The following is a 115,343-nucleotide window of genomic DNA, read 5'->3' on the forward strand; positions in this document are numbered from 1 at the left end:
GTTAGTTAGTTAGTTAGTTAGTTAGTTAGTTAGTTAGTTAGTTAGTTAGTTAGTTAGTTAGTTAGTTAGTTAGTTAGTTAGTTAGTTAGTTAGTTCCTGTAAGATATAGAATAATAAGTTGCAAACTTTGTTAAATTGATTGAGGTGAACAAGTTGAAAAACATAACGTATGCCATCGTGGATATTGAAACTACGGGTGGAAATGCCCGGGGCAGCCGTATGACAGAAATTGCGATTGTGATTCATGACGGAGAGAAAGTCATTGATCGATGGGAATCGTTGATTAATCCGGAACAGCATATTCCATTGGCTATTTTTGCACTGACGGGAATTGATAACGAGCTGGTGGCAGATGCGCCTGTATTTGGTGATATTGCGCAAAAGGTTTTCGATATGCTGGATGGGCGTATTTTTGTTGCTCATAATGTCAACTTTGATTATTCATTTATTCGTCATCAACTGGAAGAACAGGGGTATAAATGGACGGCACGAAAACTATGTACAGTACGACTGAGCCGTAAAATAAAACCGGGTTTTCGATCTTACAGTTTAGGAAAGCTTTGCGACAGTTTAGCTATTCCTATTTCAAATCGTCATCGTGCCGGCGGAGATGCAGAAGCAACGGCCATATTGTTTTCTTGTTTACTGCAGTGGGATAATGAAGGTGTGGTGGACGAAATGCTGAAGAAAGCGGCTCCGGATCAACGACTCCCGCCTAATTTGGCACCAGAGGATTTTGAAGCCTTACCGCAGCATCCGGGCGTCTATTATTTTATGAACCAATGCGGAAAGGTTATCTATGTTGGAAAAGCTATAAACCTAAAGAAGCGTGTTGCATCTCATTTTACGGGGCACAATATCAATAAACAACGACAGCATTTTTTAAGGGAGATCTATCATATCACATTTGAGGTGTGCGCGACGGAACTCATGGCGCTATTACTGGAATGTACAGAAATAAAGAAACTATGGCCGGCCTATAATCGTGCATTGAAACGTTTTGAGCCTAAATTTGGTTTGTTTAAATATGAAGCACAGAATGGCTATCTGTATCTTGCGGTCGGTAAATTGAAAAAGCACTGTCAATGTATTCAGGTATTTAATCTGGAATATGATGGGGTACAGGTCTTGCGGCAGTTGATGGTTAACTTTGAGCTCGATCATCGTATGTGTACATTTGGTGCTACAGAAATACCTTATGCAAGTAGGTGTTTTCCTGATGAACCGGATTTGCCGGAAGTTGAAAAACATAATGCGCAAGTGGAATTGGCTGTCGATCATCTTTTGGAGCAGCAACCTACCTTTGTAATCGTTGATAAAGGTAGAACACCAGAGGAGAAAAGTTATGTCTGGGTAGAGCAAGGGAATTTTTATGCCATGGGTTATCTGGATGAATACGTACAATTCGAGTCGATGGAAGATATCCGTTCTAGTTTACAGCGATATCCCGGCAATCACTACATGATGCAACTGATCAATGCCTATATGACGAAGTACCCAAGAAAGGTAACTTATCTGAACGATTGTCAGAAAGCTGTCGTATTACCTGAATTAACTGGAGATTCGGATGAAGAATCTTTGATCTTGTTTTAAGTATCCTTATTATTGAATTAAAATAAAAAATAAACGAATGGAGTTTATACTTTCAAAAATAAATATTGTTGTTTTCTTGTTTCTTGCCGCGATGCATCTGTATTGGGTATGCAATGGGCAGTTCGGAATTGCGGCCACGATTCCGACAAAGTTAAATGGGAAGAGAGTTTTTACCCCCAGTCGGTTTGGAACCTTTATCGTCGCTGTTGGGTTGTTTCTGTTTGCGGTGCTCAATATGGTTTTTGATGGTCTTGTTCAGGTACCAATAGCACCCTCCTATGTTGTTTATGGTATGTGGACTATTGCCGTCATATTTCTACTTCGATTTATAGGGGATTTTAAATATGTCGGCATTAGTAAAAGATTTCGAAAATCTGTTTTTGCTAAGAAAGACACTTATTTCTTTAGTCCTTTATGCTTATTTCTATTTGTTTCCCATATTTTGCTCGTCATTGACTAGTACATGCTAGAAGTATTTGATGTAAGTGATTCAATATTTGAGTAAGAGGATTTGGTTATACTTTTGCAACGATATAAGTAAAGTGTCTGTTAGAATAGGTGTAGTCATTTTTATAAGATGAAAGTGGATATTAAAATTAAAATCGCATCCGGAGCGGATCTGGATGGAATACTTGCGTTACAATTTGAAAACCAGCCTGCACAAGGTGGTACATTGTCAGGTGAACTTGGACGGGAGCAAATTGTAGCCATGATGCAAGATATGCCTCAAATAGTGGCTATCTCGGACGATCAAGTTGTTGGATATTTATTATCTACATCTAAAATGGTTTATAAAAAGTATCCTGTACCGATTCTTGATGCTATGTTTAGTGCTTACACTGGCGCTTTAGATTCGTACGTGTATGGTCCAATTTGTGTAAATAAGGATCAGCGCGGAAAAGGGGTGGCACAATTGATGTTCAGCGAACTTATAAAGCAGGTGCCAAATCGAGAAGGGATTTTATTTATTAGAAAAGACAACATACCATCTTTACGTGCTCATGAAAAAATGGGTATTGCAAAAGTTGGCAGTTTTGTATTTAGGGATACCGTTTTTGACGTACTTGCTTATTTGCCTGCAGCAGATGAGGATAAAAAATAGAAGCTTAAGCTCAAAATAGATATTGATTGCGACCAACTCGGAGAAACCGAGTTGGTCGGAATTTTTTGGTGTAATTAACGTGTTTTGACGTACTTTTAGATGTGATCTATTCCTGCTTTATATTGTGGAGTATGGTCCACTTTAGCGAAAATATGAGGGGCATTCATTTCAATGCCTGCGGCTAGAAAATCGTTCAGAATCAACTGAAAGATCTCGGACTGTGCCAGTGCGATTTCAGCAGACTGCGAAATGTAGACATTTAGTTCATAGAGGACATAAAAGTCATCCAGTTTCTTCTGCAAGACAAAAGGTGCTGGTGTGGTATTGACCCGTGCTACCCGCGGAGGTATGTTTAAGAGCATTTCATGGATGCGTTCCCAAGGTTCTTCATAGCCTACGGTTAATTCGACCTGAAAACAAATTCCCTGATCTGAAAAGGTGGAATAGTTCACGGTGTTCCCTGACAAGATGGATGAATTAGGGATGGTTATCTCCTCATTTTTAATGGTCCTCAGTCTTGTTACAAGCGGTGATTTTTCAATCACGACGCCAGTTTTATCAGCTATCGTGATGCGGTCTCCGATTCGGAAAGGCCGCATATAGGTAATCACAAGGCCTGCAATAATGTTGGATATTGCTGAAGATGAACCTAATGAGAATAGCACCCCAATAAATACGGATATACCTTTGAAAATATCCGAGTTAGATCCTGGTAGATAAGGGAATATCAGGACGAGTGTAAATGCTTGCAATAGAAAGCGGACAATGGTAAATGTCGGCATCGCAAATTCACGATGGAAACCATTCACTTCTAGTTTTCCTTTGTCAATCTCCGTAAAGATGTATTTTACCAATCGGACGGCATAACGCATGACAAATAGGATAACAAATACCGTGATGAGGTTGGGAATATAATCCCAGATCGCTAAAAATGCCTTTTTTAGAGGTTTGGTAAATAGGCCGATCAAACTATTGGCCCAACTTTGTGTAAAGGGGAAGACACTGAATACAATAGGCAACATGATGAAGGCCATTAATATGATGAGTGCCCAGCGTAACATGTTGATGCTATTGATCAGGATGCGGGTTTTTTGAACGGAACTGACTAAAACATAATTCTTGATTTTAACATCTTTGATCAGCTGTGTGCGTTCGGTCATGATCCGCTGTACACTGTAATCTTTAATTTTATTGATCAATAGTATCAATAAGTAAAAAACAATAAAGATGAGCGCGATAAGCCCGATGCGGATCAATAATTTTGAAATACTGTTTTCTTCTTTTTCTCGGTTAATGGTTTCCTGAATACTTTTTAGATATTGTTTTGCGATTTCTTCTTTACTTTTTCCTTCAAGCAGTGCGTCTAACTCAGTAACTGAAGTGATAATGAGGTCTTTATATACAATATCTGAACTGATTTCATTGTTTTCAATTTTGAAGGAATCGACCTTTACGAAATCATCTTCGTATAAGTTTTGAATGCGGGTGACGACATTGTCAGCTCGGTCTTTTGCTAAAGATGAACCGAGTTTATTGTATATGTAAAACAGCGTATCGTTAAATGGAGCGACAGCATAACGTTTGGTGTTTTTTTTGATTGAATCAACTTTTATTTTTAACTGCTGATTTCGGATGATATTTTCTTCATCAAAGTTAGTGAGCTGTTGTTTTAGGTCTTCTTTCTTTGCGCTATTTTGTGTCTTTAGATTTGTGATTTCATTTTGAAGCTTAACACGTTCTAAAGAGTCGTTAATCTGTTGCTGCCTGATCCCATTTAATAGGGAACTCAGTCCAAGTTCTTTTGTATTAACTGAATCTGTCTCCTGAGCCGGGAGCTGAAGGACGGCTGAAAAGCATAATAAAGCAGTAAGGAAACAAATGTAAAGTCTTTTCATATTGCAAGCTATTTTTTGATTCTAAGCCATATGACGAATGTACTTATGGTAGATTTAGTAGACCAAACATAGATAATTTTGCTTGTATTACACAATGCGGCCCTTAGATATTCTGCTATGAAACGATACATTGTACGATCTGGGCATCTTTTCTTAAAAAAAAGCCCCGGAATATGATTAAGTTCCATGGGGCGGTTCGGATTATTTGTTAATGATCATAGAAGCGAAATAAGTGATTTACCTTTTATGGAGTGGTGCTGGTCACTTTTTTTTGCCCTCTAAATTTTGAACGAATGACCTGATGATGGATGGTCATGAGGGTAAGAGTTGCTGTTACCAATACTGGTAATAGGGATAAATAAACCGTATAATAGATTTCTTCATCGAAACTATAGGTACTCCACGAGGATTCTCGATCTACAAAAATACTGTAATTCCAAAGGAACCAAAAGCTGGTCAATAGCACGAATTCTACTGCGATTTGATATCGGTTTCTCTTGATCTTCGCTATTAAAAGAAATAGTAGGCTTAGGATAATGGCGTTGCATAAAGAAATCAAGCATGCATCGTATATGAAACTACAGTCTAGACAGCCACTTGATGTTTGATCTGCTAATTTTCCCATCGACCAATATGTTTGAATAAAAGTAAATGCAAATAGTGTCATCGCAACAAAAGCTGTACTGCTCAATAATTTAAGTTTACTTTTTTTCATTTATCAGTATTTATTAAATAAGCCCGCAGGCTTGCTGTGCAAGTCACTGCGGGTGGCAACCGCTAAGTTACAATTCGTTTTCCTCAAACATCTTGGCGTCGCGGGTATTTTTTTGTACAGCGATGGCTGAAAATATACTTAAGCAGAATGACATGGCATAAAATCCTTTTTCACTAAGCAGCAGATCGGCGTTCCAGAGCCCTACGGTAAGCAGTACCATTGCAGCAATTGTTGCAAACCAGCTAAGGCCATAATAAAGATCGGTTACGGCAATGCCTTCTGCTCTGTCTCGCACACTTTTCTGTACAGAGATTACGGCAAATAAACCGAATAATAGGATCGTGAAATAATATCCTTTTTCATTGAGCTCCATGGTAGCGTTCCAAAGCCCGATGCAGTATCCCATGGAGCCGGTTAGTAAAGCAAACCAGGATGCGCCGATGAATGCACCTGTAGGTTTGAATGGATTTTTTGTTTTTTCTTCGTTTTTTGTAAGTGGAGTGTTCTCCTCTGTTTTGTGTTTTAGCGGTTCCATAATTTTTGTTTTTTTATGTGTTATTATGGAAGCAAATGTCCGCTGTTGTCACTAGATGCACAAATGAGATATTTGAAAATACTGATGATATAAATTAATTTTTTAGTAGGTTTGTTTTTAAAATTAACCTATTATGGATGCGCTTGCGACATTAATAAATTTACTTGGTGATCAGGATAAAAAGGATTTTAAGGCATTTATGCGCAAGAAGAATAAGCGACACGATGTTAAAAATATTCTATTGTTTGAATTGCTAAATACTGACGATATAAATGGCTTAGAAAAGCTGTTAAAAAAAACAAAAAGCAGGGATTCTTACCATGCTTTGCGTAAAAGACTGCACGATAACTTACTTTTATTTCTATCTCAGAAGACATTTGAAAGCAATAACAGTCAGGCTTCGGAAGTGATGCGTTTAATCGTTGTAAGCCGTTTTCTTTTGGAAAATGATGTGGATAAAACTGCTTTCAAGTGCTTGGTGAAGGCCGAGCAAATCGCAACAAAACTGGAACAGTATAATTTATTGAACGATATATTGCTTCTTAAAATAAATTATGCGCATAGTGAAGCTTCAGAAAATTTAGAAGACTTAACAACACGTTTTATGGTCAACCAGCAACATATGCAACGGGAGGCAAAATTGAATCTGGCATATGCTTTTCTGCGTCAGGAAATGCGTGAGGTAAATCTGAAAGGTAAAGTGGTCAACTTGGCCGCACTGATGCTCGGGACCATACGAAAATATCAGATCGCAGTCAAAGATTTAATGAATTATAAGTCTATTTATCAGATACTTTTTATAGCCAATGAATATGCGGCTATTCATCAGGATTATAGTTTTATAGAACGTTATATCCAGCGCATCCAACATTTTATTCAGGGAAAGAAGAAAGCGGATGAATCGCACTTATTTTATCAGTTGCATGTCCTTTATTTTTTGGCAAACTTTCATTTACGCAACAGAAGCTTTGACAAGAGTGCGGAGTATCTTTCTGAGATGAAGAACCAAATGGAACAGCACCGTTTTCATGAATCTCAATTTTATCCACGGCATCAGTTGTTATCGGCTCTGAATCTATATTTTACTGGAATGGGTGGAGAAGGAACAGCTGTATTGATGAAGGCTTTGGAAATGACAACAAAAAAGACAAAACAGGAGGACATAGAAGATTTAAGGATATGTTTAACGATGTTTTTATCGTTGCAGGATGACAGATCTTGCTTACGCCATCTTGCCTTGTTTCAGCATACTGATCAATGGTACGAGAAAAAAATGGGTATGCTTTGGACCATTCGTAAAAATCTGATGGAGGTTTTGGTTCATGCACAGTTCGGGCATATCGAACTTGCTGTTTCAAGGTTAAGTAGTTTCAAACGTCGATACAGTGATTTTCTTACAGAAACTCATGAAGAAAGGGTATTAAATTTTGCGAGTCTTGTGGAGAAATATTTCAATAAGCCTGATATCGTGTTTAATCCTGTATTTCAAAAAACTGCGGTCGATCTGATAAAGAATAAAGATCATGCGGATATTTTTCATATTTGTTTTATTTCATGGCTGATCGCTAAGTGGGAGAAAAAGTCGGCCTATCAAATCGTACTTCAGCATTTGTCCAGTCGACATACATCCGAAAATATTTAGATGGTTCAATTTGGAATCCTGAGTAATTTTTGCCTAATGTAATCTTAATATTTAGGATTAAAAATAACTTCTCTCCGAGGTGCTTGTTGTATGGTTATGGAGTCTTTGTATTTTTCTGGTACGAGCGGTATTTTACTGCCTTATAAAAATAAAAGTTTTTATCCCGAAAATCTTCAGGAGAAAAGCAGGCTTGCGGTCTATGCTTTATTATTCAATTCGTTGGAGGTAAACAGTTCATTCTATAAAATACCACGTGAAGAAACTGTGAAACGATGGGCAGATGAAGTACCGGATGGGTTTCGTTTCACCTTTAAATTATGGAAGGGAATTACTCACGCAAAAGGTTTGATCTTTGACCCGAATGATGTTGCTCATTTTTTGAAGGTGATTGCCGAAGCAGGCGAGAAGAAAGGTTGTTTACTGATTCAGTTTCCCCCCTCTGTTACGTTTAATGCTGCTGTGCATGTCAATCTTTTGCTAGAGACTGTTGTTAATGATGAGCATATAAAGGGATGGCGGGTATGCGTCGAGTTTCGGCATCCATCTTGGCATTGTGAAGATACATTTAGCCTGTTAAATTCGTACGGAGCCAGTCTTGTGCTGCACGACAAGAACAGTAATGGTATGCAATTGTCCTATAGTGAAACAGATTTTATTTATCTGCGATTTCATGGTCCCAATGGTAATTACCGGGGCAGTTATGAAGATGATTTTCTACAGGAATATAGTTCATATATTCGGGAGTGGTTAGCTGAAGGGAAAGAGGTTTTCACTTATTTTAACAATACAATGGGCGACGCGATTCAGAACTTGAAGTTACTGTCGGAATATGTGAATGATAGGTATTAATATGGTAAGTGGTATCGATTTTATAATCAATACCACTTAGCTAATGTCAAATAGCTTGAACCTATATCTTCTCCTTCAGAAGATCAGCATACCAATGTCCCGACGATTTAACGATGCGTTCTTGCGTTTCAAAATCAACATATACTAAACCAAATCTGGGATGATAACCTTCTGCCCACTCAAAGTTGTCGAGAAAAGTCCATGCAAAATACCCATTGACCTGAACTCCTTCTTGTTTGGCCCTAAGTACTTGGGCAATGGTCGACTGTAAATACCGCACTCTCTTCGGGTCATCGACCTGATTGTTAACCACCTCATCTGGAAAAGCGGCTCCATTTTCAGTGACAATCAGTGGCGGTATATTGGGATAGGCACTGAATTTTTTCAAAACATGGTACATGGATTCAGGAAATACTTCCCAGTTCATGGCCGTGAGTTCAACCTTGCGCGATTTTGCACTTACAATTTTTGCGCGAAGGTAGGGGACGAATAAGGAATGACGGATGATTTCGCGGGTATAATTTTGTACTCCGATAAAATCCATATCAAACTTTAGCTCGTTTTCATCATTGTGCTTGATATATTTTTCAATTCTTCTCAGAATTTTGATCTCATCTGTAGGATAGCCCATACCTAGCAGGGGCTCTATGAAAAATCTATTGAGTAATACATCTGCTTTTTTAGCCGCAAGGATATCTTTTTCTCTTCCGCTGAACGGTTCAATATGCGAACAGGAGAAAGTGGTTCCAACGGTACTGTCTGGTTGTAGTGATTTAATAATTCTTGCACCTTTAGCCTGTGCTAGTGATGCATGATGTGCAGCTGCTAAAAAGTAATCGATTCCTTTTTTACCAGGAGCATGAACGCCAAAGAAGTATCCAGCGGCACTAAATACCGCAGGTTCATTTAAAACCATCCAGTTTTTTACCCGATCGCCAAAGTGTTTGACACAGAGTGCTACATAATCAGCAAACCAATCGGTGATTTCCCTGTTGATCCATCCACCTCTTTGTTCCAGGGCATGCGGCAGATCCCAGTGATAGAGTGTTATCCAAGGTGTAATCCCTAATTCTAAAGAAAGATCGATGAGTTTATTATAGAAGTCAATGCCTGATGGATTGGCTTCTCCTGTACCTTGCGGTAGAATACGGCTCCAGGCAATGGAAAACCTGTAGTTCCTAATATTTAAGCTGTGCATCAAATGGAGATCTGCTATGTAGCGATTATAGAAATCGCAAGCAATATCTCCGTGCTGGTTTTTAAAGATCTTATTCTTTTTTTTTACAAAAGTATCCCAAATAGAAAGGCCTTTTCCATGTATATCATGAGCTCCTTCAATTTGGTAGGCGGCTGTAGAAACTCCCCAAATAAAATCTTCGCCAAAGGAATCTTTAGTTAAAATCATTTACGGAATTTATTTTCTCAAGTGGTGCAAATATCACTTATTTAAGTTGTTTTAATATTTGTGAAATCTAAGAGGAGAATAGAATGAACTAAACTGCACTAGAAAGATACGAAATAATACCCTTTGGAAGAAATGTGTGATCGTTTTCATAATTCAAATGTTTTAAACCACTGTTTACATTAATTTGCTTATATAAATTTACAAAGCATATGTTAACTGTGTATGAATTGATTATGAAGTTTTTGAGTATTGTCAGGGCTCTTGTTTTTTAAACTATTTCATCACCATATATTTTTTGATATACCGATCTGTGTTAAGGATTCAATAGTTGGTTCAGAGAGCAGATGGAGATCGCGTTGTTTTTGGAATTCTAAGAAAGCGGGCATATTTAATAATTCTTTTTGAATGGCCTCATTTTTATATTGTGACATATGGATAAAGGTGTTGCTGCCATTAACCTGGAATATCGTATATACAAATTGATGATTGTCCAATTCTTTAAACTCATCAAGAAAAATCTGAATGTTTTCTTTGTTCGCATCAACATAGTCTTCTTTGATGGTATAAGTCACTTTTATAGCTATCATGGGGTATCTTTATGAATGAATACTGGTTTATGTATTCGAAGATAATGAATTTGATGCTATGGAAAGTAAAAACTCCGAACGAACAATTGGATATTGTTCGTTCGGAGTTTTTACTTGAATCGAATGCTCAGCTTTTCACGGGTTACTTCTTAGTTTCAGTAACTTTACCACAGGTAAGCATCGCAGATCCATAGTAAGGATTTTTAATCGCCGTTTCATTGCTTAACCAATAGCCTTTTTTCATCGGGCAATATTGATAGTACACTGGTTGGCTGACCTTATCACTGCTTTTTACGATTTGCCACATGATCGTTGAAACTTCATTGAATGATGCACGCTGTTTTTCAAGATTGCCTGCTTTTGCTAATTTATCTACTTCAAGGGTTAAGTTATCTTTCAGTTTGAAAGCGCTTTCTGCTTTTACCACCTTCTGAAGTGCTTGAATGGATTCGGAAGCCTTTTTCTCATCACTGCTTACCAATGCATTTTTTACACCATAATATTTACTTAATAGTGTTTCTGTATTTTGGGCAAGTGCCACATGTCCAAATAGTGAAATTGCCAATATCAATAAGTTCTTTTTCATATCTATTTTCCGTTAATCATTTAAAGATAGTTTTAAAATTTTACTTTTGAACTGCTTCGTTATTTTCTCGATTTCTAAAGCAGAGGTTCTGTATTCTGTGTCTTTCAAAACTCGGCTTCACATTTTGCTATACCTGATGCTGACGAAGCTGTACTTCCTTTTCGCTTTCCTTTATTGATCTTATGTCAATATTAAAGTCTGCTGTATGGACTTTTCCATGTATTTTAAACTGCACCCACATCTTGTATTTACCAGCCTTTGTAATGTTTGTTTCTGCGTATATCGGGTATTGTACATGTGGTATGGGCCGGATCTGTAAAAACTCTTTATCCGTCTTATTGATCATTAATATATGCGCTGATGTTCCCAAATACTGTTCCAAACTACTGTTATACAGTTTCTTTTCGCATTTTTCGATGGCTATCTTTATACGTTGTATGTTGCCGGTTTTAAAATTATCGGTATTTTCAAGGTTAATTGTATAGTCATCTATGTAACATATCGGTTTTTTTGAAGTGACCTCACGAGAAGTCATATAGTACCCTTTCACTTCGATTTCTAACATGTTTAAGACATGTTCTTTGCCAAGAGGTTTTAAAATAGGTGAACAAATGGTATTTTCCACCGTTATGAAAAGTCTGTGTTACAGCATAGCTACCGTCTTGCTGCAGCACTGGATGGATGTGTCTAAACCAATTAAGATCTTCACTAATGACCATGATATGAATGTTCATTTCATCAGAAATGTCCAATGCTACTTGTTTTTGGTTTTTTTTGATTGCAAATAGTAGTCTAACGGGATGTCCTGCTTCAATAATCTGTGGTAAAGTTGTTAATTGTACCTGATATTGATCTGGATTTTCCTGTTGAACAGATCTCAGATCCATTCCACATGTAGAACAGCTGTTGCCTTGAGTCCCGTTTACTTCGGGGGGCATAGGACAGGTGTATATGCTCATCTGAGGTGCATGGCGGTGGTTTTCCATATCTGAAGATTTGCTTTGGGTGTAATTGCGGAATTTCGATATGCTTCCGCAATTACTTAACCCAAAATTCTTAGTGTTTAAAGAATCTGTTTAATTCTTTTTTAAGATTTTAAAGGTTCGATTTTAAAACCTGATTTTTCTACGATCTCGATAACTTCCTGTTCCGATATCCCATCTGTCTTAACTGTAAGTACTTTATCTCTACTGGCAACGTCTACTTCCCAATGGTTAATACCCGTTTTATCAGTTAGAAAAGGAGTTACTTTGGTTACACAGCCACTGCAGTTAATATTGGTCTTGAATTGAAAATTTTGATTATTGCTATCCATTTTATTTTATTTTTTAGCGTTTGTTTATAGTACAAATTTCAGTAAAAAAATACAGTGGCACTTTACGTTATTTGCTATTTGATTTGTAATATTTACTGATTATAGTCATGCTATTGATCATGCTGTTTTTATTATCGTGTCATGTGTAATCTTGCTCTCAATAGTATCCCGGATAGTGTTTAGACGGCGTCATACTATTATGCGATGACAATGGAAACAGATTGATCTAAAGGATAGCTCTGGCAAAGTAGAATTTTACCTTCAGTGACTTCTTCATCCGAGAGGGCATAATTGTTTACCATTTTGATCTGGCCATTTTCTTGTATTGCCCAGGATGAACCGCAGGTGCCTTTTTTACATGAACTGGGCACGTGAATGGCATGGGCACTAATGGCTTCTAAAAGGGATTGTCCTGGTTGTACATCAATGAGAGAAGTACACTCGTAGGTCTGTTCTTCATTGTCTCTGTAATGAGTCTCAAAGTAGCTGACCAGTATTTCTTTGTGCTCTTCGTTCTCGATAACGATGATCTTATCGGTTATGACCGGATCAAAATATTCGGTATGGATATTTGATTCTGGTATATGTAAAGCGCGCAGTGTCTCACGATACAACTGCATCAGTTCTACTGGACCACATATGAAGTAATGAGCTTTATTTTTTTGCTTTATATACTGTCCGATCATGCTTTTAATGATCGGTTGAGAAAATCGACCGGAGATACTGTTAATGCCTTTAATCTCTTTATTAAGACCCGTAAATGAATGAAAAATATGCAACTGCTTGTTCTTTTCCATTTCTTCCAGTTGGAATTTGAATATGGTATCCTCCGGACTGCTGGTGGAATATAGCAACAGAGGGGGACAAGCTGTTTTAATAAGACTTTTTAGCATAGAGAACAAGGGTGATATTCCACTTCCACCTGCAAGAAAAACAAGTTCTGAATCAGGGATAATATGTTTCTTCAAGATAAAGTTGCCTATAGGTGCATCGATATCCCACTCGCTAATATTTTTTGCATTGTCCACTAGATAATTGCTCATTTTTCCACCAGCAACTCGTTTAACTGTAATGGACGGGAATTTATCGGCAGGTGCGGAGCTAAAGGAATAGGATCTCTGTAGGGGTTCTCCGTTAACAATACAGGAAATATTAAGATACTGACCAGGCTGATATTCAATCGTATCCTGGTCAGTACTGAAAAATATGGTTACAGCATCTTTAGTCTCCTGTATAACCTGATGCGTGGTCCATTTATATTTTTTCATATGGTTTTAACGTTTACTTTTTAAGTGTCTTAATGAAAATTAGAGCAATGACTGCTGCAATGAGACATATGATGGAAGCTGCAAAAAAACCGGTTTGAAAACCTGTGTTCAAAGCGGTAGCTTCTGTGGCCCCTGTTGCTTTTATAGCATTGGTTTTTGCTGCGGAAATGGCAACTATTATAGCCAGTCCTAGAGCTGAACCTATTTGATAGCTGGTATTTACCAGACCGGAAGCAAGGCCGGTTTCCTCAGGTTTGGCACCTGACATCGAAGCGATAGTTCCAGGTATATACGTTAGTGACATACCTAAAGCGCCTAATAAAGATGCTGGCAATACATTGATTATAAATGTACCATCAGGAGGGATTGTGCTAAAAAGAAGGAGTGAACCTGCTAAGGCAAGCAGACCTGCTACCATATTTGCTTTGAAGCCAAATCGAGCGACTAATTTACCTGTAAGACCAACCATCAGAAACATGATCGCAATTGTCATCGGTAAAAGAGCAAGTCCACTATTGAAAGCTGTGTAATGCAGGGTTTGCTGCAGGTAAAGATTGAGGAAAAACCATAAGGGTATCCATGCTGCCGCTAATAATGCCATCACCACGTTACCTGATAAAAGATTAGGGACTTTAAAAATAGCAAGAGGAATTAAAGGCTCACTTTTCTGTTTCTGTATGATAATGAAAATAATGAACAGCAACAATGATAAGCCCAGTAATCCAATGGTTTGGACTGATATCCAACCGGCATTTTCTGCAGATATAATAGCATATACCATCACAATAAGGGCTACCGTTGCTAAAATTGCACCGACGATATCTACTTTTCCTTTACGGGTAGTTCCTTTGAACAGTAGTTTTTGACTGAAGAATAATACAGCAAGTCCTACTGGAATATTAATTAAGAATAACCAATGCCACGAGAGCCATTCGGTCATGGCTCCACCAAGGAATACACCGGCTGAACCACCTGCAGCAGCAGAAGCCCCCCAGAAACCTAATGCTTTATTGAGTTCTTTGGGATCGGTAAATTTGGACAGTACTAAGGTAAGTGCTGCAGGGGCTATAAGTGCAGAGCCTAAGCCCTGTAAAGCTCTTCCGGTATTGAGGGCGGCCTCTGACCAGGCCACACCCGCTAAAAGTGACGCTCCTGAGAGAATGGTAAACCCCCACATGAAAATCTTACGTGCGCCAAAGAGATCGGATAAACGTCCTCCTAGCAATAAGAAACCTCCAAATAGAATTACATAGGCATTAAAAATCCATTGTAAGCCACTTTGTGAGTAGCCAAGATCGGCTTTTATTGCCGGTAATGCCACGCCAATAATAGAAGTGTCCATGATCACAATAAATTGTGCGGTACATAGTAAAAATAGTGCTGCCCAGCGTTTACTGTAAGGAGCAGTTGGATCTACGGTACCTGTTTTATTTTTATTCATTTTTTATTTAATTAATGGTAAGTAATTATAGGCTTAGCTGCCCAACAGCATGTTTTAATTTTACATGTAGAACCTGTATCTTATATATCGCATTGAGATTGTTGATCTTTGCTTGTGTCAATGCCAGTTCAGCATCTGTCAACTCAAGTCTTGACCCCAGACTGTTTTTGAAACGGTCATCTACCATCTGATGGTTTAATGTGGCAGACTGCACCGTTTTTTCTTGGATGTTTAATTGGTTAACTGCTTCCTTCCATTGACTGATCAACGTTGCCAGCTCGGTTTTAACTTCATCTTTTAAATCGTTTAATTGTATTTCTTCCTGTCTCATTTTGATTTTGGACTGGTTGATTTTGGACTTGGTACGGTTGCCATTGAAAACAGGTACTGTAAGCTGGAGCCCTAAAAAGGATGTTCTGGGTAATGCATATTGACCAAACTTAAAATTATCTGCTTGTGCCTGCAGCTGATACTGACCGATTAGAGAAAGCTGTGGCAATAGCTCTGCTTGGATCACCTTCATATTTTTCTGTTGCAGTGCTATGGTAAGTTCTTGAATATTGAGATCTTTTCTGTTTTTTTCGGCAATAGCCAATGCGGCATCAACTTGATGAAACTCATGCTGACTTGTTTCGATGTTCAGTTCTAGATTATCAGATAGCTCAATTTCTGCGGGATCTTCTAGTCCGATCAGTCTTTTGAGTTCAATACCTGCTACCGTTACATTGTTTTTTAAGTAAGAAACGGATGATTCCAAATTTGCGACAGCAACGAAACTTCTTAATGTATCTGATTTTAAACCTCTGCCCTGGGCTAATAATGAACGGGAATCTTGCAGTGCTTTTTTATTTCTCTGAAGACTTTGTTCTAGTAGATCAAGCTGACTGTTCATCATCAACATATCAAGATAACGTGTAGAGACCAAAAGGGCAATCTGGCTTTTGAGGTCAGCTGTTTTTTCATTTTGAATCGATTCATTAATCTTTGAAGCTTTTGTAAGATGATGCGTGCCAGGTGCAAGAATGGGTTGGTTGAGGGTAGCAAAAACATTATAGACATTTTTACCGCCGACAGCCACATCCTGCACTGCTTTATCAGTACCTGCAAATGAACCAGGGAGGAAGATAACCTGTCTGTCAAAATAGCGCGAGTATGCAGCATTAGCCGAGATACTCGGAAGTAATCCACCTTTGACTTCATTGGTTATTTCTCGTGCATGGATTTCTTCCAGTATTTGCACCTGTATTGCTTTATTTCCCTGTTTTGCCATTTCCAAAGCATCTTTGAGTGCCAGCATTTTTTTCTGGGCATGCAATGGTTTACTGATACCAATTAGTAGCAGTAGGGTAACGATATATAGGATATTTGTTTTCATTGAATTATAATTTGTGGTGATGTTCACTTGTTACGGTATACATGCTTTTCCTTTATTTTTTGCTAAGCAAATCGCTGCTTATTGCGGAGGAAATGAAACCATCATGAGCATGTTTTTTCCCTTTTAGATTTATTTGTAACCCTATTCAAGATTTTTCGATCGCTATTGAGATCGCTTCATCGTTTTTTTTGTGTGGATATGCTCATGATCTGTTTCAGTTTAACTTAATGTTGTATTTCGATAGCGCGCTCTTCAGTTGGTTCCTCAACAACAGCTTTTGGAGTTTTCTTACTTGATAAATACGAGTAAACTGCCGGAATGATAAATAGGGTCAGGATACCTGAAAAGACAAGTCCTCCGGCAATCACGATTCCTAATGACTGGCGGCTATTAGCTGTCAGTGCAATGGGTAATGCACCAAATATCATTGCAAGAGACGTCATTAGGATCGGTCTAAAACGCTGCTCTGCAGCTTGAATCGCAGCATCGTATTTCGAAAGGCCTGTTTCCTTGAGGTGGTTGGCAAATTCAACGATAAGAATTCCGTTCTTAGTAATCAGTCCTACTAATGTAATAATCCCGATCTGGCTAAATACATTTAAACTCTGCTCATACCAGTAAAGACTAAGCACTGCTCCAGCAATTGCCATGGGTACGGTAAGCATAATGGTAAGTGGATCGCGCATGCTTCCAAATTGTGCTGCCAGAATCATATAAATAAGTACGAGTGCCAGGATGAGAGTAAAGGTGATATTGCCTTGACTTTCGGTATAATCTCTGGACTGACCGGCAAGTGAACTTTTGAATGTTTCGCCCAGTACTTCTTTTTTTATTTTTTCGATTTCCTGTATACCTTCTGCGAGACTTACTCCTGGCGCTGTTGCTGCAGATACAGTTGCTGATGTATACTGATCATAGCGATAAATGGCCGCCGGACTAACGGCTTCTTCCATTGTTATCAGGTTATTAAGTGGAATCATCTGTCCTGAAGTTGAACGGACATAAATCGTATTCAGATCGCTTTTATCATTTCTGTACTGGCGGTCTAATTGTCCGATCACTTCGTACTGGCGGTCGTTACGTAAGAAATATCCGTAACGCTGTCCTGAGAACGAGAGTTGTAAGGTATGGGCTATTTCTTCGATAGATACGCCCATCATAGAAGCTTTTGCACGATCGATATTTACTTTCACCTCAGGTTTGTTGATCTTAAGATCAGCGTCAATGAATAGCAGTTTTTTACTTTGGCGTGCAGCAGCCAGGAATTTTGGAAGCACGGTAGTCAGACTATCTAAGTTCGGAGCCTGAAGAACATATTGAATAGGCATACCACCACCATAACGGGTTCCGATTGTTGGAGGTAAATAAGGGAAGAGCAGAAAGCCTCTAAATTTACCCGCAGCTGCTCCATATTGGTTATATAGATCCTGAATGCTGGATTTTCTTTCCTTTGGATCTTTAAGATAGATACTCTGCACAGCTACGTTGACCGGTGCTGGGGCCGGAATGAATGAAATAGCGACCATGGAGTAGGTTTGGTACAATCCGTCGGTCGAGTCATTTACATACTTTCCAACTTCGGTCATGTGTTTTTTCATATAATCAAAAGAGACACCTTCAGGAGCTATAGCGATGAGGTTCATGTTGGAACGATCTTCTACCGGAGCTAGTTCTGAAGGAAGTTGCTTACCTATAGCATAAATAAGTAGGGTAGTGCCAGCTAAGAAGACCCAAGCTAACCATCGAACGCGCATAAATGCAATCAGTAAATAGGCGTAGCCATTGTTTAGACTAACGAAAAAGGGTTCGGTGACGCGATAGAACCAACTCGGTTTTTCTTTTTTCTTCAAAAAGTATGCACTTAGCATAGGGGTCAGTGTAAGCGCTACAAATGCTGATACCAATACTGATCCTGATACGACAATGGCAAATTCTTTGAAAAGTTGTCCACTGATACCACCCATAAAAATAATGGGTAAAAATACTGCTGCTAACGTAATAGTCGTGGAAATAACCGCGAAATAAATCTCTCTTGTACCTTTAAATGCCGCCTGAATAGGGGACATACCCTCTTCAATTTTTTTATAAATATTTTCTAACACGACAATCGCATCATCTACGACCAGTCCAATGGCAAGTACCAATCCAAGAAGTGTCAAGATATTGATCGTGAAACCGGCAATATACATAATGAAAAATCCGGAAAGAATGGATACCGGAATGGCAAGAACGGGAATAATAGTAGATCTCCAGTCTCTCAGGAATAGAAAGATAATCAAGACCACGAGTCCGAATGCTATGAATAACGTTTCTTCGACCTCTTTAATGGATTCGCGTACGGATCGCGTATAGTCGAACCCTACGATCAAACGATATTCTGAAGGAACTTCTTTTCTTAATTGATCTAACCTTCTGTAAAACTCATCGACTACTTCTATGGCATTTGCTCCACGTTGTATCTGAATAGCAACACCGACACCGATACGGTTCAGATTTCCTGTTTCGTTGATGATGGCTGTACGTTCATTCTCTTCTCCTAATTCGGCTGATCCAATATCTTTTAATCTTATGATGGTATTGTCAACTTGCTTAATGAGCATTTCTTCAAAATCTTTTACAGAAGTTAGGCGCCCCATTGTCCGGATGCTAAGCTCACTGTTGTTTCCTTCGATTCGACCTGCCGGCAAGTCAATATTCTCGCGGAGTAATGCTTGTCTTATATCGGCAGGAGTAAGTTGATATGCCGCAAGTTTTGCTGGTTCAAAGCGCAATCGCATAGCATACTTATGCTCGCCTACGATGGCTACATTATTAATACCAGGGATAGACTGCATTCTATCTTTGATAGTTGTAGAAGCAAGGTGACTTACTTCTTTTATATTTTTGGTGTCGCTTTCCACTTCCAGGAATGCCACCAGATTGTCTGGTGATGATGCCTTTTGTACGATTGGTGGATCGACATCGCTCGGGAGCTGTTTACGAGATTTGGAGACTTTGTCTCTAACATCGTTCAGCGCATCTTCAATGTCAATTTCCCGGTTGAATTCGATGGAAATAACACTTACCTGTTCTCGCGATTCGGAAGATATAGTCCGGATGCCACTTGATTCGGCAATGGATTCTTCCATCGGTCTGGTCAGTTTAGATGCAATTACATCTGGACTTGCACCAGGATAGAAGGTAATGACCGTAATGACGGGTGGTTCTGTTAACGGGAATTCGCGGATACCTAGTTGTTTCCATCCTATTATTCCTAATATGACGATAAGGAGAGAAAATACCCCGGCCAAGACGGGTTTTTTTATACTTAAATCTGATATACTCATGAAGCTAAGATTTGAAATTAATTAATTTGACAGGACAGCTTTTACGGGAGTACCGTCTCCTAAGCGCAGCATATTGGAAACAATGATGCTGTCGTTTGGCATGATACCAGACGTTATGATTGCGTCCTTTTCTGTTCTGTTACTTACGGTGACTGCCATTGGTTTTGCAACCCCATTTTTGATCACAAAAACAGCATAGCCTTTTTCACCTGGTGCTAAAGCCTCAGTTGGAACTGTTATTCCTTTTGCACCTTGATTATTTACTTGGAAGTACACTTTAGCCGATAGACCTGCCCGGAATTGTCCGTCAGCATTATTTGTTATTGCTTGTACCTGTAAGCTTCTGCTTTGTGCTTCAAGCCCTGGTTCTGTAGCGGCTATTGTAGCGAAATATTCAGTATCGGATAATTCGGATGTAAACTTAATTTTGCTTCCTGTCTTTATTAATGGTAAGTATTTTTCTGGGACAGAGAAGTTGATCTTAATAGCGCTTTGATCCTGTAAGGTCACGAGCGCCTCTCCGGGAGATACATAGGCTCCGAGATGTACTTTTGAAATACCAATTTTTCCGGAGAATGGCGCCCGGATTATGGTCTTTTCTAAATCTACTCGAAGCAGCTGTTCTTGTGCGTTTAAAGATTCGAATCGCATAACGGCCTCATCATATTCTTGCGGTTTTACGGTTTCGGTTTTTAATAGATTGCCAAGTCTTTCTTTATTCAATTTAGCGAGATTCAATTCGGCACCTACTTGTTTCAAACGGGATCTGATATCGGCATCATTGAGTTTGTAAAGTACGGTTCCTTGACTGATATAACTACCGTCTTTAAAAGATACCTGAGTAATCTTCTGAGGGAGCTCGCCAACTATGGAAACTTCTCGATAAGGCATCATGGTGCCGACGACGGCTTCTTTTTGATCGAGTTGCTCTTCCTGTGCGATGATGATATCTACGGGTAATTTACTGGCATCTGCGGATGGTGTTGGTGCTTTTTCTGACGTTTTTTCTTGTTTATTTTCACAAGAAATAAGTAAGATGCTGAGTATGGGAATTAAAATTCCTAATCTTTGTATTGTGTATTTGTATAACATGTTTTGATGTTTTATTTTTAACAATCGATTAAATTTCATTGCCAAAATTAGATACAAATGCGACCGTACTTTTACAGAATTACAGATAAGAGTTATGATATTTATTTTGATGTTTTATATCGTTTTTTGCTGAATGGCGTGAGTGGAATCGCTTAACATCTTGGCAAAAAATAGGAACTCCTGTTCATGTATATAAACAGGAGTTCGAATAAATATTTGAATTAATTAATGCGGTCTATTACCGCTAATTTTCTTTAGCAGTTTTCTAAACTTGGTTTTTATTTTTTGATTGCTCTTCTATAATTGCTAGTTTATTGCGTTTCATTCTTTTATAATGGGAAGATGTAAAACCTGTGTATTTCTTCAACTGGTTTGACAGGTGTGCAGGACTACTGTACCCTAGACTATAGGCAATTTCAGATAAGGAGAGTTGTGTATAAAATAACAGTTCTTTTACTTTCTCTATCTTCCTTGAGATAATGAATTTTTCAAGTGTCCATCCTTCTGAAGATGAGAATAGTGCACTTAATGAATCATAATCTTTACGTAATTCGTCGCGGATAAGTGTTGAGAATTTAATGCGTTCGCCAGTGTCTAATTGTTTTTGAATGCCTTTTTCTACAGCGCTTTTAATCTGCGAGATGAGTCTCTGATCTTTGTTATATATTAAATCAAAACCATACTTCTGCAACATGGTTTTGATAACTTGCTCTTCAAGGATTTTATCCCTTACTTTTAGAATTACTTCACCTAAGCGTATGTCGGAAATCTCCAGACCAAGCTTTGGTAATTCTTCTGACAGAATGTATATGCACCTATCGCACACCATTCCTTTGATTAATAGTTTCATGGATAAAATAAATGTTTAATATTGATTGTGTTATGTGATCAAAATTGCGTTTTTATCAGTAATAAAATATTACGTTATTTCTTGTTTATTTTATGAAATTTTAAGAATCATGAAAATAATCGACAAATTTATGAGCATTAAAAATTACAAACTAAACAAGTAAAAGCAGCAATAATTTACTATCAATCATGCAGATTTTTGTATGAAGTAAAAACGCGAAAAAAAATGAAAAATAGACAAAATACGGAAGATCAAATTTTAAATGTGCTTAAAGATTATGAATCAGGAAAAAGTGGTTCGGAGCTGTTTGCTAAATATGGTGTATCAGGGACAAATATTTTTGAACTGAAGAAAAAATATAAGGACTTAGGGACAGATATCTTGAAAGAGTTTATAGATCTACATGACGAAAATTATAGGTTGAAAACGATGTATGCTGATTTAAGTTTGCAATATCGTAAACTGAAAGATGTATTAAAAGAGGATTTCTAAATGAAATATCCGATAAGTAGTATCTGTCGGGAAAAAGTGTTCAATAAAGTAGGTGTAAACAGGGTGTTATTATTAATCAGCTATAATCTAAACATAATTTCAGGGATACTTTATTGTGTTTTAAGGTATCCCTGAGATTTAAAATCTTTTAATTGCCACAACAACCTGTTGCGCAACTTGAGTCTTGTGTGATGTTATCAGCGACTTTATAACCCGCTTTTTCAATCGTTTCAATTACCTCCTTTTTTTCATTGTCATCTTCATAGTTGATGAACAACTTGCCACTTTCAATTTTTTCGATTGTAATGCCTGCGATACCTTGCACAGCACTGTTCACTCTTGTTTGGCAATGAGCACTCTGCATGTCTGGTATACTCAATTCTACTTTTTTCATTTTTAACTAATTTTGATATAGCAAATTACCGGATAGTTATTGAATCCTATATTACACTTTTTCCTATTTGATTTGCGATATTTACTGATGGAATGGTGTATTGTGTCGAAGTCAAGACTGTTCTCTGTAATTGATGAAGGTGGTTCAATAGAAAAGGCGGCCCTTAATAATGGAACCGCCGATTTAAATATTGTGCTTTTTATTTAAAGTCGAAATTATAGTTACTGTTTTTTTGCAATAGGTGTGTAGTCGGGAAGATTAGTTACTCTTATCGTATCGATCCCTTCCAAAGACCATGTAATAGGAAGCATGGTCATATAGCCGCATTTCGGACATTGGTCTCCTTCTATACCGATCATCTCCTTATGTGATGGACAACCTGTAATAAAATTACCATTTTTATCAAGTGCGTGACCGAGTTCATTTTCGTACTTGTTTACTCTTTTTGTTGCCCCATTATTCTGAGCAACCTCCGTATGATTGTAGGTATCTCCATCTTGATGATCATGTCCTTTTTTTGCACTTGTGTTATCGCTAGCACAAGCTGATACAAATGCAATTGCCAAGGTCAGTATCGCTATTATAAATTTGTTTATTTTCATATTGTTACGATTAATAGTTTATAATCTTCTAGCTCTTATTGGGTTATTTTTTCCATTTTAGCCGCAAGCTATTGCTTACCACACTTACACTGCTTAGGGCCATTGCTGCTCCAGCAAACATGGGATTGAGCAAGAAACCATTGATCGGGAAAAGAATTCCTGCAGCAATGGGAATGCCGATAAGATTATAGATAAATGCCCAGAACAGGTTTTGCTTAATTGTTGCTACAGTCTGTTTCGAAAGACGTATAGCCTGTGAGATTTTTGACAAGTCGGATGAAATAATAGTCATTTTGGCGACATCCATTGCTATATCACTTCCCTTACCCATGGCAATACTGACATCTGCCGTAGCTAGTGCGGTACTGTCATTAATCCCGTCGCCTACCATTGCTACTGTCTTACCTTCTTGTTGTAGTTTTTTTACAAAATCAGCTTTATGTTGCGGTAGTACTTCGGCCTTGTAGTTCGCTATGCCCGTCTGCTGCGCAATGGCTTTTGCGGTAGCTTCATTATCACCTGTAAGCATATACAATTCGATGCCCATCCGTTGCAATTGCTTAATGGCCTCAATAGATGTTTCTTTTATCTTGTCTGAGATTGCGAGTACGGCCAATGCTTGATGACTGTCTGCAAACCAGATAACTGTTTTTGATTGTTCACTCCATTTATCAGCTTGCAGCTGCAGTTCATCTGTAATACTGATATTGTTTTCCAGGAGTAATTTTCTATTACCTGCCCAATAATTTTCATTATTGTAACCTGCTTTTGCACCTTTGCCTGTTATACTTTCAAATGTGCTTAGTGAAACGGGAGCTGTACCTGCCATATGTTTAACGACTGCTTCAGCTAAAGGGTGTTCAGACTGTTTTTCTAAACTGAATAAAATCTGCTTTACTGTTTCATCCTCATTTAACCATTTGATACCGGTAACCTGTGGTTTTCCTTCAGTGATGGTTCCAGTTTTATCTAAAACAATCGCATTTACTTTTTTTGCTAATTCAAGACTTTCAGCATCTTTAATCAAAATTCCATTTTCTGCTCCCTTACCAACACCGACCATAATTGCGGTAGGTGTAGCTAATCCCAAAGCACATGGACATGCAATCACTAATACTGTTACTGCAGCCAGAAGACCCTGTACTAAACCGCTTTCTCCACCTAATACAATCCATAACACAAAAGTGATAAGCGCAATGCCAATAACTACGGGAACGAAGATACCTGCGATTTTATCGACAAGTTTTTGTACAGGAGCTTTGCTTCCTTGTGCATCCTGAACCATTCTGATGATTTGAGCAAGCATTGTTTCCTTACCAACTTTGACCGCGGTAAATTGGAAACTTCCCTTCTGATTGATGGTTCCTGCAAATACTTTCTCATTTTCGATTTTCAACACAGGAACAGGTTCTCCACTTAGCATGCTTTCATCCACATACGAATTACCTGATTTTACTATACCGTCTACAGCAATTTTTTCTCCCGGTTTTACTAATATAACATCGCCTGCATTTACATCTTCTATTGCTGTTTGTTTCTCAGTACCGTCAGATTGTATTACCATCACTGTTTTAGGTTGTAATCCCATCAGTTTTTTTATAGCCGATGAGGTGTTTCCTTTCGCTTTTTCTTCAAGTAGTTTTCCTAAGAGAATAAATGCGATAACCACGGCAGCAGCTTCAAAGTAAACGTGTGCGTGTAATCCTCTTGCATGCCAGAAATCGGGTGCAATCATATTGAATACACTGAATATATAGGCTATACCTGTGCTTAAGGCTACTAGGGTGTCCATATTGGCCGAACGGTGTTTTGCTTGTTTCCATGCATTGATATAAAAATCTTTACCTAACCATAGGACAACTGGTGTGGCAAAAAACCACATGATTTCATTGCCATAGGGCATATCCATAAAAAACATACCGATAGTCACTACAGGAAGTGAAAGTAGGATTGCCCAAATGGTTTTATTTTTTAGTGTACGGAATTTCTTTTCATGTATTGCCTCTAACGTCTCCTGTTCTTTGGCTTCGTCTTCAATGAGTAAATCAAATCCGATGGACTGAACTGCTTTTTGGAGCGCTAATGGGTTGGTCATATTGGGAAGATACTCTACGGACAATCTTGCTGTAGCAAAATTGACAGCTGCATTGACGACGCCGTCAGCATATTTAACACCGCTTTCTGCACTGATGGCACAAGACGCACAGGTCATATTAAGGACAGGAAAGGATTGTTTTACAGTAGTAACGCCATAACCTAAATCCTGGATGGCTTTAACAGCCGCCGTCACGGTATCGGTATCATTGACCGTTATCGTTGCACGGCGATTGTTTAGCTCTACTTTGTGGCTTTCAATACCTTTAACCTGTGCTAATCCTTTATCTACAATCAAAGCACAATGTTCGCTGTCTACATCTTCTAAAGGAAGGAATATTGGTTGCCTATTATTCGTTGCCATATTTTGTATCTTTTATTTTATGATACAAAGTTGAGAACAATTAAGGTTTTGGGTATTGCACTTTAATGGAAAAGAGTTGTAAGATTTACACCTCGTCCAACGGTGTTCTTTTGTCTTCTTTGATCTGCTTGAACTGACTTGGTGTAAGCCCTGTTACTTTTTTGAACTGGTTGCTTAAGTATGCAACACTGGAATAGTTAAGGCTGTCAGCAATTTCGCTTAAAGACAATTCGTCGTATCCTAACAGTTCTTTGACTTTTTCAATCTTTTGGGCAATAAAGTATTTTTCGATCGTCGTGCTTTCAACTTCTGAGAATAGGTTTGAAAGATAATTATAATCATGTTGTAACTTATTGCTCAAAATATCGGATAGGTTATTTTTTGTTTCACTGTCTTGGTAATGTACCAACTCAATAATAACGTTTTTGATACCCTCAATGATTTGACTTTTTTTATCGTCAATGACTTCAAATCCTCTTGCTAATAGATTTTCATTCAGCATTTTAATTTGATCGTCCGATAATTCTTGCTTCAAAGCCACTTTTCCAAGGGTCACATTTTCTGTCTGAATGTTAAGTTTTTTTAATTCACTCTGTACCACCATGATACAGCGGTCGCATACCATGTTTTTTATATATAGTGTTGCCATATCTTTTCTTTATATGCTAAAATAATGTATGAAATCGAACAGGTAAATGTACAATTAATATTTATAGGTCATCAATTTTTTAAAAATTTGACGCTATTCCTAATTGCATATGCTTGTTGTTTATAAAGGATTAATGGGTATCATACTGCGACCCCTAATCGACATATGCATTGTTCGTTAAACTTCCTCTTTGATAAGAATCGGTTAGGGGTATTCTGTCTTTCTAGGATAAGTTTTTAGAGTTAGAGGAAGGTTTGCCGATATTTCTGAGGGCTGATTCCTATTAATTCTTTGAATAGGTTTGAAAAAGTCGGAATACTGTCGTAACCGATTCTGTAAACAATTTCACTAATATGCAGTGATTGATCTTCTAATAATTCTAATGCGAGCTGCATACGGCTTAATTTTATAAACTGAAAAATGGTTATATCTGTTTCTTTTTTAAATTGTCTTGACAATGTCCGCTCGGGAATATTTACGTGTTTGGATAAGGATGTTATTGTAATCTGTTCACTGATTGATTGCGTAATATATTCAACAACTTTTAGGAGTGACTCGGATTTTGGTGGTTGTGCATGAAGTTTTAGGGGGCTGACTAATATATATGATAACATTTTTTTTAAAGACGCTAACCCAACTTCTTTCAGTTCTTTATCGGACCAATGTTGAACGCCAAAGGCTAAAAGATTATCAAGTAAGTTTGATGGAGAGAAAATAGCGATATTTCCCCAATGTGCAATAGGGTAGTGTTCCTTATTCAAATCAAGAAAGATCGTCTTGAGTTTTAAATTGGGCGATCTTGATATTAATTTATGTTTGATATGTGCGTCAACATAAGCGTAGTGGCGGGCAGGGATACAAAAACTTCCCTTTTCTGAGTAGAGATATACGGCGCTCATTTCGGGGGAGATCAGCTGTGCTTTTTCATGATCATGTATCTCGGTATTAAATTGACCAAAATACCGGATCTCAATATTTCCATCTTCAATAACTTTTGTACAATCTAGTGTTGATATATAAGCTTTTGGCATAATTAGATAAGTATTGCTCTATTTTCAAATATAACAAAATAAAATCTGTCTTTATTTTTGGGAAAAAGAAATAGGATGAATAAGAAAAAAATAGATATTTTCGATACAACTCTTCGCGATGGCGAGCAGGGACCTGGGTGCTTGCTGACTCTTCAATCAAAACTGGAAATAGCCGAACAGCTTGAATTTCTCGGTGTTGATATTATAGAAGCCGGTTTCCCTGTGAGTTCTCCTGCAGATTTTAAAGCCGTACAGGAAGTTTCAAAATTAATTAAAAATGCTAAAGTGTGCGCATTGGCAAGAGCTCGTGAACTGGATATTGACATTGCGGTTGATGCCCTCAAAAATGCAGTGTGCCCTCGTGTGCAACTTGGTATCGGGACTTCGGATATTCATATTAAAAATAAATTTAATAGTACCAGAGATGAAATTTTAGCCGTAGCATTTAAAATGGTGCGGTATGCGTCCAAAAAAATTGAAGAGGTGCAGTTTTTTGCTGAGGATGCTGGTAGAGCTGATAATTTTTTCTTAGCAAAAATGGTTGAAAATGTAATTGATGCGGGAGCAAAGGTTGTTAATTTACCAGATACAAATGGATTTTGCACACCATTTGAATATTATGAAAAGATAAAATTTGTGATTGACACTGTTCCGAATATTCATAAAGCTAAAATCTCTGTCCATTGCCATAATGATCTGGGAATGGCAACTGCAAATACGATCGCAGGTCTGCTGGCTGGCGCTAGCCAAGCGGAAGGCACTGTAAATGGTGTTGGTGAAAGAGCTGGAAATGCCGCTTTGGAGGAAATCATTATGACGCTTATTATAAAAGATCTGCCTGTGTATACGACTGTGAATCCGATCTATATTAGTAAGTTGAGTAAAATGGTCGAAAGGGCTATGTCGAATAGTGTGCAGGCGAATAAGGCTATTGTTGGGAGAAATGCATTTGCGCATTCTTCGGGAATTCATCAAGATGGTGTACTGAAGGACAGACGCAATTATGAAATTATAGATCCTGCGATGATCGGTTTCGAGTTACCAGATCTTATACTGACAGCCCGAAGCGGTAGAGCTGCATTGAAAAATAGGATGCAAACGCTAGATATACAATTTGTAGAAAAGGAATTTGAGTTGTATTATGACTGTTTTTTGCGGTTAGCGGACACTAAATCTATTGTAACTGATGCTGATCTAGTGGATTTATGTCGTGATATTAATAAGGGATAAGCTGACGCATTGAATTTCCTGATTCTTTATAGCATAAGATAGGATCATTTTTTAACATATGTAAAATTTATAATCAATGCTTTTGGTCAATTTTGTACTCCGCATGATAGGTTGATTACAATAGATATATAAAATTGAATTGATTATAAATGAGTAAGTATGGATCTTAAGAAGATATTAGTGGAAATTTATCCATTGCCTGAAGAATCGATTTCGAAGTTGATGCTATTAATTCGAGAAGTACATTTTCCAAAGGGGCATATTATTATTAAAGCTAATAAAATCGAAAAGTCGATCTATTTTATCAAAAAGGGAATTGTCCGAGCTTATGCTGAGCATGAAGACCTGCAACGTACTTTTTGGTTCGGTGAGGAAGGTGAAACTATTCTTTCCATGAAAAGCTATGCTGAAAATGAAAGGAGTTATGAATTTATAGAATTAATGGAACCTTGTCAACTTTATGAACTTGAGATAAAAGCAGTAAAACATTTATTTAACGAAGATATTTACATTTCTAATTGGGGTCGAAAACTTGCTGAAAAGGAATTGATAAAAGTTGAAAATAAATTGATATCCCGGGAAATACAATCTGCAAAAGAAAGGTATGAGCTGTTGGTGAGTAAAAACCCGAGTTTATTGCGTCGGATACAATTGAAATATTTGGCCTCTTACCTAGGGATAACGCAAGTTACACTAAGTAGGATCAGAAAAAAAAGTTAGGGCAGTATTAATATTACGCATTTAATAATGAACGTTTTATTTGCTATAAGGAGTAATTATAAAAGGGGTTTCATCCAATTGGCTGAAAGCCCTTTTGTTATTTTAGTTCGGAGGTATGGTACTGCTGGATTCATTAAGAAAGAACTTATTTTGTATGTAGGCATTATTTAACATATGTAAATTTTTATCTGTTTTTGATTTGTCAATTTTACACCCATATTAAATATGATTTGCTAAATAAACAAAATTCAGATATGGAAAAAACGATAGGATCGATTAGGCAGTTTCTTGAAGCTAATTTTTTACATTTTAATGCGGCTAGTCTGGTTGACGCAGCGAAAGGTTATGAAGCTCATTTGGAGCAGGGGGGTAAGATGTTGGTTTCATTAGCCGGAGCAATGAGTACTGCTGAGCTGGGAATTTCATTGGCAGAAATGATTCGACAGGATAAAATCGCGATCATAAGCTGTACAGGTGCTAACCTCGAGGAAGATATTATGAATTTGGTTGCCCACTCGCATTATAAAAGAATTCCAAATTATAGGGACTTAACTCCTCAAGATGAGTTAGATCTTCTTAACAATAAATATAACCGCGTGACGGATACCTGTATACCGGAAGAGGAGGCATTCCGGAAAATACAGGTTCATATTGAGAAAATCTGGAAAGATGCTGAGCAAGCTGGTGAAAGATTTTTTCCGCATGAGTATATGTATAAACTTTTATTAAGTGGTGTTCTTAAGGATGTATATGAAATTGATCCTAAAAACTCCTGGATGCTTGCCGCAGCGGAAAAGAATCTACCGATTGTGGTCCCAGGATGGGAGGATTCGACTATGGGAAATATCTTTGCTTCCTATGTTATAAAAAATGAATTAAAATCATCAACGGTTAAGAGCGGTATTGAATATATGGTCTGGTTAGCTGACTACTATGCGAAGCATGCTATTGATCAAGGTATCGGTTTCTTTCAAATCGGAGGTGGAATTGCGGGCGACTTTGCGATGTGTGTAGCGCCAATGCTGGAACAGGATCTTGAAATGGAAAATATTAAAAAGTGGGGATATTATTGTCAGATCACAGATTCAACTACTTCGTTTGGTTCGTATTCCGGATGTATCCCGAATGAAAAAATAACCTGGGGTAAACTGGACGTGGATACTCCTAGCTATGTTATTGAGTCCGATGCAACAATAGTTGCTCCTTTGATCTTTGCCTATCTTTTAAATCGATAAAATACTCCTTCATTATGGTGTGCGTCTCGTGATGCGCACCATAAATCTAAAATTCTTAATAATTAAATAATGCATGATATCAAAAATCTGAAATGGTTCTGTTTGTTTTTTTTCACACTGTTCGTTTCTGTGTCAAAGGGGAATGCTTCGGATGCAAAGAATTCTCAAAAGGAAAATATAGATCGCTTCATACAGCACCATTTGGAGGATGACTACTATTTTTCGTTATTTAAAGACGAAGAAAATAGCCTCACTTATGGATTTCCTTTGCCAGTGATATTAATAGATGAGGGTATTAACATATTTTCATCATCTAGGTTTATCCATACGGATGGTCCTGTCAAGATCGGGGATAAGTTTTATCGTATAGATCATAATAAAATTTATCGAACTGATGGGAATGGCGATAAGCTTGTTGAAGCTAATAAATTTGTAAAACCGATCGATTTGTCTATGACAAAAAATGTTGTTGGTTTGATTTTGACTGCTGGTTTAATGTTTTTTATGTTTATAGCATTGGCAAGATCATACCGGAAAAATAAGTTGCCACAGGGATTTGGACGAGTGTTAGAGCCTCTTATTATCTATGTGCGCGATGAAATGGCTAAGCCTAATATCGGCTCTAGATATCAGGAGTTTTTGCCTTATCTTCTTTCTGTTTTCTTTTTAATATGGATTTTAAATCTGATTGGGTTAACTCCTTTAGGTTTTAATGTTACTGGAAATATTACGGTGACATTATGTTTGGCTTTATTTACTTTAATCATTACCAATATGAAGGCATCTAGGAGTTATTGGAAGCATATTTTCTGGATGCCAGGTGTTCCAATTCCTTTTCGTATCGCATTGATGCCGATTGAGGTTATCGGAATTTTTACCAAAGCTTTCTCATTGATGATTCGACTGTTCGCCAATAATGTAGCTGGTCACACTGTTATTATGGGGCTTATTGCAATTATTTACTTATTGAATAATCAATTGACATTGGGGGGAAGTATTGTTGTTTCACTTTTACTGACGTCCTTTTTGTTTATTATCAAGTTATTGGCGGCATTTTTACAAGCTTACATCTTTACAATGCTTTCCTCTCTTTTTATTGGACTGGCGGTGCAAGAAGATGAGCATCATTAATTCTTGACGGGGGCTAACTTCAGCTTAGACATATTTTTTTTCCTAACAACTTCGTACCGCTCATAACAAAGGAGCGGTACGAAGTTGTTTTTAATAAGGACAGGTTTACATCAGTCCAAATTTCAATCCGATAAAAAAAGTTCTTGGTCGGCCAGGACCATAAATATAATTACTGTCTCTATTTTTACCGATATCAAAATCTTTCTGATATTGATTGAACATATTCTGAATACCGATATTGAATTGAAGATCCTGCTTAATTTGTTTTAAGGTAAATCGATAGGATAATTTGATGTTATTTTCTAAAAATGTGGGTGAGGTGTTAAGGACATCCTGATCAATGCCTGGGGCACCTGCAAAATGAGGTACTTTCATCGGACCAGTCAAAACTCCTGATAAAACGGCATTGAAGCGATTCTGGGGCCAAAAACTGAGTGTATAATAACCGTAAAGATCGGGCGAACGCAGATATTTTCTTGTTCCTGAAATAGTAGAAGACCAAGATACAGCTTCATCATAGGTTGATTTTTGGAATGTTAAACCCGTCTCAAGCTGTATTTTCTGATCATAATTGAATCTTCCTTCAGCTGTGATTCCTCTTACGGATGAGCTGGATCCATTTTTTCGTAAGAGTTGCTGATTGTTATTTTGATCGGTACCGATTTCTTCTAAAACAAAAGTATTATACAGTCGTGTGAAAAAGCCATCTACCGTGAAACCGTAGATAAAATGTTCGCTTGCTCTATTGAAATCTAATGAAACGTTAAAGCTATTGGATGTTTCTGCGATCAGGTTGTCATCTGTTCTAATGACGGAAACTCCACCTCCGGCAAAAGCCATATGCATGTCGGTTTCTAATGCTTGCGGTGCTTTAAACCCTCTCGCATAGGATGTGCGAAGCTGGGTTTCAGTACCAAGTTTATATAATGCACTTAACCTAGGGGTCAGTACAAGTTTATCTATACGATTGGATTTATTTAACCGTAGTCCTGATAGCACGGTTAATTTTCGGGTTACTTCCCAGTCACTTTGTAAAAAAGCACCTAATAGATTTACATGCTGATCAATGAGATAATCATATGCCTTAATTTCATCGAAAGTATATTCATATTGATTTTCAATTCCGGTGGTGAAGGTGTTTTTTCCATTCAGAAAATCAGAGCTGATGTAGTTGTATTGGACTCCGCTTTGAATGGAATAATTTTTTGTATGGCCCCAGGCATCGATTTGATCGATGCCTGTATAATGTGTTCTTTTTGTATTTTGAGCAGCGCCATAAACGCTAAATGAGCTTTCTTTATCTTTTGCCTGATGTTCATAATTGAAACCTCCTACTAAGATATTATGTAACCGATATTCGGACTGGTCGGCTTTGTCGGCTTGCAGATCCAATTTATTTCCACCTTTTCTTTCTTCGTTGATACTCCAACCATTTATTTCTAGTTTATCCTGAGGAGATAACTTAAAAAATGAATTGAAACCAAAGGAGTTGTTTTGTAACATAGGCATTTCGGAAAAACCATCGCCATTTGCATCGTAAGAATTACGGTTGCGGTGAGATGCAAAGAAAGAAACTCCCGCATTTTGCTCTTCATTGACTGCTGTTAGATTGGCATTGAAAAAATGATCCCAGGTTTTGTTGCCCATTAATGAACTGTTATTTGAAAGTGTAAAGGAGCTTTTTTGGGCTTGCTTGGTCAGAATATTGACTGTTCCGGCTATAGCTGATGAACCATATAAGACTGATCCGCCCCCCCTGACAATTTCAACACGATCAATCATGTTGGCAGGTATCTGTTCTAATCCATATAAACTCATCAATGAACTAAATACGGGCCGACTATTAATTAAAACCTGTGAATAAGAACCTCCTAATCCATTCATCCGCAATTGAGAGTAATTGCAGGTCTGACAGTCTGTTTCCATACGTAAACCGGGCTGAAAACATAATCCGTCGGCTAAGGTGTTGGATTGTGTAATATTGAATGTTCTACTATCTAGGATATTGACTGCTACAGGACTTTCAGACCTTTTGCGCGCCGTGCGGGTACCGGTTACAACGACACTATTTAAGCGATTGCTGATCGAGGTCAATGCTACATCTCTTACTTGAAGTTTTGTATCTGCTATTGTTAACGTTAAAAGCTTTGTCGCAAAACCAATGAAACTTACTTTGATCTGATGCGAACCTACAGGGATATTTTGCAATTCATAATTTCCTGTGCTGTCTGCTTTTGTGGCAAGACCTAATAGGGGAATGCTTACTGTGGCCCATTCAATAGGTTCTCCTTCGCTATCTGTTATTTTACCTTTTAGACGTGCAGTTTGGGCAGAAAGAGTCAAACTCATCAAAATGAGGACTCCTGTTATTAAAAAAATGTTAATGTTCATTATGTAAATATTATTTGTTAGTCATGCAAATCTATAAAGTTTGCACAAACTAACAAATTATTTATAACAATATTGTTAGATTGTGCTAATAATTAGTAGTTTTGTTATAATGATATCACAGACTGAAGAAAATTATCTGAAAGCATTATTTGCTTTGACGAGTACAAAAGGTGAAGCCAGCGTAAATGAATTAAGTAAACTGCTGGATATAAAAATGCCTACCGTTAATGGTATGATGAAACGCCTCAGTGAAAAGGATTTTGTTATTTATGAGAGTTATAAACCTTTGAAGCTTACGGAAAAGGGTAAGAAAGAGGCATCATTGATTATTCGGAAGCATCGTCTTACGGAAATGTATCTTGTGGAGAAAATGGGTTTTGGCTGGGAAGAAGTACATGATATTGCGGAACAAATTGAACATATAAAATCTCCGGCATTTTTTGAGAAAATGGATGAAATTTTAGGTTTTCCTGAAGTGGATCCTCATGGTTCTCCCATACCAGATGTAAATGGTAAATTAAAATTAAAAGAGTTTATTAAATTGAGCGATTGTAAAAGTGGGGATGTCGTAAAATTTATGGCTGTTAGACCTTCTTCGGAAGAATTGCTTAAATTTTTAAATAGCCGTCAATTGATTCTTGGGGCTGTGATTACGATAAAATCTGTTGAATTATTTGATAAGAGCATGTCTGTTAGTTACTCGGGTGATGGAACCGAGGTGTTAAGTAGTATGGTATGTGAAAAATTGCTCGTAGAACATATAAGTAAATAGGTTAATCTATATTTATAAATATAGGAAATAAGCATAGGAATAGAATTGTAGTTTCTAATGCTACAAGATGAAGTGTATTTCTCGTATTTCCTGTAACATTTTAAGTACTAAAAATCAATTTTGGAACAGCTCCTTGAGCTATTTTTTTATAAGCAAACGTTGATTCGGTGATCTAATGACGTTTGGACTAGTGGATCCCACTTCTTGATGATCTGGATTGCAACTTGGATTTCGTACATATTATTATATATTTGAAATACAAAAGTAAGGATTGACTTATTTAGTGTTATCGTTTTTTATGCGCTTTTCCTATGAATGGCACATGAAGGGTGATAATTAAGTTTCGCTCATTTTCGTTATACTTCAAACCAATAATTATGTACCTAAGATATCAACTATTATCTTTTCTTCTTATCGTCTGCTTGTGCTCATTTGCTGTACAAAAACCTAAAAATTATTCTCAAAAATTTTACCATAACCTAAAGTGAAAATATTAGTAAATAGATACTCGTGTAGTAATTGAATTATATTCACTTTACTTGATTGCTAAATCAATAGATACTCGATCGTACTTTTATGAAGAATTAAAGGTATTCGCAACTGTTAATTTGATCTATACTTTACTAATTGTTCTGAAACCAAAATCGGGAGCATTGTATCGCGCAAAAGAGTATAAGTTTTTGAAAAAGAATAATTAATCTCCTATTTGAATTTCTTAGAGTATCTCCAGTAGTAGCACCAGGATTGGATCTACTACTGGAGATTTTAATTTATTGCTTTTCTAGAACCCATTTTTGATTATTAGTACCAATATTATTATTGATACTGTATAATACAACTTGTGTATTATCACTCGTGCTACTTCCGGGATTGTCGATAATGTATCCTTTGCTCAGAATGGTTTTAATGTATACCGTATTGTTGCTTTCTAGAAAATTGATGGTCCATTGTTGATTTTGGTTCGTCGAATTGGTATATTGAATTAATCCTGTGTTGATGTCATCTATACTTCCTGGAATATCGATAGATTTGGCACTGGCAACGTTTACTAAAGCATATCCTGCGCTTCCGGCAACGATTTTCCATTTTTGTGAATCACTTATGCTATTGCTATACTGTACGATCTGAGCTGCATTAGCGGTACTATTATCGCGGACAGTGAGGTATTTGCCGCTGCTTACATTTTTTATTTTGTAGGTATCATTCGCACTGAAAATGGTGAGCGGAATTAATTTTGAGGGTGCTTGCTGATTAAAAATATCTGTTAATGTTAAGCGGACTGTATAATTTCCTGATGTTAAACTGCTTGATAACGTGTCCACTCTTTTTTCGGGTTTAATTTTCTCCTGCGTTTGTATTACAGACCCTGAAGCATTTAAAAGCTCAAGCTTATAACTAAGCTGCGGTGATTTGTTTTCATTTATTCCCCAGGATACAATCAGCTTGTTGTTGTGGTAACGTGCAGTACTATAGCTATTTTCTATGATCGTTAATTCAGGTGCATTACCTTGACCTGTCTGTGCTGGTAAATTTAGTACCCGCCCTGTACCAAAGGCTGGATCTGGCGTGGTGGAACCGCCGTGTTCCATGAAATATGCGTCTTCTGTACTGTTGTATCCGACATTAAAGGCGCGATCAAATTGACCATTACGTACTGAATCATTGTCATTGGCAGAGAAATATCGGCTACTTGATTTTTCCCAAACGTTATTGATACTTAAATTCCAATTGTCTTTAAGAAATGCTTTACGGTGAAATCTGCCATCATAATTTGGATTATCTCCAACCCAATTTTCTAAAAATGTTCCAGTACCTGACCCCAGATATCCTGCGCTTGCTTCACGGCCAATTGTAGAGGTATGCAACCATTTTCCTGTAGATAAATCTTGAACAAAATTGGCAATATATATTTTTCCATTTTCCTTCCAGGAACGAATGACCATATTATACCAAGTGTTGAGCGTCCAATTATAAGGATTTAATGTCTTTTGCCCATCGCCTTCACCACCAAAGCGGCTGGCAATTGTTTTGCTATCGAGATAAGAGTAAAACGCTAAATTATTTGTTGCAGTATTTTTGTCCCACAGTGATGCGAGCATAATATTGGAGGTGCCATAGCGCAGGTCTGGTGTATCTTGAAGTCCCATATAACCTCCGTTATAATTTAGGACAGAAAAGTATTCTGTTTTCGCCGTATTTGTGATCTTTATTTTGCTCATTTTCAATATTGCATCAGAAGTGAAACTGTAAACAAGATGTTGTGAAGGAGCTGCATTACTACCTGTCAATGTGAGGTTAAGTAAATCTTTGTCACTCTGTGAGATTAGATCTGAAGGCTTTTCTAATCCCGATTTTACAATTTCCTTTGAACACGCTATTGTGCTCAATGCAGCGAGAAATACGCTGTGAATCATTAATTTTCTCATAAAAGGATCTGTTTATAATGGATTTTTATTGCGTATTCTTTCCGCAATGGTATTAAGGTAGGAAGTTTTCTTTGTATAATTTGCAGCTGTTTTTAATGAAATCGATTGCGCAATTTTTAGTGTAATAAAAGGATGGAGAGCAGATCGTGAGCTGTTTAAGATGTTGATTTTCAGTTTTATTCAGAATACAGCCTAATTTTTTAAAAAAAATCATCAGTTTTTTGTTTAGACAAACAAACTTATGTTCGGTTACTATTGTTATATAATTAAGTTGCTAAATATTAAAAACATTAAAATAACATATATTATGGGAAATTTATTATATATAATCGCAGTCATTTTAGTCATTATCTGGGCGATCAGTTTTTTAGGAGGTTTCTACAGTGGCGGTATTATCCACGCTTTATTAGTCATTGCAATAATTGTAGTATTGTTGCGTGTTATTAGAGGAAATGCATAAACTTTAACTTACTGATAAACATTCAGGATATTTCAAGAAGGTAGGTTGAAAAGAGACTTTTTAAAAGTCTCTTTTTTATTATACAGGATCTGAATAAGGTGCAAATGCGTGACTTAGTACCTACTTTTTTGATCTGGAATATGCAGATGGACTGACGCCTTTGCTATTTTTATAGAAATGAGAGAAATGACTTTCGTCGTTGAATCCAAATTCGTCAGCAATTTGTCTGAAAGTAAAAAGTCCTGACGCTAATCGTTTATCGATCAATGTTATTTTATATGCAGTTAGATAGTCGCGATAACCCATGTCGAAGTTTCTTTTAAAATAGGTGCTGAAGTAAGTAGGCGCAATATTGAAGTGGGCTGCAATTTGTTTAATTTGTATTTGCTTTGGTTCATAAATATGTTGGTGAATATAAGAAATAAGAAGTTCCTTTGCCGGGAAATCATTTATTCCAAATAATAACATTTTCGTCATCGTTTCTATGATTATCCCGAATATGGAAAGAATCTGATGGAAAACAAGTGGAGATGTGGAAAGTGATCCATCACTATTATAAAGTAAGATATTATCTATTGTATTCCTTAATATTTTCCTTATCTCTGGATTTAAATCCAGTTTTATTTCTTTCAATAACTTATTATTCATGATCGCAATAGGCTTATTTATTGTTTGATTCTGTTGCGTCCAATGATTGCTATTACTGAAATAATCGTCAGTGAATTTGATTGCTATTACCCTTGTCCGTTTTTCAATTTTGAAATTATGTTGATCTTCAGGTGATATTACAAAGAGATCTCCTGCTTTATAGGCTAAGCTGTTGTTGTTGATCTCATGAATTCCCGACCCTTTATAAATATATACCAGCTCATAGTAGTTCTGTCCATGAACGGTTAGGTGGAAGTTGGATTCCTCAAAGTCAAATAACTTCAACGCATCAAATTGCTTGAGTTTGGTCATATGCGAGGTTGCTTTATGTAGTACTTCTCTTTGTTAAACTTCGTGATACATCTCTTCAGTACTCAAAAATTGTTCTAAATACCGTTGATTACCATGACTATTATAACTTATTTATTTTTTGTTTAAAACAAATATACATACTAATGTTGTTTTTATACATGCGATAGGTATTAACTGGGTGATAATTTTGCTGTCATAAAATAGCAAATTTTCACATGGACAATTTTGTAATGATCGCTTTCTGTATTAGTGCAGGAATGATCTTTCAGCATGCCAAATTCATGCCTCATGATGCACATAGAGGTATTAATATCTGGATATTGTATTTAGCTTTACCAGCTGTATCATTTAAGTATATTCCACATATCACATGGAGTAATCAGATGGTTTTTCCTGCAATCTCTCCCATTATTGTCTGGGCAGGAAGTTGGATATTTATGGAATTCTACTGTCGTTATAAAAAGTATGGGCAACGTACCCGCAGTACTTTAGAATTATCTAGCGGTTATAGTAATACTTCTTTTATTGGATTTCCCTTAATTACGGCCTATTTTGGAGAACATGATCTGAGTATTGCTATTATTTGTGATCAGGTGATGTTTGTTCTTTTGTCTACTGTTGGAATTATTGCGGCAGTTAAAGGAAATCCTTCCGATACAGGGGGAGTTAAAGTTTCTTTATTAATTAAACGCTTATTTACTTTTCCTCCTTTTATCGGTTGTGTTAGCGCTCTTTTTTTGTCCAAATTTATCGATTTGCAGGTAGCAGAACCGTTTATCAATAAATTAGCAGCTACTGTTGGTCCGCTTGCTTTGTTTTCTGTAGGTCTACAGCTCAAGTTTAAAGGGTGGAAACAGCAAATTTCACAACTTTCAATCGCGATATTATATAAACTCATGATTGCTCCTGCTTTGGTACTGTTTATTGCGGTTATTATGGGTATTAAAGGGGATATCGCCCGCATCAGTATATTTGAAGCCGCTATGCCAACATTAATTACCTCGGGCATTATTGCAGAGCAGTTTCGGTTAAATGCCCGGTTAGTGAATCTGATCATAGGGATCAGTATTTTAGTAGGATTTATAACGACTGCATGTTGGAATGGAATAATGGATTATTTCATGATTTAAAAAGTTTTAATTTTCAATCTTAATGTATGACAATTCTTAAAGGTTAGATTTCAGTTTTGTTTTTGAATTCATTTGTTTCTCTATTTTTCAGTTCCGCTGTAATTTCCTTTAGCTTTTTGAAAAGAATGATTGCGATCGTTGATAGTGAAAAAGGTATCGCTAAAAGGGCACTGAACTTTTTGGTTATGGAAATATAAATCCCCATTGCTAATAGCAGTACCAACATTGAGGTTAACGTAATGGCTATGACTGCCGTTGTTTTTTTTGCTTGCAGCAATTCTTCATTACTGTATTCACTGAGTGGTTTCTTATTCATAAATAGGTTCCGTTTTAATAATTTAAATTTAATATCGCTAATTTTTTGTCGATTTTACTACAGTGAAAAGCAAAGGTTAGTTTAATTGTTTTTATCTGTTATTTATAAGTTTTAAACTTAACCTTTTTTCGACTTTGCAAATCGTTTTGCTAGGTAATTTCTAACAGGAATATCATATAATTTTAAACAGATATAAGCCAAAATAATACTTCCTATGACTACAGCTGCCGCGCCAGGTAAGGATTGCTCGAAAGTGAGTTTATTATTTTTTACCCAGGCATAGTAAAGATAAATAAAAGGATAATGTACAGTATATAATGGATAAGAAATGTCTCCTAAGAATCGACATAATCGAGTTGTATATTTATCTGTGCTTTTGCCTGAAGCGCCTAGATAGACAAGAATAGGGAATATTACTACGCAACAAATGGTGTCATATAGCCCATTTATCCATAAGTGCGCTGCTCCACCTAGGCGGGGTAGGGCTAATAGGGTCACTATAGTGATACTGCATATCCAAAAGGCTCCCTTAATATGAGCGGGTCTGAAAATTCGGGAGAGCAATAAGCCGGCAGAGAAAGAAAATAGAACGCGTAAAAATCCTGCTGTAAATTCTATTTCAGTTAACGAGAAACCGGCGCAAATGTCCCCATACGGTCCTGCAATGGCAAATGTTGCTAAACCACAACCTGCAATAAAAACTAATAATGCTAGAATCTTGGTTGAAAATTTTCTAATAATTAAGGCATAAAGAATATTTCCAATATATTCAAAGAATAATGACCAGCTCGGTCCGTTTAGCGGAAACATCTCACCTAGACCCCTAACTTCATGTCCCGGCATGGCCGGAATAAGTAATGCATTTAATAATGTTGCTCCAAGTAAAGCCGTTATCGTTACGGATGATACATCCCATACTGAACATCCTTGAAAGTAAAACATAATTGCACCTAAAACAGCTCCCATTACAACCATCGGGTGTAGCCGTATGATTCTGCGTTTGATAAAATCTTTTGTTGACATTTTTGACCAACGATCATCATAAGCATAACCGATAACAAATCCAGATAAAATGAAGAAAAAATCAACAGCTAGGTAACCATGATTGATACGTTGATCCAAATGACTGGTCGCAAATGCTTCAAAAATGTGAAAACATACCACAGTAATTGCTGCTACACCCCGAAGTCCATCCAGTACGTTGTAATGTGGTTTATTAAGATCGTGTGTACGCGAATTGGTTTGTGTGTTTAGCATGCAGACAAATTTGATTAGTTGTATATTTTTATTGAATAGACAAAAGACCGTGAATATAGGAATTAATTACAGTTTTTGAAATAATTATGATCTTAAAAAATGGAAATTTCCTTCAATTTTCGTAATATTTTTGCTATTATTATAGTTATTAGATTCATTAGTTGTAATTTGCTCAATATTTATGCAATTATAATACCTTACAATGAAAAGGAAACTAAACCTATTATTTCTCTTTCCTATATTATTGGGATTTACCAATAATATTGAAAAGCCAGTACATCAAAAAGTAAAAAATGAAAATGTACATTATTCAACTACAGCTACATTACATGCTCAGGATAGCTTAAAAACTTTATCAGGAGCTCCGGCAGACCTGATTATGACCTCTTTTACAGCTGCGGATCTTACTCCTAGTCCAGCTTGTTTAGCTGTGGCGCCTACGGGTGAAGTTTACGTTGGGGTTGATATGATCGGATCTTTAGGAAAAGATATGGGTAAAGGGTTTATCCGCAGATTTGTTGACACGGATAACGACGGGAAAATGGATAAGCATACTGATTTTGCACGTGTTGATAATCCTCGTGGTATTTTTGTTTTAGGTGATCAAGTTTTCGTTTTGCATACGACGTTTGATGCATCGACTGGAAAAGCAACAGGAATGGATTTAGTTGTATTTGAAGATAAAAATCAAGATGGGGTTGCGGATGGGGTAGCTAAACCACTTATAGTGGGTCTAAGTAATACCAAATATATTCAAGAGCGTGGTACGGATCATGCTACTAATGGAATACGGATGGGTATTGATGGTTGGATGTATATTGCAGTTGGTGATTTTGGATTTCATAATGCAACAGGTACAGATGGCAAGAAATTGACCATGCTGGGGGGAGGAATTTTACGTGTGCGTCCTGATGGAAAAGAAATGGAAATATATACACATGGATTACGTAATATCTATGATGTCGCTATTGATCCATATATGAATATCTTTACCCGTGATAATACCAATGATGGTGGCGGTTGGGACATTCGTTTTTCGCATCAGATTCAATCTGGAGAGTACGGCTATCCTTTGTTATTCCAAAATTTTACAGAAGAGATTATTCCTGCTTTGGCCATGTTAGGTGGTGGATCGGGTACAGGATCTTTATATATGGACGAGGATACCTGGCCTGAAAAATATAATAAGGTACCGATGATGGCGGATTGGGGCAGAAGTTTCTTATATATGCATCATGTTACACCAGATGGACCAAGTTTTACACAAAAAGAAGAAGAATTTATCCAATTGCCACAAATTACAGATTTAGATGTGGATGGTTCCGGCAGGTTATATCTAGCAGCTTGGGATGGAGCTGGTTACTCAGGTAACCCGGATAAAGGTTATGTTGCGCGCGCAGTACCAAAAGGATGGACATACAAAGCTTTTCCTAATACGAAGAAAGCATCTATTGGCGAGTTAACTAATCTTTTGAAATCGGGTAGCGCAACAGCTAGGCTTTACGCGTCACAAGAACTTGTTTCCAGATCATCAGATGAAGCAACAGCAGCTGCTATTAGTATTGCTAAAGACAAGAGTTTAGGGCTCAGTGCCCGTGTTGCCGCAATATATACTTATGCACAGTTGGCAAAGGAAAAAGCAATTCCAGTTTTGGTTGAATTTACAAAGGAGGATCAGATCCGTGAGTTTGCGTTACGTGCTTTGACTGACCGTATGGGATCATTAGAGCAAGTGCCAATTGATCCATTCATTGATGGATTGAAAGATGCTTCTGTACGTGTACAAACGGCTTCAATGGTTGGTTTGGGTCGCTTGGGCCGAGTAGAAGCTGCTAATGCATTATTGCAGACAAAGGTGCCGGCATCTTTTGTTGCTCCCGCTAAAGGAGTGGAGGGGCCACACGATAAACCTAATGCCGCCATTATACCTGCACATCTAGCGGTTAAAGCGTTAGTTCGCTTAAATGCAGTTAATGCAAGTGTAGGTTTTTTGGGAACAGAAAATCCTGATCTAGCTTTATGGGCTATGCGTTATATGCACGATGCCAGAGCAGTTGATGGCTTAATCGCTGCTTATGGAAAATCAAAAGATCAAAAATTTAAAGATAAGATTCTAGTAACCTTAGCTCGCTTATATAAGAAAGAAGATGCTTATGATGCTTCGTGGTGGTGGGGAACTCGTCCGGATTCGCACGGGCCATACTATAAAGGAGTTGTTTGGGAATCTTCACCGGTTATTGAGAAATTCCTGAAGGCAGAGAGCGTAAAAGCTGGAGCGACGAAAAAACAATTTTTTGCGGATCTAAATGAGAAATTCCGTATGGAAATTGCTTCTTTTAATGTTGCTAAGAAAGAGGTTGCTGTAAAAGAAGTTAAGGAGAAAAAAGTTGATTTAGAAAAAATTAAAAACCAAAAAGGGCAAGTAGGAAAAACATCCATTGAGGATATTATGTTAGCATTAGCTAAAATAAAAGGTGATCCGGTAAAAGGAAAAGCGCTATTTACAAAACAAGGATGTTTTGCATGTCATAGTCTTAGTAAAAGTGAAACGATGAAAGGACCATTTATGGGACAAATTGGTGCAATCATGAATCGTGAACAGATTGCCGAATCAATTTTAAAACCAAATGCTTCAATTTCTCAAGGATTTGCAACAGTTTTGATCAGCACTAAAGACAAAAAGAGTTTTATGGGTTTTGTGACACAGGAAACTGCTGACAAAGTTGTATTGAGAGATATTGCTGGATCTGTTACGACAATCAAAAAAGCTAATATTGCAAAACGTACAGAAATGGGTAACTCGATGATGCCCGCTGGATTGGCAAATTCATTAACAGTTGAAGAATTTGCTTCACTAGTTGCGTTTCTAGCAAAACAAAAATAAGAAGTCTTAACGTTTATATCATTAGAGGCCGTCAACTACATTTAAGTTGACGGCCTTTTTATGTTTCTTGTCAGCCTAATGATAAATTATTTGTGGATATCTTTTGCTATAATAATCGAAAAGGAAATTGATCTTTGATTTGGACTTGACAAAATAATATAAAATAGATAATTTAACATATATAAAAAGATTTATGATTTTTAACGGATCGTTTTTTTATAATTTGCTTGGGATTATAGTCTACAGCTACTTAGACTAATCGAGAAGAGTAAAAACCAAACAAACTTAAAGCCGTTCTGTGTTGTTATATAATAAAAATATGTTCGGTCAAGGACAGCTTATGAGTTGTACTTATGGAACTATTTTGTTTAATAATATAATATATAACAGGTTTTTGAGGTTATATCATTGAGTATCATTTTTTAAATTAAATTGAGTATGGGAATACGTTTTTATGTCTGTCTTTTTTTCGTGGTAAGCTCGATCACATGTTTTGGTCAAATCAATATTGATAAGATGCGCTCAGATTATGCTTTAGCTGTTAAAGATAAAAAGCTCTGTGAAACGAATCTTAAAATCTTAGATGAGGGAGCAAATACAGTAACCGAAAAAGGATATCTTGCCGCATATGAGATTCTTTGGGCAAAACATAAAAACAATCCATTTACCAAATTAAGCCAGTTTAAGAAGGGTAAAAACTTATTAGAATCTGTTATTGTCAAACAAAAAGACAATATTGATCTGCGTTTTATCCGTTGGTCTGTGCAAACCCATGCGCCCTCATTTCTCAATTATAGTAAAGATCGAATAGATGATAAAGAGTTTTTGGTGCATAATCTAAAAAAACTACCAAGTCAGGAAGGGAAAAAAATAATTTATAAATATCTGAGCGAAGCCAATAGCTATCTTAAGGGAGATCATGCATTCTCAAAAGCTGAGCTTGCTGAACTTTCAAAATAGTAACTTATTTTATAAATGGTTCCGTATAGTTTGTAAGAAAGATTACTTACTATTTTAATTTCTTGTTTTTAGAACATACTTTAATAGTTATTGAATGTTTTAAAAATGAGAATTTTTTTTTGATTCTTACTTCTGCAATTACTTGTTTTTTATTTCTGAAATTAATTAAATGATCTGAACATGTAGTCTATCTAGGTATAGCACTATAAAATTATTTCTATCCTTTTTGGCTTATAAAAATAATTTTTTAAGAGATCAAGTTGAATTATAAAGGCTAAGCTGATCACCATACTTACGATATAGGAATGATTAATTTCCTATCCTAACACATAGAAACCCCTGTATTCCGACAGAATATCGATTTCAATGTATTGCAATCAATTGTTTAAATAATTATCGTACTTATTCACAACAGCTGCAAATACCCGAATTTATATAATTTACGACAATTGAGAAGATTGAAGTATTCACATTATCAATGAAGTCTAGAATAATCTAATGCATGTTATAATGATTAATGGGCAAGAACTAAGTGAAATTTACTTAGTCTTGCCCATTAAGCGCATTTATATTTACTGTAACTAATACATGGAAGTATTATACGTTAAATTATCCTCTGGTTAACCAGCCACTTCTTCCCGCAGTTGCAATTGCGTAAGGTGTGATCCAGAATAGTGAAAGTGCGTAAAAAATACTATATGTATATGCCCAGATTGCTTCCTTCTTATTATCACTTTTTGAAGCAAAAAAGAACGCTTGGACGCTTGAAAAAATCAATATACCGACAAAAGTAGCACTCAGAAACATTAGTGGATAATGAAATATTGTCCATAGCATTAATAGAAGCAAAGGATAAGAAAGTAAGACTTTTTTCCACTGCATAAGCAATAAGATACGCGTACCCAATTTTTTACCTTCTCGGAAGTTGGTAAAAGCAAAACGGCTCATCATGATGTTTTCGCGTACATTACTTCTCTCCCAACGGATATACATTTTATATAGATTTTTGTATCGTACAGGAGTATCAGTATATACATAAGCATTGGACTGAAATAGTACGTGATATCCTTGTTTTAGAATCATATTTGTCATAGCACGATCTTCCCCAATATCTGATGGTTGATCCATAAAGGTTTGGTTAATCCAATCTTCAAGACAATTCATTACCGATTCTTTTCTGTATGCAGATAGGGCTCCAGGTGTACACATTACTGAACCTAATACACTTTGTGCAGAGCGCACAAATTCAAAACTGAATATAAAACTAACACTGAGCATACGTGGAATAATTGCTTTCTTATTGTTTAAAACACGTACATTTCCTGCAACTGCTCCACAATTCTCATTTTTTACAAAAGGAGAAACCATATTACGCAAAGTGTCTTTTTTAACAATAGAATCACTATCAACAGTAATAAATACATCGCCTTTTCCTAATTTGAATCCACGATATAATGCATGTCGTTTACCCATATTCTTAGGTTGCTTATAGATTTCCAAACGGTCACCTAATTCTGCTTTGGCACGCTGTATCCAGGTAAACGTATCATCTTTACTTCCATCATCAATAGCAATTATCTGAAGTTTCTTTTCTGGGTAATCACTATTAGCCAGACTGTGTAAGGTATCATATACCAGATGACCTTCATTATATGCCGGTACTATAATGGTACATGAAGGCAACTCCTCATTTGAAACCGAAGCTATCGGTTTATACTTCATATGTAAAACAATTAGATAAACTAAAAAGCTTACGCTAGATAAAAGTAAAAAAATACCAAATCCAACAAGCAATGTTCCACCTATACTGTTTAATCGTTCAAATCTTAATGCTTCAAATTCTGTTTGAAGCATATACAGACCGAAAACCGATGTTAGTAAGATCAAAAATGTAAAGCCCCAAATGCTATATTCTTTGAGACCATATTGCATTGTTTTACGTAACAAATTATTTTTTTGTTGTTTCGATTCCAGCTCTTTTGAATTAAATACTGCTGGCTTGACTTGCATCTTAACCTCCGATGAGGGAGTGAGAACTTCTTCCATGTAATTCATATTCTTCTTTATTATGAGTGTGTGCTAATGCATTTGATTTTGCTATCAAATGATAAACTATCTTTTGTAATAAGAATATTACGATTGACTATTTACAAAACACATGCCCTAATAACCATTTGAAAAATATGTTAACTGCTAATTGTAACAAACTTGATATAATTATTGGTGTCATAAACAACTGATTTATAGTGGGGTTATCGTTGTTTTTTGATGCTTTGGTATACTTGGTAAATGTCTGTTAGATAAGTAGATATTTAAGGTTTTTTAACATTTCGGACATGTTGTCCTATGTTATTTGTTCTTTTTTGTTGTCACTTGAAGACAGTAAATAACCAAAATTATCTCATTGTTCTGATGATTTACTGTTAGCAACTGGAAAATTAAGCAACTAAATTTGTACAGAAGTTATGATAGGGTCTATGTTAAAATTTTGGCACTAATTATTCAGTTAAGGTTGAATTTAATTTCTTGTATACGTAAATCCAAATCTTGCTCGAAGCATGATAGGTTATAAAGTAATTCAATTATACAATGATAAAGCTTAAATATTTTACCTTTGATTTTGTCTATCCGTTATAATAACGATTTGCTTATTAAAAGTAAGTATATCGACCTTAAGAGGTGTGATGTTGCTTCTAATATAGTGGAGAATTCTAATATCTAAAAATAATATACTAATATTTTTAGATATAATAAATTATAGTTATATTAGTGCTATTAATATTAGTATATTTTATAGTTTGATTATGGAAAAGAAACCAGCTTGCTGTCCGCTTTGTGGTGCTCGCACAGAATGGATTACCGAATTTATGAATGCGTCTTATGTACAGATTCATACTTGCTTAGATATTCACTGCTGTTATGGATTTTTAGTAAAGGAATAATGAACGGGTGTGAAAAATTGATATCTTGAAAGGGTGTTTACTTCTTTTTTATGTATAAGTAGTGCTTAAAGAAGTTAGTCTTGCGTGGCTAATTGGTCGTGAATTTGTTCTACAGTTTAAGAAATAAATTGCAGACCCTTAGCCCTCTGGAGTAAGGCTATTCAGAAAAAGATTCCGGTAAGGTGCAGTAATAGCATGCGGATAAGAATATTTATTCTTTTTCCCTGCTTATATGAGGGAAAAAGAATGTGTATAGTATGAGATTTAATATGAAATCAACATATTGAGATGGGGTGTTATTTCATTGAAACAACCAGGCCTTTATATCTCGTCTATAGGATTTTCCTTACTTTATTTTTCAGATTGCTTTTTAGGTTTTTTTACAAGGATGTATATTGAGAATGCAAAGACGGTAAAATAGACAGCTGCTAATGCGGGTTTTTCAAATGTAAAATTTTCAAAGTCGAACTGCTTAAACAAGGTCACTCCTAGTATAATAGCGATAATGCTAAATACAAATGATATTGGTTTTCTATTTTCCATATTTTTAATGTTTTATAAGTAAGTCGATTAGTGTTCCTATTGTTAATGCAATTGTTACAGAAGTTAATATTCCTAACACGAATGCGGCGAATGCTTTTAAATAGTTTATAGTCTTCTTTTTGTCAAAGAAATGACCAATAGCCCAACTACAATAGGCAATACCAATCATGCCTCCAAATTGCATTAAGTCAATTTGTATCAAACCATATAAGCAAGCAAAAAATGCATATATAAGCATCTCTATACCTGTAACAAAGCATAGTAATATTAAAATTTCAAAAAAATTATAGTCATATTTTTTGAAAAATATTTTAACCCAAAAAGCAGTAAATACTCCCAGTATGATGTTCGCATAGCCATAGTGACTTTGTACCCAGCTGAAAATTCTGCCTGTGGTTGTTGTTGAGATTCCGTCATATTTTACATAACCTTCCTCAATATGGAAAAATCCGTTAACAATTGTATATAGAAGGGAAGTGATGATGATAAAAATAATAGGTTTTACAAGTCGAGCTCTATTTTCTGAAATATAACGTCTCACATTGTCCCCAGGGCTAGTTATTAATTCCTTGATGGTATATAGGATACCTCTTTCAAAATGTAATACATGTTCGATCTCGTGTGCAATATAATGCCCATCTATTCTCTTTAGTTTTGAAGGTTGTCCGCAGTTTGGACAGTAATTCTGATATACTTCGTTGTTGCAACTTTTACAATTCATCTCTCTTCATTTAATAATTTGGCTAGTATTTATTTACAAATGGTTAGATCGGTAGCAACTTCCATTTTTGATATAAATATTGAAATGTATATGGATGAAACAGTTTGTCATTATCCATGAGTCAAATGTATTAAGTTTAATCGTTAGTACGCATCGTTCCTATTAAATCTACACTTTTGTGTAGGAATAAAATCAATACTCATTTTGCAATCAAATTGAATATACAGAAGCTATTGAATGATATTGCGAAATTGATTGTTAATTTTTATAATTGATGAGCATAAGTGCATCTTACTATGAATTAGAAAAGTGACAGTTCAATTGCTATGGCTGTAGCTTCTGTAATACTTTTTACTTTTAACTTGGAGAATATTTGCTTTTTGTAGAATTTAATAGTATCGATAGAAACAAAAAGCATTTCAGCTATTTGCTCCATTGTTAATCCTTGGGCAGAGTATCTTAGAATATCTTTTTCTCTTTTTTTTAATAAAATTGCAGGTTTTTCTGACCAAATATTATTGATCAGATCATATTCGAAATAAGATTTGTCAAATTCATTCTTTATTCTAATATTTCCCGCTTTAGCATGAGACGATATGGACACCAAACAAAGTGCTATCCAAAGGTTTGAGGAGTTGTCTAGTAGGAGAGGCTTTAGCTTGTGATTGATCAGAATTGGTTTTCCTATTGGTTGCTTAAGGTGGAAGTCATATGAAATGGAATGTTGCATCCGATCTTCTTCCGATAGATTTTTGAGGAAATCAAAGCCACTATCATTAATTTTTTTTAATAGTAGAAGATCTTCTTCAGGTACATTATCAAGATAATGCTGATAACCATTTTTCAAAACCTCATCAGCTGTACGACCACAAAGAAATATTGGATTGTCGGACACAAAAAGAAATCCCTTTTTATAATAATCAATCAAATACACACTTTGATAAGTTAATTGACTGAGTGATCTCGCAAAATCTACGAGAGGTTTGGTTATATTATAATCCAGCTCATTAAGAGTATCTTTAAAATGTACGGGCTCAAAAAAATCATCAATATTTATATTCATAAAGTAAGGTTAGTAGGTATAACATGGTTATCTCCTAATCTATTTTACAAAGTAATGAAAAATGAAGGAAAATCGAACCTTAAATTTAATGTGACTTTGGATCATTTTTATGTATCTTGAAATGTAAAAATTAGTTGTACATAGATTAAATTAGTTGATTAAATGATGGTAGAAATACGGAATGCGATTGAATCTGATATTGAGATATTATTAAATTTTGAAAAAGGAATAGTAGATGCTGAAAGACCCTTTGATGACAGTTTAAAAGAAGGGGAGATTCACTACTATGATTTAATGGATCTCATTCGAAGTGAGCGAGCAGCGTTATTGGTGGCTGTTGTTAATAATGAAATTGTAGGTTCAGGCTATGGTAAAATTTTGGAGGCGAAACCGTTTCAAAAACATAAGGAATACGCGTATTTGGGTTTTATGTATGTGAATCCCACATTTAGAGGTCAGGGTATTAACGGTGTAATTTTACAAAAACTTATGGAATGGGCTAAAAGCCGTGGCTTAACGGAAGTTAAATTGGATGTTTATGATGCAAATGTAATTGCTAAAAATGCCTATCTAAAAGCGGGATTTAAACCCCATTTATTGAAAATGCGTTTAGACTTGTAAATCCTTTTACATTGTAAATTTATAGCTATGTCACTTAATAAAAGTGATCGTGTGCAAGTTTTTGTCTTGAATCTTATCTTATTAAATGTTTTACATCAGATATTTAATTGATAAAGTCGGGATACCTAAGGTAACCAAGGTATACGAACTGATGTAGTAAGATCCAGTCCGTATACCTTGATTGTAATTATTCTTATGAAGACTTTTAATTCGCTAATAGCGCGAGTAATTCTTTCGCTGTTTCTTCTGAAGAACCTGGGTTCTGTCCAGTAATTAGGTTACCATCTTTTAAAACATAGCTGTTCCAGTCCTCTCCTTTACTGTATATCCCTCCAAGTTTTACCAGTTCATCTTCTACTAAAAAGGGAACAACATTGGTCAATTGCACAGCTTCTTCTTCAGAGTTCGAAAATCCTGTAACTTTTTTCCCTTTAACTAATGACGAACCATTAGTATCTTTTACGAAGCGCAATACTCCAGGAGCATGACATACTGCGGCAACTGGTTTATTGTTCCTCCAGAATGCTTCAATAAGTGCGATAGACGTTTTATCATTTGTTAGATCCCAAAGAGGACCGTGTCCTCCCGGATAAAAAATGGCATCATAATCTTGCTCACTTATTTCCTTTAATGGAATGCTGTTTGCTAGTTTAATTTTCAGTTCTTTATCTTCATCAAATCGTTTTGTTGCTTCTGTCTGAAATTCTGGAAGCGCACTTTTGGGGTCTATGGGTGGTTGTCCGCCTTTAGGAGAAGCAATTGTTACATTTACACCTGCATCGGCCAAAACATAATAGGGAGCGGCAAATTCTTCAACCCAAAAACCTGTTTTATTACCTGTATCTCCAAGTTGGTCATGCGATGTCAGTACAACCAATACTTTTAAATTCTTTTTTTCCATCTTTGAAAATTTTAAATGTTTAAAATGATATCACAAAATAGGGCATAAATCATTAGACCTTTATGTGATATACATCACATTTTAAAGAAAGTTTGTTTTAGTGATATATGTCAGATTATTTGACCTGATAAAGTCTGCTTAATGTTTCGCGCGAAACTCCGAGATATGCCGCAATTAAATGCTTTGGTACCAGGTTATAAAGATCGGGATATTGTTGCATGAGTTGCTCATAACGGCTTCTAGCGTCATTGTTAAGCAAAGAGAGAATTCTTTTTTGTAAACCTATATATCCTTTATTTGAACGCCATCTTAGAAATGTTTCTATCTCGTGAATTTCTTTGCAGACTTTTTCCCGGTCTTCACTAAATAGGCAAAGAGCATTGGTGTCGATAACACAGTCTAGATTGACAGTCGCCTTTTTATTATTATGAAGTGCATCATAATCAGATGCCCACCAGGTTTTTGTCGCAAACTGTAGAATATGCATCTTTTGTTCATCGTTGACAAAAAAAGTTTTTAGGCAACCATTTAGAACAAAATATTCACATAATACACGATCCCCTATATTTATAACAGATTGTTTTCTTTTAAAGGATACAGGTTTTAAAAATGAGAAAAAGTAATCAAACTGTTCATCACTAAGCTGGACAGTTTGTTCTATATGATTTCTAAGAATTTCACGATCGGACATGTGTAACGTATGGATTTGTATAGAAAGTAGTACCTAAAAATAAGTATTATTATTTAAGATTAGGAGCGATTTTCAATCACTAATTGTTTGTTTAGATCTGAATCTTATTTGCTATTGTAATGTTAGATTCAGTTCTATTTGGTTATGAAAGTTATTAGAAATTAATCTTCATAATTTTATTTGAATTTCGTTAAAAGCTTTAAAATTTATAAACAAATGCATTGATATTCATACCAGCACCTACGGAAGCAAATAGCGTGATGTCTCCTTTGTTGATCTTGTGTTGAGGCAATTCCCCTTGAAGGATCATCGCTAATAAAGTTGGTATGGTTGCAACGCTATTATTGCCCAATTTCTGAATGATCATAGGCATAATGTCGGGTGGTTGTGGTGTATTGTACAGTTGGTAGAATCTATGCACAATAGCTTCATCCATTTTTTCATTAGCTTGGTGTATGATGATCTTAGCAAGATCTTTTATGTCATATCCACTCTCGTCAAAGCATTTTTTCATAGCTTTAGAAACATTAGTCAATGCGAACTCATATATTTTTCGGCCTTTCATTTTCAAGTATTTTGTGTCAGAATCTTGATTAAAATAGGAGGGGCCAAAATATAAATAATCAATCTCATTGAGTGTAAAAGAAGCCGAAATATGGGATTTAAGCCCAGAATCATCATCGCTACATTCCATTATCACTGCTCCCGCACCGTCCGCATAGATCATACTATCTCTATCATGAGGATCTATGACGCGGGAAAGCGTTTCAGCACCTATGATCAGGCACTTTTTAGCAAGCCCTGCTTTGATAAAGGCGTTTGCCTGAATAACACCTTCGACCCATCCTGGACAACCAAAAAGCAGATCATAAGCTACGCAGAAGTTATTTTTAATTTTTAAAAGATGTTTTACACGTGAAGCAAGGCTTGGTACCATATCAGATTGGATAGAGCCGTGCTTAACATCGCCGAAATTATGGGCAAAAATGATATAATCCAAAGTTTCAGGGTCGATCTGCGCATTTGTTATCGCCTTTTGTGCAGCCTGAAATCCTAGATCGGATGCCACTTGATCATCCATTGCATATCGTCTTTCTTCGATTCCAGTAATCTCTTTTAGTTTTTGTGTGATTATCTCATTGGACTGTTTTAGAGGCTGTTCATTTTCATCAAAAAATGTGGAATCTTGAAAAAATGTATTTTTAACGATGTGGGATGGAGTATAATGTCCAGTACCTATAATTTTGCTACTCATTTTCTTATATTACTTAATTAATTTAGCGATAATTACTGAGACCAGCAAATCTTAGTTATTGAAGAGGGAATAAATATTTTATTTGTAACTGACCAACCAGCTTCAAACAAGCCTCGATAGTTAATTCTCCAGTACTTTGGACAAGAAATGAATATCCACTTCTTGTACTGGCAAGGAGGTAGATTTAGTCAATTTACTTCCAAAACGTTCGGGATTCTATAAACAATTCAATCTGATTGATTACAATTGGGAGTTTTTTAATGATATCCTGAGTCCAGAACCGGAATACCGTATATTCTAGTTCACGCAGAGCAAGGTTAGTGCGTACGTCTTTTTGCATATTACGTTCGATTTTCGGTATCCAGAATAAACGGTTAGATTTAATACGGTTTCGGTTCTTTTCCAGTCAAAGCCGTGCCAAAATTCACCATCGACAAAAATAGCCAGTTTACATTTTTTTTATGACGATATCAGGTGTTCCGGGAAGTGATTTATCATGTAATCGTATGTTTTTTGTCTATAGTGCTTACCGTAAGATAAGTTCTGGTTTTGAATTTTAACTCGTATTCTTGCCATATTCCAACTTCGTTTGAGGCTTCTATAGAAACTAGCTTTCTTCTGGAAATGCGGTACATAGATTTTTTAGAATCTGATTAACTGCGTTGTTTTTCACTTAGTTTAACAGCGATTTTCCTAAAACTTACTCATTTCATCTCTTTGATTGCACTGATCTTCTTTATATATTATTTGATTTATCTTTTCCAAACCACCAATAGAAAATGCATCCAATTACATTGAATAGTAAAACAGCTACTATCCACAGTATCCTCTTGTCACCGGGTATATTATCATTGGTGATGATGTGATAAATCGTGTACACGACCAAAAGAATGGGAACAAGAAGATAAAGCATTTCTGTTGTTCCGATATTGATAAATGATAAGTTCATAGCGTAGAAAATGTTCGTTTACTATCGCGTGATCGCAAAATATATAACATAGAACCAGCTACAGATACCATGGAATATGGCCCAGAGTATCGATTTGTTTCGATCCCAAGAAGTAACAACTGCTATCACCGAACCTAAGCCAATCCCCGATTTAGTAACGATTTGTGTGGTGTTTTCTGTAAAGTCCTGTCCAAAAACAAATGAAGTGATTGATAGTAGGAATATAAGTAAGGTTAGTTTTTTCATAATAATGCGCCTTTAGGTTTTAATTCCGGTGTTATATGGGACAAAGTGTATTCCTGTTTTTTTTTGAGTGATAAGCTTTCGCTCTAGCTAACTAAAATTACAACATTTATGTGACCAGGGCAAATAATTGTTGTTGTATATTCAGATTTGCCATCATTGCTGTTCTATAATTAAAGAGAATAACAACATATTTTCCCATGCAAAAAGATATACTGAACAAGAAGCTGACGTTAACTGTAGACCCGATAAAAAGTCAACGATTCTCAAAATGCATATGGCTTCTTGATAATTTCATTTTGATATACTGTAATATTTCTATAGATTTATCTTCAATTATATTTCTTTTTTAAGAAAAACCTAAGCACAATACTACAATGAACTTGAAGGGAATGCCTTGCAATATAGAAGAGTTTAATCGCTTCCAATTGGGTGATGAAGCTGTATTTCATAAGATATTTGTGTTTTATAAGCCTTTCCTGTTTCGGAAATTTAACCAATTTTGTTCTTCCAATGTCGAGGTGGAAGAAGTATTGCAGGAAGTGTTTGTACAATTATTCTTAAAAAGACAGCAGATTCCAGATATTCAATCGATTTTTCCTTTTTTGTATATAGTTGGAAAGCGGATGTCCATATCTTACTTCAGGAAAGCAGTGGTAAGGGAACAATATATGCTAAAAAATCAATCGCAATTTAATGAAGCATATGACTGCCTGGAAACCCACATTGAAACTAAGGATCTATCCGATATTCTAGAATCTATTATTAAAGACCTTCCAACGCAGCAGCAGAAAATTTTTCGTATGAATAAACTTGATGAACTTAGTTATAAGGAAATCGCTGCTGAAATTGGTGTATCAAAACATACCGTACGAAATCATCTAGCTACAGCTTGTAATTTTGTACGATTAAAATTGGATAAGATTCTTTACCTACTTTTTTTTATAAAAATTATTTTCTGACTAGTACATCCTTTCGACCTAGTGCGATTAGTATAATAGAGCAAGGGAAATAAAAGATGTCCAAAGTAGAAGCATATAAAAATTTGATTCGCCAGTTTTATGCGAAGTCTGTCCGCGAGGATTCGAAAGCCCATTTTGCCCAGTATTTAGAAGATCCTGAGTTCTTAGAAGCATGGGAGCAGTTGATCGATGATGATGAATTAGATCGTGCTTCATCCTCAGAACCGGACGATGATCAATTATTTGATAAAATCAAATTCGATTCCCGAATCAGGGAATATTTAACGACAGTACCTCTGCGTAAAAAACTCATTTCCACAAAAGCTTTTAAAATTGCTATCGCATCCCTAATCCTGTGCACATCTGTGGGCAGTTTTTTAATCTGGAATATCAATCGTAAAAACAACACCACTCTGGTAAGTAATACTAAGGACTGGGTTGTTCCTGGAAAAGAAAGAGCTCAAATTATTCTAGAAAACGGTCAGGTTATCGACCTTGATAAAATTACGGGTGATACGGTTATTGATAATGGTGCATTCGAAATCCTAAAATTGGCGGACGGTTCAATTTCATATCGCATGAAAAAGGGTCATCATGATGAAAATAAAATTGCCTACAATACAATTGTTACTCCCCGTGGTGGTGAGTATAATCTGAAATTACCAGATGGAACCAGAGTATGGTTAAATGCAATGACCACCCTTAGGTATCCCATTGTGTTTGATAAAATAAAGCGGGAAATTTATCTGCAGGGAGAAGCATATTTTGATGTAATGGCGCAGCAGGAAGATGGTCGACGAATCCCTTTTGTTATTCATACTGGTGGTCAGGCGCTTGAAGTGCTTGGGACAGAATTTAACCTTCAAAATTATGGACAGGACATTGTAACAACCTTAGTTGAAGGTAAAGTAAAACTAAATTTTGTGGACAGTCGTCTTGATGATCAATATCTAGTACCAGCGGAACAGTCTATTTTTTATACCAAAGCAAATAAAGTGATTAAAAATACCGTTGACCCCTATTATTTTACAGCCTGGAAAGATGGGAAATTTGCTTTTAGCAAAACCTCCATTCAAGATGTAATGGGGATCATCAGTCGGTGGTATGATGTGGATGTCATTTATAATACTAAAATTGAAAATTTTGAATTTTCAGGCACAATATCTAGATACGAAGATTTTCGAAAACTGTTAAAGACCATCGAATTGGTAGGAGGTATACATTTTGAAATTGAAGGGAGAAAGGTATATGTCAAAAATTAAAGCAATAAAATAACCAATCGGAACTATACATATCGCTATTGAAGGGACGAATGTATAAGTCGAACATTAATGATACAAAAGAATTGGAAAGGGGTATACATTTCAAAATTGAAGGGAGGAAAGTATATATGGAAAAATAACGATACAAACTTTTAAAAAAATTTCAGGAGCGTTGCGACCGCCCCTGAAGTTTTTGTCTTTTATAAGACAGCTGACAAATCAACTTATTACAAAAATTAAATTAAATCAACCGAATGCAAAAATACAAAAAAAATCGGTGGGGAATCCCTATGGAGTTTAAACAGATTTCCTCTCTTAAACCATTGGCTATGAAGTTGTCGATTGCGATCCCGCTACTATTTGCTACAAGTTTTCATGTTAGTGCTAATTCTTACGGTCAGAAGATCAGTCTTAATAAGAAAAATGTGAATCTGGAAACTTTATTGAAGGATATACAGAAGCAAAGCGGCTATAATATTTTATATAAAGAGTCTTTGATTGCTCACATTCGAAAAATAGATGTGAAATTTCAAAATATCCCACTTGAATTAGCACTTAATGATTTGTTGGGAAAATATCAGATTACCTACAAATTGATTGATAATAATATTGTGTTGAGTCAAAGTACTACGGCAAAAGTTCAAAATACTCCTGCAGTGGTTGACAAGATGTTACAAAAACAGATCAAAGGAAAAGTTTCGGATCAAAATGATCAACCTTTGGCCAATGTTACTATAAGTGAGGTAGGTACAAATAATAAAACATCCTCTGATGCGTCGGGTTCGTTTAGTCTTTCAGTGAGTGGTGATGCGACATTGCTCCATTTTAGCATGGTAGGTTACAAAAATAAGGATATCCAAATTGGGAAAAACGAGTTTTTGCAGGTTAAGCTAGAACAGACCATTATGGCGATGGATGAGGTAGTTGTCGTCGGATATGGTTCTCAGAAGAAAACTGTAGTTTCAGGCGCTATTGCTACTGTAAAGGGAGAAGATCTTGCTAAATCATCGTCAGTCAATCTTTCTAATTCTTTTGCAGGAAGATTGCCTGGAGTAACCGCTATGCAAAGTAGTGGCGAGCCTGGTGGAGATGGTTCTTCTATCCGTGTTCGTGGTATCAATTCCCTGCCTGGAGGAAATACGAGCCCATTGATTGTAATTGATGGAGTTCCGCAGCGCGCTGGAGGTTTTGACCGTATTAATCCTAATGATGTAGAGAGTGTGTCGGTGCTGAAAGATGCATCAGCAGCCATCTATGGCTCCCGTGCAGGTAATGGTGTTATCCTCATTACAACGAAGCAGGGTAAAGTTGGTAAAACGCAGTTTTCTTACGATTTTACCTATGGTATACAACGTCCGACACGTACACCTAAAATGGCCAATTCTGAGCAATATACTTCTATTATAAACGAGGTAACGACAGTTTATCCCCAAGATAGTGATAAGTGGGGAGAAATTTGGAAAGCAATAAATACAGGTGACGGAAAATATACTTCTCCTAAGGGGATAATTGAGGCTGCATTTACTCCAGAAGAGAGACAAAAATATGCTGATGGTTCAGATCCTTTACGCTATCCAAATACAGACTGGTTTGCTTCTACGATAAAAGATTGGTCGCCACAGCAGCGGCATAATCTACAGATCAATGGAGGTACCGAAACTACCAAATATCTGATTTCATTAGGTTATTTAAATCAGGATGCGATCTACAAAAATTCAGCAACATATTATAAACAGTACGATTTGCGCGCAAACTTAGAATTTAAGTTGGGCAAATATGTTACCGCTAGACTTGGCATAACAGGTCGTGAAGAATCCCGTAATTTCCCTACACGCGGAGCGGGCACGATCTTCAGATCTTTGATTCGCGGTCTGCCAACTGAAATTGCGACCTGGCCCAATGGTCTTCCTGGCCCAGATTTAGAAAATGGTGCCAATCCGGTTGTAATAACCACTGGTGCAACGGGCTATGACAGAAATACAAGAGATTATTTGCAGAACACAGGTGCCATTGATTTTAGAATACCAGGTGTTGAGGGACTTAAATTAACTGGAACAGCTTCAATTGATAAATATTGGGGAAGATCGAAAAGATGGGAAACCCCGTGGACTCTATATGATTGGGATAAGGTAAGTTTTGAGGCCGATGGAGTAACGCCATCACTGGTAGGGTATGTACCCAAAGGTATAGAGCCTAAAGCTCAGCTTCGTGAAGCGGCGGAAGATCAATTAGCAATCAATTTATCTGCTTTGTTATCCTATGAAAAGACATTAACAGGAGGGCATAATATCTCCGCGATAGCAGGGTTAACTCGTGAGACTGTTACCAATAATGGTTTTTACGCAGATCGTAAGGATTTCGCCTCGACATTAATAGAACAGTTAAATTTTGGTGATCGCGAACGCCAGACCTTGGGAAATGAGAATACTTACGATCGTGCACGTTTAAGTTATTATGGAAGGGTCAACTATAATTTTCAGGAAAAGTATCTCTTTGAATTTAATTGGAGAGTTGACGGTTCTTATGTTTTTCCACCTAATAAAAGATTTGGTTTCTTCCCTGGTGTTTCAGCGGGATGGCGTGTATCCGAAGAAGGTTTTTTCAAAGATAATGTTAGGTTTGTTAATAACCTAAAGTTGAGAGCATCTTGGGGGCAAATGGGGGCAGAAGCTTATTATGGTGATGCTTTTCAAGAATACAAATACTTAGCACTGATGAATACCGGGCAGGGAGTATTTAATGATAAACTCTATCAGACATTATACGAAAGTACCATCCCTAACCCTAATTTCACATGGGAAGTAGCTAATAATAGCAATGTTGGATTGGATGCTTCTTTTTTAAATCATAAACTGGCGCTAGAACTGGACTTCTTTTATAATAAACGGACCAATGTTTTGACAAAGAATCCTGGAGTAGTACCCATAAGTTCGGGTATTTCGGGTAATCTGCCAATTGCCAACCTTGGCAATTTGATCAATAAGGGGTATGAGTTTAAATTGACTTATACCGATAAAATTGGTGATCTTACCTTTAATGTAGGCGTTAATGGTGGTTATGCAAAAAACAATGTACAGTACTCCAGCGATGTTGTCAACACCTTACCTTATCAACAACAGATCGGAAGAGTAACAAACTCTTGGCTGGTGTATCAATATGATGGTATTTTCAAAGATCAGGCTGCTATTGATGCGAATACTGTAGATTACACAGCTTTAGGATTGAAAAATGGCAAGCTATTGCCTGGTGATATGAAATATGTCGATTATAATGGCGATGGTAAAATTACAAGTGACGATCGTGTGCGATTGGACAAAAATGGTACCCCAACTTTTACAGGAGGTCTTGTATTAGGCGGTGATTATAAAGGTTTTGATTTCAGTATACTGGTACAGGGGGCTACTGGTGGTATGCGACGAATGGGCCCTACAGAATCGGGATTAATAGGGAATTACCTGGAGTGGAATTATGATAACCGTTGGAGTATTGATAATCCGAGTGATGTTGATCCTCGACTTACCAACCGTTCGGATACTTATTATACAACAACCGACAATACCTACTGGATACGGAGCACCAATTATATCAGATTAAAGAATGTGGAGTTGGGATATAGTCTTTCCAACAATTTGGTCAGTAGAATAGGGATGAGCTCCATTCGTTTTTATACCAATGGCATTAATCTTTTAACCTTTGATAAAATCAAAATTTGGGATCCTGAATCTGATAATAGTACGGGTCAATTCTATCCGCAATCGAAAATTATCAGTTTTGGCGTAAAGGCTATATTTTAATCAAATCATATATAATAAAATAATTAAAATGAAGACATTGATCAAAAATAGAATTCTTTATATGCTAGCAGTTATGCTATTATTTATGACAGCCTGCAGTACAGATTTTCTAAATGTAACACCTCGAAATGATTTTTCAGATGCCACCGTATGGCAAGATCCAGTGTTGGCTGAAAAGTTTGTTAGTGATATTTACAACGTATTTGAAGCAAGTAATTCCGGTTTCACAGAACAGATGCAGGCTTCTGCAACTGATGAATCATTATGGAACCATACCGATGCTTTTCTTTTGTTGAATACAGGAGCCATCAACGGTGCTAATGAAGGGTGGGGTGGTACATCAAGATGGTGGGAGCGTATGTACACCTATATCAGATTCAGTAATATTGCCATAGAAAGACTGGGAGATGATACCAAAAATGGCATTAGCGATATAAAAGTAAAAAATGAATTATTGGCACAAGCTTTCTTTATCCGTGCTTATTGTTATCACCAATTGTTAAGGTATTATGGCGGTGTGCCTCTAATTCTTAATAGTTATCCATACTCTGAAGACCCGATTATCTATCAAAAAGAACGGGCAACTTATGAAGCCTGTACAGATCAGATTTTAAAGGACTGTGATGAGGCTTACAAGCATTTGGGGGATGGTAAACTTGAAAAAGGCAGGATTAATTCGTTAACTATTTTAGCGCTCAAATCAAGAACTTTAATTTATGCAGCAAGTGATTTACATGATCGAGCTAAACTTACTTCTAAGGTAACAGATCTAAATGATCTATCTGAAAAACTACCCTTATTGGCATATGCTGCAGGATCGCAACAAGATCGCTACCGTTTGGCACAAGCAGCAGCAAAAGCGGTGTTAGATGCAGGAACAGGATATAAGTTAAATCTTACAGCACCTGTTACTCCAGCACAAGGAAGATTAAATTATAAAAGTATTGCCATGGGAGGGGGAAGTAAAGCGCCAGATATGGATATCACGGCAGCGTCAGATATAATATATGCCCGTTATTTTATCACGGAGCAGAGTTCTTCACATGCTAGAGATAATGGTCCCAATGGTTATAATAACTGGGGGGGAAATCAGCCTATAGGTCTTTTGGTGGATGATTATGAAATGAATGATGGAACAAAATTTGACTGGAACAATCCCATTCATAAAGCCAGTCCTTATAAAAACAGAGATCCTCGTTTTTATGCATCCATATTATATGATGGTGCTGATTGGAAACCGAGAAATAATCCGATCGATCCAGCTAATCAGATACAAACAGGTGCATACGATCTAATTTTAGCCGGTAAGCTGACAAAATTTTCAGGATTGGATACAAAACAAGGACCTAAAGAGGCACACAACGGAACTTGGACAGGATATTACATTCAAAAGTTTATTGATCCAGATCCAAATATTGTAGATGCTCAAGCAAGACAGTTTGTACCTTGGCCTTATTTTAGATATACAGAAGCAGTTTTTAATTATGTGGAAGCAAGTATTGAACTAGGGGAATTAGAAACAGCAAAAACCTGGCTGAATAAAATTAGGTTTAGAGCAGGTATGCCAGCTATCACTGCCACAGATCAAAATACGCTGAGGACAATATACCGTCAAGAAAGACGTATAGAAATGGCTTATGAACAGCAACGTTTTTTTGATGCCCGAAGATGGCTTATTGCTAATGAAACCATAGGACGAAAGGTCACTATTGTTAAAATTGATGCTACTTTCAAGCCAGGTAAGTCATTAGCAAATGTTTATAAATATGACGAGTCAATTTATAATTATACCTACGCACCGCAAGAATTCAATACAAAAGAAAACCGGGTTTGGAAAAATCAAGTTTATTTTCTTCCGCTATCACGGGATGAAATTCGGAAAAATCCATTGCTTGTACAAAATCCAGGGTACGTGGAGTAATAGATCGTTTTAAGAATTAAAACTGAAATACATATTCCTAAATTTTAAAACATCTGAACATATGTTCAGATGTTTTTTTATTATGAGGTTACTACGAAACAAACATTACCGTTGTAACAGCCAACTAAAGAGGGTTTATTTAAATTGATAAATATTTTCATTTGTGAACAACGATTTATTTTTTAATCTTTTGACTATCATAGCACCCAGTTCTCGATTTTAGCACGATCAATAGAAATTTCAGATTATGCCCGTAGCAAATATGAGGAAAAAATCATTCACGTATAATGGAACAGGAACATTAGTATGAGAATAAAAATAAGCTAAGTAAGCCTATACTTTAGTTTTTTAGTGTCCCTTTTAGTAGCGTGAAATCTATTTTATCCATGCGTGTAATAAAATCTATAGGATTAGTAGTTTTTATTGAAATAAAAAATTATATTTGCAAAGTGTTTTAAAGAATAAGCACAATAAACCCTGATTAGAGACAGTCAGGATCAATCACCTAACTAAAAAACAGCAGTATGAAATATTATTCTACGCTTGATGACTCAAACCTTTTTGGACATTATGAAGATGATGTTTTAATTTCTTCCCTAAATTTTTTCACCATCCTATTCCATTCCGAATACCTGGATTACGATTCTCGAATGTGTTGTTAAAACGACAAACTAACAAAAAGGGGAAGCAAGCTTCCCCCATTTTAAAAATTAGATGAGGTTCTGATTCCCAATTGGCGTTGTCGTCAGAAACCTTTTTTTACCTTAATTTTCTACAAGAATATGAAAAAAAATCAAAAGTATCTGATTTTTCAGGTACTCTTTGTCCTAACTGTGCATTTAGGGCAACCAACCTATTCCCATGCACAAAGTAAATCTACTCCTATAGTTAATGCGGCTTTTGAAGGGAAAGTTGTTGACCAGGTTAATGGAAGCCCAATAGTGGGGGCGACTGTAAAGCTTCAAGGAGTGACACATTCTGTCCAAACAGATAGTCATGGAAATTTTCAATTTATTACGGGACAAAAATTACCAGCTACTGTCATTGTTTCTTTTCTCGGTTATCAATCTCAAACTGTAGAAATCACATCACCCAAAAGTATCATAAAATTATTGCCCACAGCTTCTAATTTGGATGAGGTTGTCGTTATCGGTTATGGAACAACAAAAAAACAAGATGTAGTTGGTGCCATCACAAAGATTAATGCAGGGGAAGTCAATAAAATTCCTGTAGCCAGTTTTGATGCTCAGTTACAGGGGAAGGCAGCTGGATTACAGGTCGTAGCCAATTCTGGAGTTCCGGGAGAAGGTATATTTGTCCGTGTCAGAGGTACGACTTCTATTAATTCAAGTAGTGATCCGCTCTATATTATTGATGGTGTCTTTCTAAACAATACAAGCTTACAAAATGCAAATTTAGGAGGTCGTACTACATCTCCATTAGCCGATATAAATCCGGCAGATATTGAATCTATAGAAGTATTAAAAGACGCTTCAGCAACAGCAATTTATGGATCTAGGGGAGCTAATGGTGTTGTTATTGTAACGACTAAGCAGGGAAGTTATGGTGCAAAAACAAAAATTGATTTTAACCTTTCCAATGGTTTTGTTCAAGCGGACAAATCGACTTTGCCACATTTGGCATCTGGACCAGAGACCGCTGCATTAGCGAATGAATGGTGGATTAACTCGGGTATTGATAAACCATCATTAAATCAAAACTTTTCTAATAGACCTTTTCGACCGGTTAATGAAGGAGGTCGTGGCCTTCCGGATGAGCAGCAGACCTATGATCGTTTAGATTTTATTCTAAGAAATGGACGTGTGCAAGATTATAGTTTAGGTATTCAAGGTGGAGGGAATAAGTCCCGATATTATATAGGCACTGGGTATACAGATCAAGAAGCATTTTTTAAAGTTATCGATTTCTCACGAGCAAATTTTAAGTTTAATTTTGATCAACAGCTAAATGAACGCATTAAGATCGGAATTACAAGTAATATTGCTAGAACAAAAAGAAATCAAGCACGTACAGGTGACGGTCCGCAGGTCAGTTTGTGGAATTCTGCAGTTTCTTCGGCTACCTATACAGCGACACACGATCAGGAGGGGGTGGCTACAGGATCTGATAATACTTATGTGTTAGTTGATAATTATGATGTCAATACGTTAAGTTTACGTTATATCGGAAGTGTTTTCGCTGAAGCAGATATACTTCCCGGTTTAAAATTCAGGAGCAGTTTTAGTGCTGATTACAACAAATATGATGAAAATCAGTACTGGAATACCAATACTAGTATTGGAAAAGCTAACAATGGACAAGCAACGTCTGGAATTTCTGAAAATACTACTTGGATTAATGAGCAGACCTTAAACTATCAAAAGCAATTCAATAGCGTTCACAAAATTACGGCTTTAGTGGGCAATACCTTGCAGCATAATACTTTAAATTATTTGTACGCAGAAGGTAATGGATTTGCCAACAATAGTTATAAATTAATTTCTTCAGCTTCTACCCGTACTTCATCTCAGGACTGGACAGCTTACTCTATTGCTTCTTTTTTTGGAAGAGCAGGATATCAGTATTCCGATAAATATTTTGCAGAAGCGACATTAAGAGCTGATGCTTCTTCCAAATTTGGAAAAAATAATCGTTGGGGATATTTTCCAGCTTTTGCGCTTGCTTGGCGACTGAAGCAAGAGGACTTTTTGAAAGATGTAAACTGGTTAAATGATCTGAAAATTAGAACATCCTATGGAATTACAGGTAATCAGTCTGGGATTAGCAATTTCGCTTCACGAGGACTTTGGTCCGGAGGTAGTTCGTATGCCGATGTTATCGGTTCACCTTTACCAGGTATAGGGCCTCAGCAACTTGGTAATGATGACTTGAAATGGGAGACAACCGCACAGTATAATGTCGGTTTTGATGCAGAGTTATTTAAAAATAGGTTATCTATTACCCTGGATGTTTACGATAAATATACTTCCAATATTTTACTGCAACAACCGATCAAGACTTCTTCTGGTTTTTCCCAGTACTGGGCCAATGTTGGCGAAGTGAGTAACAAAGGTTATGAGTTGACTATTAATAGTGTTAATATTCAAAATCAAAATTTTACGTGGAAAAGTAGTTTCAATATCTCAGGAAATAAAAACAAAATAGAAAAACTACCAACCCAAATTACGCAGTATACACGTGATTGGGTGATTTTAAAAGAAGGACAATCTTTGAATTCATTCTGGCTCTACGAGCAGTTAGCTGTTGATCCTAAAACCGGAAATGCCATATTTGATGGTCAGCTGGAAGATGGAACAGTTCCAGTAAGTGCCCGCAAAATTATGCATAATGCATATCCTAAATTTTATGGTGGTTTAAATAATTCGTTCAGCTATAAAAGTTTTGATCTCAGTGCAGCGCTGTCTTATCAATTTGGTAACTACACTTTAAATCTGGAGCGCTACTTTAGAGAACGTAATCCTACTAGCGGGGGAGTATTTGAAAATGTGCTAAACCGCTGGCAAAAAGATGGTGATATTACCGATGTGCCCAGATTAACATCGATAGGGAATAACTATACCATTGATCAGAACAGCCGTTATTTAGAGGACGCATCCTTTGTAAGGCTTAAACAATTGTCGATAGGGTATACACTGCCGAAATCTTTCTTGAGTAAAGCTGGAATTAGTAATGCTCGGATATATTTTCTAGGCTCGAATTTGTTCCTTTGGACAAAATATACAGGAGATCCTGAATCTAATGTTACCTCAAATCCGAATGCACAGGGACTTGGATCATTCGGAACTCCACCTCAGCCCAGAAGCTTTCAGCTTGGATTTAACCTAACACTATAATTTCACCTAAGATAAAAATAACAGATGAAAATTCTTAAATATAGCTATATATGGACTTTGGCCGTGACGTTTACACTGTCCTCATGCGAGAAATTTTTGGAAATAGATCCTCGGATTTCTACCTCTGATCAGGTGACAATCAATGATGAAAATTCTGCACACACTGCCGTTAGAGGGATATACAATCAGTTACAGTCAGACGGATATTACGGGTATACATTTCAGACTATCGGTTTTTTTTCCGGCGATAATATTGAATATACAGGAAGCCAGATTGTGAACCAATCTTTAACCAATCACAGTGTAAGAGCAGATTTACCCGCTTTAGCCACAGCATGGACTGCGATATATAATACGATCAACCGTGCGAATAATGTGATTGCTAAAGTACCGGCCCTATCGGTTACTCCAACTTTTACAGATGCGGTAAGAAATCAACTGGTCGGAGAAGCCTATTTTCTTCGGGCATTGTCTTACTTTGATCTAGGTAGAACCTGGGGTGGGGTACAGCTTGTCTTAGTCCCAACATCTTCTTCCAACAATCTAGAGAATTTAAAAAGGTCTTCTTTAGCAGATACCTACCGGCAAGTACTGGCAGATTTGATAAAAGCAGAAGAACTTTTACCCAATAGTACCAATCGTATCCGTGCAACCCGTAAAACAGTTTGGGCACTTCGCGCACGCTACCATCTGTATCGGGAGGAATGGAAAGAAGCAATTACTTATGCCAGCAAATTAATTGATGATAAAAGTAATTATAATCTTTTAACGCCTTACTCTTCATTTTTTGCAGACAATGCTTCAGGAACAAATGAATCCATATTGGAATTATATTATACAACCAATGTCGTTAATACCCAGGCTTATCAATGGAAACCCAGTACAAAGGGAGGAGTAGGCTGGATCCGACCTTCAATGGGAATTGTTAATTTATTAAATAATAAATCGATCGCGGGAACGCGTCAATCTTTAATTTCTAAAGTTGTATTAAATGGTGTGGACAATTGGTTCGGCAATCTCTATTATAGAACTAATGGAACAGATCCAGCATTTCTGATCCGAATAGCTGAACTATACCTGATTCGTGCGGAGGCATATGCGCAGGATAATGATATTGCCAAATCTCTTGCAGACTTAAATGTAATCAGAAAACGTGCCGATATTCAGGAACTTAATATAGCTGATAAAGCAACATTATTATTAGCCATAGAACAGGAGAACCGAATTGAGTTTGCATTTGAAAATCATCGGTGGTATGACCTAGTGCGCACAAGACGTGCAAAAACAGTTCTTGGAATAGATGAAGATTTTCGACTTCTTTTACCAATTCCGTATGCGCAGATTCTGATCGATAAAAATCTAGAACAAAATCCTCAATATAAATAAATATTTTTATGGAAATAGCTATTTCAACTAAAAAATGGAGTTCAGCTGAGAGTTTCTCCTTCCGGCTTTTATTTATCTTTTTTATTATTTTGACACTCCCATATGATGTTCATTTGTATCAAGCTCTTCGGCACTTCAGCTTTGAATCTGTATATCAGCTAGCGACTTTCAGAACATCGTTTATAGCTGAAAGCGATTATGTAGGGAATCATTTTGAGGGATTGTATAATTGGCTCATAGCTTTAATTATTGCTTTTTTTGGTGCTGTTATATGGACTAAAAAGCGGAAGAGTCAAGAACATGAGCTCTATTATTGGCTTAGGGTACTTTTACGTTATCGTTTGGCTCTTGCCATTATTGCTTCAGGAATAGTTAAGCTGGTACCGGTTCAGTTTCCAGCTCCAACACTTAGTGATTATAATACCGAATACGGCGATTTTTTATTATGGAAGATTTATTACTTAAGTACTGCAATCACTAAAGCTGGGTATGTTCCGGGCATAGGAGTTTTAGAGATAACTGCGGGTGTACTCTTGGTATTCCGAAAAACAGTAGCAGTAGGGGCAGGTGTTTTAATTGCTCTTTTAGCCAATATTGTCATTGTCAATTTTGTGTATGAATTGGGAGAACAGGTGTATAGTCTATTCCTATTATTGATTGCCATTACCTTATTTTCCTATGATTTACCCCGTTTTTTTAATGCAGTATTTCGGCAGGTGAAAACACAGCCAGAAATCGTTAATCCGCTAGTTTCACAGCCTCTCAAAAAGCTAAGGGTAATATTAAAAGGTGGGTTTTTACTATTTTTTATACTTTTTGGATTTTGGACCTACAGCTCCTGGAAAAGTAGTAATTACCCATACCCAAAGGAATCTGGAATAGCGCATATCCGAGGTTTATACAACGTGGATGAGTTTGTTCTTAATTCAGATACATTAGCCTACTCCCTGACCGACAGTAGTCGGTGGCAAAATGTGGTGTTTGAATCTTGGAATACTTTTAGTATAAAACGAAAATCAGATATCAAAGCAGATCTTCATAAACCTCGTATTATCTGGCAAGCTGATTCACTTCGCAATTTTGAAAATATCGGAAATGGTGGTCGGGAATTTTACCGTTATACCTTTGCTCAGGCTCCAGATGGACGGTATCAGGTCCGTGCAATAAATAAGAGAAATGCAATACAATCATTTCAATTTGAATTGCAAAAGAGTGGTGAAAATGTGTTATTGCTGTCAGGGAAGAATGAACAAGGAGAGTCCCTACAGGTTAAATTGCGCAAGGTTAATAAAGAATACCTCTTAGACAAAGGCCGTAGAAAGCCAATTTCCATTTATTAAATTATTTCACAATGTCAGCTATAAAAAATATGTATCCGGAGAGAAGTTCTATATATCGTGCTTGGTCTACTTGGGAGAAAATAAGTTTTAGATTTGCTTTTATTTTTTTTATACTACTGGTAGTTCCCATTCAATTTTCCTGGTATAAAAAGTTATTTGAAGATTTTTCATTTTATGGACTATTGGCGAATGTCTCCGGTTTCAGACCGGAATTTATAGAGATTTCGTCAGAAAGTGGTAAGTGGGGAATAGATTCTTATGCCACCTGGGCTATTGCGGCAATTATTTCTGCTATTGGAACCGCAATCTGGACTTGGTTAGCTAGTAGGCGCCAACGCTTGTCATACAATCAACTTTATTATTGGCTTAGAGTCCTGGTTCGCTATCGTATCGGTCTAGGATTGATTGCATTCGGTTTTATTAAATTTTATCCGATGCAGATGCCTTTTCCTTCAATCGCAAACCTGCATACCGATCTGGGCGATTACGCACCTTTCAAATTATACTGGCAGTCCGTAGGAGTTTCTGTTTGGTATCAGATATTCTTAGGTTTCTTAGAAATAGGAGCGGGTATATTGATGTTTTTTAGAGCCACGACGGCCATTGGAGCTATTATCAATGCAGGTGTATTATATAATATTGCCCATGCTAATTTTGCCTATGACGGGGCTGTTCATGTCTATAGTTCTTACTTTGTATTGTTATCCTTGTTTTTATTGATCCTGTATATTCCAGATTTATATCGGTTGTTTATCAAAAAAGAAGCAATTACGCCACAGTATTATCGTATAAAGTTGGACAGTAGGACTAAAAGGCGTGGATATTATCTTGCTAAAGCACTTTTTATCTTGGTATTTGTCTTTGTGTATGGTGCTTACCGCTATGATTTTCATTATTATCAGGGGCGATTAAAAGAACCCGTTATTCCAGGACTTTCCAAGGCAGTAGGCCATTATACGGTTAGCCAATTTATCTTAAATGGTGATACCTTAACCTATTCACCTTATGATTCAGTACGTTGGCATGATGCCGTATTTGAACGGTACTCAACACTGGTGTATAAAGTTAATAAAAAACAACCTATAGATCTAAGAAATGGAACTCCCCATAAGACAGATCTTTTTAAAGATTATGAGTTTACTGGCCGTGCCGGAGGTAGAGTATATCTATATTATGAAATTGATTCTTTGGAGAATGCGATTTATGTCGTCAATAAAGGAAGGAAGTTTAATGAAAACTTCGAAAAGGAAAATAAAAAAGAAAATGAAGTTAATCTCAAAAAACTTTATCAAACAGCAATCCGTGATAGCATTGGTATTCTCAAATGGAAATATGAAAGACCTTCCACAGAACAGATTGTGCTATCCGGTCAAGATGTGAGTTTTGATTCTATTAAAGTCGTTTTAGATAGAATTCCAGAGCAACCTTTACTTGGAAGAGGCTGGTTTTCAGAAAATAAAAAATATACTTATGTACAATAAATTAATCGTTTTATTTGTCTTGGTACTGATAGCATGTTCTGGTGTCAATGCGCAATCGTATGAAAATCTTACCGTGACAAAATTTGAGAAAGGGATCTCTGGAAAGCGGCATCAGCTCGTTGATGTGCGGACTCCAAAAGAATATGCCTTAGGGCATCTTGAAGCAGCGTCCCTGGCCGATTGGAAAGATTCGACAGTATTTGTTGCTCAAATTGGGGTTTTAGATAAATCAAGACCTGTTTACATTTATTGTCGATCTGGCAACCGAAGTAGTAAGGCTGCATCATGGCTTATTGAGCATGGTTTTAAAAAAGTATACAATCTTCAGGATGGGATAATCGGCTGGGAACAGTCAGGAAGAAAAATAGTTAAAGCAGATGATAAATAGAAGAAGTTTTCTCACGCAAAGCCTACTACTAGCTGGGACAGGGATATGGGCACAGACAAAAAAAGTAAACGATAGACAAATTATATATCAATTTTTTGATTCAGGTTTAGCACATTTCTCCTACGCCGTCTTAGTAGATAAAAAAATTATTTTAATAGATCCTGCACGTGATGCAGGATCTTATTATACTTTTGCCAAAGAGCATGGGGCAACGATCATTGGTGTCATAGAAACTCACCCGCATGCTGATTTTGTCAGTTCCCATCTCGAGATCGCTAATTATACCAAGGCGAAGATTTATATTAGTAAATTACAGAAAGCAAGTTTTGAGTTTGAGCCTTTCGATACAGGGAACACCATTAGATTAAGTCCATCTATTAGTTTAAAAGCGCTCTCTACACCTGGACATTCTCCAGATAGTATTTCTGTTGTATTAGAAAAAGACAAAGAGCCACATGCTGTTTTTACGGGCGACTCCTTATTGTTTGGCTCCGTAGGCAGGCCAGATTTACGAACATATTCAGGCGAATTTACTACTCAGCGTGAGCAATTGGCAAAGCAGCAGTTTCATACGATGCATGATATCTTCGCACTATTTCCAGATAAAACCCTTGTCTATCCTGCACATGGGGCAGGCTCTCACTGTGGTAATGCTATTCGCAATGTGAAGGAAAGTACAATTAGGGAAGAGAAACGAACCAACCCTGCTTTCACTTGGCTCGATGAGGATGAATTTGTAAGGCAACTGTTGCTCGATCAGCCTGATATTCCCCAATATTTCCCTTATAATGTAGAACTCAATAAATTAGGGGCAAATGAGTTGCATAAAGCATTGTCAGCTGTTCCAATACTTGACAATAATTATTGGGAAGAAAGTGCGCTTTTTATTGATACTCGTCCTTCTTCAGCTTTTAGAATAGCGCACAGGAAGGGAGCACTAAATATTCCAGATGCTGATAAATTCGAGACTTGGTTAGGCACTTTAATTGCCCCTCGCCAGGGATTCTATGTTGTGGTTTCAGAGGTGTCAAAAATCAAGCCTATGCTACTGAAAACCGCAAAGATCGGATATGAAGTATTTGTTAAGGGTATATTTGTCTATAATCAAAACAGCGCAGATTTAAGTATAGATGATTTTGATTCGGACCTCCTTAGGGCTAATCAAGACCGATATACCATTATTGATGTTAGAACTGAAAAAGAAGCAAAGGATAAATATTTCGATAAGGTGATTAATATTCCACTTTCCGAGTTAAAGGAGCGTTTGCAAGAGATTCCTGATGGAAAAACGGTACTTGTACACTGTGCTTCTGGCTATCGCTCAGGAATAGCGGCAAGTTTAATTTTGCGTTTACGACCTGAGCTAAATATTATGGATATTTCCAATGCGATTACTAAATTTTAACATTATCTTCGATTATGTCTAAAACATATGATGTTATTATAGTCGGTTCAGGACCTAATGGAATTGCCGCAGGTATTACATTACAGAAAGCAGGATTGTCTACGCTCATCATTGAAGGTCGTGATACTGTTGGAGGAGGCATGCGTACGGCCGATTTGATTGAACCGGGATATCGACATGATATCTGTTCTGCTATCCATCCAATGGCTTTGGCTTCTCCGTTTTTTACCGCTTTGGATTTGAGGGCGCACGGACTGGAATTTATTTTTACTAAGTACCAGGCTGCTCATCCCTTTGACGATGGTTCTTCGGCATTTTTAAGTCGCTCTATTTCAGAAACTGCCGAGGGATTAGGTTTGGACAGAAAGGTGTACCGCGATTTGATTGACCCTATTGTTTCCGAATGGGATTATATCGCTTCTGCAACAATGGGTCCTTTTGAATTTCCGAAACGCCCCCTTCTATTGGCTAAATTTGGACTGCAGGCTTTAAAACCAGCGGCTACAATGGTCAATAAATTCAAGGAAACTCATACAAGAGGATTATGGGCAGGTATGTCTGCGCATGCCATTCAGCCATTTACGAATATAGCTTCTTCAGCAATAGGGTTGATATTAAGTGCTGTTGGACATAAATATGGATGGCCTATTCCTAAGGGCGGATCACAGGCTATTGCCGATGCATTAGTTTCCTTGTACACTTCCTTAGGAGGCGAATTAAAACTTAATTATTTTGTAGAAAATATTGATGAGCTGGCAACGTATAATACCGTTATGTTTGACCTAACACCGAAGCAGATCTTAAAAATAGCAGGACATAGATTGTCAACTGCCTACAAAAAAAAGCTAGAATCTTATCGCTACGGCATGGGGGTTTTTAAAATGGATTTTATTATTGATGGAGAAATTCCGTTTTTAGATGAGCGATGTGGGGATGCTGCTACTGTTCATTTAGGTAATACTTATGAAGAAATAGCTGCTGCTGAATCTCTGACATCAAAAGGCGGATATCCCGAAAAACCATTTGTAATGCTCGCTCAGCAAAGTAAATTCGATAACAGCCGAGCACCTGCCGGTAAAAATACTGTTTGGGCTTACTGTCATGTACCTAATGGTTCGATCAGAGATGTTTCTGTTGCAGTTGAAAATCAGATTGAACGCTTTGCACCAGGATTCAAAGAACGAATCACTGCAAAAAGTACAATGAATACAGCACAACTGGAATCCTACAACCCAAACTATATTGGAGGAGATATTAATGGTGGTATTATAGATATCCGCCAATTATTTACCAGACCAACGGTACAGTTAAGACCCTATAGAACATCCAATCAACAGATTTATATTTGTTCATCTTCTACTCCTCCAGGGGGAGGAGTACACGGTATGTGTGGTTATCATGCCGCTAAAACAGTACTAAAAGATCGCTTCAATATTTTATTATAAAGGTAGTTTTAAATGATGTTGTACATCATTGCGAAAATCGTAATTAAGTGCATCACTTTATGATTTAATAGAATGAGATCATTAATCGTTATTATTATTTATAGTTACTTTTCATTTTGAAAGCTAGATTTTTATTGTGTTTAACTCAGACATCTAAACTTATTAATTCATCTGCGGAGATATCTTTGTGATGAATTTTTAATTTAACAGGTGTTTTTTTATATATAAAAAGAAAAAATGTTCATAATCTAATTGATTATTGGAATAACTGAAAGTGTTGGTAAAACTTTGACTTTAAATTCTATATTGCGTTCCACTAAATTACTTGCCAAGTACTACGATCTTGATTTCATTATCTGGTTCGAGACCACTAATACCTCCTCCAGTGTATTTGACTGTGTACTTTCCCGGTTTTATGGAATAGTTTTTTGCTAGATTAAATACAGTACTCACGCTATCATGAGGAGGTACTTGAATATAACTTTCCTCAGGAGGCGGCATCATCCGTTTGGCCATAGGGCCTGTAAATTCGGCTTCGTTCCCTTGAACATCTATAATTTCCATGTATTTACCTAAAAAGGGTTCAAAAGGTGTTTCCCATTTACAAAAACGCTGCATCGTATCTGAGTGGTTTGCCACAGTGAAGGATAATATCACAGAATCGGTGGTTAAATTGTTAGAATAGGCTCTCAAATGTGTTGCCAGTTTGGGAATTACTGTAAGAGTTTGTTTTGTTTTACTTGCAGAGCTTATTGTTTTTTGATTTTGGCAACCTGTAAACATTATAATTCCTAAACCAATTATTAAAGAGAATTGACGAACCATATTTTTTGAGCTTTGGTAGTTTATTTGAATGAAATTTCCGATACTTCTATTAATTCAGGACCACCCTCAATTGGATAACCTAAAACTTTTTTACCTTTTAGAGTGACTGATTTATTAACAAAGTCATCTAACTTGACGCGAGAGCTTTGCAATGCATAGGTTTTATTTTCCGAATTTATCTTATGTGTTCCATATTGAAAAGTAGTCATTCCTAGTGGAGTTATTTCTCCTGTTAGAACTATTGTACTCATACCACCAGTCTTTTTCATTGTGCAACCTGAAAGTAGGCCTACGAGCATGGATAATATCACGATCTTTTTCATACTTAAATAAACGCAGAAAAACGAAGTAATGCTACAATTTTAATAATTAAAATGTTGAGCGTCTAATACTGGAAAAATTCTATTATAATCTTTCTATGATTACTATTTATAAATCGTTATTCATTAATAATTTCTCCGATTTAAAGTTTTATAAGGTATTTATTTTAGTACTTCTTTATGAATGATTTAGAATATTATTGATTCTTCAAAACAACGTTTTCGTGATTTATGCAATCGTTTGTTTCGTGCTTTTATTTTGTCAAATTTAAATAAAGAATCACTTTTATAGTAAACTAGAAGGTAACCAAAACCTATTATAGTTGTGAAATATTATAAACTTAAATTAAATTATCGATGAGAAAATTATGTTTTTATGCGTTTGTATTATCCTTGTTTAGTTATCTATCCTCATGCAAAGTATCTGAGGGATGGGAACCTGTCATTTCTGATCCAGAACCACAAGGTTTAGCTATTGCAGATTCGGTCCAGCTTTTTAAAGTTACTCCATCAGCGGCGACGGTAGCAGATCGATTACAGTTCCGTGCCAATCACAACGATATGCAGGTCACAGGTTATTATGCAGCTCCAAACAGTACGATCACTGTAAATGTTCATGTAATTAATGGTAATACAGCGGCTCGACTTGCCATAGGTACTCCTTTTAGAGATAACATAAGACCTGTAAGGCAGTATTTCAATCTCACTTCCGGTCAGCAGACATTTACGGTTGATGAGTATGGTGGTTTGGTTTATTTAATCTATACAGCTAATAATTATACAACAACTGGGGAAATCGAGATTTCCTTTGATCAAGGATTTATTCCTGTTCCTTTCTTTCAGAAGGGTAAGACTACACATCAACAGTGGATAAGAACGCTCGATTCTTTAAAGAATAATGTGCCAGATGTTGTGTTTTCATCAGACCGAACAGTTTTAGTCGCAAATATGGACGAGGCTTTATTATTTAAAAATGAAGATCAGCAGCTTATTGTCAATCGCTTAGATTCTATTATTAATTTTTCCAACTACATCAGTGGTTTAAGTGGTACAAGCGGACTTCATGCAATACCAGATAATAAACACCTGATTACTGTAAGAGATTCGGCGTCGGGCGGCTATATGGCCGCTGGTATTTCTATTTATTATACAGAAGGACTATCTTATCGTATGTTACAACCGAAATATCTTTCCAATACGAATGGCTGGGGTATTTGGCATGAAGTTGGACATACTTATCAACAAAAGGGATGGACCTGGGGTGGATTAACGGAAACAACGGTCAATGTTTACTCGTTGGCTTCTGAAAGAGGTTTTGGCCTTCCAATAAGTCGAATTACAGCTAATAACTTATGGCCGAAGCTAAGTAACTATTTTCTCAAACCTTTATCTGAACGAAATTATAATTCTGGAGACAATGATCTCAAACTTATTATGTTCTATCAGTTACAATTGGCATTCGGAGATAATCTATATATTCAATTAAGTAGAATAAATAGAGAGGAAAGGCCTACCGTTTCAAGCGATGAAGACAAAATGCGTTATTTTATGCTTACAACTTGTAAAATCACACAAAAGGATTTATCAGACTTTTTTAGAAAGTGGGGATTAAAAGTTAATGAATCGGTTTATACAGAAATAGCTAATCTACAATTACCTATACCTGCTCAGGATCTTACTAGTCTTAGGGACTAAATTCATGCTCTAATCATTTTGATGCAATGCATTCAGAATTCTGGAAAATTTATTGCATTGTATCCTAAACCTCTCTTGTCTGAGAAATTATTTCTCGACAAGAGAGGTTTATTAGTAAAGCAGATTGACTGAATAAACAGAGCTACTTTCGTTTGGACAAAAACTAATTTTTAGAGTTATATTGCTGTTATATTATAGAATATTTCATTACCCTGATTTTATATTCTAATACATCTAAAAAATCGTCCCTTTGTAATCTAAATTTCTTCGAGTTAAAACATGGCGCAGCAATTGTGATGGCAAAAATGTTTTAACTATATTATATTTAAAACAATACCTTTATCATCATCGTTTATAAGTATGCTTAAGTGACTAGTACAAATTAATTTGAATTATTTAAAGTAATAACCCGTGACGATCGTCTACAAATGCATGGATGCTACTCATACCTTAAACATGTCTTATAAAAAAACATCTTCAATATCCGAGGTCGTCAAAAACTATGGCTCACAATTGCTTCGTTTCATCAATGGAAAGGTTAAAAAGATAGAGGATGCTGAAGATATTTTGCAAGAAGTATGGTATCAGACAAGCCGGCTTTCTAATATCGACCAGTTGGAGAATATGAGTGGATGGCTTTATGCGGTGGCTAAAAATAAGATAACAGATCTATATCGTAAAAAGAAACCAGAATCTTTGGAAGATCATACCTATGAAGATGATGAGGGAAAGATACAGATTAAAGAAATATTACTGGCTGATGATACAAATGATGCCGAGCTGAAAATGTTCAAAGATCTTTTTTGGGATCAGCTTATGAAAGCTTTGGATGAATTGCCCGAAAAACAGCGAAATACATTTTTATGGCATGAGATTGAAGATATGACGCTACAGGAAATAGCAGATCAGGAAGGAGAAAGCATAAAGACTATCATCAGTCGTAAAGGATATGCTGTGAAGCATCTTAGAGAAAGGCTTCGCGTGCTTTATAATGAAATTTAATATTAAAAGATAACTTATGAACAATAGATTTAGTGGCAATAAAAAGAAAAAACTTTTTTTTATGATCCCTTGCGGAATCACACTTGCCTTATTATTTGTATGGGGAGTACAGTTACTCTGGAATGTACTTATGCCCGAAATATTTGGTTTAAAAGTAATCTCCTTTTGGCAGGCTTTTGGTCTTCTACTCTTATCGAAGATTCTTTTTGGTGGTTTTAGATTTAAAGGCCGTAGAGGTGACATGTGTCATGGACATGATTTTAACAACCCTTCACAACAGTTCAGTGATGAGGATAGATCCAGATTCAAAGCAGAATGGAAACGTAGATTTTCAGCAGCTTGCCACGATCGGAATAGAAATGATGATGAAATTAAAAAGCAGTAAAAGGAATATAGATGAAAGTAAAAAGAGCAACGAAATTCATTTTGTTGCTCTTTTTTTATACGCTACAATTTCTTTCAGGTCCATAATACTTTGAAAAAAGATATTTTTTTTAAAGTATTATGGATTCAAGTGCGTCTTCTATCAAAAGGCCTTTAAAATAATTATAAAAAAACAAGACATGAAAAATAAAATTCGATTTATCATACCAAAGCTCTTAGGAGTAACAATCGTTGTAGGTTTATTGTCCTTCGTCATCGGACTGCTTTTTAAATTATTAGTAGCAGCTACGATCCTGAGTGCGGTAGGGATATTTATAGCTAGCAGGATGCGTAATAAGAAATCTAAAAAAATGTTGCGGGAATATTGGACCCCGGTTACGCCTGATTTTAGAACAGATAACAGTTCGCCATTGCGTCCAGTTTCTCACAAAGTTCAACACACTAATTTCGCCATTATCCCGATCAATTAATTTTAATACAAAGGCAATGTTTAATAGAAATAATAACACCGCAGACTGTTTTGCTAAATACGGAAAGTTAAAAAATCAATTCGAACAGCAATTTGGAAAGTTTAGAAATGAGTTTTCTCGTGATATACGTCCACTTGTCAATATCGAAGAGAATAGTGCATTTTTTACACTTCAACTCTATGCTGCTGGTCTCAAGAAAGAACAGTTTGAAATTGAAATAAAAGATAAAATATTGACAATTTCGTATGAAGCCCCTGTGCAGGAACAGATCGAAGAGCAGTATATGTACCGTGAATTTATTCCGCAATCTTTCAGCAGATCTTTCCAGCTGAACGAGCAGGTCTCCAATGTCAATTTAACAGCAAGTTATGAAGAGGGAATTTTAACTGTGATCCTTCCAAAAGACATCACATCTTATCGACCATCCCAACATGTTAAGGTAGGTTGATCATTACTTGTGGTTTTGTAATAAAGGAAATGGCTTAGTGAAAACTAGGCCATTTTTTCATAAAAATAATATGAATCGTTTGTTATTAACTTTTGAAGCCTTGACCAGTTCTATGTTTTTCTCAATGTAAGAGGGAGCACATACTTTTTTAGCCTTATAGAGTCGGTCAAGTTACTCAGCTAGGGACATTTTAGATTTAACAACAACTTTTTTGTCATTAACATGATTCTCTATGCAACGATATTTTACTGTTCAGCAACGTGATCATGTGTCGTATTGAAATTACTCTCTTGATCCAGCGACAGGGAGATAAATGAAATAAATGAGTTATACTTTTTAGGTATCAATTATTAATTAATTGATACTTTTTTGTTATTACATATGGTTTAGGAAGCCGTATTGATTGTTTGTTAAAATCATGATATGTAAAATTCCAGAGGTATTTTTGATTTTTTGGACAACAAAATTTCAATAGTCATATCATGAGAGATTGAAATATATAGTTTCGGGAATGTTGGAAAGCAATTTGGATTGGCAATGTATAACCAAGCTTTAACTAACGAATCTTTGGAATTGACAGCGCTAAGATCTTTGTATTTATCAAAGCCCCATAGGATGAACAGGACGATTTTTTGACGAGCAGATCTTATTTATTTAATCTTTTTTTATTATCCTAATTTTCTTGTGATTTCGGGGTATATTATTTTATATATTTTGGAAGCTACTTAGGAATGCTTCGCTTTTTTTCTTAGGTTGTCTCCATTTTTTACGCGCATAGGTTTGGAAATATGAGGGGTGAGAAATAAAATAGAGTCATTTTTTTGATGCAAAAATTGAATTAGATAATCACAAGATAGCATTTTTCAAAACTTTTTATTTGGGTAATTTTACAGCATGTTAATGGGGTAAAAAAATACAAATTACAAAATAGCTTAAAAATAAGATGGAAAATTGATTATGGGAAAAATATATGCAATAAAATCATTTAAAGAACTATCTAATGAGGAGCTGTACCAAATATTAAAGCTTAGAAGCGAGGTGTTTGTGGTAGAACAGCATTGTGTTTTTCAGGATATGGATAACAAAGATCAGGAGAGTTTACATGTTATGTGCTATATAGATGACAAGTTAGCTGCATATACTAGAGTTCTTCCGGAAGGATTGAGTTTTGAGGAAGTATCTATAGGAAGAGTAATTACATCTCCGCTTTATAGGGGGCTTGGATTAGGAAAAGAAATAATGGAACAATCAATAGCGGTTTGTGAAAAGCTGTTTGGTATTACGCCTATACGAATTGGTGCACAGCTTTATCTGAAAAAATTTTATAACGAATTCGGATTTGTGGAAATTGGTGATGTATACATTGAGGATGGTATCGTACATATTGAAATGGTAAGGAATTCAAATAATTAGATTAGGTTAAGGACGTTTTTAATAATGATATTGGGATCATCTTTACGCCAGTTGATGTAAAGATCTGTATAAAAAGGTAGTGAAATGAAACGAACACCTGTTGCATTGTTGAGATCATATGATTGGGGTAAAATAGAAACACCTAGCCTTTTTCTAATCAGAGGGATAATAGTTGATCCAAATTGACAAGAAATGTAGGATTCTGGATCTATGTCATAATGGGCAAAAACCTTTTTAATTAGAGTAGCATAACTACTATTTAATCCTCCATAGGTGAGTATAAACTTTTGAGCACTGAGATTAGCGTTAGAAATATCGTCGCTAGTTTTAAAATCATGATCTTCAGGGACAACAAGACAAAGATTTTCAGTACTCAGTTTTTTCGAATCAATAAATGGGGAGTGGTTGATATCTCTGCTGAATAACATATCAATTTTGTAATTTTTTAGTGATTCTTCTTCCTCTTCATAAGCAAGCTGTAGCAGCTCTATTTTTAATTTCGGAAAAACGGACGAAATTTTTGATATCATGTCGGGCAGGACCGCTGAAGACAAGGAATCTGGATATGCCAACTTGAGTGTGCCACACTCCCCTAAATGGATTTGAAGAGCTTGCTGCTGTATGATATTAAGATTAATGAGTTCTGCTTTCCACTTATCCTTTATAAACATACCTGTGGCCGTTAATTTTACATTTCTCTTGTCTCTATAAAAAAGTTTGAGATTCAATTCGCTTTCCAAGGCCATAATCTGCCTGCTAAGTGCTGATTGAGTAATACCTACTTTTTCAGAAGTATTCCAGAAATGTAGTTCATCGGCTAATGTAAGAAAGTATTTAATCTGCTGAATATCCATCATGCAATTTAATCAAAAATCGGATATGTCATTGATAATTGAGATATTTAATACCTGTATTAGCACTTACGTAAGGTAGAATTTTTGTGATTGTAGAAGCTAAAGAAAATATGAAATGTTTAAATTATGAATTGGAATTTTTACCAGATAAGATAACACTATGCAAAATATAGCAATAAAAAGAGTCACTCTTGATGACATTACAGTACTGCAGAAAATCGGCAGAGAAACATTCTTTGAAACATTCTCCAACAGCAACTCGGAGGAAAATATGCAACAATATTTAGAAGATGGTTTTTCTGTTAAAAAGCTCACGGAAGAATTAGGGAATAAGGACTCTGAATTCTATTTTGCGGTACATGATGAATACGTAATTGGTTATTTAAAACTAAATTATGGAAGGTCACAAACCGAATTGAAAAATGAAGCGAGTTTGGAAATCGAACGAATTTATGTATTACAGAAATATCAAGGAAAAAAAATTGGCCAAATACTATATGAAAAAGCAATTCAGATTGCACATGATAAACAGGTCAAATATGTATGGTTAGGTGTTTGGGAACAAAATCTGCGAGCGATTAATTTTTACAAAAAAAATGATTTTATCGAGTTTGATAAGCATATTTTTAAGTTGGGTAATGACGCGCAGACTGATATTATGATGAAAAAAAATATTACCATATAACGATCTTTTTTTTAAGTAATTTAATATCATATTGTAACTTCATAAGTTTCTATATAGACATGAATAGGTTCTTTGCATCTTTTTACTCGTAAAAGATTTCTATTGAGTAAGTAGCATTGATGCGATCGGCTGTAAATCTAGAATTGCTACTATCTTTTAAGGAGAGGCTTAATACTGGGAAGTCTATGTTAATTTTCCAGAAGCCAATTAATTCCTACGACCAACATGATGATGACGGCAATTACATATTTTATTTTGATCACTTGTTGTTTTCGATAAGCAATGTAAATACCACAGGCCATAATAATAGCAAAGGCAATGATAATCCAGCCAAATGAGAGATTATTTCCAAGTTTAATTTCCATTATAATTCTAGTATTGATTTAAATGTTGATGATGTTGTAAAATGAATGTTATTTAATCTTTTTCAATAATAACATTGGTTATTTTATAATTGAAATTAGTATTGTCTCGTTCGCTTTCAGGTTTTTCTAACTCAGTGTAATGTACTGTACCTGTCATTTTATATGTAGTATGTTTTTCGAGATTAATCTTTTCTCCAGTATTATCAACAACGTAAAAATCTTTAAGTGAGTATTTTTTTTGGTCCATTGGAATCTCAAATAACACGTTATTCTTATTCGTTCCAATACGAAGAATAACACTGGTTGCAGTAAATTTTTGCGAGCTGAATGCACTGGATTTTACAACGAAATTCATCGGTATGAACGTTGATTTACCTGATGAAAAAGTAAATAGGGGAGCATCAAATTCACCAATTAATGTTATAGATTTATCCTCATTGTCATAATTGGATTCCATTGCTTTAATGGTATCGATGGATGAACCATTGCAAGAGGATAGGGATATAAGACCGAGTGATACTAACAGCAGAGCTGGTATTTTTATTTTTGTTGCCATATAGCGTTTTATTATTGTATGGTTAGTTCTCTGTTTTTATAAAAATACAATGTTATTGAATAAATTTTGAACAGCATTTTAAATTCGTTATAAGATGGGCTTCTATGTAAAAGAGGGTGATTGTGAAGGAGTGTATAAAAAAGGAAGTATTCAACTATGACACTTCCTTTTTTATGATATTAAATCAATGAGAACCATTTTTGGTAAAGATGTCCGATAAATGGCAACTCTTTTTCTTCTCCTTTAACAGCACTTAGGATACCTAAAACAAGCATCACAAGAATAGCAATTCCGATGACAGATACTAAAATATTACCAACCATGGGAATAAATCTTAAAATGCCGGCAACTAGTGCAGTAACGGTTATTCCGATACTTTGGCGAATATGAAATCTTCCTAAATTGGTCGCATTTTTACTATTCATAACAAGTGCGGCGACAAGGCCGATGATGGTTAAATAGGCTATTATTGCAACTGTCTTTCCATTGTTTGTGTCTGCCGAAAACTTTTTATTCTCTCTCATAACTAATTATTTTATTTTCTCCAAATTTAGAAGCTTTGCCTTTTTGAAACTATAGCCGAAATTGGGGGTATTTATAATACGAGAATAGTATTGGGATTAAAATGATCTCAATAACCTAGAAAGTCGGCACTGTATAATGAAAAGAGTTGGTTAGACCAATATTTAATTCTTTTGATGAAATGTTCAGTACTATTTTTGGTTAATCACTATTCACGCTCCAATAGAAAACATCGCGATATAAACCTTTTTATGATGTAATCGATATCAACGAGATGAATCAAGGTATGGTTTGTTAATTATCAAAATCTAAAGCTTATATCTTAGATTTTGATAATTATTTTTTGAAAGGTGAAATTTTGATCACATAACAGCGGCTGTACTGTGTATCGTTAGCTATGATCATTATACAGTGTAATAGACATGTAAATCGGTCTTGAATAACATAAATAGATCTGTTGTAGCTATTTCAATTATTAAAAAAACTATTTTGATCATTCTTATTGATTTATTGCTGGTATAGCGGTAATGGTTTTTGTTGTAGCTAAATTGATCAACAGATTTAGCCTGTCTTTGTATGTCTGCGAAATTTCTCCACTTATGTTCGGATCAAATAATTCTTTTTTTGAAATTGGCACACTGTAAGGAAGTGGCCATGCCCGGAGTGATTTGGCGATAGCATCCATGGTATTGATTCCTTGCATCGCTTGTACCCCATCTGCCCAACATACTAGAGCCACTGTTTTATCTGTTAGGTATGGATTATTTTTCTTAGCACTTACCTCTAGCCAGTCTAAACAGTTTTTCATGACCCCAGGGATGCTTCCATGGTATAATGGAGCTAACCAGAAGTGTATATCGGCCTCCCGAAACAGGTTGTTCATAACCTGTACACCATTAGGTATTCTGGTCAATGTACAGTCGAATAGCGGAATACCACTATCTGCAAGGTCAAATATGTGACTTTCAATGCCGAAATTTTCTAATCCTGATTTTATGTGTCTGGATAATAGGTTTGAGGTAGAAGATGATCTTCGTTCTAATGCTCCGTTAAATATTATTGCTTTCATAGCGCTTATTTTATTATTTAAAAATGACTTTAGGCAGACCGATTTCACCATACATAAGTGTTCTTACAATAGGTTTTAAACGTTGAGTTGCTAACATATAGAGTGCGGGATGTAAATCAGGCCGTGCGCGGAGGACTACTTTTTGATTTTTAAATGATGAGATAGATGCATTTTCAATATTTGATTTCCACAGTTCTAATTTCATAGAATCAACATCTATGAAATCAAAATGAGCGGCATGAGGTTGTAGTTTATCGGCTATAATCATATATACCCAGGGTGGAATAATGGCATCAGCTGAACAGTACACTGCAACTGTTTTTGCCACAAATACGGAAAAATCAATTTCTGAAATAGCTATTTTGAATTCTTTCTCTTTTACAATCATGCCCATAAAAAGTAGGTTTTTAATATCAAATTCTGCTATTTCATCTGCTGGCATAAAGTCCAGCAGATCGAAAGCGATTATGCCAGATGCAGTTACTTTATTTATAAATTGTTCCTCTGCCATTTTGCGTTTATTTATAGATGGTTGCACTAATTTAAATTGTTGAAAGAGCCTCTTCGTATTTTTTTTCAACAGCAGCCCAGTCTAATACTGACCAGAAAGCATCTAGATAATCGGCTCTTTTGTTTTGATATTTGAGGTAATAGGCATGTTCCCAAATATCCACCCCTAGTATAGGCAATCCTCGATTTTTTACATTAATATCCATCAGTGGATTATCTTGATTTGGCGTACTGCTAATCGCTAGCGCACCACTGTAGGAAACAAATAACCAAGCCCAGCCTGAACCAAACTGTCCTAATCCTAGTTTTTTAATTTCTTCTTTAAGTTGATCAAGACTACCAAAGCTCCGGTTGATGGCCTCGACCAATCTTCCTTCAGGAGTAGTTTTTGCTGTGGGTGAAAGGATACTCCAGAAAAGGGAGTGATTATAATGACCGCCTCCATTATTACGCACCGCTGGACTGTATTTACTGATATGTTTAATTAAATCAGGAAGTTCCAGGTTTTTGATGTCGTCTTGTTCAAGTGCCTTGTTTAAATTATCCACATATGCTTGATGATGGCGACTATGGTGGATGGTCATAGTCTGGGTGTCAAAGTGGCTCTAGTGCTTCGTAGGTATAGAGAAGGGCAGGGAGTTCAAATTTGCTCATAGTATAACTGTTTTAATTAAATCCTTGAACAAATTTAAAGAGATTAACTTAATAAAGCAAGTTTAATCTTGTTTTATTGTGGGGCTAGAAATTATGTTGATATAGGCTTCAATTTGGCACGTAAAAATTACAGCTTGTTGAGCAGCGAAGAAGAATTGCAACGATGTACCTATAGAAAAACTGTTCTTAAATTCAAGTATGGGTGCTCATGGCACGGAATATTCGGAGTTTAAAATCTTGAGGAAAGCAAATTTAAACGACAGTTTTTAGATATTATTAAAGGTATAATGTTTTATTTATCTTAATATAGATTGCTAAGTATAGTTCAATAGATTTGGATTCACATTAAATTTAGTTGTTTTAGTCTATCAAAAGTTTCTGGGAATGATATTACTTGTTTAGCACTTGCTTTGGAAAAAATAAAGTTAAATATTTTTTTCAAAGCAAATGCTACTTGCGATACCTGTATATTGACCATAGTTTGGAATTATAGTAAATGCATGTTTTTTATATAAACCAATGGCTTCAATCATCTTATTACCGGTTTCTAAAATACATCGTTTATAATCCAATTCTTTTGCCCAATGCTCCAATTCTTTTAATATTGTGCCGGCAATTCCATTTCCTCTTTGTCCAATAGAAACAAACATACGTTTAATCTCGATCGTGCTTTCCTCATATTCTTTTAATGCACCACACCCCACAGGTTCGTCATTTATATAAACAATGACAACATGCTTAATCAATTCTATTTTGTTGTACTGCGCAAAAAAATCATTTATATCACCATTTTTAATAGCGAGATCTTGGTCTAATTGGATTGTTAGAGTTTTAAAATCTTGATGATCTGAATTTGTTCTTAATATGCTCCACATATGCTTGCTTATAATCTATAAATAACTATTATTTTCCTTGTAAATCTAAGTTCTTAGTCTTTTAACTTATTTTAATGGTAAATTCCATCGCTTTTTTAGGCCGTATTGTAGTTGATATATAGCCGTTTTCAGGCTTTCTGATATAATCCAGATAGTCCTGCATAGAAGGCTGAAAGCCCTGGACATCATCGACTATAATAACTGCACCCTTTTTTAGATTTGGTTCCAATAACTTGAAAATAGGAAAAACAAGATCCGGCCATCCGTCAAGCAGTACAAAATCAATAGGTTCGTTTATGTTTCTTAAAGTTTCTCTAGCATCGCCCTCCCATATGTCTGCGTACTCCGATAATCCTGCTTCTTCAATATTTTGTCGCGCTATTTTGACTTTATGCGGCATAAATTCTGTGGATATCACTTTTCCACCATTGTCTTTTGCCGCTTTTGCAAGGTAGATCGTTGAAATCCCAAAAGAAGTTCCGAATTCGACAATGTTTTTGGCATTTAATGCCCTAGCCTGCATATATAAAAATGTACCTTGGTAAGGCAATATGGGGATATATTTGTCATCATAAAAAGATTCTTTTTCCATTTTCCAATCAATTCCTTTTCCAAACATTTTGAATGCTTTTGGTAGGAAATGAAATACCATTGACCATCCTTGTTTCAATGCTTCTGTATATAGTCTGGAAAGTGTGGCTTCTATTTTTGAATCATCTAAAAAAGCGAATAATTCCGGTTTTACTTTAGGCATATTATTTTGGTTAAGCGTAAATATTGTTTTTCACTTAATGAAGCAGATTTCTTTAAATGCTAACTTTGATTTCTATACGTTTTTACGTAAATTTGTGCTCCGCTTGCTCATAGACATATTAAAGGTAGTTATTTTTATGACATGCGTTTACCTTATAAATTAATGCTAAATTGATTGAATTCGTTAATGTCGTGATAACCAAAAACTTTTATTTCAGGATTTTGAGCGACAAACTGACGTATGTTGTTTAATGTTGCTATTCTGAGCTCATTATTGTCGGCTCTATTTTCCGCGAGCTTACACACCGGATGAGTATCATCCTTTAACTCCTCTCGAAGATAATAGGCATCTGCAACGTAAAAAAGGCTACTCGAATCAAGATCTATTGCTATCCCGCAATGACCGTGGCTATGTCCAAACAAAGGGATGAACGATAAGCCTATTGAACCGACGTTGATGGGTCTGGATTCAAGCCCGTACCAATTACTTTCTGATGGCCCATAAGTTACGATCTTTGGATTATGGAGCAAGGGTGTTTGCAGATATCTTGGGTTTCCAGAATTGAAATTAATATATTCTTCTAAACCAACATGAACTGTTGCGTTCGGAAAGTCGGGAAGACCTCCAATATGATCGTTGTCCAAATGTGATATAATACAATCGGTAACTCTTGAAGGATCTAAACCTAGCTTTTCGATTTGACGAATAGCAGTTTGAGATTCGTCAAACCGGTAGCCAACCATTTCAATAGCTTCTTTACCAATCCGTTCGATAGGATTTTGTATGTCAGCTAATCCAATTCCTGTATCGATCATTATGAGTCTGTTTTTAGTTTCCAATAATAGGCAGTGACCTATAGCCCTAAGATCCATTGGAGACTGGATTTCTACACAATTTAGATGATGTATTTTTATTTTTTCCATTATGAGTTGTTCTATAAGACAAAGAAAAGGTCCCTGTTGTTGGTATCATAGAACTGTAGCGACATTATTGTTGATGTTTCATAATACGCAGTGGGCCTATATCTTCAATTTTGTGAGTTTCATAACTATTTTTGGGCAATTGTAATTCTAAAAATTCTTTTGGAGAAAAGCTGGAAAATAATTTAAATTCTCTACAAAAATGTGAGTGATCTGCATATCCAAGTTTATATGCAATATCACTTAGTCTATTGTACTGCCCGTTTCTTAATAACTGGAGGGATTTCTGAAATTTAACAATTCTGAAATATGATTCAGGACTGACACCTACTTCTTCTTTGAATTTACGCTGAAATTGCCTTCTGGATAGACAATATTGCTGAGCCAATAAAGCGGAATCAATGTGACTTTCACAATTACGGATTCTATGGATACTTTCTTGGATGATGTGCTCCTTTTTTGCCCGTAAGAGCTTTTGATAAATTTCTTGACTGAATAACTCAACAAGATGCTGGACAGATCTAGCTTCTAATAATCTTTCGGTGAAGGTTTTTGAAAAAAAAATATTCATATCCACCAGTGAATCGGTCAGTTCGTAACTGTTAATCGAAAATAATTGTTTGACTGTGGCAGGTTGAAAACTGACGCCAAAGATGCTAGATTGTCCATGTATGAGGTTGGTACAAGGGCTGGCGCTCTTTTGACCGTACATAAAAGTAACGGGTAGCGGGACAGTATCCCTATATAAGTTTGAATTTCCGTTGTTATGCTGAAAAATTATACCCGGTGCTCCGTCAGCAAAGATTTTATAGGATTCAATAGCGGAAGAGGAATTAGGGACAACAGTGTGCCAGAATTCATAAACTACACTTCTTAGATCCGGTGGAGGTTGTATTTTTGATATTTTCATATTTTGACCTTTAAAATGAATTTGTTGTGTTATGCATGGGCAAAAAGCATTTTAATATTGTCTATGCAATTCTACACTAACCAAATCTGAAATAAGGGGTGTTTACAAGTAAACCACCCCTGTGATAATCATTTAACTAAGATAGTTATTGCATTCGTTTTTATCATTTTCCACTTTCATTTTCCTCATGTCTTTCTGTGGCCGATTTATCTTCTGCTACACCAGATTTCCAGTAGGAATACGCATAAAGTTCTTCTTGTTTCCAGCCTTTTTCTTTTCGTAAATAATGACGTATTTCTTTCACAGAAGAAAATTCTGCCGCTACATAACCCGAGCGGGAGTGCTCTGGAAGTGATTGTTGTTTAACAACTGTTGCTATGTTACTACCTAATTGAGGACTGGAGTTGTAGAGCCAAATAAATTTGATATCCGCTCTGGTCGATAATTGCTGTTCATCCTCTTTGCTGTGTACTTCGACGATACAGATACCTTTAGCTGTCTCGGGCAGATCCTCTAATATTGCTCCAAGTACCGGAATGGCAGTTGCATCACCTACTAGGAGATAGTTCGCTGCTTTACCGTATAATTCACTTTTACCATCTTTCATTAAAACACCCAGTAGATCACCTTTTTGAGCATGAATGGCCCAAGAAGATGCAGGTCCTTCATCACCATGTGCAACAAAGTCAATATAAATTTCTTTTTTTTGAAGATTGATACCCCTATGTGTGTAGGTTCGAACTATAGGGCGAATCTCATCGGGTTGGGGTTTCCACTGCTTTTTGTCATAATCAAATTCTGGAAAATAAACAGTGCCGATCCCCGCGGGAGGTATAAGTATCTTGTTATTGACTCCGATTGTCGTATTACTGAATGATGGAACACTTTCGCCCGTGAGGTATATGCGAATATAATGCGGTGTAATATATGCTTTACGGCTTACCGTTAATGTAGCCTGTAGGGGTTTGAAATTTTGTTTACTCATTTTATACGTTTGATTAACTTATTTGCTTAATGGTCTCTTGAAAATCTGCAACGTGATTATTCATTTTGGGCATCTGCATTTGATGGGAATAATGATAAGCCGAGCGTTGCATATCCAATCCTACTATTAAGAATAATTCTAAATAATTTATATATTTGTGCAAATATAAGAAGTTAATTACCCTAAAAAGGTCTGTGAAAAGGAATAAAAGATCCGCGAGAAGGAGAAACTGAATCAAAATTTAACATATAATGACGCTACGATTGTACAATACCGATATCTCTAATTTGCTTTTGGAAAAAGAGTATCCGGATGTTTTACCTGCATCGGATGGTGGAATACAGGAATATACAACTCATCTCGAACTTCCAATCGGAAAGGGATGTTACCGTGAAATATATTTTGAGGGAGTACATATTGGTTTTGGTGATGCTATTTTGTCCAACAATCTAATGCTGTACTTTGAAAGTGATTTTGAAACAGTAGAGATGCATTTTGCTCTAAAAGGTAAAAGTACTGCGATCACAGATCATTTTAAAAAAGAGGTAAGTTTTGATTCTCACCAACATAATATCATATATGCCAACCAGCTACATGGGAAGATGAAATGGGAAAGTGATGTTTTTCAGTTATTTGAAATTAATTTGGCTCCGTCATTCTTTAAAAGATTTCTTCCGGAGGATACTCTTTTATTTGACAGATTTCGAAATGCAATTGAGAAGGGATATTCTGAGACAATAAGTGTGGAAAATAATCGAATTAGTCGTCAGATGTATGAGATTATAGATGACATTATGAACTGTCAGAGAAAAAATGCTTTTAAAAGAATGTTTCTCGAGGCAAAGGTAATTGAGCTCCTATTGTTGCAGTTTGAACAACTGAGCGAAGTGGCTCACATCCATGTTTCTTTAAGAAAGGAAGATATTCATAAAGTGTATGCGGTGCGGGAGTTTATTATGAATAATCTCAATAATGCTTGTTCATTGATTGAGCTGGCACATCATGTTGGTACAAATGAGTTTACACTTAAAAAGGGTTTTAAAGAGCTGTTTGGAACAACAGTTTTTGGATTTTGGACGGATGCTAAAATGAATCAGGCTAAACTGATGATTACCGAACAGGATATGAGTATCAGTGAGGTTTCGGACAGTATAGGATATAAAAATCCACGTCATTTCTCGGCGGCTTTTAAAAGAAAATTTGGTGTTATCCCGAGCCAGTTTAAAAAGTAAACTACATCGGTCTCATTTTTAGATGAATACCATCCTCACATAATATGTTAAATTTATTCACTATTGTTAATAGTAAATAAAGGTTTAGCGTACAAATATGTAAAGCACCGATATAGTTTCTTGTTATTTATTCTGTACCGCGGTTTGTCTTCTTCATTAATATTCTAGCTTTTCTTAATTGCAACGTGGCATGATGGAGTAATTTGGCATTATATAAAATCCATCCGCCTATCATTCCGATGACGCTTCCGATAAAAATATCAATCATACGTGCAAAAAAGATCTCGTTGGTGTCTTGCGTTAACTGTTTACCAGATTCAGAGAGGAAAATAGTTAGGATCGTAATAAAAACAACTGCAATTGCATAATTCCTTACGACTAAGAATTCTACGATGACTTGCAATAGGGTAATACTTATGACCATAATAAGTGGCGTTGGGTTTCCTGACGCAATTAGCCAGGTAATTCCAAGACCAACTAATGTTCCGGTTATACGCTGTGTTGCTCTAAGCCAAACATGCTTAGAGCTACTTCCCTGCATTACCGCTAAGCAAGAGATGGGGATCCAATATGGTTTTTCAATGTTTAACGAAAATGCTACAGCTAAAGAGAAAGCCATAATGAGTCCAAAAATGAGAGATTCTACAATATTGGTGTAACTCGATTTACGATGAATGCTATTTTCGGGCTGATTATTCTTTTTTAGAGTCAGTAAGCTATATATTAAACCGATACCACAGGTTAATATGGTTCCCATTGCAACATAACCAATTTTTTCGGCTATATTTTCAGGTTGAAAAGGGGAACAAATGGCAGTAGATGCCAGCATGATGAAGAAGAAATTGCCTGGTGGACGGGTAAGTTGAAGCTTATGCAGGGAGTAATGTACTCCGAAGGAGAAAAGACCCAATGCAATAGGAGCAATCATTGGGTTGAACGAAAATAACAATCCAACCGAAAAAGATAGCATAAGCCCAAAACAACAAGTCATCAGTAAGATCATGCGTTCGATAAGCTTATCTGATTGAATGTATAAGATTGATAGTCCAGCTAGGGATCCCAGCTTTCCAGCTTCAATGTTGTCCATATACCAGCCCAGAATCATAGGAATGCCTACACTTAATCCTGCGACGATGGGAAGATGCCATTGTCTACTTGTTTTATTAAATTTAAAAAACGATTCCATGAGTTCTTCTTTTTGACCCGGTTTCTCTAACGAATTAGTTTGTCGCTCTAATTTAAAAACCAAACAAAGGTAATGATGTTTTTTATTTCTGATAATTTTCCATTCTCATTTTAGACTTTTGACGGTTTAAGCAAAAAACTGGAAGTAGTATTTTATGTTTTAATTGAATATCTAAATGGAAAGCTCATTGTGAGTCTGCTCTCTTTAGTTTATTTCCGATTACTAATAAAGTTAAACCTATACAGAGGGATAAGATAAAATAGCAGATCGCTAATGTCTGTTGGTCACCAACATTCAATAGACTGACCAGGCTGTAGCTGGCAAAAGAAGTCACGATATAAGCCCCGCCACTGGTTAATCCACCTGCTGCGCCTGCATATTGTGGGAACCGTGTCAAACAATAGGTGAAGTAGATGTTGTACATAAATCCCATCAGGAAATGCATTAATAAAGCAAAAAACATCAGAGAAAATAAGCTGTAATACCAGAATGCTGTTGCAAACATTAAACAGGCTAATGTGGCTTGTCCGATTGTTGCTAGTCGTAGTTTTTTTTGCATAGACTTTGCTAACATAGCTTTACTCAGTAGGCCTCCGAACAGTAAAAATAAGCCAGAAAGAAGAGACATATTTCCGGTCATGACAGGAGAAAAATTAAAGTCATGCTCGATCATAAAAGGTGCAGACATCCCAAATACAATAGCCATAGCGTAACTGAATCCCAATAGCACGATGCCCATGCTGAAGTCTTTAGTGCTCAACATCACTTTAAAAGCATTAACTGTACCCGAAATGCGGTAGGGTTTTTGTTCTTTTAGTGTTTCTCCTGTAAACCGGTATTCCAATAGAAACATAATGAGTGCATAAATAGCAAGGAAATAAAAATTTCCTTTCCAGCCAACATAATTTTGCAGAAACCCGCCTAAGAATGGTGCAAGAATGGGGGCGGAAGACCATACAATAGATAGTAATGAGGTGTAATTTTTTAATTTGTCACCGTCATAAACATCCACGAGAAAGCTACGTTTGGATACCATAATAATAGAAATGACTAAGCCTTGGATGGCCCGCATACCGATTATAAAATAAATATTGGAAGAGTTGATCAGTAAGATATTGCTCAGGATAAATAGTACTAATGCTAACATGCTTAATCTGTAACGGCCATAACTGTCCACTAAACTTCCTAGAAGAAGTTGTCCCAGTCCATAAAAAATGAGATAAACTGTCAGGGTTAATCGGACACTTGATATGGAGGTTCCCAATGCGGTTACCATATCCGGAAAAGAAGGGATGTAAATGTCCATCGCAAAACCGGAAAGCGGTATAAGCATAAATGTCAAAATAGTACTGATACCCTCGTGTTTCTTTTCTTGTCTTCTCATCCTAAAATCATATTATCTTGATCAACCTGTTTCCTTAATGCTGTCAGCAAAATTAAAGGAAGATCGATGTATTAAAAAGACAGGATTCAAAGTTATTTTTACGAAAATCAAACTTGTTTCATAAATCTTTCGCGGTGAATTTTAGGCGTAATAAGCGCATGCTTTTTAAAGAAGGAAGTAAAGTGTTGCGGATATTCAAAACCTAGACCCTGACCGATCTGTCCGATGGTCCAGTCGCTATTTTCCAATAGTTTTTTACCCTCTAATAATAAGCGTTCCTGAATATGCTGAGAAGTCGACTTTCCGGTCATTGCCTTAAGCAGATGGTTGAGATGATTGATATGGGTATTTAAACGATTGGCATAATCAGCAGGACTTTTTAAATACAGAATCTGTTGCGGTGACTCTAGTGGAAACTGATTATTTAATAGGGTGAAAAACTGATGTACTAATCGGTTGCTTGCCGGAATGCGCTGTCCATCGATGGTTTCGCGATGTACTTTGATAACGTTGTAGATAATGAGACGCAGTATGCTGTCAATGATTTCATTTTTAAACATATGTCCATCCATATGTTCTGACGCAAGTCTTTCAAAATAAAAAAAGAGCTCCTGGAATTTTGCCTGATCGAGATGGATGTAGGTAAACGGTTTCGCTATCATCTCTTCATGCACGCGGTCGAATTCTAGTTTCATTTCTTTGGTTAAAAATGATTCATTGAAAAGGCAGACGTAACCGTCCTGATTTGCAGCAAGTGGTTCCCAGCCATAATTGACTTCCGGGCGTGAGAAGAATATGGTGGGCCGGTCTACTTTTAGCTCACCCTGATCTGTAATTAAAATTCCGGGATTCTGTGTGAGTGTTATTTTGTAATAGTCTCTGCGTGCATAGGGGAGACTTAGCATACAGCTCTCCGTTTTGATGACATTGAAATGTAAAGCATTCCGTTGAGAATGGATGAGATCTAAAGGGATTTCTTTCTTTATATTGGTATAATAACCTAATAAATCTTCTGTTTGCATCTTTTTAATTAATTACATAATTCAAAGATAGTGAATTGCTTTTTTATACGGAGAGAGTAGTTGAAATGTTGTGTATTTATTACAGCTGCTTGCATAGTTTAATTATTTTTTAGGGATAATTTCTACCCATTTTTTTTCCAAGTATAGGGTCGTTCCTTTGATTTTGGTTGCATCTATAAATGTGGCTTGAACAAAGTTCCCAGTGATATTTTTATATTTTAATTTTAGGCCTTTCTCATCCAAGCCGAAAGTTTCATAATAGGCGCCTAATGGAAGTTTAAAGGGATTGTTCTTAACGTCGTTGGTGAAAATGGATAGTAAAAATAGTCTTTTGGAATTGGTGTCAGGATTTTCATAGCCAAATATACGATGATCAAGTCTCATATTGGCGTTTAGCGTTAGGATGCTATCCGAAGTATTCAGATCCACGTAGGCCTTTGTTACATCATCTGCAGAAACTGTAACAGATGCGTTGTTTTCTGATTCTATGCGCGCTAATGTATCGATTTTTGGAACCTCTATTTTTGTTGGAAAATCAACTGTATCTACTCTTAAACTGTCTTTACTAATTTTTCTTTCATCTACCTTTTTTGATTTTGAATTGTTGCAACTTAAGATCAAAAAAGGTAGTAAACCGATTATTGTTTTAAACTTCATGTTATTCGTTTTTTAATATTTTATCAATTCTGTTACTGTATCAAATCGATATTTAATATGTGCCTCTTTGTGTATCTATTTCTCAGTCTTTTTGAATATAACAATTTATTTTTTAAAGGATATGTGGTTTAGCTCTTTGGTTTAATAACCGTAGATAGGTGCCACGATAATTATCAAGAAAACAACTATGCTATAGTTTTTGTTGGTGCTAAGCTAACATACCTTAGAATGCCGTTTACAGGAGCGTAATCTAAACTGGATTCGCATTTGGAAGATCAATTAAAATAATATTTCGGTTGATTCTAAAGGAGAGCGTGTTAATGTATTGTAGACACATATATCAGGAATGCATATGATATTTGAGTGAACGAATTGAAGAGTGATTAATTAAGTAAGATGAGACGTTTTGGGAATTAAAACATCTATAAAGAGCGCACATGGCTGGCGACCCTTATAAATGTTTTAATTAATGGTAATAGGATTTATAAGTATAAATACTTAAGGTTTCAAAATTTCTGCTAGTTTTTTTTCTAAATCAGCTCCTCTTAAGTTTTTGGCAATAATCTTTCCTTCGGGATCTAGTAAAAAGTTAGAAGGAATTGCGCGGATACCATATTGAGTAGAAATATCATTTTTCCAGCCTTTTAAATCAGATAATTGGGTCCAATCCTGAAGTTTATCATCTTTGATCGCTTTAAGCCATGCATTTTTACCTTTTTCATCATCTAAAGAGATGCCGATAATAGTAAAACCTTTATCCTTAAAGGTATGAAATGCTTTTACGACATTTGGGTTTTCAGCTCTACATGGACCACACCAGCTAGCCCAAAAATCTAAAAGCACATATTTGCCTCTGTATTCTTCTAATTTTACTATTCGGCCGGAAGTATCCTGCTGACTGAAAGTAGGGGCAATACTCCCCAGACCTACGGCTTTGTGTAATAATAACTGTTCGTAGTATTTTTTTCCTGCAGTGCTGTTTTTAACAGTAGATGATAGTTTATCATAAAGCGGATATATTTCTTTGTACTCAGGCGAATACCCGCCGATTGCCTGCACTACATCTAAGGCAATGGGACTGTTGGGGTTTTTGGTTAAAAATTCCTTGCGTATAGTCGTTCGTTTTTGGTTGATCTCTTTATTTGTTTCATCAATTTTATGCTTCACAGTTAAGGTTTCTTTTTCTGTATCAGGTAGGTTTCTGTACCATTCGTAAAGTTTGGTCTGCTCGTCGTTGTACGGCTTGAGCAGTGCTGTTAATTTTTGATCATCGGCATTGACTGCACCGCCTTTGATAGTAGCGTTGTTTATAGAGTCTTTACTGGATACCACAAGTTTACCTGCCTCGATGTAAAATGGAAAGGCATATCGGTAGGCCTGTCTTAGACTTGAGCCAACCAAAAGATGTGCCTTTATAGGGCTTTCTACCTCTCCGGAAAATATAAATTTACCCTGAGGATTAATGTCTACAGAATCTGTTTGACTGCCTTTAAGCAGGTAAGCTTTGTATTCCTTTTTTACAACAGGAATATGGCCCTGGATTTCAAATTTTGAAACCTGTGCTTGCGAAACAATCGGAGCAAGCAATAAAAGCAAGATGTGTTTTGTGATTTTTTTCATGTTTGTATATTTTAGTATTAATGTTGAATGCGTAAGCCGTCTAATGCAAAATATGCGGGACTTAATAATGTTTGCTCCGCATCCCGATAATTTCCATCAATTGTAAATAATATCTTGTCAACCCGCCCTAAAGGCTGCAAATCAACTTTTGTCCAGTTGGAACGAATGGTCTCCACCGTTGGGTTCTGAATATCACCACCTTTGGTCGTGCCCAGGTAGAATGTTGTGGTTCCTGTCAGCGAACCTTTAAGGTATCCTGTTATCAGCAAGCGGATATAAGTTGGAGTCTTGCTCAGAGCAGTATAGCCTGCTATTCGGGTGAGATCTTTTCCTGCTAATGTGGGCAGATACCATCGGCCATAGTCTGCTGTGGAGGTACTTGAAATGTTGGGATTCCGAACTTTGGTTCCGTCAAGCTTGTACTGTTGGGTGGCAGGATCCAATGTGCCCGAATAGTTCGATCCATAGTTTGCCAGAAGATATGTATAAGCTGTGTTAGCAATTAGTACATGTTGAGGCGCGACAGCGTCATCAAACGATAAAAATGCCTGATCATCTTTTGCGTGTCCGATGAGGTAAGTTTCTGTTCTATTGGGGGTGGTCGTGTAGACGCTAAATACTGTCGAATCTATAGCTGATCTTTTTAAATCTGCCGATACCCCTGTCGATGGTCTGAAATCTGGACTTAGGACCCAAGGGTAGGAACGGTAGTTTTTATTGGACAATGCAAAACCACTGAAATCTGTAGCACCTTTTTTTTGGATATTAATCTGTACAAAGCCTGTGGATGTGGCGCCTGATCGAAAAGGTGCATCTGGTATGCGGCTGGAAAACCTTTCCAATATGATTTCATTGAAGGTGATATCTTCCGGGTAAGGAACCAAAGCATCTTTGACCTCATCTTTGCATGATGCTGTGAGAAATGTCAGACCCAATAGTGAGAGATAACTGAGTGTTCTAAATATATTCATGTTTTGAATTAATAATTGTAAAAATAATAGTGTTGTTTACTCTTGCCCTGGGTTTTGAAATGCAGCAGGATTATTGATAATCTCGGAATTTGGGATTGGCCAAGATACTCTGGTGATATCGAAAGTTAAGCCATCTTTGATTGCTACAATCCAAGGTTGATTATCTTTTTTAAATCGGATACTAGCGAAAAATTCACTTCCATTTTCTAAGCATAATTCTAAAAATATTTCTTTAAAAATAGCGTCATAAAGCTGTTCCTGATTACCAGGCTGAAGGAGGTTGAAAGCTTGTGCTGTTCTTTTTTGTCGAAGCTCATTGATCGGCGCGATAGCTTGTGCTACGCTGGCGCCTGTACGTGCTAACAGTTCGGCTTTGAGCAGATAAAGTTCTGCAAAACGAAAATAATAGGTCGCATATTTTTCATCAACTGGTGAATTGACTTTGCCCTGATAGCTACCTAAACGCGCTAGTTTTTTAAAGGTATACCGAAAAGTATTGTCCCATGTTTCAGGAGCGCGGACTTCTCCGGTAGCAATAGGCCAGCGTGGGTCGCCAGTAAACCAGTCTGTACCGTAGCGGAGACCAGCGGTACGTGCCCCACCGGGTGCTAAAGGAAGTGTATTGCCTTGGTATATGATGCCGTAAGTGTACCAATAACCACCTGCAGAAGTACGTGAACCATCGTCCTCCAAGTATTTGACAAATAGATTTTCGGGTGATTCCCAGGATCTTTGGTATACTTGTGCTAGGTCACTCTGAAGCTGGAATTTACTACTAGCTTGTTCCATGACATTATTTATTAAAGTAAGAGCTTGTTTGAGCGGTTCTGTTTCATTGCGGTAGCCTGACCGATACAAAAGTGCTTTGGCTTTTAATACTTGAGCAAATTGCTTGGAAATATAACGTGGGCTATCAAATTGCGATGCGTGCTGTATTGCAAAATCTAAATCCTCATTAATGATGCGATAGCTTTCACCGACGGATATTCGAGGAGCCCTGACATTGTCTAAAGAAGCGGGTTTGTCTCTAAAGACAAGTCCATAAGGGCTAGCATCTTCAGCCCACCAGTAACCGAAATTCCAAAGAATGTTAAGGTTGATCCATGCACGTACAGCTTTAGCCTCTCCAAGTAACGAGTTGCGCTGTTCATTGTTGGTAAAAGCGGTTTGTGGAAGTGCTTCAATGCCTGTTATAGCGAAATTAGCAGCATTTAAGCTGCGGTAAAAGGCGCTCCAGATGGCAGATCCTCCTCCTGACTCCTGTGTATAAGATAAGTTGTAATCTGCTACACTTGAAAAGTTAATAAAACCAGCTTTGGTGGTTTGAGCTACATAAAGAGCTCCAGACCAGCTGTCATTGCGGAAAGTGGAATATATCCCATTGACAGCGGCTTTAGCTTTAGCATAATTTGTAATGCCATTGGATTCTGTGAGGGCAAATTTAGGCTGTTGATCTAAGTATTTCTCACAACCGACGAGCGATGCAAAAAATAAAACCAAGAACATATGTATGGTAAGTTTTTTCATAAGTATCATTGTTATTATCTAAGAGTTAGTTTTACACCTAAGTTGAAATTCCGGGCAGCTGGATATGCACTGTTGTCTGTCCCCATTCCAGTACCAATACTGGAGCTGGACCAATTTCCTTGTGGATCAAACCCTGGATATGAAGTAAGGGTCAGTAGGTTGGTTGCCTGAAAAGTTAAGTCGATGCCTTGTATTAACGAATTGGCAAGTGTTTTTTGCGGTATTCTGTAGCTTAGGTTAAGCGCACTCAGGCGAATATAGGAAGCATCATAAAGCCAGAAATCTGAAAAAGTACTGTTTGCTCCATCACCATACTGTGTCATCCGAGGGATAGTGGCGGTGTAGGGATTCAATAGAGTAGCACTCTGCCCAGCAATCTTGTTACTGTGGTTGTAGTTGCCCACGTAGCCTACATCCTCCATAGGCATGCTCCATAGTCTTTTCATCCCTGATGCATAAGTGAAAGTGGCATTGGCATAGAAATTTTTGTAAATAGCAGTCAGACCAAATCCTCCAAAATATTTAGGTTCGGCACTTCCTAAGGAGACTTTGTCGTCGGTATTGATGATACCGTCCCCATTCTGATCTTTAAAGTAGAGATCTCCGATATTTTCTTGTGCACTTCTATAATATTGTTTGCCACCTGTTGCATTTGTGCTCTGAAGCGCAATGATTTCTTCTTGTGTCACGAAAAGACGATTATAGGTTTCATAACCAAACCATTGACCTGTACGTTCTCCTTCTTTGATTACGATGTTGCCAAAATTGAGTTCTGTGGCGGATCCGTTGATCTTAAGAACCTTTCCCTTGTTGCTGGCAATATTGGCATCTACAGTAAGTGTGAAATTAGGGTGCTTAATAACATCATATCTGATGTCAAATTCTACTCCTTCATTTTTGATTGAAGCAACATTAGAGCTGATGGAACTGAATGATGAACTGGGCGGTAGGGGTTTGGAATATATGAGGTCGTTGGATTTTTTGGAGTAATAGCCAAAGGAACCACGGAGACGCTCTTTGAATAAACCAAAGTCTAGCCCAATATCGACCATTTTTGTTTCTTCCCACTTGAGGCCAAGGTTGCCGATCGAGCTGGGACTTATGGCCGGACTTTCATTGTACCGAGCCGAGCCGATGTAAGTCTGCCAACTGTAATTTCCAAGATTTTGTGATCCTGCTGTTCCGATTGATCCCCTTAATTTAAGGTAGGAGATCTTTTCTTTAATAGCTGCGTTCTTAAAAAAAGATTCTTCGTGGATCAGGTAGGCAAAAGAGCCGGAGGGGAAAATTCCCCAACGGTTATTAGGACCAAAACGGGATGAGCCGTCTCTTCTTAAGGTTCCACCTAGGATGTAGCGGTCTTTATATTTGTATTGTAGTCTTGAGAACTGAGATACCAATGCGTAGGCTGTGTAATCCTCTGCCAAAGCACCTCTGTTTGCTCCCGAAGAAAAATTATTGAGGATGTCATCGTCAGGGAAATTAGATGCTATCATGCCAAAATTGGTGAGACCTGTTTTCTCAAAGGAATAACCTAATAAGGCCAGCACATCATGGTTGCCATGTTGTTTAGCATACGTAAGTGTGTTTTCCCAGACTTGAGAGTTCGTTTTTTGATACTGCCAGTTTCGGTTGCCGTCGTAATTAAAGGTACTGCCCCGTCGCATGTATTTAAGAAATTCATTATTGCTATAATTGGCGGTATAGGCAGTTCTAAAGAGGAAATCTTTCCATACATTTACTTCTAAAAAAGTAGTAGCATTAAAATTTTTGTTCTCCCCATTTTGTGTATTCAATAAAGTAGTATAGGGGTTTTCAGTATAAGGATCTCGGGTGAAAAGTGTTCCGTCTGGATTGTAAACTGGAATGTCAGGTCTTATTTTTTTAATCACGTTGAGCATATAATCTTTATCATCAGTGTTGCGGGATGAACCGTTTATCTGTAGACCAAATTTTAATCCTTTTCTAAGCTTTGCTTCTAGATTTGCACGGCCCCCATAAAGTCGACTTTTTCCTGATTGTATTACTCCATAATAATTCTGATTGTTGAGGGAAACGTAATAAACTACATCTTGTGTTCCTCCACGTAAAGATAATGTGTGGGTATGGTTCCAGGGGGATTGTGTCATTTCGTTTAACCAGTTGGTGTTCCCTTCATAAAAAGCGCCTGGTAATATACGGAGATCGGATTTATCATATTCGCTAGTACGTAAGTTAAAAAATGCTTGCTCATCTAAATATAAGCGAGTGAAATAATCGAAGGATCCTCTACTTATTACTTCTTCGCGTGCCGCCTTATCGGCAAAATCAATGTATTGGGGTGCGTCAAAGTAAGAGTAATCATTGAAATTCTGAGTCTGTAGTCCCAGTCGGGAAGAAACTTCAATAGTCGGTGCCTGACCTTGTTTACCTTTTTTTGTAGTTACTAAAACGACACCGTTTGAGGCCCTTGATCCGTATAAAGCCGTAGCAGATGCATCTTTTAGAATGTCAACACTTTGAACATCTTCGAGATTCAGATTATAAAGGGTATTGGCTATATTGCCAGATGTATTGTTCGAATAATCAGGTACACCATCGATGACCCATAGTGGCTGGTTGTTTCCGGTCAAAGAAGATGCTCCTCGAATAATGACGCTGACTGGTGATGTAGGGGAGGCTGACTGAATGGCTACATTGACTCCTGCAGCTTTTCCTTGAAGCAGACTTTGGATGTTGGCCCCCATAGGAGCATTTTTTAGATCAGCTTCAGTAAGACGTGTCATTGATCCGGTAATATCTTTTGCTTTGGAACGGCCGTAGGCGACAACGACGGTCTCCTCAAGTGCATTTTGACGAATACGTAACGTAATATCAATTCGTTCCTTCGGGTTGTGTAAAGGGTATTGAACGGTCTCAAATCCAATATAGGAGATAATTAGTATATCTCCTTTACTGGAAGGAATCTCAAAGTTTCCCCCTGCGTCAGAATGTACCAGCACGCCGGAGGTTTTCGACTTAACTGTAGCCCCACGTATGGGTTTATTCGACTCGTTAAGGATTTTGCCACGGACTACTGTTTTTTGATCTGACAGTTGGGAATACCTAGTATGAGGTGATGCAGGTAATTGTAGTTGTTTGCCTTTCAACTGGGGATTTTCAAGTGCATATGCCACTACAGTGGAGAGGGTAAATATGAGCAAAGGTATCCCCGGCCAAATACGGGTGTATTTAGAAAATTGAATATGTTTCATTGAAAATTTAAATTTTTAGTAAACGACGATTTGTTTAGTAGTAACTAAATGTTTTTTTATGGAAATGTCGATGTATAGACACTTGTTGCTTTTGGGGTAGAATTAGTGAAGTGCCAGTGGCACATTCGAAGCAGTGAGAAATGATTTTTATAAGGCATAGGGTTAGCTAATTTCTGTTGATTGTGATGTAAATATATTAGAAAAAAATATTAAATCTACCATTTTGGTAGTCTTTATTTTAAAAATATTTTAATTTGAACCAAATGTGTTCATTTGCAATTACTTATGGATTTAAATTATTTTTAGAAAATAGCTTTTTATAACTATCAAATCGGGTAAAAGTCAATTATTGTTGTGATATATTTTTTTATTATTGACAAATAATTGCGTGATTTTTATAAGTGATTTTATATAAAATATAGTGATAGGAGGTAATTTTCTGTCCTTATAAGATAAGCTTACAAGTACAGCATCTCTAAATCTAACAACAGGAAGAAAAGTAAATGATGAAAAGTTGGGGCCAAACCATTATTATAATTACTAATTACCTACGCTTAGACTATTTCTCTTTATGTTTTGATTTAGAGCAGTATTAATTGGTTAAATTAAACGGAAAGCGCGTTCAAGAATATTACGCTTCGGGAAAAGATCTTCATAAACTTATAATATTCATGAAGATAATATATATCACTAGCAAGCGGATTAAAGTAAATGAATATTAAAGCAACTAATAAGGTAAGTTTTATCATTATTGATTTTAGCGTGAGTATGTTGGGTAATTAATTTATTCAAGTGTTTTATTTGCTTCCAGTATTAAGTTGTTGATACTTTGGTTAATGGAGCGGATAACGGCTTGTAACTGGTTGATCATAGCTGCTCTGGAGTGTAAATCATCAGCAAAGTAAATGCCTCCATCCGAAAATATAACAGATTGGTTTCCCTGATTTTCGTTGCTGTCAAACTGATAATCGATCCATCGTGTTTTGAGATTGTGCAATAGCGAGCTATTACCATCGTTACTAAATTCTTTCTCGCTCAGCATATACCAGATAAAAGGTGAAAAGCTTTGATCCGAATCATTTTCAGTCCATACATTTCGCAATAGGTTATGAGGATGAAAAAACTCTATCTTTTTTCCTTTGGGATTCAAGGTGAAAAAACCAAGGCCTCCACCAAGTACCCCACCTGTAATACCTACTGCATTATTGACATTATTATTGGTAATGAGAGCTCCGGCTATTGATGCAGCCGCACCCAGTGCAATAGAGCCCACGACAAGTTTATTATTTCTTGAAGCATTGATATTATCTATATATCCAGCGACCTGATCGACGCGTTCTGCTTCACAATCTAGTTCGGCTGCTGCGGCATTGATATCTGATAGTGCTAGAAGCAGTGTTCTATTGACCTTATTGTTGATCGTTAGCTTACGAATTTCTGCACTAACACTAGTATTGCCTTTAAGTTTTTGTAATTCTTTTATCTCCTTGGTCAGTCCAAGAGCATAAAGCATAAGGATATTTTGTCTTGAGAATACACTGTTTAATTCATCGTGGATGGCTAGAGAATCTATAGCGTAATTAGGTAATGTCTGCTCTGCCTTTAGAAAGTAGGTTGGTGGTATGCAATAACTATTTTTAAGGGTCAGCATAAATGCTGTATTCTTATTAACAGAGCAGGACGTCATAAACCCTATAAATAAGGCTGTTGTAATGATTTTCGATTTGGTTGCTAAAAACATAATGATGCTGATTTTGTATATTATTGGCTCAAATCACTATAATTCTGTACGGTTAATAATAACTGAATATACCGAATTTATTTTATTACTGTTGCTTATCGGTAAAATATCTGTCATAAAGTGTGTTTTTAATTAATATGGATTTAATATGTAGGTTGTTTTAGTTGAGTGATTTGGATGAAGTAAAAAGCAGATAGGCAGGTAAGTGGTATTAATTAAATGTGAATTTTAGGTTTCATTATTTAATAGCAGGCTGCCGCAGTGGCTTGATATTTAATCATCATGATGATGCATTTGTAATTTATAATCATATAGCAAGAATTATTAGTTTTGGAAAAATAGGTTTACATTAGAGAAAGTGAAAATATTTCTGGACTAATTGAACCGGTACATAAAGGGAGCAGTGTGAAAATTCAGTACGATGTGAATTTCAACTGTTATTCGTATTGTAGATGAGTCATAAAACATAAAAATCAATGGAAAAAAGAACAGTACTTGTATCAGGCGCTAGTATTGCTGGTCCGGCTTTAGCATTTTGGTTACATCGATTTGGTTTTGATGTCACCATCGTAGAGCGTGCAGAAGAATTGAGATTAGGCGGACAAAATATAGATGTTAGAGATGAAGCTCAGAAAGTAGTACAGCTAATGGGGCTCGAAGATGAAATCAGAGCAGCAAATACAGGTGAACTAGGAATCCGTTTTGTTGATGTTAACAATCATACTTTAGCTGAATTTCCTAAAACTAATGGTGGATTCGGAACCGCAGAACTTGAGATTTTGCGTGGAGATCTTGCGCAGGTATTTTTTAATGCGACTAAAGATAATATTCCCTATATTTTTGGAGATCAGATTCTAGCTTTAGTAGAAGATAAAGATAAAGTGAATGTTACTTTTAAAAATAGTACTCCGCGCTCCTTTGATTTGGTCATTGCTGCTGATGGAATTCGTTCGTCAACACGGAAGCTAATTTTTGGAGATGAGCCCGTGATCAAATATATTGGAGTTTACTGCTCTTATTTGACTATTCCACGTATTGATTCTGACACGTCATGGGCTTATTGGTATAATGCACCAGAATCAAGAGTATTAAACCTAAGACCAGATAATGTAGGAACCACCCGTGCATCATTTTCTTTTCTATCGCCAGAGAAAGGGTACGAAAAACTTAGTTTGCAAGAGCAGAAAGGAATTTTGAAGCAAAAGTTTGCTGATGCTGGTTGGCAGGCACCACGTCTGCTACAAGGATTGGAGGAAAGTAAAGATGTTTATTTTGATAGTATAAGTCAAGTGAAGGCACCTCGATGGACCAATGGAAGATGTGCTATGGTTGGGGATGCGGCTTATTGTCCAACTCCGATGTCAGGAATGGGGGCAAGTCTTTCTATAGTTGGTGCATATGTATTGGCTGGAGAATTGTCGAGACACCAGAATCATCAAGATGCCTTTGAAGCTTATGAAAAGTTAATGCGCCCTTATGTTGAAGATATTCAGAATCTACCCCCGGGAGTACCATGGCTAGCACATCCGAAAACAAAGTTTGGAATCAAAGTGTTCAATACTGTGCTAGGAATTGCATCAAGTAAATTGGTGAAAAAAATAACAAAGCTCTTTGACGGAAAAGGGAAAAAAGAAATAAAAGAGCGTATCCAATTACCTTATTATAACAAGTAAATAGATTAGGTAGCTTAGTATATAAGTAAATTATGAAAGTGCTTATAAAAATGAGGCATGATTAGTGCATAAATTGTTTTGAAGATAGGTTTTTATAATACTTGCCGATTTACTAGACCTAATGTTTCATAAACTCTATCAGATTTTAAATTTCATATTATGAGATCGGTGTTGACGATGTTATTCTTTTCATTTTTGTTTACTGTACAGGTGTATGGGCAGAGTAAAAGTGTTTTTGAAAAGACTGTAGATTCTTTAAATTTGATTGGTCAATCTGAAAAGATCATCCCATATTTGGAGATGCAGGTAAAAAATCATCCTGAAAATGAGGTTTTGTTACGCTTAACGGGATACCAATATCTCCAGATAGGTAATTTAGTACTGGGCGAACAATACTATAGGAAGGCACTTTCCATCAACCCTTCCTGTGCACGTTGCTATTTGAATATAGGTCTTATTTATGCCGCCAAGAGCGATTTTACTGAAGCTTTAACTTACTTGGATACGGCCGTGGCGATTGATCCTATGGATGATCGAGTGGTTGATGCTCGAGGTACAATATATCATCATTTAAAACAACCGGAAAAGGCTTTGGTAGATCATGTTAAAGCGATCCAATTAAATCCGAATAATTTGCAAGCTTACTTGAACAAAGCTGAAGTGCACTTTGAGTTGGAAGATATGGATGCCTCTTGTCAGGATTATACTACTGCAAAATTGCTTGCACAACAGTTAAAAGTTAATGACCCCGCATTTTTTAAAAGGATAGATGATGCATTGCTGGATTTTTGCGATAATAGTAAAGCTAGCTTTTATTACCAACGCGGAGTGGCTTTTTATAATTTAAAAAAGTTTGATAAAGCGCTGGAAATTTATGATGCCGGGCTCACTAAATTTCCCAATAACGCTATGCTTTTATCTTTTCGGGGTAACACACATCTTGCGCTAAAAGATTTTAAAAATGCAGCATTAAATTATGATCATGCATTAGTCAATAAAGAGGGGTTGATGAGGGAATTAAAACGTAATCCAAGGTTTGCATATATGAGTGAGCAAGATATACAATCTTATTACAATGCATCAACAGCAAGTATATATTATAATAATGCTGAATGTAAAGTTCAATCTGATAATCTGGATGAAGGGTTATCTGCTATAAATAGCGCAATAACGTTAATGTCTAATGGTAGTAGTTTTGAAAAGGAGTTATATTGGAATAGAAGGGGATATATTTATTTGCTTCAACATCAATATAAACTTGCTTTGGCAGATTTTGATCAGAGCATCCAGAGCAATGAAAAATATGCGTTAGCTTATGTCAATAGAGCAATTGCTCAAGTATGTTTATCTGAAAAATCGAAACAGTCAAATATAATTATCAGCAGTAAATTGCCGAATCAACCGTTTAAAATGAACTGGGTTATGAAATCCAAAAAAGATAAACCAAATCTGTTAAATGCTTTGGGAGATTGTAATAAGGCAATTGAGCTGGATCCTAATAACGGGTTTTCATATTATGTCAGAGGGCAAATTAAACAGCTTTTGAATGATGTAGATTATTGTTCCGATTTGCTCAAAGCAAAAAGAATGGCTATTCAAGTAGAAGATATTTTGCTAGTTGATTGTCTGAAATAATAAATATAAAAATTACGAAAATTAAGTTGATTCGAAAATGAAAATCATCAAATATTTGCCCATAGGTTTAAGCTTAGTTGCTACTAATGACTATACACAAACAAAATCTGCTAAAAAAGCTACTACCAAAAAGACAAATATAACTGGACCACCTACAGTTGTAATTCATGAAGAATATAAAGAAACTGAATTATCTTCCCCGAGGCTTTTGCTTGGAAATAAATGTAGATACGACCCTAGCCCCAAATGTTATTTTTAGAGAGGTGATCGAAATAAGTGGTAATCGGGTTGATAGCAGAGCTTCCTTTAAAGATTGGAAGTTAGGGATAAAAAAGAGCGAAAAAAGGATACTAATGTAGAGTGTAGAATTAGTTCAAGCATACTGATGAAGCTGACAAAATATGATTCAAATGTCTCTTACTTTAATTAATAAAGAGACGCGAAAATTTAAAATATTTTATGATCAGGATAAGAAAATAAATTGTTTGCAGGATCTCAGTTATAAAAATAGATATGAATTGACAGAGTTTGAAGGAGCAACACCTGTGATCTAGTGGTATAAAAAAATAGGTATTTTTAAGAGAACATAACTTCCTTTAAATATTAAGAACTAATACCGCTACTATCTTTGTAGTGAGTTTGCCTAAAGTTATAGTCAGCTTAAAGGTCAAAGTAAAAAGAGCTAATTCATGTCCATCTGATTTAGCTCTTTTTTGCTGTTGTACATATGGTAAAGATCTGAGAATTGAGATATTTAACTGCTCACTTACGAAAAAGTTATATCGTGAAAATCATCGTTATCAGCGATTGAAAATTCTTTTTTGAAATGATCATATTTATATAATGAAGTGCCATAATTCAACAAGGATCTACCATTATCGTAATTGTTTTGGTAGAATATCGGAGCATAATATAATGTAATGCCGATGTTTTTAAAATCATATCGTATGCCAGTAGTGATATAAGTCTGAATCATTTTTTCTTTTTGATCACCGGTGAAGGGTTCTATTTCCATATAGCTATTTTCATTTTCCCAGTTTTCTATCTCTTTGACCAAAAAATTAGCATCATTACGGTTAAAAAACTGTCTTTTATAGCCTAAGTTTTGAATATTTTCAGTCAATTCAATTTCAGCCACTATTTGTGGAGGCTCAGGATATTTTAAACGATAATCTTGAAGCTCTTGAGTGAATCGGTCATTTTTTTCCTTTTCCTTTTGCTCGAAGAATTCTTCTAGAGTAATGTTCTCAGCCTCAAGTTTATCCTGAATTTCTTTTTTTAATCTTAATTTTGGCTTTCGGTTTTCTTCTTTATTCATAATACTGGTTATTTATAGGTAACTAACTTTTTGTTGTACCTCGGTGTATCAAAACTTTCTAATCATTAAATAAATGGTATATGATCGTGAATCCTTTATAAATCGTGACGTGAATCCTTTTTTGATTCTCACAAACCATGTGAAATATAAGCTTTAACGTGTTTGTTAGATTTATTTTAAAAATAGTATATAATTATAGGGTTAATATACGAAATAAAATTCAATCATTTATCTTATGATGTAATTATTGCTACTTATTAGAAACTATCTATTTTTATTTTAAATTGTTGTACAGCAGTTTCTTTCAGGAATAATGATGTTCGTGCAAAAAATTATCTTCTTTTTTATTAAAGAAAAATAAAAAGTTTATCTATTTATGGGATTTTCCAACAATTGTATTTCTGGTAATTATACTTCACTGAATCTTAATTTATTAGGAAGGTTTAAAGATCAGATAAATTTCATTTGATATTTTTTTTTGTTTAAATTTAGTTAGTTGAGATAACCAAAATAGAACGTTAATTTTTTGAAAAATTAGAAACCCATGGAAAACGAATTCAATGACATTAATAAGTGTCCATTTCATAATGGAACATTGCGTAAAGCTGTTGCTGGTGGAGGTACAACAAATCAAGATTGGTGGCCAAACCAGTTAAAAGTTAATTTATTGCGTCAACATGATGTAAAGTCTGATCCTATGGGTTTGGATTTTGATTATAAAAGAGAATTTGAAAGTTTGGATCTGGATGCAATAAAAAATGATTTAAAGGAATTAATGACACAATCTCAAGATTGGTGGCCTGCAGATTTTGGTCATTATGGACCATTATTTATTCGTATGGCTTGGCATAGTGCAGGGACTTACCGTGTTGGTGATGGACGTGGGGGGGCAGGTCGTGGACAGCAACGTTTCGCACCTTTAAATAGCTGGCCAGATAACGTGAGCTTAGATAAAGCAAGACGATTGTTATGGCCTATAAAACAAAAATATGGACGTAAGATTTCTTGGGCAGACTTATTGATTTTAACCGGGAATATGGCTTTGGAATCAATGGGCTTTAAAACTTTGGGTTTTGCAGGAGGACGTGAGGATGTTTGGGAAGCAGATCAGGATGTATATTGGGGCTCAGAGAAAACATGGCTTGGTGGCGACGTTCGTTATGCAGATGGATCTGAGGGAGTAAAGGAAGGACATGGCGTATTGGTGTCTGACGATGACGCTGATGGTAAGATTCATAGCCGAAATTTAGAAAACCCATTGGCAGCAGTTCAAATGGGTTTAATTTATGTAAATCCGGAAGGACCTGATGGTAATCCCGATCCTATTGCGGCAGCAAAAGATATCCGGGATACTTTTGGACGTATGGCTATGGATGATGAAGAAACGGTCGCATTGATTGCCGGCGGGCATACGTTTGGTAAAACGCATGGAGCAGCGTCTGCTGATCATGTTGGTAAGGAACCTGAATCTGCTGGTTTAGAATCTCAAGGACTCGGGTGGGAAAATTCTTTTGGTACAGGGAGAGGTGGAGATACCATTACTTCAGGTCTGGAAGTGACCTGGACAAGTAGACCTACAGAGTGGACAAATCTGTTTTTTGAAAACTTGTTTGATTTTGAATGGGAGTTAACAAAAAGTCCTGCTGGAGCTCATCAGTGGGTAGCTAAAGATGCTGGTGATATTATTCCGCACGCGCACGATCCGAATAAAAAATTAAAACCGACTATGCTGACCACAGACTTGTCTTTGCGTTTTGATCCTGAATACGAAAAAATATCACGTCGCTTCAAGGATAATCCACAAGAGTTTGCTGATGCATTTGCTCGTGCCTGGTTCAAATTAACGCACCGTGATATGGGACCTCGTTCGCGTTATTTAGGTGCCGATGTGCCTCATGAAGAGTTTATATGGCAGGATCCACTTCCTAAGGTTGATTATGCTGAGATTGATGAGACAGATATTCAATCTCTAAAAGCACAGATTTTAAATACAAGTCTATCGATTTCGGAACTGGTATCTACAGCATGGGCTTCGGCCTCAACTTTTCGTAATTCGGATAAACGGGGAGGAGGAAATGGAGCTCGAATCCGCTTAGCTCCGATGAATGCCTGGGAGGTCAATAAACCGATGCAATTAAATAAGGTATTAACAATATTAACAGACATTCAAACACGGTTTAATAATGCACAGTTTGGAGGGAAAAAAGTTTCAATTGCTGATCTGATTGTTTTATCGGGTGCGGCTGCTATTGAAAAAGCGGCACACCAGGCGGGTTACGATGTGGAAGTTCCTTTTATTTCGGGGCGTACAGATGCTAGTCAAGACCAAACTGATGTAGAGTCGATTGCCTTCTTAGAACCACTAGCAGATGCATTTAGAAATTATCGTAAATTAAAAAACAAAGCAGTATCTACCGAAGAATTATTGATCGATAAAGCACAATTATTAAATCTTTCAGTTCCTGAAATGACTGTTCTAATAGGAGGTCTTCGTGTACTTGATATCAATTTTGACGAATCTAAACATGGTGTATTTACCTCACGTCCAGGACAGCTGACCAATGATTTTTTCGTAAATCTTTTAGATATGGCAACGCAATGGAAGCCAATGGATGAAACGAAAGAATTGTATTTAGGTAGTTGCCGTAAATCGGGTCAACCGAAGTGGACTGCGACACGTGCTGATCTCGTATTTGGCTCGCATGCTGAACTTCGGGCTGTTGCAGAAGTGTATGCTGAGTCTGGCAATGAAAAGTCATTTGTGGATGCTTTTATAAAAGCTTGGAATAAAGTGATGAATGCTGATCGTTTTGATAAGATATCTTAAATAAGGGTTTAATCAATACCTTTTAGAGCATATCGATTTGCTTTGGCTTGGATGAAGTCATTCAGCCACCGATACTGTTTAATTCCTATTTATACAGAAAATCCTCTCATTTAATTTGAGAGGATTTTCTGTGTAATGCTATTCGAAACCTTTTGCAGAAGATACGATACGGTATGCACAACGTCTCGCCCCTGCTATGATATGATCGGTACGTTGTACCAAGACGGATTCGCCTAAGACGGATTGAAAAATCTGAAGTTCTGAAGCACAAAATCCTTGGCAGACTTTAGCCGCTGCACAAATAGGACAATGATTTTCTACAAGCAGATATCCCTCGTCATCTTCAGTATAATCTGCCATGTAGCCCTCTCGGGTACGAATGGCGACTAATCTTTCAATCTTAGACTTTAGATTGGGTAAAGGATCGATCTCTTCATGATATCTTTTTTTTCCTGTTGCTTCATTGACTTCAATGATCGTCTGTAAAGCTTCTGTCCCTATTGACTCTTTAATTATTGTCAATAATTTCACCGTTAACTCTGCATGGGTATCCGGAAATTTGCTGTTTCCGAGTTCTGAAATATTGAAATATTTTTGTGGTCGCCCGACTCCCTTTGATTCTGTCTCTACTTCAATCAAGCCTTCATCCATAAATTTAACCAGCTGTTGCCTAACACCTTCTTTGGTTATTTTTAATTCATGGGCAATGTCGAGTGCCGTTAACGGACCTCGCATTTTCAGTAACATTAAAATTCGGTTTGTCGTCATAAAATAATAAAACAAGTATTTGGTTGTTTTATTATTCAAAATTACTACTTTTGTCACACTTATCAAAATAGATACCTGTAAGTCTACTTCTTCTGATTATCAAATTTGGTAAATGCTAAGTAAGAATTGTAATAATTATTTTTATGTGGATAGATACACCAAAAATACACCGTCCGAAAAAGATTGCTCAGTCAGCATTTCTTGCCTTTACAACTGTTGTTCCCTATTGGAATATACTGAAGAGGTAATTTCACTACTATAAAGATTAAAATCTAGTTTTTATCACTAGAAAAGAGTAAAAATATCCCCAAGCTAAATACAGGTTTGAGCGGGGAGCGGGATTCCTATGTCTAGTCTTTTAACGATAATATGTATGGAATCTCAGGCAAAAGCTCATTCCTAGTTTATTACTTATTGTTTCATTACTAAATTATTATCATGAAAAAAATGCACTTATATCTATTGTTATTTCTCGTCTCGGGAATGTTCTCCTGCGATTCAAAGAAAGAAACAGCAACAAGTGAAATAATTGCCTATCCTGTACTTACACTAAAATCTGAAAAAGCGACTCTGTCGGTAGAGTATCCAACGACGTTAGAAGGATTGCAGACAGTAGAGATTCGTTCAAAAGTAGATGGTTATATAGAGGAAGTCTTTATCGAAGAAGGCAGTCTTGTGCACACTGGGCAAAAGCTATTTAAAATAGATGCCAATCGATTCGTGCAGGATGTGAATCAACGAAAAGCGGCAGTATTAGCAGTGGAAGCAGCCCTAGAAACGGCTAGTATTCAAGTGTTGAGAACGCAGTCTCTTGTGGACAAGAAAATCGTAAATTCATTTGAACTGACGACAGCGAAGAATGTAGAAAGGGTTAAAAAGGCTGAACTTAATCAGGCAAAAGCAGCATTGTCAGATGCACAATCACAACTAGCATTTACACAGGTTGTTAGCCCAATATCAGGTATAGTAGGACGGTTGCCACTTAAAAAGGGCAGTCTAGTCAGTAGTACTTCTGAAACTGCTTTGACCACAATTGCGAATACGAAGGAAGTATATGCGCATTTTTCTTTGAGTCAGAAACAGCTTAATAGCTTTCTAAATCAATATCCAGGTAAGAGCATGGCTGAGAAGTTAAGGAATATACCTCAAGTTAATTTACGGACTGCTGATGGAAAAGATTACGGGTCTAAAGGAAAAATTCAGAGTCTGAGCGGGGTCATAAGTTTAGAAACCGGATCTGCAAATTTTAAAGCATTATTTCCAAATCCTGATGGTTTATTATGGAGCGGAGCGAGCGCAACTTTACAGCTCCCGACAACAATTGATGAAGCAGTGAAGGTTCCTAAAAAAGCGGTTTTTGAAATGCAGGGAAATCACTATGTCTACACGGTAGAGGCTAAAAATACCGTACACCTTACCGAAATAAAGGTATTGCCGATAGCAACAGAACAACACTATGTGGTGCAATATGGGCTTGCGCCTGGTGATATGGTTATCACTGAAGGAATTGGAAACCTAAAAGATGGTATGCAAATTCAACCTAACCCTGTATCCACAAAATAATAGAGAAGAAATGCTGAAAAAATTTATAGAAAATCCCGTTCTATCGACGGTAATATCGATAATAATTGTGATGCTGGGAATCCTGGGACTGATGTCACTTCCTATTTCACAATATCCAGAAATTGCACCTCCGACAGTTGTTGTAACAGCCTCTTATCAAGGAGCAAACGCGAATGTTGTAATGAAAAGTGTGATTATACCCTTGGAGGAACAGATTAATGGTGTAGAGAATATGACTTACATGACTTCTACGGGTAGTAATAATGGTACTGCAACTATTACCATCTTTTTTAAACAGGGAACGAATGCAGATATGGCCGCAGTGAATGTACAGAATCGGGTCAGTAAAGCTACTAGCTTGCTACCAGCGGAGGTTATTAAAGCAGGAATTACAACAAGCAAGCAGTTGAGCAGTACGGCTTTTAGTTTTTTGCTTTACAGTAAAGATGGAAAATACGATAGGAAGTTTCTCGATAACTACCTGCGTATAAATATTATGCCTCAGATGAAAAGGGTTGAAGGTGTTGGT

Annotated in this window: 99 protein-coding genes (1 of these 99 running past the window's edge); 40 read left to right on the forward strand and 59 right to left on the reverse strand. The window is 36.3% G+C overall.

All coding sequences use genetic code 11. The features are described 5' to 3' along the window. Positions 1–144: 144 nt before the first annotated feature. The 3 genes from EDF66_RS07910 to EDF66_RS07920 all read left to right on the forward strand — a co-directional run bounded on the left by EDF66_RS07910 (position 145) and on the right by EDF66_RS07920 (position 2,695). Positions 145–1,593: an exonuclease domain-containing protein gene (locus tag EDF66_RS07910; protein ID WP_243656009.1), complete on the forward strand. Its 1,449-nt coding sequence runs from the start codon at positions 145–147 to the stop codon at positions 1,591–1,593. Positions 1,594–1,630: 37 nt separating this feature from the next. Further along, positions 1,631–2,053: a DUF3995 domain-containing protein gene (locus tag EDF66_RS07915; RefSeq protein ID WP_132841817.1), complete on the forward strand. Its 423-nt coding sequence runs from the start codon at positions 1,631–1,633 to the stop codon at positions 2,051–2,053. Positions 2,054–2,170: 117 nt separating this feature from the next. Next, positions 2,171–2,695: a GNAT family N-acetyltransferase gene (locus EDF66_RS07920; protein WP_132841818.1), complete on the forward strand. Its 525-nt coding sequence runs from the start codon at positions 2,171–2,173 to the stop codon at positions 2,693–2,695. 95 nt (positions 2,696–2,790) lie between these two features. Here EDF66_RS07920 and EDF66_RS07925 read toward each other — a convergent pair whose 3' ends face one another. The 3 genes from EDF66_RS07925 to yiaA all read right to left on the reverse strand — a co-directional run bounded on the left by EDF66_RS07925 (position 2,791) and on the right by yiaA (position 5,840). After that, positions 2,791–4,590, reverse strand: coding sequence for a mechanosensitive ion channel family protein (locus tag EDF66_RS07925; protein WP_132770425.1), 1,800 nt, complete (start codon positions 4,588–4,590; stop codon positions 2,791–2,793). A 244-nt stretch (positions 4,591–4,834) separates the two neighbouring features. Then, entirely contained in the window at positions 4,835–5,305 is a 471-nt protein-coding gene (locus EDF66_RS07930) for a hypothetical protein (protein WP_132841820.1), read from the reverse strand. A 67-nt stretch (positions 5,306–5,372) separates the two neighbouring features. After that, complete coding sequence (gene yiaA, locus EDF66_RS07935; RefSeq protein ID WP_132770422.1) at positions 5,373–5,840, reverse strand: inner membrane protein YiaA; 468 nt, start codon at positions 5,838–5,840, stop codon at positions 5,373–5,375. Positions 5,841–5,973: 133 nt separating this feature from the next. Here yiaA and EDF66_RS07940 point away from each other — a divergent pair, with 133 nt between their 5' ends. Together EDF66_RS07940 and EDF66_RS07945 are read left to right on the forward strand one after the other, a co-directional pair. Continuing rightward, entirely contained in the window at positions 5,974–7,482 is a 1,509-nt protein-coding gene (locus EDF66_RS07940) for a hypothetical protein (RefSeq protein WP_132841821.1), read from the forward strand. 96 nt (positions 7,483–7,578) lie between these two features. Further along, entirely contained in the window at positions 7,579–8,331 is a 753-nt protein-coding gene (locus tag EDF66_RS07945) for a DUF72 domain-containing protein (RefSeq protein WP_237682793.1), read from the forward strand. A gap of 61 nt (positions 8,332–8,392) precedes the next feature. Here the strand turns inward: EDF66_RS07945 and EDF66_RS07950 are convergent, their stop codons facing one another. The 12 genes from EDF66_RS07950 to EDF66_RS08005 all read right to left on the reverse strand — a co-directional run bounded on the left by EDF66_RS07950 (position 8,393) and on the right by EDF66_RS08005 (position 21,576). Then, entirely contained in the window at positions 8,393–9,736 is a 1,344-nt protein-coding gene (locus EDF66_RS07950) for a GH1 family beta-glucosidase (protein ID WP_132841823.1), read from the reverse strand. Between the two features lie 281 nt (positions 9,737–10,017). Next, a complete protein-coding gene (locus EDF66_RS07955) occupies positions 10,018–10,323 on the reverse strand; it encodes a hypothetical protein (RefSeq protein ID WP_021190747.1) in 306 nt (101 codons plus the stop codon). 142 nt (positions 10,324–10,465) lie between these two features. Next, complete coding sequence (locus EDF66_RS07960; RefSeq protein WP_021190746.1) at positions 10,466–10,909, reverse strand: DUF3347 domain-containing protein; 444 nt, start codon at positions 10,907–10,909, stop codon at positions 10,466–10,468. A gap of 127 nt (positions 10,910–11,036) precedes the next feature. Continuing rightward, positions 11,037–11,474 (reverse strand): hypothetical protein, encoded by a 438-nt coding sequence (locus tag EDF66_RS07965; protein ID WP_132841824.1) that lies wholly within the window; start codon positions 11,472–11,474, stop codon positions 11,037–11,039. Then, positions 11,431–11,895, reverse strand: coding sequence for a heavy metal-binding domain-containing protein (locus EDF66_RS07970; protein ID WP_132841826.1), 465 nt, complete (start codon positions 11,893–11,895; stop codon positions 11,431–11,433). Before EDF66_RS07970 ends, EDF66_RS07965 begins: the two co-directional genes overlap by 44 nt. Positions 11,896–11,996: 101 nt before the next feature. After that, a complete protein-coding gene (locus EDF66_RS07975; RefSeq protein WP_132770411.1) occupies positions 11,997–12,224 on the reverse strand; it encodes a heavy-metal-associated domain-containing protein in 228 nt (75 codons plus the stop codon). Between the two features lie 197 nt (positions 12,225–12,421). Next, positions 12,422–13,492, reverse strand: coding sequence for a flavin reductase family protein (locus tag EDF66_RS07980; protein ID WP_132841828.1), 1,071 nt, complete (start codon positions 13,490–13,492; stop codon positions 12,422–12,424). A gap of 13 nt (positions 13,493–13,505) precedes the next feature. Further along, on the reverse strand, positions 13,506–14,933 hold the full coding sequence (locus EDF66_RS07985; RefSeq protein ID WP_132841829.1) for an MFS transporter: 1,428 nt from the start codon (positions 14,931–14,933) through the stop codon (positions 13,506–13,508). Between the two features lie 25 nt (positions 14,934–14,958). Beyond that, positions 14,959–16,308, reverse strand: coding sequence for a TolC family protein (locus tag EDF66_RS07990; protein ID WP_132841831.1), 1,350 nt, complete (start codon positions 16,306–16,308; stop codon positions 14,959–14,961). A gap of 224 nt (positions 16,309–16,532) precedes the next feature. Further along, positions 16,533–19,634 carry an efflux RND transporter permease subunit gene (locus EDF66_RS07995; protein WP_132841832.1) on the reverse strand — a complete coding sequence of 1,034 codons (3,102 nt, stop codon included), beginning with the start codon at positions 19,632–19,634 and terminating at the stop codon, positions 16,533–16,535. Between the two features lie 21 nt (positions 19,635–19,655). After that, positions 19,656–20,726, reverse strand: coding sequence for an efflux RND transporter periplasmic adaptor subunit (locus EDF66_RS08000; RefSeq protein ID WP_132841833.1), 1,071 nt, complete (start codon positions 20,724–20,726; stop codon positions 19,656–19,658). 265 nt (positions 20,727–20,991) lie between these two features. Continuing rightward, positions 20,992–21,576: a helix-turn-helix domain-containing protein gene (locus tag EDF66_RS08005; protein ID WP_132841835.1), complete on the reverse strand. Its 585-nt coding sequence runs from the start codon at positions 21,574–21,576 to the stop codon at positions 20,992–20,994. Positions 21,577–21,801: 225 nt separating this feature from the next. Here EDF66_RS08005 and EDF66_RS08010 point away from each other — a divergent pair, with 225 nt between their 5' ends. Beyond that, positions 21,802–22,068, forward strand: coding sequence for a transposase (locus EDF66_RS08010; protein WP_132841837.1), 267 nt, complete (start codon positions 21,802–21,804; stop codon positions 22,066–22,068). Positions 22,069–22,216: 148 nt separating this feature from the next. On the opposite strand, the gene EDF66_RS08015 is transcribed toward EDF66_RS08010, so the two are convergent. From EDF66_RS08015 to EDF66_RS08035, 5 genes are all read right to left on the reverse strand, one after another. Continuing rightward, positions 22,217–22,462, reverse strand: a complete 246-nt coding sequence (locus EDF66_RS08015) for a heavy-metal-associated domain-containing protein (RefSeq protein WP_132841838.1) — start codon at positions 22,460–22,462, stop codon at positions 22,217–22,219. 221 nt (positions 22,463–22,683) lie between these two features. Further along, positions 22,684–23,064: a hypothetical protein gene (locus tag EDF66_RS08020; protein WP_132841840.1), complete on the reverse strand. Its 381-nt coding sequence runs from the start codon at positions 23,062–23,064 to the stop codon at positions 22,684–22,686. A gap of 43 nt (positions 23,065–23,107) precedes the next feature. Then, positions 23,108–25,522: a heavy metal translocating P-type ATPase gene (locus EDF66_RS08025; protein ID WP_132841841.1), complete on the reverse strand. Its 2,415-nt coding sequence runs from the start codon at positions 25,520–25,522 to the stop codon at positions 23,108–23,110. Between the two features lie 85 nt (positions 25,523–25,607). After that, positions 25,608–26,171, reverse strand: a complete 564-nt coding sequence (locus tag EDF66_RS08030; protein ID WP_132841843.1) for an AraC family transcriptional regulator — start codon at positions 26,169–26,171, stop codon at positions 25,608–25,610. Positions 26,172–26,413: 242 nt separating this feature from the next. Then, the gene (locus tag EDF66_RS08035) at positions 26,414–27,202 is read right to left on the reverse strand and encodes a helix-turn-helix domain-containing protein (RefSeq protein ID WP_132841844.1); all 789 of its coding nucleotides are present in this window, start codon (positions 27,200–27,202) and stop codon (positions 26,414–26,416) included. Positions 27,203–27,277: 75 nt separating this feature from the next. Between EDF66_RS08035 and EDF66_RS08040 the strand changes: the two genes are divergently transcribed. The 4 genes from EDF66_RS08040 to atpB all read left to right on the forward strand — a co-directional run bounded on the left by EDF66_RS08040 (position 27,278) and on the right by atpB (position 31,518). Further along, entirely contained in the window at positions 27,278–28,432 is a 1,155-nt protein-coding gene (locus tag EDF66_RS08040) for a 2-isopropylmalate synthase (protein ID WP_132841846.1), read from the forward strand. A 159-nt stretch (positions 28,433–28,591) separates the two neighbouring features. Then, the gene (locus EDF66_RS08045) at positions 28,592–29,152 is read left to right on the forward strand and encodes a Crp/Fnr family transcriptional regulator (protein ID WP_132841848.1); all 561 of its coding nucleotides are present in this window, start codon (positions 28,592–28,594) and stop codon (positions 29,150–29,152) included. A gap of 254 nt (positions 29,153–29,406) precedes the next feature. Next, positions 29,407–30,387: a deoxyhypusine synthase family protein gene (locus EDF66_RS08050; protein WP_132841849.1), complete on the forward strand. Its 981-nt coding sequence runs from the start codon at positions 29,407–29,409 to the stop codon at positions 30,385–30,387. A gap of 69 nt (positions 30,388–30,456) precedes the next feature. Then, on the forward strand, positions 30,457–31,518 hold the full coding sequence (atpB, locus tag EDF66_RS08055; protein ID WP_132841851.1) for a F0F1 ATP synthase subunit A: 1,062 nt from the start codon (positions 30,457–30,459) through the stop codon (positions 31,516–31,518). 105 nt (positions 31,519–31,623) lie between these two features. Here the strand turns inward: atpB and EDF66_RS08060 are convergent, their stop codons facing one another. Beyond that, positions 31,624–33,909 (reverse strand): TonB-dependent receptor, encoded by a 2,286-nt coding sequence (locus tag EDF66_RS08060; protein WP_132841852.1) that lies wholly within the window; start codon positions 33,907–33,909, stop codon positions 31,624–31,626. 109 nt (positions 33,910–34,018) lie between these two features. Between EDF66_RS08060 and EDF66_RS08065 the strand changes: the two genes are divergently transcribed. Next, entirely contained in the window at positions 34,019–34,681 is a 663-nt protein-coding gene (locus EDF66_RS08065; RefSeq protein WP_132841854.1) for a metal-dependent transcriptional regulator, read from the forward strand. Positions 34,682–35,451: 770 nt separating this feature from the next. Here EDF66_RS08065 and EDF66_RS08070 read toward each other — a convergent pair. After that, positions 35,452–37,107, reverse strand: coding sequence for a DUF3472 domain-containing protein (locus tag EDF66_RS08070; protein ID WP_132841855.1), 1,656 nt, complete (start codon positions 37,105–37,107; stop codon positions 35,452–35,454). Positions 37,108–37,414: 307 nt separating this feature from the next. Between EDF66_RS08070 and EDF66_RS08075 the strand changes: the two genes are divergently transcribed. Continuing rightward, on the forward strand, positions 37,415–37,567 hold the full coding sequence (locus EDF66_RS08075) for a lmo0937 family membrane protein (RefSeq protein ID WP_108158845.1): 153 nt from the start codon (positions 37,415–37,417) through the stop codon (positions 37,565–37,567). Positions 37,568–37,687: 120 nt separating this feature from the next. On the opposite strand, the gene EDF66_RS08080 is transcribed toward EDF66_RS08075, so the two are convergent. After that, entirely contained in the window at positions 37,688–38,527 is an 840-nt protein-coding gene (locus tag EDF66_RS08080) for an AraC family transcriptional regulator (protein ID WP_132841857.1), read from the reverse strand. Between the two features lie 215 nt (positions 38,528–38,742). Between EDF66_RS08080 and EDF66_RS08085 the strand changes: the two genes are divergently transcribed. Then, positions 38,743–39,657: an AEC family transporter gene (locus tag EDF66_RS08085; protein ID WP_132841858.1), complete on the forward strand. Its 915-nt coding sequence runs from the start codon at positions 38,743–38,745 to the stop codon at positions 39,655–39,657. Positions 39,658–39,700: 43 nt separating this feature from the next. Here EDF66_RS08085 and EDF66_RS08090 read toward each other — a convergent pair whose 3' ends face one another. Together EDF66_RS08090 and EDF66_RS08095 are read right to left on the reverse strand one after the other, a co-directional pair. After that, positions 39,701–39,973 carry a redox-active disulfide protein 2 gene (locus tag EDF66_RS08090; RefSeq protein WP_132841860.1) on the reverse strand — a complete coding sequence of 91 codons (273 nt, stop codon included), beginning with the start codon at positions 39,971–39,973 and terminating at the stop codon, positions 39,701–39,703. Positions 39,974–40,090: 117 nt separating this feature from the next. After that, positions 40,091–41,230 carry an acyltransferase family protein gene (locus EDF66_RS08095; RefSeq protein WP_132841862.1) on the reverse strand — a complete coding sequence of 380 codons (1,140 nt, stop codon included), beginning with the start codon at positions 41,228–41,230 and terminating at the stop codon, positions 40,091–40,093. 202 nt (positions 41,231–41,432) lie between these two features. Between EDF66_RS08095 and EDF66_RS08100 the strand changes: the two genes are divergently transcribed. Both EDF66_RS08100 and EDF66_RS08105 read left to right on the forward strand, forming a co-directional pair. Beyond that, positions 41,433–44,114, forward strand: a complete 2,682-nt coding sequence (locus EDF66_RS08100) for a c-type cytochrome (protein ID WP_132841864.1) — start codon at positions 41,433–41,435, stop codon at positions 44,112–44,114. 438 nt (positions 44,115–44,552) lie between these two features. Then, positions 44,553–45,074, forward strand: a complete 522-nt coding sequence (locus EDF66_RS08105) for a hypothetical protein (protein WP_021191673.1) — start codon at positions 44,553–44,555, stop codon at positions 45,072–45,074. 609 nt (positions 45,075–45,683) lie between these two features. On the opposite strand, the gene EDF66_RS08110 is transcribed toward EDF66_RS08105, so the two are convergent. The 4 genes from EDF66_RS08110 to EDF66_RS08125 all read right to left on the reverse strand — a co-directional run bounded on the left by EDF66_RS08110 (position 45,684) and on the right by EDF66_RS08125 (position 50,343). Continuing rightward, positions 45,684–47,120 carry a glycosyltransferase family 2 protein gene (locus EDF66_RS08110; RefSeq protein ID WP_207898528.1) on the reverse strand — a complete coding sequence of 479 codons (1,437 nt, stop codon included), beginning with the start codon at positions 47,118–47,120 and terminating at the stop codon, positions 45,684–45,686. Between the two features lie 1,247 nt (positions 47,121–48,367). Beyond that, complete coding sequence (locus tag EDF66_RS08115; protein ID WP_132841866.1) at positions 48,368–48,559, reverse strand: hypothetical protein; 192 nt, start codon at positions 48,557–48,559, stop codon at positions 48,368–48,370. A 4-nt stretch (positions 48,560–48,563) separates the two neighbouring features. Continuing rightward, positions 48,564–49,280, reverse strand: coding sequence for a DUF3667 domain-containing protein (locus EDF66_RS08120; protein ID WP_132841867.1), 717 nt, complete (start codon positions 49,278–49,280; stop codon positions 48,564–48,566). 301 nt (positions 49,281–49,581) lie between these two features. Further along, positions 49,582–50,343, reverse strand: a complete 762-nt coding sequence (locus EDF66_RS08125; RefSeq protein ID WP_132841869.1) for a response regulator transcription factor — start codon at positions 50,341–50,343, stop codon at positions 49,582–49,584. 162 nt (positions 50,344–50,505) lie between these two features. Between EDF66_RS08125 and EDF66_RS08130 the strand changes: the two genes are divergently transcribed. Further along, complete coding sequence (locus tag EDF66_RS08130) at positions 50,506–50,964, forward strand: GNAT family N-acetyltransferase (RefSeq protein ID WP_206368455.1); 459 nt, start codon at positions 50,506–50,508, stop codon at positions 50,962–50,964. 205 nt (positions 50,965–51,169) lie between these two features. On the opposite strand, the gene EDF66_RS08135 is transcribed toward EDF66_RS08130, so the two are convergent. From EDF66_RS08135 to EDF66_RS08160, 5 genes are all read right to left on the reverse strand, one after another. Continuing rightward, the gene (locus EDF66_RS08135; protein ID WP_132841871.1) at positions 51,170–51,865 is read right to left on the reverse strand and encodes a type 1 glutamine amidotransferase domain-containing protein; all 696 of its coding nucleotides are present in this window, start codon (positions 51,863–51,865) and stop codon (positions 51,170–51,172) included. 115 nt (positions 51,866–51,980) lie between these two features. Then, positions 51,981–52,556: a Crp/Fnr family transcriptional regulator gene (locus tag EDF66_RS08140; RefSeq protein WP_132841873.1), complete on the reverse strand. Its 576-nt coding sequence runs from the start codon at positions 52,554–52,556 to the stop codon at positions 51,981–51,983. Between the two features lie 199 nt (positions 52,557–52,755). Then, on the reverse strand, positions 52,756–53,811 hold the full coding sequence (locus EDF66_RS08145; RefSeq protein WP_132841875.1) for a 3-oxoacyl-ACP synthase III family protein: 1,056 nt from the start codon (positions 53,809–53,811) through the stop codon (positions 52,756–52,758). Positions 53,812–54,547: 736 nt separating this feature from the next. After that, positions 54,548–54,760 carry a PLDc N-terminal domain-containing protein gene (locus tag EDF66_RS08155; protein WP_132841877.1) on the reverse strand — a complete coding sequence of 71 codons (213 nt, stop codon included), beginning with the start codon at positions 54,758–54,760 and terminating at the stop codon, positions 54,548–54,550. Positions 54,761–54,781: 21 nt separating this feature from the next. After that, on the reverse strand, positions 54,782–55,006 hold the full coding sequence (locus EDF66_RS08160; RefSeq protein ID WP_132770364.1) for a hypothetical protein: 225 nt from the start codon (positions 55,004–55,006) through the stop codon (positions 54,782–54,784). Positions 55,007–55,395: 389 nt separating this feature from the next. Between EDF66_RS08160 and EDF66_RS08165 the strand changes: the two genes are divergently transcribed. From EDF66_RS08165 to EDF66_RS08215, 11 genes are all read left to right on the forward strand, one after another. Further along, positions 55,396–55,965: an RNA polymerase sigma factor gene (locus tag EDF66_RS08165; protein ID WP_168127332.1), complete on the forward strand. Its 570-nt coding sequence runs from the start codon at positions 55,396–55,398 to the stop codon at positions 55,963–55,965. A 56-nt stretch (positions 55,966–56,021) separates the two neighbouring features. Then, positions 56,022–57,227 carry a FecR family protein gene (locus EDF66_RS08170; RefSeq protein ID WP_132841879.1) on the forward strand — a complete coding sequence of 402 codons (1,206 nt, stop codon included), beginning with the start codon at positions 56,022–56,024 and terminating at the stop codon, positions 57,225–57,227. 254 nt (positions 57,228–57,481) lie between these two features. Then, positions 57,482–61,021: a TonB-dependent receptor gene (locus EDF66_RS08175; RefSeq protein ID WP_243656010.1), complete on the forward strand. Its 3,540-nt coding sequence runs from the start codon at positions 57,482–57,484 to the stop codon at positions 61,019–61,021. A gap of 28 nt (positions 61,022–61,049) precedes the next feature. Then, complete coding sequence (locus tag EDF66_RS08180; RefSeq protein ID WP_132841880.1) at positions 61,050–62,942, forward strand: RagB/SusD family nutrient uptake outer membrane protein; 1,893 nt, start codon at positions 61,050–61,052, stop codon at positions 62,940–62,942. 782 nt (positions 62,943–63,724) lie between these two features. Continuing rightward, the gene (locus EDF66_RS08185) at positions 63,725–66,796 is read left to right on the forward strand and encodes a SusC/RagA family TonB-linked outer membrane protein (protein ID WP_132841882.1); all 3,072 of its coding nucleotides are present in this window, start codon (positions 63,725–63,727) and stop codon (positions 66,794–66,796) included. Between the two features lie 24 nt (positions 66,797–66,820). Continuing rightward, a complete protein-coding gene (locus EDF66_RS08190) occupies positions 66,821–68,182 on the forward strand; it encodes a RagB/SusD family nutrient uptake outer membrane protein (protein WP_132841884.1) in 1,362 nt (453 codons plus the stop codon). 8 nt (positions 68,183–68,190) lie between these two features. After that, positions 68,191–69,522, forward strand: a complete 1,332-nt coding sequence (locus tag EDF66_RS08195; RefSeq protein ID WP_132841885.1) for a beta-carotene 15,15'-monooxygenase — start codon at positions 68,191–68,193, stop codon at positions 69,520–69,522. An 11-nt stretch (positions 69,523–69,533) separates the two neighbouring features. Beyond that, entirely contained in the window at positions 69,534–71,003 is a 1,470-nt protein-coding gene (locus EDF66_RS08200; RefSeq protein WP_132841887.1) for a hypothetical protein, read from the forward strand. Beyond that, positions 70,993–71,391, forward strand: coding sequence for a rhodanese-like domain-containing protein (locus EDF66_RS08205; RefSeq protein WP_132770348.1), 399 nt, complete (start codon positions 70,993–70,995; stop codon positions 71,389–71,391). The genes EDF66_RS08200 and EDF66_RS08205 overlap by 11 nt, the downstream gene beginning before the upstream one ends. Continuing rightward, positions 71,381–72,796, forward strand: a complete 1,416-nt coding sequence (locus tag EDF66_RS08210) for an MBL fold metallo-hydrolase (protein ID WP_132841889.1) — start codon at positions 71,381–71,383, stop codon at positions 72,794–72,796. The genes EDF66_RS08205 and EDF66_RS08210 overlap by 11 nt, the downstream gene beginning before the upstream one ends. Before the next feature lie 14 nt (positions 72,797–72,810). Next, positions 72,811–74,241, forward strand: coding sequence for a phytoene desaturase family protein (locus EDF66_RS08215; protein WP_132841891.1), 1,431 nt, complete (start codon positions 72,811–72,813; stop codon positions 74,239–74,241). A 321-nt stretch (positions 74,242–74,562) separates the two neighbouring features. On the opposite strand, the gene EDF66_RS08220 is transcribed toward EDF66_RS08215, so the two are convergent. Next, entirely contained in the window at positions 74,563–74,880 is a 318-nt protein-coding gene (locus tag EDF66_RS08220; RefSeq protein WP_132841892.1) for a hypothetical protein, read from the reverse strand. A gap of 206 nt (positions 74,881–75,086) precedes the next feature. Beyond that, positions 75,087–75,389: a hypothetical protein gene (locus EDF66_RS08225; protein ID WP_132770342.1), complete on the reverse strand. Its 303-nt coding sequence runs from the start codon at positions 75,387–75,389 to the stop codon at positions 75,087–75,089. Positions 75,390–75,743: 354 nt separating this feature from the next. On the opposite strand from EDF66_RS08225, the gene EDF66_RS08230 reads away from it, so the two are divergent. The 6 genes from EDF66_RS08230 to EDF66_RS08255 all read left to right on the forward strand — a co-directional run bounded on the left by EDF66_RS08230 (position 75,744) and on the right by EDF66_RS08255 (position 80,798). Then, positions 75,744–77,081 (forward strand): M60 family metallopeptidase, encoded by a 1,338-nt coding sequence (locus EDF66_RS08230; RefSeq protein ID WP_132841894.1) that lies wholly within the window; start codon positions 75,744–75,746, stop codon positions 77,079–77,081. Between the two features lie 456 nt (positions 77,082–77,537). After that, positions 77,538–78,083: an RNA polymerase sigma factor gene (locus tag EDF66_RS08235; protein WP_237682795.1), complete on the forward strand. Its 546-nt coding sequence runs from the start codon at positions 77,538–77,540 to the stop codon at positions 78,081–78,083. A 16-nt stretch (positions 78,084–78,099) separates the two neighbouring features. Continuing rightward, positions 78,100–78,468 (forward strand): hypothetical protein, encoded by a 369-nt coding sequence (locus tag EDF66_RS08240; RefSeq protein ID WP_132841896.1) that lies wholly within the window; start codon positions 78,100–78,102, stop codon positions 78,466–78,468. Between the two features lie 178 nt (positions 78,469–78,646). Further along, complete coding sequence (locus tag EDF66_RS08245) at positions 78,647–78,937, forward strand: hypothetical protein (RefSeq protein WP_132770335.1); 291 nt, start codon at positions 78,647–78,649, stop codon at positions 78,935–78,937. Between the two features lie 16 nt (positions 78,938–78,953). Continuing rightward, positions 78,954–79,385: an Hsp20/alpha crystallin family protein gene (locus EDF66_RS08250; protein WP_132841898.1), complete on the forward strand. Its 432-nt coding sequence runs from the start codon at positions 78,954–78,956 to the stop codon at positions 79,383–79,385. A 957-nt stretch (positions 79,386–80,342) separates the two neighbouring features. Then, a complete protein-coding gene (locus EDF66_RS08255; protein ID WP_021189351.1) occupies positions 80,343–80,798 on the forward strand; it encodes a GNAT family N-acetyltransferase in 456 nt (151 codons plus the stop codon). On the opposite strand, the gene EDF66_RS08260 is transcribed toward EDF66_RS08255, so the two are convergent. Next, entirely contained in the window at positions 80,795–81,655 is an 861-nt protein-coding gene (locus EDF66_RS08260) for a LysR family transcriptional regulator (RefSeq protein ID WP_207898530.1), read from the reverse strand. The genes EDF66_RS08255 and EDF66_RS08260 overlap by 4 nt on opposite strands. A 157-nt stretch (positions 81,656–81,812) precedes the next feature. Between EDF66_RS08260 and EDF66_RS08265 the strand changes: the two genes are divergently transcribed. After that, positions 81,813–82,337, forward strand: coding sequence for a GNAT family N-acetyltransferase (locus tag EDF66_RS08265; protein WP_132841900.1), 525 nt, complete (start codon positions 81,813–81,815; stop codon positions 82,335–82,337). Between the two features lie 188 nt (positions 82,338–82,525). On the opposite strand, the gene EDF66_RS26080 is transcribed toward EDF66_RS08265, so the two are convergent. The 11 genes from EDF66_RS26080 to EDF66_RS08315 all read right to left on the reverse strand — a co-directional run bounded on the left by EDF66_RS26080 (position 82,526) and on the right by EDF66_RS08315 (position 90,457). Beyond that, a complete protein-coding gene (locus EDF66_RS26080; RefSeq protein WP_021189353.1) occupies positions 82,526–82,702 on the reverse strand; it encodes a hypothetical protein in 177 nt (58 codons plus the stop codon). 52 nt (positions 82,703–82,754) lie between these two features. After that, positions 82,755–83,258, reverse strand: a complete 504-nt coding sequence (locus EDF66_RS08270) for a hypothetical protein (RefSeq protein WP_132841902.1) — start codon at positions 83,256–83,258, stop codon at positions 82,755–82,757. A 179-nt stretch (positions 83,259–83,437) separates the two neighbouring features. After that, on the reverse strand, positions 83,438–83,782 hold the full coding sequence (locus EDF66_RS08275; RefSeq protein WP_132841904.1) for a DUF4870 domain-containing protein: 345 nt from the start codon (positions 83,780–83,782) through the stop codon (positions 83,438–83,440). Between the two features lie 497 nt (positions 83,783–84,279). Further along, positions 84,280–84,849: an NADPH-dependent FMN reductase gene (locus EDF66_RS08280; protein ID WP_132841906.1), complete on the reverse strand. Its 570-nt coding sequence runs from the start codon at positions 84,847–84,849 to the stop codon at positions 84,280–84,282. Between the two features lie 13 nt (positions 84,850–84,862). Then, positions 84,863–85,360 (reverse strand): DUF2480 family protein, encoded by a 498-nt coding sequence (locus tag EDF66_RS08285; protein WP_132770321.1) that lies wholly within the window; start codon positions 85,358–85,360, stop codon positions 84,863–84,865. A 31-nt stretch (positions 85,361–85,391) separates the two neighbouring features. Further along, complete coding sequence (locus EDF66_RS08290) at positions 85,392–85,943, reverse strand: superoxide dismutase (RefSeq protein WP_021192316.1); 552 nt, start codon at positions 85,941–85,943, stop codon at positions 85,392–85,394. Positions 85,944–86,438: 495 nt separating this feature from the next. After that, entirely contained in the window at positions 86,439–86,888 is a 450-nt protein-coding gene (locus EDF66_RS08295) for a GNAT family N-acetyltransferase (protein ID WP_132770317.1), read from the reverse strand. 61 nt (positions 86,889–86,949) lie between these two features. After that, a complete protein-coding gene (locus EDF66_RS08300; RefSeq protein ID WP_132841908.1) occupies positions 86,950–87,642 on the reverse strand; it encodes an O-methyltransferase in 693 nt (230 codons plus the stop codon). 152 nt (positions 87,643–87,794) lie between these two features. Then, positions 87,795–88,565 (reverse strand): MBL fold metallo-hydrolase, encoded by a 771-nt coding sequence (locus EDF66_RS08305; RefSeq protein WP_132841910.1) that lies wholly within the window; start codon positions 88,563–88,565, stop codon positions 87,795–87,797. 64 nt (positions 88,566–88,629) lie between these two features. Next, on the reverse strand, positions 88,630–89,472 hold the full coding sequence (locus EDF66_RS08310; RefSeq protein WP_132841912.1) for a helix-turn-helix transcriptional regulator: 843 nt from the start codon (positions 89,470–89,472) through the stop codon (positions 88,630–88,632). 163 nt (positions 89,473–89,635) lie between these two features. Beyond that, positions 89,636–90,457 carry a siderophore-interacting protein gene (locus EDF66_RS08315; RefSeq protein ID WP_132841914.1) on the reverse strand — a complete coding sequence of 274 codons (822 nt, stop codon included), beginning with the start codon at positions 90,455–90,457 and terminating at the stop codon, positions 89,636–89,638. A 251-nt stretch (positions 90,458–90,708) separates the two neighbouring features. Between EDF66_RS08315 and EDF66_RS08320 the strand changes: the two genes are divergently transcribed. After that, complete coding sequence (locus EDF66_RS08320) at positions 90,709–91,689, forward strand: helix-turn-helix transcriptional regulator (protein WP_132841916.1); 981 nt, start codon at positions 90,709–90,711, stop codon at positions 91,687–91,689. Positions 91,690–91,816: 127 nt separating this feature from the next. Here EDF66_RS08320 and EDF66_RS08325 read toward each other — a convergent pair whose 3' ends face one another. The 9 genes from EDF66_RS08325 to EDF66_RS08365 all read right to left on the reverse strand — a co-directional run bounded on the left by EDF66_RS08325 (position 91,817) and on the right by EDF66_RS08365 (position 105,030). After that, entirely contained in the window at positions 91,817–92,875 is a 1,059-nt protein-coding gene (locus tag EDF66_RS08325; RefSeq protein ID WP_132770308.1) for an FUSC family protein, read from the reverse strand. Positions 92,876–93,059: 184 nt separating this feature from the next. Beyond that, positions 93,060–94,259 (reverse strand): MFS transporter, encoded by a 1,200-nt coding sequence (locus EDF66_RS08330; RefSeq protein ID WP_132770306.1) that lies wholly within the window; start codon positions 94,257–94,259, stop codon positions 93,060–93,062. 107 nt (positions 94,260–94,366) lie between these two features. Beyond that, the gene (locus EDF66_RS08335; protein ID WP_132770305.1) at positions 94,367–95,281 is read right to left on the reverse strand and encodes a helix-turn-helix domain-containing protein; all 915 of its coding nucleotides are present in this window, start codon (positions 95,279–95,281) and stop codon (positions 94,367–94,369) included. Positions 95,282–95,383: 102 nt separating this feature from the next. Then, positions 95,384–95,938, reverse strand: a complete 555-nt coding sequence (locus EDF66_RS08340) for a hypothetical protein (RefSeq protein WP_132841918.1) — start codon at positions 95,936–95,938, stop codon at positions 95,384–95,386. A 498-nt stretch (positions 95,939–96,436) separates the two neighbouring features. Further along, positions 96,437–97,558 (reverse strand): TlpA disulfide reductase family protein, encoded by a 1,122-nt coding sequence (locus EDF66_RS08345; protein WP_132770301.1) that lies wholly within the window; start codon positions 97,556–97,558, stop codon positions 96,437–96,439. A 17-nt stretch (positions 97,559–97,575) separates the two neighbouring features. After that, complete coding sequence (locus tag EDF66_RS08350) at positions 97,576–98,529, reverse strand: DUF4465 domain-containing protein (RefSeq protein WP_132841920.1); 954 nt, start codon at positions 98,527–98,529, stop codon at positions 97,576–97,578. 36 nt (positions 98,530–98,565) lie between these two features. Further along, on the reverse strand, positions 98,566–100,056 hold the full coding sequence (locus tag EDF66_RS08355) for a RagB/SusD family nutrient uptake outer membrane protein (protein WP_165902403.1): 1,491 nt from the start codon (positions 100,054–100,056) through the stop codon (positions 98,566–98,568). Positions 100,057–100,070: 14 nt separating this feature from the next. Then, positions 100,071–103,289, reverse strand: coding sequence for a SusC/RagA family TonB-linked outer membrane protein (locus EDF66_RS08360; RefSeq protein WP_132841924.1), 3,219 nt, complete (start codon positions 103,287–103,289; stop codon positions 100,071–100,073). A gap of 784 nt (positions 103,290–104,073) precedes the next feature. Next, complete coding sequence (locus EDF66_RS08365) at positions 104,074–105,030, reverse strand: hypothetical protein (protein WP_132770293.1); 957 nt, start codon at positions 105,028–105,030, stop codon at positions 104,074–104,076. Positions 105,031–105,506: 476 nt separating this feature from the next. On the opposite strand from EDF66_RS08365, the gene EDF66_RS08370 reads away from it, so the two are divergent. Then, on the forward strand, positions 105,507–106,703 hold the full coding sequence (locus EDF66_RS08370) for an FAD-dependent monooxygenase (RefSeq protein WP_132770292.1): 1,197 nt from the start codon (positions 105,507–105,509) through the stop codon (positions 106,701–106,703). 159 nt (positions 106,704–106,862) lie between these two features. Further along, a complete protein-coding gene (locus tag EDF66_RS08375; protein ID WP_132841926.1) occupies positions 106,863–108,338 on the forward strand; it encodes a tetratricopeptide repeat protein in 1,476 nt (491 codons plus the stop codon). Positions 108,339–109,104: 766 nt separating this feature from the next. Here the strand turns inward: EDF66_RS08375 and EDF66_RS08380 are convergent. Next, positions 109,105–109,656, reverse strand: a complete 552-nt coding sequence (locus EDF66_RS08380) for a hypothetical protein (RefSeq protein WP_132841928.1) — start codon at positions 109,654–109,656, stop codon at positions 109,105–109,107. 544 nt (positions 109,657–110,200) lie between these two features. Between EDF66_RS08380 and katG the strand changes: the two genes are divergently transcribed. After that, positions 110,201–112,483, forward strand: a complete 2,283-nt coding sequence (gene katG, locus EDF66_RS08385; RefSeq protein WP_132841930.1) for a catalase/peroxidase HPI — start codon at positions 110,201–110,203, stop codon at positions 112,481–112,483. A 138-nt stretch (positions 112,484–112,621) separates the two neighbouring features. On the opposite strand, the gene EDF66_RS08390 is transcribed toward katG, so the two are convergent. Next, the gene (locus EDF66_RS08390; protein ID WP_243656011.1) at positions 112,622–113,230 is read right to left on the reverse strand and encodes a helix-turn-helix transcriptional regulator; all 609 of its coding nucleotides are present in this window, start codon (positions 113,228–113,230) and stop codon (positions 112,622–112,624) included. Positions 113,231–113,689: 459 nt separating this feature from the next. Between EDF66_RS08390 and EDF66_RS08395 the strand changes: the two genes are divergently transcribed. Further along, positions 113,690–114,814 carry an efflux RND transporter periplasmic adaptor subunit gene (locus EDF66_RS08395; protein ID WP_132841932.1) on the forward strand — a complete coding sequence of 375 codons (1,125 nt, stop codon included), beginning with the start codon at positions 113,690–113,692 and terminating at the stop codon, positions 114,812–114,814. 10 nt (positions 114,815–114,824) lie between these two features. Then, positions 114,825–115,343 carry the beginning of an efflux RND transporter permease subunit gene (locus EDF66_RS08400; protein WP_132841934.1) on the forward strand. The gene runs 2,637 nt beyond the window's last position, so 519 of the gene's 3,156 nt are visible here — the first part of the coding sequence; its start codon is at positions 114,825–114,827; the stop codon falls past the right edge of the window.

Source organism: Sphingobacterium sp. JUb20, assembly GCF_004342035.1.
Taxonomy (GTDB): Bacteria; Bacteroidota; Bacteroidia; order Sphingobacteriales; family Sphingobacteriaceae; genus Sphingobacterium; species Sphingobacterium anhuiense.

Bases quoted from the DNA above. Each gene is read 5' to 3' on its own strand.
- EDF66_RS08370 (WP_132770292.1), top strand. From the start codon at position 105,507: ATGGAAAAAAGAACAGTACTTGTATCAGGCGCTAGTATTGCTGGTCCG.
- EDF66_RS07965 (WP_132841824.1), bottom strand. From the start codon at position 11,474: ATGTTAGAAATCGAAGTGAAAGGGTACTATATGACTTCTCGTGAGGTC.
- EDF66_RS08115 (WP_132841866.1), bottom strand. From the start codon at position 48,559: ATGGAAAATAGAAAACCAATATCATTTGTATTTAGCATTATCGCTATT.
- EDF66_RS08080 (WP_132841857.1), bottom strand. From the start codon at position 38,527: ATGACCAAACTCAAGCAATTTGATGCGTTGAAGTTATTTGACTTTGAG.
- EDF66_RS08320 (WP_132841916.1), top strand. From the start codon at position 90,709: ATGACGCTACGATTGTACAATACCGATATCTCTAATTTGCTTTTGGAA.
- EDF66_RS08245 (WP_132770335.1), top strand. From the start codon at position 78,647: ATGAAAAATAAAATTCGATTTATCATACCAAAGCTCTTAGGAGTAACA.
- EDF66_RS07930 (WP_132841820.1), bottom strand. From the start codon at position 5,305: ATGAAAAAAAGTAAACTTAAATTATTGAGCAGTACAGCTTTTGTTGCG.
- EDF66_RS08045 (WP_132841848.1), top strand. From the start codon at position 28,592: ATGGATCTTAAGAAGATATTAGTGGAAATTTATCCATTGCCTGAAGAA.
- EDF66_RS08085 (WP_132841858.1), top strand. From the start codon at position 38,743: ATGGACAATTTTGTAATGATCGCTTTCTGTATTAGTGCAGGAATGATC.
- EDF66_RS08050 (WP_132841849.1), top strand. From the start codon at position 29,407: ATGGAAAAAACGATAGGATCGATTAGGCAGTTTCTTGAAGCTAATTTT.
- yiaA (WP_132770422.1), bottom strand. From the start codon at position 5,840: ATGGAACCGCTAAAACACAAAACAGAGGAGAACACTCCACTTACAAAA.
- EDF66_RS08015 (WP_132841838.1), bottom strand. From the start codon at position 22,462: ATGAAAAAAGTAGAATTGAGTATACCAGACATGCAGAGTGCTCATTGC.
- EDF66_RS08215 (WP_132841891.1), top strand. From the start codon at position 72,811: ATGTCTAAAACATATGATGTTATTATAGTCGGTTCAGGACCTAATGGA.
- EDF66_RS08290 (WP_021192316.1), bottom strand. From the start codon at position 85,943: ATGACCATCCACCATAGTCGCCATCATCAAGCATATGTGGATAATTTA.
- EDF66_RS08105 (WP_021191673.1), top strand. From the start codon at position 44,553: ATGGGAATACGTTTTTATGTCTGTCTTTTTTTCGTGGTAAGCTCGATC.
- EDF66_RS08120 (WP_132841867.1), bottom strand. From the start codon at position 49,280: ATGAATTGTAAAAGTTGCAACAACGAAGTATATCAGAATTACTGTCCA.
- EDF66_RS08010 (WP_132841837.1), top strand. From the start codon at position 21,802: ATGAAAAATAGACAAAATACGGAAGATCAAATTTTAAATGTGCTTAAA.
- EDF66_RS08180 (WP_132841880.1), top strand. From the start codon at position 61,050: ATGAAGACATTGATCAAAAATAGAATTCTTTATATGCTAGCAGTTATG.
- EDF66_RS08315 (WP_132841914.1), bottom strand. From the start codon at position 90,457: ATGAGTAAACAAAATTTCAAACCCCTACAGGCTACATTAACGGTAAGC.
- EDF66_RS08110 (WP_207898528.1), bottom strand. From the start codon at position 47,120: ATGGAAGAAGTTCTCACTCCCTCATCGGAGGTTAAGATGCAAGTCAAG.
- EDF66_RS08035 (WP_132841844.1), bottom strand. From the start codon at position 27,202: ATGCCAAAAGCTTATATATCAACACTAGATTGTACAAAAGTTATTGAA.
- EDF66_RS08190 (WP_132841884.1), top strand. From the start codon at position 66,821: ATGAAAATTCTTAAATATAGCTATATATGGACTTTGGCCGTGACGTTT.
- EDF66_RS08095 (WP_132841862.1), bottom strand. From the start codon at position 41,230: ATGCTAAACACACAAACCAATTCGCGTACACACGATCTTAATAAACCA.
- EDF66_RS08195 (WP_132841885.1), top strand. From the start codon at position 68,191: ATGGAAATAGCTATTTCAACTAAAAAATGGAGTTCAGCTGAGAGTTTC.
- EDF66_RS08270 (WP_132841902.1), bottom strand. From the start codon at position 83,258: ATGGCAACAAAAATAAAAATACCAGCTCTGCTGTTAGTATCACTCGGT.
- EDF66_RS08140 (WP_132841873.1), bottom strand. From the start codon at position 52,556: ATGTCCGATCGTGAAATTCTTAGAAATCATATAGAACAAACTGTCCAG.
- EDF66_RS08090 (WP_132841860.1), bottom strand. From the start codon at position 39,973: ATGAATAAGAAACCACTCAGTGAATACAGTAATGAAGAATTGCTGCAA.
- EDF66_RS08065 (WP_132841854.1), top strand. From the start codon at position 34,019: ATGATATCACAGACTGAAGAAAATTATCTGAAAGCATTATTTGCTTTG.
- EDF66_RS07975 (WP_132770411.1), bottom strand. From the start codon at position 12,224: ATGGATAGCAATAATCAAAATTTTCAATTCAAGACCAATATTAACTGC.
- EDF66_RS08130 (WP_206368455.1), top strand. From the start codon at position 50,506: ATGATGGTAGAAATACGGAATGCGATTGAATCTGATATTGAGATATTA.
- EDF66_RS08230 (WP_132841894.1), top strand. From the start codon at position 75,744: ATGAGAAAATTATGTTTTTATGCGTTTGTATTATCCTTGTTTAGTTAT.
- EDF66_RS08255 (WP_021189351.1), top strand. From the start codon at position 80,343: ATGGGAAAAATATATGCAATAAAATCATTTAAAGAACTATCTAATGAG.
- EDF66_RS08205 (WP_132770348.1), top strand. From the start codon at position 70,993: ATGTACAATAAATTAATCGTTTTATTTGTCTTGGTACTGATAGCATGT.
- EDF66_RS08260 (WP_207898530.1), bottom strand. From the start codon at position 81,655: ATGATGGATATTCAGCAGATTAAATACTTTCTTACATTAGCCGATGAA.
- EDF66_RS08020 (WP_132841840.1), bottom strand. From the start codon at position 23,064: ATGAAAATAAACAAATTTATAATAGCGATACTGACCTTGGCAATTGCA.
- EDF66_RS07920 (WP_132841818.1), top strand. From the start codon at position 2,171: ATGAAAGTGGATATTAAAATTAAAATCGCATCCGGAGCGGATCTGGAT.
- EDF66_RS07945 (WP_237682793.1), top strand. From the start codon at position 7,579: ATGGAGTCTTTGTATTTTTCTGGTACGAGCGGTATTTTACTGCCTTAT.
- EDF66_RS08155 (WP_132841877.1), bottom strand. From the start codon at position 54,760: ATGAACTTATCATTTATCAATATCGGAACAACAGAAATGCTTTATCTT.
- EDF66_RS07940 (WP_132841821.1), top strand. From the start codon at position 5,974: ATGGATGCGCTTGCGACATTAATAAATTTACTTGGTGATCAGGATAAA.
- EDF66_RS08165 (WP_168127332.1), top strand. From the start codon at position 55,396: ATGCCTTGCAATATAGAAGAGTTTAATCGCTTCCAATTGGGTGATGAA.
- EDF66_RS08265 (WP_132841900.1), top strand. From the start codon at position 81,813: ATGCAAAATATAGCAATAAAAAGAGTCACTCTTGATGACATTACAGTA.
- atpB (WP_132841851.1), top strand. From the start codon at position 30,457: ATGCATGATATCAAAAATCTGAAATGGTTCTGTTTGTTTTTTTTCACA.
- EDF66_RS08125 (WP_132841869.1), bottom strand. From the start codon at position 50,343: ATGAATATAAATATTGATGATTTTTTTGAGCCCGTACATTTTAAAGAT.
- EDF66_RS08375 (WP_132841926.1), top strand. From the start codon at position 106,863: ATGAGATCGGTGTTGACGATGTTATTCTTTTCATTTTTGTTTACTGTA.
- EDF66_RS08300 (WP_132841908.1), bottom strand. From the start codon at position 87,642: ATGCCTAAAGTAAAACCGGAATTATTCGCTTTTTTAGATGATTCAAAA.
- EDF66_RS07925 (WP_132770425.1), bottom strand. From the start codon at position 4,590: ATGAAAAGACTTTACATTTGTTTCCTTACTGCTTTATTATGCTTTTCA.
- EDF66_RS08185 (WP_132841882.1), top strand. From the start codon at position 63,725: ATGAAAAAAAATCAAAAGTATCTGATTTTTCAGGTACTCTTTGTCCTA.
- EDF66_RS08305 (WP_132841910.1), bottom strand. From the start codon at position 88,565: ATGGAAAAAATAAAAATACATCATCTAAATTGTGTAGAAATCCAGTCT.
- EDF66_RS08275 (WP_132841904.1), bottom strand. From the start codon at position 83,782: ATGAGAGAGAATAAAAAGTTTTCGGCAGACACAAACAATGGAAAGACA.
- EDF66_RS08335 (WP_132770305.1), bottom strand. From the start codon at position 95,281: ATGCAAACAGAAGATTTATTAGGTTATTATACCAATATAAAGAAAGAA.
- EDF66_RS07995 (WP_132841832.1), bottom strand. From the start codon at position 19,634: ATGAGTATATCAGATTTAAGTATAAAAAAACCCGTCTTGGCCGGGGTA.
- EDF66_RS08170 (WP_132841879.1), top strand. From the start codon at position 56,022: ATGTCCAAAGTAGAAGCATATAAAAATTTGATTCGCCAGTTTTATGCG.
- EDF66_RS08135 (WP_132841871.1), bottom strand. From the start codon at position 51,865: ATGGAAAAAAAGAATTTAAAAGTATTGGTTGTACTGACATCGCATGAC.
- EDF66_RS07960 (WP_021190746.1), bottom strand. From the start codon at position 10,909: ATGAAAAAGAACTTATTGATATTGGCAATTTCACTATTTGGACATGTG.
- EDF66_RS08225 (WP_132770342.1), bottom strand. From the start codon at position 75,389: ATGAAAAAGATCGTGATATTATCCATGCTCGTAGGCCTACTTTCAGGT.
- EDF66_RS07950 (WP_132841823.1), bottom strand. From the start codon at position 9,736: ATGATTTTAACTAAAGATTCCTTTGGCGAAGATTTTATTTGGGGAGTT.
- EDF66_RS08330 (WP_132770306.1), bottom strand. From the start codon at position 94,259: ATGAGAAGACAAGAAAAGAAACACGAGGGTATCAGTACTATTTTGACA.
- katG (WP_132841930.1), top strand. From the start codon at position 110,201: ATGGAAAACGAATTCAATGACATTAATAAGTGTCCATTTCATAATGGA.
- EDF66_RS08340 (WP_132841918.1), bottom strand. From the start codon at position 95,938: ATGAAGTTTAAAACAATAATCGGTTTACTACCTTTTTTGATCTTAAGT.
- EDF66_RS07980 (WP_132841828.1), bottom strand. From the start codon at position 13,492: ATGAAAAAATATAAATGGACCACGCATCAGGTTATACAGGAGACTAAA.
- EDF66_RS08390 (WP_243656011.1), bottom strand. From the start codon at position 113,230: ATGTTACTGAAAATGCGAGGTCCGTTAACGGCACTCGACATTGCCCAT.
- EDF66_RS08200 (WP_132841887.1), top strand. From the start codon at position 69,534: ATGTCAGCTATAAAAAATATGTATCCGGAGAGAAGTTCTATATATCGT.
- EDF66_RS26080 (WP_021189353.1), bottom strand. From the start codon at position 82,702: ATGGAAATTAAACTTGGAAATAATCTCTCATTTGGCTGGATTATCATT.
- EDF66_RS08070 (WP_132841855.1), bottom strand. From the start codon at position 37,107: ATGAGAAAATTAATGATTCACAGCGTATTTCTCGCTGCATTGAGCACA.
- EDF66_RS08040 (WP_132841846.1), top strand. From the start codon at position 27,278: ATGAATAAGAAAAAAATAGATATTTTCGATACAACTCTTCGCGATGGC.
- EDF66_RS08175 (WP_243656010.1), top strand. From the start codon at position 57,482: ATGCAAAAATACAAAAAAAATCGGTGGGGAATCCCTATGGAGTTTAAA.
- EDF66_RS08100 (WP_132841864.1), top strand. From the start codon at position 41,433: ATGAAAAGGAAACTAAACCTATTATTTCTCTTTCCTATATTATTGGGA.
- EDF66_RS08360 (WP_132841924.1), bottom strand. From the start codon at position 103,289: ATGAAACATATTCAATTTTCTAAATACACCCGTATTTGGCCGGGGATA.
- EDF66_RS07955 (WP_021190747.1), bottom strand. From the start codon at position 10,323: ATGATAGCTATAAAAGTGACTTATACCATCAAAGAAGACTATGTTGAT.
- EDF66_RS08030 (WP_132841843.1), bottom strand. From the start codon at position 26,171: ATGGCAACACTATATATAAAAAACATGGTATGCGACCGCTGTATCATG.
- EDF66_RS08310 (WP_132841912.1), bottom strand. From the start codon at position 89,472: ATGAAAATATCAAAAATACAACCTCCACCGGATCTAAGAAGTGTAGTT.
- EDF66_RS07915 (WP_132841817.1), top strand. From the start codon at position 1,631: ATGGAGTTTATACTTTCAAAAATAAATATTGTTGTTTTCTTGTTTCTT.
- EDF66_RS08000 (WP_132841833.1), bottom strand. From the start codon at position 20,726: ATGTTATACAAATACACAATACAAAGATTAGGAATTTTAATTCCCATA.
- EDF66_RS08325 (WP_132770308.1), bottom strand. From the start codon at position 92,875: ATGGAATCGTTTTTTAAATTTAATAAAACAAGTAGACAATGGCATCTT.
- EDF66_RS08380 (WP_132841928.1), bottom strand. From the start codon at position 109,656: ATGAATAAAGAAGAAAACCGAAAGCCAAAATTAAGATTAAAAAAAGAA.
- EDF66_RS08160 (WP_132770364.1), bottom strand. From the start codon at position 55,006: ATGAAAAAACTAACCTTACTTATATTCCTACTATCAATCACTTCATTT.
- EDF66_RS07985 (WP_132841829.1), bottom strand. From the start codon at position 14,933: ATGAATAAAAATAAAACAGGTACCGTAGATCCAACTGCTCCTTACAGT.
- EDF66_RS08235 (WP_237682795.1), top strand. From the start codon at position 77,538: ATGTCTTATAAAAAAACATCTTCAATATCCGAGGTCGTCAAAAACTAT.
- EDF66_RS07970 (WP_132841826.1), bottom strand. From the start codon at position 11,895: ATGGAAAACCACCGCCATGCACCTCAGATGAGCATATACACCTGTCCT.
- EDF66_RS08145 (WP_132841875.1), bottom strand. From the start codon at position 53,811: ATGAGTAGCAAAATTATAGGTACTGGACATTATACTCCATCCCACATC.
- EDF66_RS08350 (WP_132841920.1), bottom strand. From the start codon at position 98,529: ATGAATATATTTAGAACACTCAGTTATCTCTCACTATTGGGTCTGACA.
- EDF66_RS08250 (WP_132841898.1), top strand. From the start codon at position 78,954: ATGTTTAATAGAAATAATAACACCGCAGACTGTTTTGCTAAATACGGA.
- EDF66_RS08355 (WP_165902403.1), bottom strand. From the start codon at position 100,056: ATGAAAAAACTTACCATACATATGTTCTTGGTTTTATTTTTTGCATCG.
- EDF66_RS08075 (WP_108158845.1), top strand. From the start codon at position 37,415: ATGGGAAATTTATTATATATAATCGCAGTCATTTTAGTCATTATCTGG.
- EDF66_RS08365 (WP_132770293.1), bottom strand. From the start codon at position 105,030: ATGTTTTTAGCAACCAAATCGAAAATCATTACAACAGCCTTATTTATA.
- EDF66_RS08345 (WP_132770301.1), bottom strand. From the start codon at position 97,558: ATGAAAAAAATCACAAAACACATCTTGCTTTTATTGCTTGCTCCGATT.
- EDF66_RS08240 (WP_132841896.1), top strand. From the start codon at position 78,100: ATGAACAATAGATTTAGTGGCAATAAAAAGAAAAAACTTTTTTTTATG.
- EDF66_RS08280 (WP_132841906.1), bottom strand. From the start codon at position 84,849: ATGAAAGCAATAATATTTAACGGAGCATTAGAACGAAGATCATCTTCT.
- EDF66_RS08395 (WP_132841932.1), top strand. From the start codon at position 113,690: ATGAAAAAAATGCACTTATATCTATTGTTATTTCTCGTCTCGGGAATG.
- EDF66_RS08060 (WP_132841852.1), bottom strand. From the start codon at position 33,909: ATGAACATTAACATTTTTTTAATAACAGGAGTCCTCATTTTGATGAGT.
- EDF66_RS08210 (WP_132841889.1), top strand. From the start codon at position 71,381: ATGATAAATAGAAGAAGTTTTCTCACGCAAAGCCTACTACTAGCTGGG.
- EDF66_RS08285 (WP_132770321.1), bottom strand. From the start codon at position 85,360: ATGGCAGAGGAACAATTTATAAATAAAGTAACTGCATCTGGCATAATC.
- EDF66_RS08025 (WP_132841841.1), bottom strand. From the start codon at position 25,522: ATGGCAACGAATAATAGGCAACCAATATTCCTTCCTTTAGAAGATGTA.
- EDF66_RS07990 (WP_132841831.1), bottom strand. From the start codon at position 16,308: ATGAAAACAAATATCCTATATATCGTTACCCTACTGCTACTAATTGGT.
- EDF66_RS08295 (WP_132770317.1), bottom strand. From the start codon at position 86,888: ATGTGGAGCATATTAAGAACAAATTCAGATCATCAAGATTTTAAAACT.
- EDF66_RS08005 (WP_132841835.1), bottom strand. From the start codon at position 21,576: ATGAAACTATTAATCAAAGGAATGGTGTGCGATAGGTGCATATACATT.